Origin of the sequence: Rhizobium sp. BR 314, assembly GCF_047445805.1 — a bacterium.
Lineage (GTDB): Bacteria > Pseudomonadota > Alphaproteobacteria > Rhizobiales > Rhizobiaceae > Rhizobium > Rhizobium lusitanum_B.
This window is the reverse complement of the sequence record NZ_JARWLA010000029.1, coordinates 1-86,733: the sequence shown is the minus strand read 5'-3', so window position 1 is coordinate 86,733 and position 86,733 is coordinate 1. Positions and strand designations below refer to the sequence as shown.

At 58.2% G+C, this 86,733-nt stretch carries 83 protein-coding genes and 11 pseudogenes; 47 read left to right on the top strand and 47 right to left on the bottom strand.

Annotated features, from left to right (window positions below; all coding sequences use genetic code 11):
- A pseudogene (locus tag QD461_RS27305) lies at window positions 1-418 on the top strand (hypothetical protein); the annotation flags it as partial.
- A 16-nt stretch (window positions 419-434) separates the two neighbouring features.
- On the opposite strand, the gene QD461_RS27300 reads toward QD461_RS27305, so the two are convergent.
- Entirely contained in the window at window positions 435-611 is a 177-nt protein-coding gene (locus QD461_RS27300) for a hypothetical protein (RefSeq protein ID WP_154660805.1), read from the bottom strand.
- Between the two features lie 91 nt (window positions 612-702).
- On the opposite strand from QD461_RS27300, the gene QD461_RS27295 reads away from it, so the two are divergent.
- From QD461_RS27295 to QD461_RS27270, 6 genes and pseudogenes are all read left to right on the top strand, one after another.
- Window positions 703-1,197: a hypothetical protein gene (locus QD461_RS27295; protein WP_240535447.1), complete on the top strand. Its 495-nt coding sequence runs from the start codon at window positions 703-705 to the stop codon at window positions 1,195-1,197.
- A 318-nt stretch (window positions 1,198-1,515) separates the two neighbouring features.
- Window positions 1,516-1,687, top strand: a pseudogene (locus QD461_RS27290) (IS5/IS1182 family transposase); the annotation flags it as partial.
- Window positions 1,688-2,641: 954 nt separating this feature from the next.
- On the top strand, window positions 2,642-3,892 hold the full coding sequence (locus QD461_RS27285) for an MFS transporter (protein WP_004119727.1): 1,251 nt from the start codon (window positions 2,642-2,644) through the stop codon (window positions 3,890-3,892).
- Between the two features lie 329 nt (window positions 3,893-4,221).
- Window positions 4,222-5,046, top strand: a complete 825-nt coding sequence (locus tag QD461_RS27280) for a hypothetical protein (protein WP_240535448.1) — start codon at window positions 4,222-4,224, stop codon at window positions 5,044-5,046.
- 396 nt (window positions 5,047-5,442) lie between these two features.
- Window positions 5,443-5,667: an antitoxin MazE family protein gene (locus QD461_RS27275; RefSeq protein WP_004119731.1), complete on the top strand. Its 225-nt coding sequence runs from the start codon at window positions 5,443-5,445 to the stop codon at window positions 5,665-5,667.
- A complete protein-coding gene (locus QD461_RS27270) occupies window positions 5,664-5,987 on the top strand; it encodes a type II toxin-antitoxin system PemK/MazF family toxin (RefSeq protein WP_004119734.1) in 324 nt (107 codons plus the stop codon). Before QD461_RS27275 ends, QD461_RS27270 begins: the two co-directional genes overlap by 4 nt.
- Before the next feature lie 77 nt (window positions 5,988-6,064).
- Here the strand turns inward: QD461_RS27270 and QD461_RS27265 are convergent.
- The 9 genes and pseudogenes from QD461_RS27265 to glmS form a co-directional block, all read right to left on the bottom strand.
- Window positions 6,065-6,520 (bottom strand): annotated as a pseudogene (locus QD461_RS27265) (ATP-dependent DNA ligase); the annotation flags it as partial.
- A gap of 6 nt (window positions 6,521-6,526) precedes the next feature.
- Window positions 6,527-7,135 (bottom strand): aminotransferase class I/II-fold pyridoxal phosphate-dependent enzyme, encoded by a 609-nt coding sequence (locus QD461_RS27260; RefSeq protein ID WP_376766902.1) that lies wholly within the window; start codon window positions 7,133-7,135, stop codon window positions 6,527-6,529.
- Complete coding sequence (locus tag QD461_RS27255; RefSeq protein ID WP_092576572.1) at window positions 7,038-7,634, bottom strand: aminotransferase class I/II-fold pyridoxal phosphate-dependent enzyme; 597 nt, start codon at window positions 7,632-7,634, stop codon at window positions 7,038-7,040. The genes QD461_RS27260 and QD461_RS27255 overlap by 98 nt, the downstream gene beginning before the upstream one ends.
- A gap of 143 nt (window positions 7,635-7,777) precedes the next feature.
- Window positions 7,778-7,987, bottom strand: coding sequence for a hypothetical protein (locus QD461_RS27250; RefSeq protein ID WP_135488292.1), 210 nt, complete (start codon window positions 7,985-7,987; stop codon window positions 7,778-7,780).
- Window positions 7,988-8,137: 150 nt separating this feature from the next.
- Window positions 8,138-8,472: pseudogene (locus QD461_RS27245) on the bottom strand (type II toxin-antitoxin system RelE/ParE family toxin).
- 166 nt (window positions 8,473-8,638) lie between these two features.
- The gene (locus QD461_RS27240) at window positions 8,639-11,809 is read right to left on the bottom strand and encodes an efflux RND transporter permease subunit (protein WP_004119743.1); all 3,171 of its coding nucleotides are present in this window, start codon (window positions 11,807-11,809) and stop codon (window positions 8,639-8,641) included.
- The gene (locus tag QD461_RS27235; protein WP_004119747.1) at window positions 11,809-12,882 is read right to left on the bottom strand and encodes an efflux RND transporter periplasmic adaptor subunit; all 1,074 of its coding nucleotides are present in this window, start codon (window positions 12,880-12,882) and stop codon (window positions 11,809-11,811) included. Before QD461_RS27235 ends, QD461_RS27240 begins: the two co-directional genes overlap by 1 nt.
- Window positions 12,883-13,306: 424 nt before the next feature.
- Window positions 13,307-13,837 (bottom strand): FMN reductase, encoded by a 531-nt coding sequence (gene msuE / locus QD461_RS27230; protein ID WP_004119752.1) that lies wholly within the window; start codon window positions 13,835-13,837, stop codon window positions 13,307-13,309.
- Between the two features lie 71 nt (window positions 13,838-13,908).
- Window positions 13,909-15,735, bottom strand: a complete 1,827-nt coding sequence (gene glmS / locus QD461_RS27225; protein WP_004119766.1) for a glutamine--fructose-6-phosphate transaminase (isomerizing) — start codon at window positions 15,733-15,735, stop codon at window positions 13,909-13,911.
- Window positions 15,736-16,228: 493 nt separating this feature from the next.
- Here glmS and QD461_RS27220 point away from each other — a divergent pair, with 493 nt between their 5' ends.
- Complete coding sequence (locus tag QD461_RS27220) at window positions 16,229-16,945, top strand: hypothetical protein (protein WP_004119769.1); 717 nt, start codon at window positions 16,229-16,231, stop codon at window positions 16,943-16,945.
- Window positions 16,946-17,075: 130 nt separating this feature from the next.
- Here QD461_RS27220 and QD461_RS27215 read toward each other — a convergent pair whose 3' ends face one another.
- Window positions 17,076-17,585, bottom strand: a complete 510-nt coding sequence (locus QD461_RS27215) for an Hsp20/alpha crystallin family protein (protein ID WP_004119772.1) — start codon at window positions 17,583-17,585, stop codon at window positions 17,076-17,078.
- 94 nt (window positions 17,586-17,679) lie between these two features.
- Window positions 17,680-18,138 carry an Hsp20 family protein gene (locus QD461_RS27210; protein WP_004119775.1) on the bottom strand — a complete coding sequence of 153 codons (459 nt, stop codon included), beginning with the start codon at window positions 18,136-18,138 and terminating at the stop codon, window positions 17,680-17,682.
- Window positions 18,139-18,411: 273 nt separating this feature from the next.
- On the opposite strand from QD461_RS27210, the gene QD461_RS27205 reads away from it, so the two are divergent.
- Window positions 18,412-18,534, top strand: coding sequence for a hypothetical protein (locus tag QD461_RS27205; protein WP_276307826.1), 123 nt, complete (start codon window positions 18,412-18,414; stop codon window positions 18,532-18,534).
- 182 nt (window positions 18,535-18,716) lie between these two features.
- On the opposite strand, the gene QD461_RS27200 is transcribed toward QD461_RS27205, so the two are convergent.
- Window positions 18,717-19,802: a PHB depolymerase family esterase gene (locus QD461_RS27200; protein WP_004119777.1), complete on the bottom strand. Its 1,086-nt coding sequence runs from the start codon at window positions 19,800-19,802 to the stop codon at window positions 18,717-18,719.
- Window positions 19,803-20,436: 634 nt separating this feature from the next.
- Between QD461_RS27200 and pmtA the strand changes: the two genes are divergently transcribed.
- The 9 genes and pseudogenes from pmtA (at window position 20,437) to QD461_RS27155 (ending at window position 29,691) form a co-directional block, all read left to right on the top strand.
- Window positions 20,437-21,027: a phospholipid N-methyltransferase PmtA gene (gene pmtA, locus QD461_RS27195; RefSeq protein ID WP_004119780.1), complete on the top strand. Its 591-nt coding sequence runs from the start codon at window positions 20,437-20,439 to the stop codon at window positions 21,025-21,027.
- 1,188 nt (window positions 21,028-22,215) lie between these two features.
- Window positions 22,216-23,319, top strand: a complete 1,104-nt coding sequence (locus tag QD461_RS27190; RefSeq protein ID WP_240535449.1) for a DUF3991 and toprim domain-containing protein — start codon at window positions 22,216-22,218, stop codon at window positions 23,317-23,319.
- Window positions 23,320-23,430: 111 nt separating this feature from the next.
- Window positions 23,431-23,943, top strand: coding sequence for a DUF1419 domain-containing protein (locus tag QD461_RS27185; RefSeq protein WP_210305302.1), 513 nt, complete (start codon window positions 23,431-23,433; stop codon window positions 23,941-23,943).
- A complete protein-coding gene (locus QD461_RS27180) occupies window positions 23,940-24,134 on the top strand; it encodes a hypothetical protein (protein WP_028755183.1) in 195 nt (64 codons plus the stop codon). The genes QD461_RS27185 and QD461_RS27180 overlap by 4 nt, the downstream gene beginning before the upstream one ends.
- Before the next feature lie 384 nt (window positions 24,135-24,518).
- On the top strand, window positions 24,519-25,262 hold the full coding sequence (locus tag QD461_RS27175) for an NYN domain-containing protein (protein ID WP_004119790.1): 744 nt from the start codon (window positions 24,519-24,521) through the stop codon (window positions 25,260-25,262).
- A gap of 337 nt (window positions 25,263-25,599) precedes the next feature.
- Window positions 25,600-26,563 (top strand): annotated as a pseudogene (locus tag QD461_RS27170) (plasmid partitioning protein); the annotation flags it as partial.
- 382 nt (window positions 26,564-26,945) lie between these two features.
- Window positions 26,946-27,533, top strand: a complete 588-nt coding sequence (locus QD461_RS27165; RefSeq protein WP_004119792.1) for a hypothetical protein — start codon at window positions 26,946-26,948, stop codon at window positions 27,531-27,533.
- A 301-nt stretch (window positions 27,534-27,834) separates the two neighbouring features.
- The gene (locus QD461_RS27160; protein ID WP_028755179.1) at window positions 27,835-28,758 is read left to right on the top strand and encodes an ArdC family protein; all 924 of its coding nucleotides are present in this window, start codon (window positions 27,835-27,837) and stop codon (window positions 28,756-28,758) included.
- Between the two features lie 624 nt (window positions 28,759-29,382).
- The gene (locus QD461_RS27155; RefSeq protein ID WP_004119799.1) at window positions 29,383-29,691 is read left to right on the top strand and encodes a DUF736 domain-containing protein; all 309 of its coding nucleotides are present in this window, start codon (window positions 29,383-29,385) and stop codon (window positions 29,689-29,691) included.
- Between the two features lie 72 nt (window positions 29,692-29,763).
- Here the strand turns inward: QD461_RS27155 and QD461_RS27150 are convergent.
- From QD461_RS27150 to QD461_RS27130, 5 genes and pseudogenes are all read right to left on the bottom strand, one after another.
- A pseudogene (locus QD461_RS27150) lies at window positions 29,764-29,883 on the bottom strand (HU family DNA-binding protein); the annotation flags it as partial.
- Between the two features lie 93 nt (window positions 29,884-29,976).
- Entirely contained in the window at window positions 29,977-31,497 is a 1,521-nt protein-coding gene (gene ltrA / locus QD461_RS27145; protein ID WP_004119807.1) for a group II intron reverse transcriptase/maturase, read from the bottom strand.
- A 610-nt stretch (window positions 31,498-32,107) separates the two neighbouring features.
- Window positions 32,108-32,275, bottom strand: a pseudogene (locus QD461_RS27140) (HU family DNA-binding protein); the annotation flags it as partial.
- 121 nt (window positions 32,276-32,396) lie between these two features.
- The gene (locus tag QD461_RS27135; protein WP_028755140.1) at window positions 32,397-33,008 is read right to left on the bottom strand and encodes a zeta toxin family protein; all 612 of its coding nucleotides are present in this window, start codon (window positions 33,006-33,008) and stop codon (window positions 32,397-32,399) included.
- On the bottom strand, window positions 32,989-33,231 hold the full coding sequence (locus tag QD461_RS27130; protein WP_004119810.1) for a hypothetical protein: 243 nt from the start codon (window positions 33,229-33,231) through the stop codon (window positions 32,989-32,991). Before QD461_RS27130 ends, QD461_RS27135 begins: the two co-directional genes overlap by 20 nt.
- Before the next feature lie 179 nt (window positions 33,232-33,410).
- Here QD461_RS27130 and QD461_RS27125 point away from each other — a divergent pair, with 179 nt between their 5' ends.
- Window positions 33,411-33,710, top strand: a complete 300-nt coding sequence (locus QD461_RS27125; RefSeq protein WP_004119811.1) for a hypothetical protein — start codon at window positions 33,411-33,413, stop codon at window positions 33,708-33,710.
- Between the two features lie 22 nt (window positions 33,711-33,732).
- Here QD461_RS27125 and QD461_RS27120 read toward each other — a convergent pair whose 3' ends face one another.
- Window positions 33,733-33,990, bottom strand: a complete 258-nt coding sequence (locus tag QD461_RS27120; protein ID WP_004119812.1) for a WGR domain-containing protein — start codon at window positions 33,988-33,990, stop codon at window positions 33,733-33,735.
- Window positions 33,991-34,351: 361 nt separating this feature from the next.
- Here QD461_RS27120 and QD461_RS27115 point away from each other — a divergent pair, with 361 nt between their 5' ends.
- Window positions 34,352-34,528, top strand: coding sequence for a hypothetical protein (locus QD461_RS27115; protein WP_015342042.1), 177 nt, complete (start codon window positions 34,352-34,354; stop codon window positions 34,526-34,528).
- 149 nt (window positions 34,529-34,677) lie between these two features.
- Here the strand turns inward: QD461_RS27115 and QD461_RS27110 are convergent, their stop codons facing one another.
- The 4 genes from QD461_RS27110 to traC all read right to left on the bottom strand — a co-directional run bounded on the left by QD461_RS27110 (window position 34,678) and on the right by traC (window position 37,974).
- Window positions 34,678-35,256 (bottom strand): thermonuclease family protein, encoded by a 579-nt coding sequence (locus QD461_RS27110; protein ID WP_004119813.1) that lies wholly within the window; start codon window positions 35,254-35,256, stop codon window positions 34,678-34,680.
- Between the two features lie 232 nt (window positions 35,257-35,488).
- A complete protein-coding gene (traG, locus tag QD461_RS27105; protein WP_004119814.1) occupies window positions 35,489-37,465 on the bottom strand; it encodes a Ti-type conjugative transfer system protein TraG in 1,977 nt (658 codons plus the stop codon).
- Window positions 37,458-37,673, bottom strand: coding sequence for a type IV conjugative transfer system coupling protein TraD (gene traD, locus QD461_RS27100; RefSeq protein WP_004119826.1), 216 nt, complete (start codon window positions 37,671-37,673; stop codon window positions 37,458-37,460). The genes traG and traD overlap by 8 nt, the downstream gene beginning before the upstream one ends.
- A gap of 4 nt (window positions 37,674-37,677) precedes the next feature.
- Window positions 37,678-37,974, bottom strand: coding sequence for a conjugal transfer protein TraC (gene traC, locus QD461_RS27095; protein ID WP_004119828.1), 297 nt, complete (start codon window positions 37,972-37,974; stop codon window positions 37,678-37,680).
- A 256-nt stretch (window positions 37,975-38,230) separates the two neighbouring features.
- Between traC and traA the strand changes: the two genes are divergently transcribed.
- From traA to QD461_RS27075, 4 genes are read left to right on the top strand one after another with little or no spacing between them, the layout of a single operon-like run.
- Entirely contained in the window at window positions 38,231-41,542 is a 3,312-nt protein-coding gene (traA, locus tag QD461_RS27090; protein WP_004119830.1) for a Ti-type conjugative transfer relaxase TraA, read from the top strand.
- Complete coding sequence (traF, locus tag QD461_RS27085) at window positions 41,539-42,105, top strand: conjugative transfer signal peptidase TraF (protein WP_004119831.1); 567 nt, start codon at window positions 41,539-41,541, stop codon at window positions 42,103-42,105. Before traA ends, traF begins: the two co-directional genes overlap by 4 nt.
- Window positions 42,095-43,258 carry a conjugal transfer protein TraB gene (locus QD461_RS27080; protein ID WP_004119833.1) on the top strand — a complete coding sequence of 388 codons (1,164 nt, stop codon included), beginning with the start codon at window positions 42,095-42,097 and terminating at the stop codon, window positions 43,256-43,258. The genes traF and QD461_RS27080 overlap by 11 nt, the downstream gene beginning before the upstream one ends.
- Before the next feature lie 15 nt (window positions 43,259-43,273).
- Window positions 43,274-43,882, top strand: a complete 609-nt coding sequence (locus tag QD461_RS27075; protein WP_004119835.1) for a TraH family protein — start codon at window positions 43,274-43,276, stop codon at window positions 43,880-43,882.
- 263 nt (window positions 43,883-44,145) lie between these two features.
- Here the strand turns inward: QD461_RS27075 and QD461_RS27070 are convergent, their stop codons facing one another.
- Entirely contained in the window at window positions 44,146-44,382 is a 237-nt protein-coding gene (locus QD461_RS27070; protein ID WP_004119837.1) for a helix-turn-helix domain-containing protein, read from the bottom strand.
- Between the two features lie 249 nt (window positions 44,383-44,631).
- Here QD461_RS27070 and QD461_RS27065 point away from each other — a divergent pair, with 249 nt between their 5' ends.
- Complete coding sequence (locus QD461_RS27065) at window positions 44,632-44,946, top strand: transcriptional repressor TraM (protein ID WP_004119838.1); 315 nt, start codon at window positions 44,632-44,634, stop codon at window positions 44,944-44,946.
- A gap of 3 nt (window positions 44,947-44,949) precedes the next feature.
- On the opposite strand, the gene QD461_RS27060 is transcribed toward QD461_RS27065, so the two are convergent.
- The 12 genes from QD461_RS27060 to traI all read right to left on the bottom strand — a co-directional run bounded on the left by QD461_RS27060 (window position 44,950) and on the right by traI (window position 55,780).
- Window positions 44,950-45,654 carry an autoinducer binding domain-containing protein gene (locus tag QD461_RS27060; RefSeq protein WP_004119842.1) on the bottom strand — a complete coding sequence of 235 codons (705 nt, stop codon included), beginning with the start codon at window positions 45,652-45,654 and terminating at the stop codon, window positions 44,950-44,952.
- 158 nt (window positions 45,655-45,812) lie between these two features.
- Complete coding sequence (gene trbI / locus QD461_RS27055) at window positions 45,813-47,114, bottom strand: IncP-type conjugal transfer protein TrbI (RefSeq protein ID WP_004119844.1); 1,302 nt, start codon at window positions 47,112-47,114, stop codon at window positions 45,813-45,815.
- Window positions 47,115-47,124: 10 nt separating this feature from the next.
- A complete protein-coding gene (gene trbH / locus QD461_RS27050; protein ID WP_004119847.1) occupies window positions 47,125-47,559 on the bottom strand; it encodes a conjugal transfer protein TrbH in 435 nt (144 codons plus the stop codon).
- A 3-nt stretch (window positions 47,560-47,562) separates the two neighbouring features.
- On the bottom strand, window positions 47,563-48,375 hold the full coding sequence (trbG, locus tag QD461_RS27045) for a P-type conjugative transfer protein TrbG (RefSeq protein WP_004119849.1): 813 nt from the start codon (window positions 48,373-48,375) through the stop codon (window positions 47,563-47,565).
- Between the two features lie 16 nt (window positions 48,376-48,391).
- Complete coding sequence (locus QD461_RS27040; RefSeq protein ID WP_004119850.1) at window positions 48,392-49,054, bottom strand: conjugal transfer protein TrbF; 663 nt, start codon at window positions 49,052-49,054, stop codon at window positions 48,392-48,394.
- 24 nt (window positions 49,055-49,078) lie between these two features.
- The gene (gene trbL, locus QD461_RS27035; RefSeq protein WP_004119851.1) at window positions 49,079-50,257 is read right to left on the bottom strand and encodes a P-type conjugative transfer protein TrbL; all 1,179 of its coding nucleotides are present in this window, start codon (window positions 50,255-50,257) and stop codon (window positions 49,079-49,081) included.
- Window positions 50,258-50,261: 4 nt separating this feature from the next.
- Window positions 50,262-51,065 (bottom strand): P-type conjugative transfer protein TrbJ, encoded by an 804-nt coding sequence (trbJ, locus tag QD461_RS27030; RefSeq protein ID WP_004119852.1) that lies wholly within the window; start codon window positions 51,063-51,065, stop codon window positions 50,262-50,264.
- A complete protein-coding gene (locus QD461_RS27025; RefSeq protein WP_414090384.1) occupies window positions 51,037-53,493 on the bottom strand; it encodes a conjugal transfer protein TrbE in 2,457 nt (818 codons plus the stop codon). Before QD461_RS27025 ends, trbJ begins: the two co-directional genes overlap by 29 nt.
- Before the next feature lie 9 nt (window positions 53,494-53,502).
- Window positions 53,503-53,802: a conjugal transfer protein TrbD gene (locus QD461_RS27020; RefSeq protein ID WP_004119854.1), complete on the bottom strand. Its 300-nt coding sequence runs from the start codon at window positions 53,800-53,802 to the stop codon at window positions 53,503-53,505.
- The gene (locus QD461_RS27015; protein WP_004119857.1) at window positions 53,795-54,178 is read right to left on the bottom strand and encodes a TrbC/VirB2 family protein; all 384 of its coding nucleotides are present in this window, start codon (window positions 54,176-54,178) and stop codon (window positions 53,795-53,797) included. The genes QD461_RS27020 and QD461_RS27015 overlap by 8 nt, the downstream gene beginning before the upstream one ends.
- Window positions 54,168-55,145: a P-type conjugative transfer ATPase TrbB gene (trbB, locus tag QD461_RS27010; RefSeq protein WP_004119858.1), complete on the bottom strand. Its 978-nt coding sequence runs from the start codon at window positions 55,143-55,145 to the stop codon at window positions 54,168-54,170. Before trbB ends, QD461_RS27015 begins: the two co-directional genes overlap by 11 nt.
- Window positions 55,142-55,780 carry an acyl-homoserine-lactone synthase TraI gene (gene traI / locus QD461_RS27005; RefSeq protein ID WP_004119859.1) on the bottom strand — a complete coding sequence of 213 codons (639 nt, stop codon included), beginning with the start codon at window positions 55,778-55,780 and terminating at the stop codon, window positions 55,142-55,144. Before traI ends, trbB begins: the two co-directional genes overlap by 4 nt.
- Before the next feature lie 378 nt (window positions 55,781-56,158).
- Between traI and repA the strand changes: the two genes are divergently transcribed.
- From repA to QD461_RS26985, 4 genes and pseudogenes are all read left to right on the top strand, one after another.
- Window positions 56,159-57,379, top strand: a complete 1,221-nt coding sequence (gene repA / locus QD461_RS27000) for a plasmid partitioning protein RepA (RefSeq protein WP_028755142.1) — start codon at window positions 56,159-56,161, stop codon at window positions 57,377-57,379.
- A gap of 59 nt (window positions 57,380-57,438) precedes the next feature.
- Complete coding sequence (repB, locus tag QD461_RS26995; protein ID WP_004119861.1) at window positions 57,439-58,413, top strand: plasmid partitioning protein RepB; 975 nt, start codon at window positions 57,439-57,441, stop codon at window positions 58,411-58,413.
- Between the two features lie 161 nt (window positions 58,414-58,574).
- Window positions 58,575-59,789, top strand: coding sequence for a plasmid replication protein RepC (repC, locus tag QD461_RS26990; RefSeq protein WP_004119862.1), 1,215 nt, complete (start codon window positions 58,575-58,577; stop codon window positions 59,787-59,789).
- A 114-nt stretch (window positions 59,790-59,903) separates the two neighbouring features.
- A pseudogene (locus QD461_RS26985) lies at window positions 59,904-60,489 on the top strand (GNAT family N-acetyltransferase).
- On the opposite strand, the gene QD461_RS26980 reads toward QD461_RS26985, so the two are convergent.
- From QD461_RS26980 to QD461_RS26965, 4 genes and pseudogenes are all read right to left on the bottom strand, one after another.
- The gene (locus tag QD461_RS26980; protein WP_004119863.1) at window positions 60,438-60,641 is read right to left on the bottom strand and encodes a cold-shock protein; all 204 of its coding nucleotides are present in this window, start codon (window positions 60,639-60,641) and stop codon (window positions 60,438-60,440) included. The pseudogene QD461_RS26985 and the gene QD461_RS26980 sit on opposite strands and share 52 nt — an antisense overlap.
- A 140-nt stretch (window positions 60,642-60,781) precedes the next feature.
- Window positions 60,782-61,234, bottom strand: a pseudogene (locus QD461_RS26975) (DUF4172 domain-containing protein); the annotation flags it as partial.
- 285 nt (window positions 61,235-61,519) lie between these two features.
- Window positions 61,520-62,437 carry a recombinase family protein gene (locus QD461_RS26970; RefSeq protein ID WP_004119867.1) on the bottom strand — a complete coding sequence of 306 codons (918 nt, stop codon included), beginning with the start codon at window positions 62,435-62,437 and terminating at the stop codon, window positions 61,520-61,522.
- A 592-nt stretch (window positions 62,438-63,029) separates the two neighbouring features.
- Window positions 63,030-63,389, bottom strand: coding sequence for a hypothetical protein (locus tag QD461_RS26965; RefSeq protein WP_028755196.1), 360 nt, complete (start codon window positions 63,387-63,389; stop codon window positions 63,030-63,032).
- A gap of 510 nt (window positions 63,390-63,899) precedes the next feature.
- Here QD461_RS26965 and QD461_RS26960 point away from each other — a divergent pair.
- The 13 genes and pseudogenes from QD461_RS26960 to QD461_RS26900 all read left to right on the top strand — a co-directional run bounded on the left by QD461_RS26960 (window position 63,900) and on the right by QD461_RS26900 (window position 74,936).
- The gene (locus QD461_RS26960; protein ID WP_004119872.1) at window positions 63,900-64,277 is read left to right on the top strand and encodes a Rap1a/Tai family immunity protein; all 378 of its coding nucleotides are present in this window, start codon (window positions 63,900-63,902) and stop codon (window positions 64,275-64,277) included.
- Window positions 64,274-65,200 carry a hypothetical protein gene (locus tag QD461_RS26955; protein WP_004119873.1) on the top strand — a complete coding sequence of 309 codons (927 nt, stop codon included), beginning with the start codon at window positions 64,274-64,276 and terminating at the stop codon, window positions 65,198-65,200. Before QD461_RS26960 ends, QD461_RS26955 begins: the two co-directional genes overlap by 4 nt.
- Before the next feature lie 86 nt (window positions 65,201-65,286).
- Window positions 65,287-66,201: a TRADD-N-associated membrane domain-containing protein gene (locus tag QD461_RS26950; RefSeq protein WP_414090383.1), complete on the top strand. Its 915-nt coding sequence runs from the start codon at window positions 65,287-65,289 to the stop codon at window positions 66,199-66,201.
- 260 nt (window positions 66,202-66,461) lie between these two features.
- Window positions 66,462-67,538: pseudogene (locus tag QD461_RS26945) on the top strand (RHE_PE00001 family protein); the annotation flags it as partial.
- A gap of 85 nt (window positions 67,539-67,623) precedes the next feature.
- The gene (locus QD461_RS26940; protein ID WP_004119881.1) at window positions 67,624-68,247 is read left to right on the top strand and encodes a hypothetical protein; all 624 of its coding nucleotides are present in this window, start codon (window positions 67,624-67,626) and stop codon (window positions 68,245-68,247) included.
- A gap of 12 nt (window positions 68,248-68,259) precedes the next feature.
- A complete protein-coding gene (locus QD461_RS26935) occupies window positions 68,260-69,360 on the top strand; it encodes a helix-turn-helix domain-containing protein (protein WP_004119883.1) in 1,101 nt (366 codons plus the stop codon).
- Window positions 69,361-69,466: 106 nt separating this feature from the next.
- Window positions 69,467-69,886 (top strand): hypothetical protein, encoded by a 420-nt coding sequence (locus QD461_RS26930; protein WP_414090382.1) that lies wholly within the window; start codon window positions 69,467-69,469, stop codon window positions 69,884-69,886.
- Window positions 69,887-69,892: 6 nt separating this feature from the next.
- The gene (locus QD461_RS26925) at window positions 69,893-70,882 is read left to right on the top strand and encodes a hypothetical protein (protein ID WP_004119888.1); all 990 of its coding nucleotides are present in this window, start codon (window positions 69,893-69,895) and stop codon (window positions 70,880-70,882) included.
- A gap of 258 nt (window positions 70,883-71,140) precedes the next feature.
- A complete protein-coding gene (locus QD461_RS26920; protein ID WP_240535450.1) occupies window positions 71,141-71,866 on the top strand; it encodes a DUF5677 domain-containing protein in 726 nt (241 codons plus the stop codon).
- A 23-nt stretch (window positions 71,867-71,889) separates the two neighbouring features.
- Window positions 71,890-72,510 (top strand): hypothetical protein, encoded by a 621-nt coding sequence (locus QD461_RS26915; protein ID WP_004119892.1) that lies wholly within the window; start codon window positions 71,890-71,892, stop codon window positions 72,508-72,510.
- Window positions 72,507-72,965: a hypothetical protein gene (locus tag QD461_RS26910; RefSeq protein ID WP_240535451.1), complete on the top strand. Its 459-nt coding sequence runs from the start codon at window positions 72,507-72,509 to the stop codon at window positions 72,963-72,965. Before QD461_RS26915 ends, QD461_RS26910 begins: the two co-directional genes overlap by 4 nt.
- A gap of 152 nt (window positions 72,966-73,117) precedes the next feature.
- The gene (locus tag QD461_RS26905; RefSeq protein ID WP_015341966.1) at window positions 73,118-73,708 is read left to right on the top strand and encodes a helix-turn-helix domain-containing protein; all 591 of its coding nucleotides are present in this window, start codon (window positions 73,118-73,120) and stop codon (window positions 73,706-73,708) included.
- Complete coding sequence (locus QD461_RS26900) at window positions 73,701-74,936, top strand: type II toxin-antitoxin system HipA family toxin (RefSeq protein ID WP_004119898.1); 1,236 nt, start codon at window positions 73,701-73,703, stop codon at window positions 74,934-74,936. The genes QD461_RS26905 and QD461_RS26900 overlap by 8 nt, the downstream gene beginning before the upstream one ends.
- Window positions 74,937-75,021: 85 nt before the next feature.
- Here the strand turns inward: QD461_RS26900 and QD461_RS26895 are convergent, their stop codons facing one another.
- On the bottom strand, window positions 75,022-76,161 hold the full coding sequence (locus QD461_RS26895; protein WP_004119901.1) for a UvrD-helicase domain-containing protein: 1,140 nt from the start codon (window positions 76,159-76,161) through the stop codon (window positions 75,022-75,024).
- Window positions 76,158-77,789: an ATP-dependent nuclease gene (locus QD461_RS26890; RefSeq protein WP_004119902.1), complete on the bottom strand. Its 1,632-nt coding sequence runs from the start codon at window positions 77,787-77,789 to the stop codon at window positions 76,158-76,160. Before QD461_RS26890 ends, QD461_RS26895 begins: the two co-directional genes overlap by 4 nt.
- A 152-nt stretch (window positions 77,790-77,941) precedes the next feature.
- On the opposite strand from QD461_RS26890, the gene QD461_RS26885 reads away from it, so the two are divergent.
- The 4 genes from QD461_RS26885 to qatD are packed head-to-tail and all read left to right on the top strand — an operon-like array spanning window position 77,942 to window position 82,687.
- Complete coding sequence (locus QD461_RS26885; RefSeq protein ID WP_004119903.1) at window positions 77,942-79,792, top strand: P-loop NTPase fold protein; 1,851 nt, start codon at window positions 77,942-77,944, stop codon at window positions 79,790-79,792.
- 44 nt (window positions 79,793-79,836) lie between these two features.
- Window positions 79,837-80,679, top strand: a complete 843-nt coding sequence (gene qatB / locus QD461_RS26880; RefSeq protein WP_414090381.1) for a Qat anti-phage system associated protein QatB — start codon at window positions 79,837-79,839, stop codon at window positions 80,677-80,679.
- Window positions 80,680-80,714: 35 nt separating this feature from the next.
- Window positions 80,715-81,950: a Qat anti-phage system QueC-like protein QatC gene (gene qatC / locus QD461_RS26875; protein WP_240535453.1), complete on the top strand. Its 1,236-nt coding sequence runs from the start codon at window positions 80,715-80,717 to the stop codon at window positions 81,948-81,950.
- The gene (gene qatD, locus QD461_RS26870; RefSeq protein WP_004119906.1) at window positions 81,947-82,687 is read left to right on the top strand and encodes a Qat anti-phage system TatD family nuclease QatD; all 741 of its coding nucleotides are present in this window, start codon (window positions 81,947-81,949) and stop codon (window positions 82,685-82,687) included. The genes qatC and qatD overlap by 4 nt, the downstream gene beginning before the upstream one ends.
- 255 nt (window positions 82,688-82,942) lie before the next feature.
- On the opposite strand, the gene arsK is transcribed toward qatD, so the two are convergent.
- The 5 genes and pseudogenes from arsK to QD461_RS26845 all read right to left on the bottom strand — a co-directional run bounded on the left by arsK (window position 82,943) and on the right by QD461_RS26845 (window position 86,047).
- Complete coding sequence (gene arsK, locus QD461_RS26865) at window positions 82,943-84,178, bottom strand: arsenite efflux MFS transporter ArsK (RefSeq protein ID WP_004119907.1); 1,236 nt, start codon at window positions 84,176-84,178, stop codon at window positions 82,943-82,945.
- A pseudogene (locus QD461_RS26860) lies at window positions 84,175-84,381 on the bottom strand (arsenical resistance protein ArsH); the annotation flags it as partial. The pseudogene QD461_RS26860 and the gene arsK, both read right to left, overlap by 4 nt.
- Window positions 84,382-84,831: 450 nt before the next feature.
- Complete coding sequence (locus tag QD461_RS26855; protein WP_004119909.1) at window positions 84,832-85,047, bottom strand: hypothetical protein; 216 nt, start codon at window positions 85,045-85,047, stop codon at window positions 84,832-84,834.
- A 91-nt stretch (window positions 85,048-85,138) separates the two neighbouring features.
- Window positions 85,139-85,489: a DUF3088 domain-containing protein gene (locus QD461_RS26850; protein WP_004119910.1), complete on the bottom strand. Its 351-nt coding sequence runs from the start codon at window positions 85,487-85,489 to the stop codon at window positions 85,139-85,141.
- 279 nt (window positions 85,490-85,768) lie between these two features.
- Window positions 85,769-86,047, bottom strand: coding sequence for a hypothetical protein (locus tag QD461_RS26845; protein ID WP_004119911.1), 279 nt, complete (start codon window positions 86,045-86,047; stop codon window positions 85,769-85,771).
- 519 nt (window positions 86,048-86,566) lie between these two features.
- Between QD461_RS26845 and QD461_RS26840 the strand changes: the two genes are divergently transcribed.
- Window positions 86,567-86,733 (top strand): transposase family protein (locus QD461_RS26840; protein ID WP_331384430.1); only part of this gene is annotated, 167 nt, incomplete at its 3' end.

Here is an 86,733-nt window from a genome sequence, read left to right as displayed (position 1 = left end):
GTCGCGCAACCTCCGTCACCGTCATCTCGCCAGTCAGCGTCTCCGAAACGATCGATTCCTTGGAAGTTCGTGTGAACTTCCGGCGCCGCATACTGCCCGCCAAAATCTCAAGCTGATGGATAGACACGTCGTTATCCTCGTTGTTAGCAACGTGGCGATACCGCTCACCTCAGCAAAACATCGCTATCACCGTGACAAAGCAAGGCGGTCCTCGGCGTGGGGATACGTCGAGATCGAGATTGGCGTTTTGAAAAGCCAATGCCTCGACCGCAGGATCGACGACAAACACAGGATGATTGCAGAGATCAATGCTTGGCAGCAGCAGAGAAACGCGCAAAGGGCACAAATCCAATGGATGTTCACCACCGAAAAAGCCCGTGAAAAACTCCACAAGGCCTATCCAGTCAAAGAGTCATAATCTCTGCGGAGGGGTACTAGGCCTGTGCGACGAGCACAACGGCATTGACGGTGGTGGTGTGGGATGGATCGGCGCAGATCGTCTCGACGCCCGCGTAGGCGGCGCCTTCCTTGGAAACAGTCGCTGGCTTGATCTTGCCGGTGGCAGCGACCGCGGAGAACGCCACATGGGCGATTTCGAGGGCCGAGCACATGCCAGAGCGCCGGTGCCGCAGTTGAAGACGACGGACGTTGCGCCATCGAATATCCGAAGGCTTCGATGCTCCCGACAGTGCGGCGCGGGTAATGACCGACTTGACGAATGCTCGCAACGCTGAAGCAAACCAGCTCTACGGCGCCGCTCGCGGGCAGGCCACACCGGTCGATATCTCGCCGGTGCTCGATACGATTGACCAGACGCTTTCTCCCGGCGTCACACGAACGGCATCTGATCCGAAATCCATCCGTATCGTTTCCGACGAAGGGGAATTCTTCGTCGCAGAGGACAATCAGATCATAGTCGATTGGGTAAATGGCGGGGGCATGATCGCCGATTATGTTGCGCCAATCGTTGTCCCTGAGATGGTTTCAGCGCGCCAATTCAAACTGCAGCTCCTCGCTGCAGGCCTTCTCGACCAGGTCGATGGATGGGTGAAAACGCAGGACCGATCGGTGCAGATCGCCTATGAATATTCCGGCTCGTTCGTCAAATCGTCGCCGATGATGCAGGAGGGCTTTCAGGCGATGGGCTTCACGCCCCAGCAGATCGACGACTTCTTCACCGGGGCGGCGAAGCTGTGACGTTCTGGAGCGGTCTTTAGTGAAATGGCCCCACCTCAAGGCAGTGAGGCAGGGCCGAGGAACCGGGTGTGGTTCATTGTGCGCGAGCAAATTTCCGGGGGGCGTTTTGCTCGCGCAACGGTCCGTTACCACACGATGAAACCAAACTGAATGCCGGTTGCTGCCGAAGCTATCCAAAAAAGGAAAAGACATCGTGGATCGCGCGAAATTCTTCGCCGCGGTGCGCCCACGGTCGTCAGTCGCGGATAGAGCAGTTCCAGCGATCTTCAACGGTTTCGCCTTCGGTCAACTCGCGATATTCAATGGCTGAGCCGTTGCTCGCTGATCGAGACCGCCATTGGGGGATACAAGTCCATCATCGGAAAACGTTTTGCGCGCAAGATCGTCTCCCGTGCAGCAGACCGAAGTCGCTATCGGCTGCGCCGTCCTCAACCGCATGCTTGCTTGCGCACGCCCGAAATCCGTCCGCCGTAGGGCAGCCACGCCATAGACAGCCGTTTCAAAGATCGCCATCCCCTCAAATCCCAATCCATGCACCAACGCCCCAAACACGGGATTGCATTCCGCGACGGGCCGACGAGATAATCTTTTCTTGCTGCCGCTAGCATTGTGTCACCTCCGCATTTAACCTTCGGATTTAGCAATGCTTAAGATTACCAGCAATGCGGTTGGCTACGTTGATCTGGGTCAACACCGCGGCGTGCTGCATGCTTGGGGAAGTGGGGCAGAGCGACGGTAGGTGCTCCAAACCTGCTGATTTAAGTTTGGCTGGTTTCGCGAGTGCCGCAGCATGGCGCACCGATCTCACTGTGTCGCCGACTTCCTGAACTCAAGAATGACAACCTATCTTGTTATCAGCCGAGCAGCCGGCTCTGCCGCTTTTATGCGGCTCCTAAATGCTACAGAGAACAAGCGGCACGAGAGACGCGTTCGCGTGCGCGCTCTAAGAACACAATATCGATTTCATCGTTGACAACCTGCTGGCAACGGAAATTACAAGATGTCCGCGAAATGCATAGTTGAGACGGCGGGAGCATCTCATTTGACGCGTCTGCACCGGGTTTGCGACACAGTTTTGTTGAGCAAACTCATTTTGTCTCAAGTTAAATAGCTGAAAAGCTGACAGGAAGTCTTTCGGTGTTTTTGGCACGAGCCTTGCAGCCCTGTAGCGAAACGGCGGGAGCTGCCGGCGAACATTCCTTTCTCGGCTAAATCCAGCGGACGGACCGGGGGCTACAAGAGCAACATGTCAGATATCTACCAGAGTACATTCTACCGGAGAAGGCATTGACCACAGGGTCAATCCCTTCCGCCATAGAGCGGATTATCCCGCGACTGAGGAGGACTTCTGATCCATAACGTCTTTAGCAATCCTCGACGCACACGGAAGCGAAGCAGTCGGTTCGAGGTCGGCATTGACACCGAATGTGTGCCCGAAATCCATATGCCCCAGCAAGAAGTGCGATTCACAGTGCTCAACAGTGGAAATAAGCTTGGGAATGCGAGCTCGTATCTGAACGGCAGCACGCCCTATTGGAGGACGAACCTTATTGTTTGTGCTGCCGGTTCGTTCACCACGACCGTTGCCATGACAATGTTACTTCCCTTCTTACCCCTATATATCCGGGAATTAGGCGTCAGCGACCAAGCATCCATAGCGCAGTTTTCGGGCGTGGCGTACGGCGTGACTTTCCTTGCGGCCGCACTGGTTGCCCCGCTCTGGGGAAGACTTGCCGACCGCTACGGTCGGAAGGCGATGATGGTTCGCGCAAGCTTGGGCGTGGTCGCAGCGATGGCCTTGATGGGTGTAGCTCAAGATGTATGGCAGTTGCTGGCTATGAGATTTTTAGCCGGTCTACTCGGAGGCTACTCGTCTGGATCATATGCTTTGGTAGCGACACAGGTTCCCAAAGACCGTATTGGCTGGGCGTTGGGGTTCTTGGCCACGGGGATTATGGGGGGCAACCTCGTCGGCCCGCTGATCGGCGGATTTCTACCAACATTAATCGGCATTCGAGAAACGTTCTTTTTGACTGCGGCATTAGTCTTCCTCACTTTTGTTGCCAGCGCATTTTTGATCAGAGAGAATTTCAATGCTCGAACGACAGAGCGTGAACACTCCAACAGTTGGTCGACGATCCCAAGCAGGAGGCCTGTCTTGGCAATGCTGGCGACGGGCTTGCTTCTGATGATCGCCAATCTGTCCATTGAACCAATAACAGCGATTTACATTTCGCAACTCGTCGAGCCAAATCGTCATGTTACCCTTTGGGCCGGTCTGGTCATTTCGGGTACAGCGTTTGGGAGTGTTCTTTCCGCCTCGCACCTTGGAAGACTAGCAGATCGCGTCGGGCACTGGAAAGTTATCGTTGTCGCAATGTGCATCGCTGCGGCACTCCTTCTGTCACAAGCTTTCGTTACGAACGTTTTGGAGTTGGTGGGGCTGCGAATATTGATGGGGCTCGTTTTAGGGGGCTTGCTACCTTGTATCGGCAGCGTGATACGCCACAGCGTCCCCGAGCAAGCCGTCGGCGCGATCCTCGGCTGGTCGACATCGGCGCAGCACGCGGGTCAAGTGCTCGGCCCGGCCATTGGCGGCGTATTAGCTGCTCATGCCGGTATACATTCAGTGTTCTTTTTTACGTCATTCCTAATGCTCGTCGGAGGTTTTATTGCTTGGAGCAATCGACCTTAAGAGACAGGGCTAAGGACCGCGAGCCCATTAGCCAATCTGCACGAATTGCAGCGAGCCAGCCCGCAGCGGCTTAGCCTTATGGCCTGTAGACGCCGGATTTGGCGTGGCGCCGAGCTTCGAGCAGTTCGTCACTCTACGGCCACTGCGATCACTGTCCGCGGTCCATTCCGCAATGTGACGGCGCAGTGCTGGGCTATATGCGCGGTCATCGCCCGTTCAGGCGATACAAGACGCTCGCCCTTTCATGTATGTTTCCTTGCAATACACGCGCCGTCTCGGACACCAATGTCCAGGCGAGGCGTCGCAATTCGGCTGCTCCGGAGGGAAAAATGCGCAAGGCAATTCTGGTGGTAAGCGCGGCGGCCGCTCTCGCATGCTCGGGCGCCGCATCGGCGCAGTCGCTCCCCCAGCCCGTTCAGGCGGCGATCGACGAGTCCAAGAAAGACTGCGGAGGGCCTGCCAAGCTTGAAAAGGGCTTCGTCAGCATCAAGGACATCAACGGCGATCAGGTTCCGGATTACATTCTTGATTACGCTCATTTGAAATGTGTCGGCATGCCTTCATCCTTTTGCGGTTCGGCTGGATGCGAGACGCAGATTTTCGTGGCCAAACCCAACAAAAGTTACAAATCCATCTTTGACGACTATGTGCAGGGCATAGGCTTTGTCGAGATCGCAGGGCGACCGGCGATCAAGCTTGCCCTGCATGGAAGTAGCTGCGGCCGCGCCGGGTCCGACACCTGCTATTCGACCCTGTACTGGAACGGCAGGGATTTCAAACCGGAGCAAGGAAAAAGCGATCAGCCTGCCACGGAAAAAGCGACGGCCGCGGGCGGTGACCTGGACGTCCAAATTCTGGAAGAGGGCGGAGACGGTCAGGTGGCAAACTGCTCGAGCAACATGGTTGCCGGACTAAAAGCCAACGGGGACGGCTTTCTCGCAATAAGGTCCGGGCCTGGCAGCCAGTACCGCCAGCTTGGCGAACTTCACAATGGCGATATGGTCATCGCCTTCCAGCAGCGCGGACAGTGGGCCGGTGTCGTCTACGGGAGCGAGACCCCCAATGTGAGATGCCATTCAACGAAAACGCACCCCCTGCCCTATAAGAACAAGGGCTGGGTCAACGCGAATTGGCTCAAACTCGTTGCCAACTGACCGGGCGTTGTGTTGGCATTCGTTCGCATCTGCCAAACATTGGGCGGCGCAAATATGGGCACAGGATGGTTCGCATTTACTGTATCCTGAAGCGTACGCGACAGTGCCGTATCGCTCTGAGGTAATTGCCTCTTTTGTTTTTGAAAATGTCGGGTCACCAATCCACTTCGTCGACACATTTTGACGACCAGTCGTTGTGGACGATGAATGGTCGGTTCTTCGGCAAAGGCCCCAGGCAAGCGCCGGAACTCGATCAGCCCGCCCCTCCCAACCGACGCCTGAATATACCGCAACTTGTCCCCGCCAGAGTGAGTACCTTCACGCTCTGCTGCGACTCATTGACATGGCGGGGCTCGCCCATTATGTTACATGTAACAATCACATTGGAGTTTGATCATGGCAAGCTCGGTCAACGAACGAGTTCAAAAGCGCCGTGAGACGTTGCGCGCCGCTGGGCTGCGTCCTGTGCAAATATGGGTTCCCGATACTCGTCGCCCTGGTTTTGCCGCCGAATGCCATCGTCAGTCCGTTCAGGTAGCCCTTGCCGATGCCGCCGATCCCAGTCTGCAAGACTTCCTTGACGCCGCTCTCGATGACCTGGACGACGAGGGTGAAGCGTGAGGCGCGGTGACATTGTGACCGTCGCAATCAGCGGTGATTTCGGCAAGCCGCGTCCAGCACTAATCATCCAGGCCGATCAGTTTGATGCAACTGGAACGATCACTGTCCTGCTGATCTCCAGCACACTGGTCGACGCGCCGCTCATTCGACCAACCATTCAGCCGACAGTGCAAAGCGGATTGCGAAAAGCCTCGCAAGTGATGGTGGACAAAGCCATGTCCGTGAAACGGGATAGAATTGGCACAACGATCGGTCGCCTGGAAGATGATGCGCTCCTGGCGGTCACAAGATCGCTCGCCGTTTTTTTAGGTGTTGCTTAAAGATGAACCCATCCGGGGTGCTGGTAGCCCGGCATAACTGCATCCGCGTCCCCGTGTACCACGCCGGAAAGTGCCTACCGGCGCTCGGATAGCTCCATCTGGCGGAGATCGTGGCCATCGAAGTACAGAAGATCGAAGGCGTAGAAAATCGCCTCCCCCGAACTCCGTTTACCGCCGCGACCGCCCAGCGCCTGCTGAAGGGCACGGAAGTCTGACCGTCTTACCTCATCAAGAACAACCGCCTCGCGATCGAGGATGGCGTTCCCACCGATCTCACCTGCTGCCGCGGCAATCGATGGAAAGCGATGTGTCCAATCATGGCACCACGCGTAAGGATGCGAACACGCTGCGGCTCGATATGGACGGCCAAGCGGGATCCGTCCCATTTGATCTCATAGACCCAATCGGCACCCTTCGGCGGCTTCGAGCAGTGCAAGGCATGGCTCGACCCGTTCCGGCATTGGGTCAAATGGAAAGCGTGGCTGGCCCTGCCGCTTCTCGCGCAGCGGACTAACCCCTATTCCTTCCGTTATCCAAGATTAAAGTTTGTGTTTAATAGCCTGGCTGAGGCGCTTTGCGCCCTCAACAAGAGTGGTGGGGTGGCCTGCGAAAGTTAGCCGCAGGAAAGAGCCTTCTGGGTCCGCAGGAAACCATGGGCGACCAGCGCCAACGATAACGTCGTTCCGGGCCAGGTCTGCAGCGAGTGCGACATCGCAGACGTGATCCGGCAAGCGTAGCCAAAGGTGCATGCCTCCGGTCGGGACCTGGAACGTCACGCAATCCCCAACTTCCTCGCGCAGCACCCCGACGAGGACATCGCGCCGCTCGATTAGGGCAGCGCGGACGGCCTTGAGATGAGGCTTCCATCTTGGCGCGGAGACAACGGCCAAAGCCGCCGCTTGCAAGGGACCGGAAACAAAAAAGTCTTGACTCGCGCGAGCCACCTTCAGCCGTGCCAGGGCAGCTCCCCTTGCGATAACGGCTGCGACCCTCAAACCGGGTGCAGCCGATTTGGCAAGGGACCTAATATAAACAACGTGTCCATGGCGATCAGCCGTCGCAAGCGGAGCCGGTGCGTTGCCTGCCAGATCGAGATCGCGCGCCCAGTCGTCCTCGATGATGAAGGCGCCCGCCTGCCTTTGCAGCAATGTCGAGGACAGCAGCTCGCCGCTCATTCGACATGACGACGCCCGAAGGATTGGAGAAGGTTGGTTGGCTGTAAAAGACCCGGGCCCCCGTCTGTTCGAAGGCGTCCTCCAGCAGTTCCGGTCGCACTCCGTTTTCGTCAATGGCTACGGGAATGACTTCAAGACCCGCCGCCCGGGCAGCCGACATAGCGCCAGTATAGGTCGGCGTCTCCACAAGAATGGGACGTCCAGGCGGCACAAGTGCCCGTAGCGTCGCAGTGATCGCCGCCTGTCCGCCGTTGCATATGATGACATCGTGGGGTGAGAACACGGCGCCGTTTCCGATCTCGCGCGCGAACCACGCCCGCAATGACTGAAGACCCTCGATCGGCAGTCTATCCCAAAGATCGACACGACCTGCGGCTCGACGGAGCGCGTGTGCCAAAAGGCCAGACGCCTGTAGATCAGGCGGCAGGTAGCCCATGCTCAAGATCAAGCCGTCGGCTGGTGGAAGCGTCAATGAAGTTTCCAAAAAACCACCGTCTCCCCGCGCAGCTCCAAGCGCGACAGATTGCCAAGATAGGTCGACAACCTCGGCGGGACTTGCGGGCCCCTCGCGAACGAAGGTTCCTTTGCCCGGGCGAGCCTCGATCAGGAGCCACCTCACTTCAACGGGAATCCGGGCCGCGCCTCCGTTGCGATGGCACGCGGTTCGAGTTTTTTGAGGATGCGATATCGGCCGGTCGCCTGGAGTTGCTGCACCATATCGTCCTCACTTAAAGCAGCTGACCGTTGGCGCTTGGCAGGCAATGAAGCAGCTGCCTTCGCGGAAGGTGTCTCACTTGAAACAAACAAATCGAACTGCTGCGTCACTCAGTCCCCGACGTTATCTTAGAACGAACTCTCCAGACTGCTGTCCGGCAAATCGGTTAGGCCATCTCCTCCAAAAAATCAGGAGAAAAAGCACAGGATAACGGCGATGTAGCTGATCTGACATGCGTCACAGCCCGACCGTAACGCCTCTCACACAATGATGCATGTTGGTCTACTCAGTGAGTCCAAGACAGGATCGCCGGTCCAGTCTTCATGTCTATGGCGTATTCGGATCACGAAAATTGCTCCGTTTTCCTCGATCTTGTAGACAATAGGATGGGCCTCGAACGGATGAATTCTAACGGTGGCGAAATCTCTTCCAGCTCACGTGCCATTCGCGGGTTGGCGGCAATGAGGTCAAGCACAGCGAACAAGTCATCATGATATCGCCTCGCCTGTGTGGATCCGAACATGCTTACACCTTGTTCGGCGATCGCAATGATGTCCTCTTCCGCCTCAACTGAAAGGCTAAAATTAAAATGCATTATCTGCTGCCGCGCATAGTATCCACACGCGCGACTGCCGCAACAAAGAAGGCGCCGAGCTTCGCACTTGACCGCAGGAGGCAATATCAATGACAGGCCGAGGGTTGGAATTCGCGTGATTTGATCGACAACGAGAAGCGTTTGCCAAAAACGCCTCCAGTCCCGATCAAGGTGTGGGTTCGATGACTTTATGCTGAGATGGAGTCATCTCTAGGGATTTCCCTGTATCGCCGCCGAGATCGCCTGGCAAATTACTGAACTCCGTCTCTCGCCCGCAGGTCGCATGGCGTCGAAGCGCTCGGCGATTGAACGATTTGAGCAAATTTTGCAGGTCGTCGACGAAGGTGAAGATGACCGGGATAATGATGAGGCTGAGCAGCGTTGATATCATCACGCCTCCGATCACCACAATGGCCATCGGCTGCCGGAAGCTGGAATCCCCACCCGACAGGCTGAGCGCGGCCGGCAGCATGCCCGAGGCCATGGCTATGGTGGTCATGACGATCGGCCGCGCCCGCTTGTGGCAGGCATCGACGAGCGCATCGAACCGGGACATGCCTCGGCGACGTGACATGATCGCATATTCGATGAGAAGGATGGAGTTCTTCGTCACAACGCCCATCAGCATGAGAAGGCCGATGACGGCAGGCATCGAGAAACTGGTGCCCGTCACCACCAGCGGCACCAGCGCGCCGCCGAGCGAGAGCGGCAGGGCCATCAGAAGCGTGAGCGGCTGCAGGAAATCGTGGAACAGCAGGACGAGCACCGCATAGATGCAGAACACACCGATCGCCATCGCAAGCGCGAAGCTCTGGAACAGCTCGGAGCTGCGCTGCAACTCGCCCTGTTCCACCAGCGTAACGCCTGGCGGCAGATGCTGGAGAGCCGGCAGCGCCTTCGCCTCGCGGTTGACATCGCCCAGAATGCGGCCGTTGAGTTCGACGGAAACGGTGACATTGCGCATGCGGTCGATACGGTCGATCTCCGAAGGGCTGCCGCCGATGCGGACATCGGCAATCGATCCGAGATCGACATTGCCATTGGTGCCGGCCACCCGCATGGTCTTGATATCATCCAGACTGGTGCGCGTTTCCGGCGAGAAGCGGACGACGATCGGGATCTGGCGTTGCGGCAGGTTGAGCTTCGGCAGGTCGGAGGAATATTCCCCATTTGTCGCCACGCGCACGGCGCTGGCGATCGCATTCGACGTTACCCCGAGCGCTGCGGCGCGCGCAAAGTCGGGCGTGATCTGAATTTCCGGCGCCTGCCTTGCGGCCGTTGATGTCACCGCACCGATGCCATGCAGCGTGCGCAACTGCTCCTCGAGCGCCGTGCTTGCGCTATCGAGCGCACTGGCATCGTCGCTGGCCAGAGTGAACTCGAGCTTGGTACCGTTGCCGATACCGACCGCCACACGCACTCCGGGGAGGACGGAGAGCGCCTGCCGGATATCGTTTTCGATCTCCGACTGCTTGCGGTCGCGCTCATCAATCGGCGTCAGCGTGGCGACGATCGCGGCAGACCCGACACTGCTCCTGGCGACCGTCGCACCACCGCCCGAGGATCCCGAGCCGATAGCCGCAAACACATGTGTCACGTCGGGAATCTCACTGAGAATATCTGCGGCCTTCCTGGTTGCGGCGTCGGTTTGCTCGACAGTGGCGCCGGGCTGCAGGGTGAGCGTGATCTGCGTCCGCGAGTCGTCAGCGGCTGGCAGGTATCCCGTTCTTAAGAGGGGGATAACGGAAAGCGAAACCGCAACGACGACGGCAGTCACGGCCACTGTTGTCTTCCGGTGATCGAGGGCAGCCTTCGCGAGCGCCATATAGGCGCGCATGATTCGGCCATCCTTCTGCTCCGACGGATGAGCCTTCATGAAATAGGCTGCCATCATGGGGGTAAGCAGACGCGCAACGACAAGCGAGGCAACGACGGCAACAGCGGCGGTGATGCCGAACTGACGGAACAGGAGGCCCGGTATGCCGCTCATGAATGCCGTCGGCAGGAAGACGGCGACCAGCGTGAAGGTGGTGGCGATGACGGCCAGCCCGATCTCGTTGGCCGCCTCCATCGCGGCATCGATCGGCCGCTTGCCCATCTGCAGGTGGCGGGCAATGTTTTCAATCTCGACGATGGCGTCGTCGACGAGAATACCTACCACAAGCGACAGCGCCAGCAAGGTGACGACGTTCAGACTGAAGCCCGCCAGGTACATGACCAGGAAGGTCGGTATGACCGACAAGGGCAGTGCCACAGCCGACAGGATCGTCGCGCGCCAGTCCCGAAGGAAGAGCCAGACAACCACGATCGCCAGGATCGCACCCTCATACAGTATGTGCATCGCGCCGTCATAATTGCCGAGAATTGACCCGATCAGGCTGTAGACTGCATGGATCTGCACATTGGGATGCGACGCTGCGAAATTTTTCATTGCCGTGTTAACGTCAGCCGAAACGCTGCTGTCGGAAAACCCGTTCGAACGCTTGATTTCGACGGCGATCACCGGCTTGCCGTCGAGATAGGCCATCGAGGTGCGCTCCGCGAAGCTGTCCTTGACCGAGGCGATGTCGTCGAGTCGGGCCTGCTGCCCGTTAGCGAGCGGTATAGTGAGCTCCCTCAGGGCCTCGACCGACTCTACGGCGCCGAGCGTGCGCAATGTCTGACGCGTGCCGCCGACTTCGCCAAGGCCGCCAGACTTGTCGGCTTGCACGGCCTTCAACTGCGCTGATACGGTCGCGGCGGTGACGCCGAACGACGCCATCGTCGAAGGATCGAGATCGACATGGACCTCGCGATCGATCCCGCCGATGCGGTTGACCTGGCCGACGCCCGGGACCGATAGCAGTGCCTTGGTCAGATCGTTATCGACAAACCAGGAGAGTTCGGTCTCGTTGAGAGCGGTCGAGCGGACGGCATAGGTGACAAGTGCGGAGCTTTGGACGGTGGCCTTCGTAATGATCGGCGTCGCCATCTGTGCCGGCAGATCGGCCTTGACGCTATCGACGGCATTGCGGACCTCATTGAGGGCCGTTTCGCTGTCTTTCTCCAGCTTGAAGGATACCTTGGTCGAGACGGTGCCGTCGGTGATCGTCGTGAGAATATGATCGAGATGGCTCAAGGAGGTGAGGCTATCCTCGATGGTGCGGGCAACCTCCGTCTCGAGCTGCGTCGGCGCAGCGCCGTCGAGCGTGGCGGTGACACTGATGGTCGGCAGGTCCATATCCGGAAAGTACTGAACCGCCAGCTGTTTGAATGCCCAAAGCCCACCAAATCCAAACATCACAAACAGCAATATCGCTGGTATGGGATTGCGGATCGAGAAGGCGGAGAAATTCATCAGTTCTTCTCCGCAATCTTCACGAGGTCATTGTCCGACAGAAAGGCACCGCCTGACGTCACGACCTTCGACGACCGATCGATGCCGAAGACGATCTCGACTTCACCATTGTTGCGGCGGCCGGTTTCGACGCGGACCCGTCGCACCCGCTTGTCCTCGCCGGCGGTGAAGACGTAGCTGATGCCATCCCGGAACACGATTGCGGTCTCGGGGACGGTGAGCGCCGGTGTGGTCTGCAACTCGATGCTGCCCGTGACGTAGAGGCCGGTCCGCGGACGAATGTCGGCGGGAAGCGCGACATAGACGATCGCCCGGCTGGTGTCGGTGCTGACCGAGGGTCCGACAAGCCGCACCTTGCCGGCAATGACGTGACCTTCCGGCCCGTTGATCCTAACGCTCAAGCCTTCCGAAATGCGCGGCAGATAACGCGCCGATACTTCGGCCTGCCATTCGACACGCTGCTGGCGCACCATGCGGAACAGCTCGGTGCCGGTGGAGACGACGGCGCCGAGATCGGCCGAACGCGAGGTTATGAGGCCATCGTCGGCGGCGGTGATAGTCGTCTGCGCAAGCTTGATCTTTTCACTGTCGAGCGCGGCTTCCTCGGATGTCAGGCTTGCCGTCGCCGTCTGCTCGTCGGCCAGATATCCAGTGATTTTCTCGTCGGCGAGGGCCCCCGAAGTGCTGAGCTGGCGTGCACGATCCGCATTCGCCTTGGCCTTTGTCAGATTTGCCTTGGCAGTCACGACAGCCGCCTCCTGCTTGCGAAGGTCCGCCAGCACGCTCTCCTGCGAAAGCCGGGCCAGCGTCTGCCCCTTCGTGACCACGGACCCGACATCCGCCAGGACGTCGGTGATGCGCAGGCCACTCGTTTCGGACGCGATGATTGCTTCCTGCCAGGGCTTCAACCAGCCGCTCGCGGGAACGGTCTCCGGCCAGTCCCGTATTGCCGGCGCCGTCAGAGAAACCGTCAGAGCGGGTGCGGCCGCCTGTTCAGCCATGCTATTGGCGCAGGGAAACTGGAGTGCTGCACAGACAAGAACGGCAGCGAGTAGAAGACACGGTTTTCTCAAATGGCAATTCCTCGCAGTTCACGGGTGTCCGCGCTCAACCGTGGCGTCAAAAATGTCGGCTGTTGTGGTGCAAAGTTGAAATGCCTGACGGTCTCGAAGGTGACAAAACTCAACTGTTCAAAACATCTTGGCGACACCAGTGATGTCGGGCTATTCCGCCGTCCAAAGCAGCAGTTTTTTGTCGGCGACTCCGTCAGAGATCGCCAATCAGCTGCTGGATTGAGCCAGGATTGGGCGCACTCGCCAACTATAACAAGACCACCTACGGCCGGGGAGAGGCTAGCGTTTTGAGGACACTGGCATCCGATTGGACCAGGGAAACACAGAGTCAACGTTGTCTTCGAGGCGGTGAATACCGCTAAATCGCCTCTTAAGGTTCGCGTGGGACAATAGAGCCTGTTGCGCCGACGTTTGCTGCGTCTGGTCATCCTATTGCGTATGCTGCTTCCTCGACAGCCCGGCCTACACGCATGCGGATGGCCTCGGAAATCACCTCCCCGTGGGCGAAGTCATTACGGGTGGCATAGATTGCGGTCGGCATCGCAAGCGCTTCAAAGAACCCGAACAGAGGGCGCAACTGATGCTCGACGACAAGCGAATGACGCTCGCCTCCGCCCGTCGCAGCGATGATGATAGGCTTGCCCCTCAGCGATGTTGGATCGAGCAAATCGAAATAGTGCTTGAATAGGCCGGTGTAACTGCCCTTGTAGGTGGGTGAGCCTACAACCAGGACGTCTGCCTCCAGCATTTGGTCTACGACCCCGCGTGCTTGAGCGCTGAGGTCGTCTAGCCGTTTGGCCGCCAATAGTGAAGGTCCAAGGTCATCGACATCGAAGGACTGCGCCACCGCTCGCGTTTTGATTGCCAATTGCCCGACGATATGGTCGACGAATGTGCGCGTCGTGGACGGTCGTGTTATGTTCCCCGAGAAGCCAAATATCTTCGTTTGCGGCATGTCGATCTCCAAATGCTCAGCAGTTATAAGTCATCTAAACTCTGTCATTCGTCCCTTACGGAAACGATGACCTATTCGACGGTGACTGATTTCGCCAGATTGCGCGGCTGATCGACGTCCGTGCCCGCAAACACGGCCGTATGATAGGCGAGTAGTTGGACCGGCAGCGAGAAGATCATCGGCGCAATGATCTCGTCCACATTTGGAAGAACGATTGTTTGCATCGTGTCGAGCTTCAAGGCGCGAGCGCCCTTCTCATCCGTGATCAAGATGATCCGTCCGCCGCGGGCCGCAACCTCCTGCATGTTGGAAGCGGTCTTATCGAAAAAGCGGTCGTGTGGTGCGATCACGATAACCGGCATGTTCTCATCGATGAGAGCAATTGGACCGTGTTTCAGTTCGCCGGCAGCATACCCTTGCGCGTGAATATAGGAAATCTCCTTTAGTTTCAGGGCGCCTTCCATGGCCAAAGGGAAGCTGGTTCCGCGGCCAAGATAGAGCACGGCGCGGCACTTTGCCAATTCACGCGACAGAAGTTCGATCCTGGGTTGGATGCTGTTGAGCACCTGCCCAATGACGCGCGGCATCTCGGCAAGCCGGGCGACCAGTGTCTGTTCCTCCTTCTCCGTAAGGGTGCCACGCGCCCTGCCGGCAGCAACCGCGAGCGCAGCCAATACGGCGAGTTGGCATGTAAAGGCCTTCGTAGACGCAACGCCGATCTCCGGTCCGGCGAGGATCGGGAACACAGTGTCGGACTCTCGTGCTATCGTCGATTCGGGCGTGTTGACGACTGCACCGGTCTTCAAGCCGTGCTCCTTGCAATAGCGTAGGCAAGCAAGTGTATCGGCCGTCTCGCCCGACTGTGAGATGAAGAGAGCTGCCACCTGTGGCGAGAACGGGATTTCGCGGTACCGAAATTCGGAGGCGACATCAATTTCGACCGGCAGACGTGCGTAGTGCTCGAACCAGTATTTGCCGATTAGTCCGGCCAAGTACGCAGTGCCGCAGGCGGAGATCGCCAAGCTTTGCACGTTGGTGAAGACGGTGTCGCGCCAAGCCGCGACCACCTGATTGTCGCTGAAGTTGATGTAATGGCCAAGGGTATCGGAGATGGCCTCCGGCTGGTCGTAAATCTCCTTCTCCATGAAATGGCGATAGTTGCCCTTGTCGATCATATGGGCCGTCACCACCGAGATCTGCCGCGGTCGGGTGGTGACCTTTCCGTCGATATCGAAGATACGGACGCCAGTCTTGTCGATGACCGCCCAATCGCCGTCGATCAGGTAGGTGATCTCGTTAGTGAAGGGCGCCAGCGCAATCGCGTCCGATCCGAGAAACATCTCGCCGCTTCCGTGACCGATCGCGAGCGGCGGGCCATTCCGGGCAGCCATGATGGTCGAAGGGTCCTCCTCGAAGAGCAGAGCCAGCGAGTAAGCGCCTCGGACGCGCTTCAGCATCGCATGCATAGCTTCGCGCCGGGCCATGCCGTCCCGGCGAAGTCTTGCCACGAGATGCGCGATGACCTCCGTGTCGGTGTCGGTTTGGAACTCGGTGCCGGCCGCGGTCAGCTCATCCTTCAATTCGGCGAAATTCTCGATTATCCCATTGTGGACGACTGCGATGCCGTCGCTAAAATGTGGGTGGGCATTGCGTTCCGTCGGCGCGCCATGGGTTGCCCAGCGCGTATGGCCAATGCCGATTGTGCCCGCCAGGGGCAGTTCTTTCAGCTTTGCTTCAAGGTTGAGGAGCTTGCCCTCACAGCGCCGGCGATGGAGCGCTCCACCGTCGATCGTCGCGACGCCTGCCGAATCGTAGCCACGATATTCAAGCCGTTTCAATGCGTCTATCAACCGGTCCGAAACCGGATGATGGCCGACAATACCCACAATCCCGCACATACATTCTCCGCGTTTTCGCATATCGGCCACAACGCACTCACCTAGTCCGTCAGTCTGGAGTGAGCGAAGCTGCTTCACTCCTTGATCGCCATGACGGCTATCATTCCGTCAGAACTCCGTGGCAAAACCGTCGTGCTGTCGCGCTAAGCCAAATTCAGCGCGTTCTAACGGCACTCGACTTATTGGAAAAATCGATTCTTTGGATCGCACCCATTTACGTCATGGATTATCGCCGCATCGGTTTTCACGCTGGGACGACGGGTGCCGCCTCGGACATAAACCGGCCGGTTTCCCAAGGCAGAGGTAACGTCCGTCATGATGCGCTCAGCAGCCATCATTGGTGCCAGGTATCTACGGAAACCTTGAAAGCGGGACGGTAGGTCCGCTCACACAGCCTTTTAGAAGTCACCTTCGAGCGTTCTTGTGGGAAAGCCTCCCTGGCAATAAATATCGTCTCGACCGCTCATCAAACTCGCACAAAGGATGACTTTTCGTGTCAATTTACTGTTGGAAGTTTATACGGGTTATCGCATTTGCACCTGCTGCTGCGATCATGCTGGCCGCGCATAGCATATCGGCGCAGGAATCGTTCACCACGGTGCAATGGCCAAACACGCCAACGGCACGGATTGAGGCGCTTGCGATTCTCCAGACCTTGAATGCAACTCTCCTGAGTAATGCTAGTGCCACTTTGACGCTCGACCGGTGGTGTGCCGGACACAATCTCGCACCGCAAGGTTCTAAGATCGTTGCACAGCGGGTACGCGGGAGAGACAAGCCCGTCAATAGCCGCATCCGAGAACTTCTGGCGGTCGGCCCCGACGAGCCCATCGCCTACCGACATGTCCGCCTCGTTTGCGGCAATCGCGTCCTTTCTGAGGCTGACAATTGGTATGTTCCGGCAAGGCTGACAATGGACATGAATAAAGCGTTGAATACGAGCGACGTTGCCTTTGGCAGAGCCGTCCAATCTCTTAAATTCACCCGCACAAATCTATCTTCCAATTTGCTGTGGTCCCCTCTTCCAGAAGGATGGGACGTGGAAAAGGAACTACCGACACCCGCAACGGGATCTCTTATACTACCGCCCTTTCTTCTCGAACATCATGCAGTGCTGAAGCTTCAGGACGGCACTCCGTTCAGTGCGCTGGTCGAAAGCTATACGAGCAATGTATTGGACTTCCCGCCTCCACCTCTGCTTACCCACTAAGTGCCCATTGGCGCTGCGACCAAAAGCGCAGCGCCCGGGATGGTATTTTCGATCGCGACCGTAAGACAGCGTCGCCGTTGCCGAAGCTCGTCGGGTGCGTTTGTACCCGGCGAGCTTGCAGCTGTCGGTATTATTCGGTGTTGTCGATGGCGATCCGCTTGACGTTGGCTCGCTCCTTCTCGGTCTTCGGCAGCGTCACCGTAAGAAGGCCGTTCTTGAACGTTGCGGCGACCTTACTCTCATCAAGCTGGCGACCCAAAGCCAGTCGCCGTTCGAAGCGTCCGTAATAACGCTCGCTGAACCCGCGATCCTTGTCCTCGGTATCGGACTTGTTTTCACCACGAAGCGTAAGCACGCCGTCTTTCAGCAGCAACTCGATATCCTCTGGATCGATGCCCGGAATTTCCGCTATCACTCGGATTTCGTCGTCATTCTCCTTGATCTCTACGTGCGGCCACTCGGCGCCAATCGGCGATGTGCCACCAAACAACGATGGCGGACCGAAACTGCGGAAGACTTCGTCGAACAGACGGTTGACATTGCGGTGAAGCGACAGGAACGGGTCTATGTCGTCGCCACGATAGACGTTCGGAACCTGGCTGTTGCCACGGCTCCATGGGATCAGGTCACGTACACTCATGACTATCATCCTTTCTTCGGTTTTTTTCTCCTGTCGTGCGATGACGTCCTTGGCGGTTCGGGAACAGCCGAGGAGTAAGCAGGTGCGCATCACGCTAGGCTTTGGCGCCCTCAATCTGCTTTGAAGCGGCTTTGGCAGTCTCGGCTTGGATGGCAATCCGACGCGACTTCATCTCCACAGGTGTTTCCTTCTTGAGATTGATGAGGAGTAGCCCGTTTTCGAGCTTTGCTCCTTCGACGATCACGTGATCAGCCAGCTCAAATCTGCGCACAAACGACCTTACGGGAAGGCCTTGATGCAGATACAGTGCTTCGTCGTCCTCGGACTTCGCGCCGTTCACCACGAGCATTTTTGCCTCGTGGGTGATCGTCAGTTCGCTTTCGGCAAAACCTGCCACCGCGATCGCGATGCGATACGTGTCTTCGCCGAGTTTTAGGATGTTGAAAGGCGGCCACTTGTCGGCGTTAACGCTGGCATTTTCGAGAAGATCGAATATGCGGTCGAAGCCGATGCTGGACCTATAGAAAGGGGTAAGATCGAGGTTTGTTCTCATAGCTACATCCTCCACGGAGCAACATAGATACGAGGAACGCCAAGAAGCTCGGCGCCCCTGACGTAGTCGACTCTTTTTGGCGTCGACGACAGATGAAATGGGTAGCTAGCGAGGTAGGGTCAAGAGGGCGCGCAAGACTTTTCGAGCGGGAGTGACTCAAACAATCACTATAAGTTCATACGGTTAGAAATCTAGACGTTCGAGAGCTTTGGAATCTCACCATCGTGTTAAAACCGCAAAAATCAAAACCGAGATAGGTTGGCGCGATGCCAAATGGATTACAGTTCGCGCGTCATTTTCATTCCGATGCCGCGCGTAGAAACTCATAAGAACCTCTTTGTCCATGCGCAGAAGGTCGTCACGTTCGATCTCTCGAACGATGGTAATCTGAAGTGAAATTCCTTTCGAACGCTCGGGAGAAGATGCCGTAGGGCGTCGAATCTCGCCAATATGGTCAAGGTTAAGCTCGGCCCCAAGGCGCAACGCGGTTATGATGCCCGCGTGTGGTAACACTCGGTCCACCCAAGGAGAACGGATGTCGCCACGGCGATAACTGCAGGTGTCTTGGCGCTTCGCCGTCAGAGGGCGCCCAGAGCAGCGATCATCTTCATAATGGCGTCCATTTGGACAGCACCCTTGATCGCATAGTTGCTGCCTGTAAAGCCCCACCAGTCCCAACAACCCCGGGGATTATACGGCCTCCGGAGTGACTTATTGACTTGCGGATACAGCACTATGATACCGTTGGTATCCGCCCAGTTATTCAGATAGAGCTTGGTATACCAATCGTCCCCAATCGATTGCTGCGATTGGCGGCAGCCATGGATGGAAACATGCAGTTTGCAGTTGGCCCTAGGCTTGCCGCAGCTGTCGGGGATAAAGACATGCCCCACATCCGCCATGCTCGACACCGGGTTGGCGGCCCCGTAGAGTTTCTGGTCGAACGCCCTCAACTTCCCAGTTGGTTTGGCGGCCGGCTGGTTAAGCTTGCCATAGATGAACTGCAAAATCGCGCCAGCCTGGTCGTAATTGTTGTCGTTGGCAGTATTTGGGGGATCGTTCACACATTCGTTGATGTACGGCGTTGCGTTGGTCGGGCACAAATTCCCGAAGACCTTCGAAACAAACGAGTGACCGGCAGGGTAATTGCTGACATAGGCGAGGTTTGAATCGGGAACTCGGGCCAATTTGAAAAACTGGACGCTAGCATCGACGGCACTTTGCTTGACGATCGTATCGGCCGTACCGCTGAAAATGTAAATCTTCTTTGATCCAAGGTTGGAAAGCGGGTCGATGGCGCCGATCCGCGAAGACGTTTCCGCCGCAGCGAACAACATCGCAGGATTTGGAGGAACGCGCGGCACTTGGCCCATGCAGATTCCCGTATAGGTGAGATTGCCCATAGCGCAAAAATAAGGTCCACCAGCGACAATGCCGGCTCCCATGAAACTTGATGAATACGCGACCTGCAACTGCGAGGCCATGAACGCTCCCGATGATAGGCCCGACACCGAGATCGCGTTGCGATCGATCTTCAGTTTTGGCAGCGCTTGGGTTTGTGCCACCCCGGTCAGCAGCAGCAGGCTGAAACTTGCGGTGACAATTCGTTTAACCAGGCTACAAAACCTGGTTTTCTTCCAATCCGGAAAAATCTTTGCGCTCATACCCTCATACCCCTTTGCGGGAATAGCTTTGGTCGCGCCCTTAAATTTGCGACCAGATTGTCAGAGGAGGCTTTTCGTGCCGCATGCGGTTCACTGCCCCTGCCGAAAGCCACAGATTCGATTGCAATTGTTGCCGCGCTGCTAAACATAGAAGATGCCCAACCTCGGATCGAATGTCGTGGTGCATTCCTCCACGACTGATTTCGTACAAATTTCATGCCACCAAAAACGGCATATCATCAAAATGTCGGGGCATGGCTCCTCGCCCGTGCGCCGCGTCGACGTATTCCGACAAAATCGTATGTCGCTCGCTTTTGGAGACGTGACGAATTGATTGGTTCGTTGACAGCCTGATCGGGGAGCCCTCAGCGATCATTGTGAGTGTGCTTTAACTGTGATGGAACTCCCGAGAATATGGTAAAGCTGGCATTTCTTTCGAAGTATGCCGGTCTGAACCGGAGAACCAAGGCGCCCAAAGGGCGTGGCTTGGTAGTGAATGGTGCTCGCCGCGGGTTTCTTTTATGAGCAAAAGGCGATGTTGAGCTGAAAATGCCGCCGCCGGGCTTGCATTTGTCGCATTTTGACGGTGTTTGTCGCTCCCATGATTCTGATCGGGTGTCAAAGCGGAGGCAAAATGGGCGTGCGGCAGCGGCTGGGGTTGAAGTTCAAGGATGAGATCGCGTTCCTGAAGGGCTGGAAGCGCGACCGCACAGCGGTAGGCGCCATAACGCCCACTTCCGTTGCGACGGCAAAGAAGATGGCAAGCGTTATCGATCCTTTCTCCAGCCTTCCTGTCCTTGAACTGGGTCCGGCAACCGGCGTAATCACAAAACAGATCCTGGCGCGCGGCGTTGGGCCCAAGGAGCTCTTGTCCATCGAGTATTCGCCCGAGTTCTGTCGGCATCTTCAGCAGGAGTTTCCCGAGGTCGACGTTCGATGTGGAGACGCCTTTGCGCTGGATCTCGTTCTGGGCGCTCAGCGAGGTGCAAAGTTCGACTGCGTCATCTCCGCTGTGCCCCTCCTTCATTTGCCGCCTTCAAAGCGATTGTCGCTGATCCTCGATCTTCTCGAACGGATTCCGACAGGGCGGCCCGTCGTCCAAATCACCTATGGATTGCTCTCTCCAGTCGTCGCGCTTCCCGCCGGATACGAGGTCCGTCATCTGGCTTTCATGATGCGCAACATTCCGCCGGCACAACTTTGGACCTACCGAAAGACGAGATGACCTCGGCCATCTCATAAACATTGATCGAAAAGTTTTGATCGCTGGGCTGATGACGAACGCGACCGATGTGGAAAGCGCTTGGGCGGCTTTCCAGACGCGCGCTGCCCTTCGTTCGACCAGCGCCCAGAGCGGGCCGAACGATCGAAGATCGAGGCCTCGCGGCGGCCAAGAAATGTCCGTCTCTATCTCATCGCGGACAATCGCTCCGGCAGTCACACCGCGCCGGCGGTTTGCTCAATGTCATCACGTTGATCGTGAAAATGGCGCTGACTGCCCAGCGCTTTCGGGAAAAAGGGCCGCCGTAAGAAGGGTGTTGCTCGCGCCGGGGATTGGATCCAGCGACTGCAACGGGCATTGCGCCAAAGCGCATTGCAAAGCCCGCCAAAGCGCCATCCAGATTGCAAAAGTCGATCTGTTGGGCACCAAAAGCGGCCTCATAGAAGTCGGCAACCTCTGTTCCCGGCCATCCTCTAAGCTAAGAACAAAGACATTCCGATGCTGATATCGTTGGCTATCTCAATCCTCTCTCATCAGGGGAATCACCGAGTTCAAATATGCCATAAGCCGGTCGATACGATGGCATCGCGCAGGCAGGCGGCCGATGAAATCCGCCCGGCATTTCGAGACCGCAGGCCGCAGATCGTGACCTGGTCGATGCAGTCGAGCGTCGTTGCGTGAGGCACCTCCCTAACCAGTCCAATCCCGCTCTCTGTTGATGGAGTCCTGGCCCGGTTCCGGATCTTCCACCCGCGAGCGGTCCGCTAGCCATGCTGCGGCCGCTTCCGCGTCGCGCAGCGGTGATCGCGCCCTCCCCGGGCGGGCCTTTTGTGGAGTGATCGAGCGGGAATTGGGCCGCTCCGAAGGAACCACTCACATGTCGCACGAATCTCTCACTCGCCCAGTCCCACGCTTTCCAGCTCTCCCGCAACCTGATGGTCCCGGTCACCCTCTTCTCCGTCGACGGCGGATAACGGCGTCCTGCCGTCCGACGCAATCGACGCCGATGAACGATCTTGAGATCGTCCATGAATACACGCCTTGGCATTGAGCCGGCGGCATGGCCTGCGGCGTGCCGCTAGCGAGCGGCAGGCCGCAAGGGAGGCTTCGCCGCGGTCGACCTTGCACGATTCACCAAATTGCCAGCCGCGCCCTTGCGTCCTTTGCTCTTCGCGGCCGCTGAAGTGGCCGATGAATAGAACTGACGAGCAGGAGGCGATCGCTTTCGCGATCGGAAGGAAAATGGAGAGAAGAGAAATAGAATCGCTTCGCGACAAGGTAAGCTGCGCCGCCGTGCTGGATAAGAACGGGTTTGCCATTGACGTCAAGGAAAGCACCCGGCGGGCGGTCAAGTACCGCCGCGGCAGTGAGATCATCATCGTGACGCATGGAGGGCGTGGATGGTTCGATCCGCTCAGCGATGCGAAAGGCGATATCTTTGGATTGGTCGAGCACCTTGACCGTGTTGGCTTTTCGGCATGCGTCGCAAAGGTCGCGGACCTCATAGGCTTCCATATTTCCAAGGCTGAGTGGCAGCCTGGCATTCCGGACGGCCAATCCGACCTTCCGCTTGGCGATCGCTGGCAGGCGCGCCGCCGCCCCTGGCGGGGTTCATCAACATGGCGGTACCTGCAGGACGTGCGTTGCCTGCCGACGGTTCTTTTATGCTCGGCGATCAAACGCAACCTTCTTCGCGAAGGTCCGCAAGGCACCATGTGGGCCGCCCATACGAACGAGGCAGGCGGTGTCACAGGCTGGGAGGCGCGCGGTCCGCAATACCGCGGGTTCGCCTCGGGAGGAACGAAGGTTCTCTTTCGTCTGGGGTCGCGTGCAGCGGTGCGACTGGCCGTCACGGAAGCTGCGATCGACGCGATGAGCCTTGCGGCAATCGAGGGCCTGCGAGACGGCACACTCTACCTCAGCACCGGCGGCGGCTGGTCGCCGACCACGGCCGCGGCACTCCGCAGGCTTGCGTCGGGCCCCAACGTCCAGCTTGTCGCTGCCACCGACGCCAACCCACAAGGCGAGATGTTTGCCGAGCGACTACGCGCACTTGCCGAGGAGGCGGGATGCGACTGGATGCGACTTCGCCCGTCACAAGAAGACTGGAACGAAGTTCAGAAGCTACGCCCGAAGCGGGGCAGCGAGAAACAGAAATTGGAGGAAGAAGCGAAAGAGGAAGAGGCGTGCCGCAGGCGAGCCGGCCGCGTCAAGGGAGGCTTCTCCCGGCTAAAGCCAGCCCTGGATGCGGGAGGTCGCGATGCCGGCGGCAGGAAACGGATCACGAAGGACTGAAGAAGATGGCAGGGTCGAGAGGACTGAGCCGCGCTTGGTCCGCCCGCGCAAGGAGCCGCAAATGGCCTCTTCCCTCCGCAAGTGTTTCAGGGCGTCGCAAGCCGCCAGCAGATGTTTCCCACGTTCGACCGCCACGTCCAGCGACCCGATCGTCGGGACCGTGACGCAACTCCGCTCTATGCAGGCGAATGGTTCGAAATCCCCGAGGCCGAGCACGATTACATGTTCGAGATCCTGCCGCCGCTCTGGATCCGCGGCTCGCTGTTCGCGATGCGGGAATTCCTCACCGGCTCGGTGACATACGTGTTCTTCGCGCTGCGCATCGACGAGGCGATCCGTTACTTCCACGGTTACTGCGACCTCTCCGACAAGGTGTACGACGAAGTCGCCGCCAAGCTGCCGGTCCAACTGCGCCACCTCCCCGCGCCGATCGCATCTGTGCGCGACCTGGTTGCGCGCGGCAGCGCCGATGCCGCGACGTATGGCGGTTACCGCAATCGACGGCTATCACTACACAACCCTGCTGCAGCGCACCGGCGCAACCCAGGAGCTCGATCTTGCCGTCACCATGACGCCGCTCGGCGCGGTTTCACGGCTCGAGCATGCGCTCGACGGTGTCGATGAGGCGCAGGAGCGCTATCGGTATCGCTTGCACGAGGCCGAGCGGCGGTCTTGTCTCCTATCGCTCGCGCGACGGCGGCATGTTCGCGTTCGCGGACGACCTTTCCGACAAGCGCCAACAGGTTCGGGAGGTCGATGAGGTCCTGGCGACCGCGGCGCGCGGGGAAACGGCGGGGACGTCTGACGCCGCTTGACGATCAAGCCCGTCTCGATGGGTCGTCCGTGGCGGTGCAGCACGCGCATAGCTGCATTGCACAATAAATGTTTTCCTTCCGATCAAAAATTAATCATAGTGCACACAGCTGATGCACATGGCGGATTTCCTCCCAGTGCCGCCGCAGCAGCTGTTCCCCTCTGGAGGTTTATTGACCTTCACGCTTCATGGGCCGCGGTTTTCGCTGGCCCATTTTTTTTGTTCAGGTCATCCGACGATTTATCCGCGCACGATCCTGACGCGACTCCCCTTGCCAGCAAACTGCGCGTGGTCCGATAGCATCTGACACTTTCGGGCTTGTGAGGCATGGGCCCCTTGTCCATCTTGTGGTCTTCGGTCCATTAGGACAGATTGGAGCTATCGAATGCCTGAAACACGTTCACCGCGACTTGCTGTACTAATTGACGCTGACAATGCGTCGGCCAAGATCGTTGACGGCTTATTCGAGGAAATAGCCAAAATCGGCGAGGCGAGCGTCCGACGCATATACGGTGACTTCGCAAACGCTCGCTCGAAAGCCTGGATCGACGTCCTTGCCAGGCACGCGATCATTCCGCAGCAGCAATTTGCCTACACGACCGGTAAAAATGCCTCTGATATCACACTTGTGATCGACGCCATGGACCTCCTCCACAGCGGGCGCTTCGACGGCTTTTGCCTTGTTTCCTCCGACAGCGATTTTACACGCCTCGCCTCTCGGATCCGTGAGCAAGGCATCGATGTGTTCGGTTTTGGCGAGCAGAAAACGCCCGAAAGCTTCCGCCAGGCGTGCCGGAGGTTTATCTACACTGAAAACCTCCTCTCTTCAGCGCCTACAAATGGTGGCGATGCTACTCAGGCAACTCCTTCGCTCCAGCCGCCAAGTGCAGCGGCGCCGATCATCAGAAAGGTCATCGCGCAGATGGAGAGTGAGGATGGTTGGGTGCCGCTCGGCGCAGTCGGAACGCAGCTTGCGAACCTCTCTTCAGACTTCGATCCCCGAACATATGGATTCAGGAAGCTCAGCGACCTCGTGAAGAAGACAAATGCGTTCGAGATAGACCATTCGGACAGCAGACCTCTGCGCATCCGCGTCAAACAACCTTCTGCCAAGAAAAGCGCCAAGTGACGTTTAGTACGGGTCTCCATCAGCACGTTTTGGTTCGCCGCATCCTCCAAGCTTTGTGGTGAGAGAGCAAGGGATAGGCGAATGGAAATGGAAGAAAAGATGGAGGAAGACTACTCGCAGATCGAGTAGCCGGGCGTCGCTGACGCTCAACCGCGCCGCTCGCAATGGCGGCCACTGGTCCTCGCAGGGCTGTCAGCTCCGCTCGTCCTTCGCGGCAGCGATGCTCGGCCGCAGTTGCACCCGGCTGCCCGCTCCGCGCTTCGGGTCGTGTCTTCGGAAGGAATGAAGACGCGAAGGACAGGCAGAGGCCTGTCCAATCCTCGAAAAGGAATATCCCATGCAATTGATGAAGGTCGATCCGCGTGCGTTAAAGGACGACCCCGACAACACGCGCCAGTCGAAGTCGACGCCCCAGGCCGACGCCCTGCTTGGCGACGATCAAGGCCGTCGGCGTGATCCAGCGCCGGTCATTTCCCGGAAGCCGGCGGCAACGGTTACATCATCGAAGCCGGTCACCGCCCCACCAGTGTGGCGATCGCCGCCGGTATCGAGGAAATCGACGTGGTCGTGGTCGCGGTGGCCAACGACAACGGCGCGATGCGCTCGATGACCGAGAATATAGCTTGTGCCTTAATCCCATCGATCAATGCGCGGCATCGAGCGGCTGGTCGCGCTCGGCTGGACCGAGGAGGCGGTCGCCGTAGCGCTTGCCTTTCCCGTCCGCCAGATCCGCAAGCTTCGTCTGCTCGCAAACCTCTTGCCCTCCATGCTCGATCAGATAGCCAAGGGCGATATGCCGAACGAGCAGCGGCTCAGAACGATTGCGGCCGCCTCGCACGACGAGCAAAAAGAGGTCTGGAAGGCCCACTAGCCGAAGAAAGGCGAACGGCGGCCTGGTGGCAGATCGCCAACGGTCTCACAAAGACCCGTATGTATGCACGTGATGCAAGCTTCGGCGACGATCTGCGCCAGGCCTATGGGATCGAGTGGGCGGAGGACCTGTTCGGCCCTGCCGATGAGGACAATCGCTATACCACCAATGTCGAAGAGTTGCTTGGCGCCCAGCAGGAATGGATGGCGAGCAACGTGCCGAAGAAGGGTACCATCGTCGAAGTCAACAATTGGGGCCAGCCGGACCTGCCGAAGAAAGCCGAACGCGTCTACGGCAAGCCAGGCAAAGGCGACTGTACCGCGATCGCGAGGGCAAGGTGCACAGCGTCCACTGCCGGATGCCGGAGGTCAGGAAGCCCACCGGTCAGACCGGCCCGGCAGCTGATGGGGCGGAGGAGGCCCGTAACAGCCGAGGCCGGCTGATCCGCAAGGAGGGCGAGCGCAGCCTCGGCGCCACCAGCCTTTCGTGGGAGCGCCTGTCGTTGATTTGAGGACGTCACCTTCCTCCCCATGCCGGATTGCCCTTCGTTTTGCTGCGGTCTGAACCGGCGGCCGTGCGCTTCCAGGCCGCTATCGCGCCGCGGAGCGGCCGGACCCCGCCGTCCTTCACGGAGCAGGCTTGCGTGCTTTATCGAGGACAGGTTGCCCTCTTCGCACGCAAACCGGCTCCGCTCGTCCAGGAGGGGCCGGACCTTGAGGCGCCCGTCTTTCCGCCGGTCCGGGGTGACCGCACCGAAGGGCAAGCCGGCATGGGGCCGGAGCCGCTTCGGACGACCTCGAAAGGAAACGACCATGGCCAAGTCCACTCCCTCATCCCGGCAATCCACGCGTGTCGTGCAACTGCGCAAAGGCGCCACCGTCGACATGGTTCGGCTGACTTGCCCCGACGCCATGCAGGCGCTGAAGATCGCCGAGAGTTTCGGAACCGCCGTCATCGACAGCGACGGCATCCGCGACCTGCACGAGCGGCTCGTCACGGAGACAGCCGACGCGCTCGGCGACGGCCTTGGCGACAAGGCCATGCAGATCCACCTGCAACGGATCGTCGGCGCCTACGTCGGCTCCGCCCATGGCGCCGGCCAGTTCTACAGCCGCGCGGTCACCGAGGCACGCGATGCCACGGCCAAGGCCGCCAACGATGCCCGGGACGAGGACCTCGACGGTCCCGTCGGCTATGACAGCGCCGCCCAGCGTAAGCGCGAATTTGCCGCCGACATGGGCATACAGGCCCATTCGCTCAGAATGGCGGCGGAAGGCGCCGTCGCCGCCTATGTCCAGGTGATCGGCGAGAGCTGGAAACCGTTCGACCGTCCCGTCGAACAACCGGGCCGCGCGCTCGACCGCAAGGCTGCCGAAGCGCAGATCTCCGCCTTCGACTAGCCACTTCCGGCGGGGTTCCGGCCCCGCCTTTTCCATCAACTCGAGCCGGCCGGTTCCATGGCGGGACCGGCCTGTTGTCGTTTTGCGAACCCGGCCAGCAAGGAAAAAGAAATGAAGCCGATGGCACGCCCGTCGCCGCCCGTTCCTTCGTCGGGTCTGCAGGAGCCGCCGGCGGATGCAACGGCTTCGCCGTCCTCCACTGCGTTGCGGCTGTTCCGGTGCATCCACCGGCTGATCTGCTCCTGCTTTCGCCCTCCGTAACGGGCGGCGACGGGCGCGGCCTTGAAACGGAGGTTTGGATATGAGCAAGACAGAAAATCAGCGGGGCGATCTCTACAGCCGCATCACCGACAGGATCATCGAAGACCTGGCGAAAGGCGTGCGGCCCTGGATGAAACCATGGAATTCGGCGAACACGGCAGGCCACATTACCCGCCCGCTGCGTTACAACGGGCAACCCTATTCTGGCGTCAACGTGCTGCTTTTATGGTCGGAGGGTATCACACGGGGTTATACGTCATCCACATGGATGACGTTCAAGCAGGCCCTGGAACTGAGCGGCGCAGTGCGCAAGGGCGAGACCGGCACGACCGTCGTCTTCGCAAGCCGATTCACCAAGTCCGAAACCGACGGGAACGGCGGCGAGGTCGAGCGGGAGATCCCTTTCCTGAAAGCCTACAGCGTCTTCAACGTCGAACAGATCGACGGACTTCCCGACCAGTATCATCACCGGCCGGCACCGGTTCTCGATCCGGTTGAACGGGTTGGGCATGCCGATCGGTTCTTCCGCGACACCGGCGCTGCAATCCGCCATGGCGGCAACCAGGCCTTCTTTGCGCCTGCCGCCGATCTCATCCAGATGCCACCATTTGAGAGCTTCAAGGATGCGGCAAGCTACTACGCGACTTTAAGCCACGAGGTCACGCACTGGACGGCGCCGGCCCACCGCCTCGCTCGCGACCTCAGCCGCTATGCCAAGGACAAATCCGAGCGAGCCCGCGAGGAACTGATAGCGGAGCTCGGTAGCTGCTTCCTTTGCGCCGATCTCGGGATTGTTCCCGAGCTCGAGCCCCGCCCCGATCACGCCTCCTACCTCGACTCCTGGCTTAAGGTCCTGACCGACGACAGACGGGCGATATTCCAGGCGTCGGCGCATGCGCAACGGGCCGTAGCGTTCCTGCATTCGCTGCAGCTCGCCGCAGCCGACGAGCGGCTCGTCGCGTGAAGACTTGTCAGCGCCGGTCGTTGGCCTCGCCAGCGGTCGGCAACTCTTGCCCGTCGGTCGGGGGGCGCGTCACGATCAGCCGCGAGGTCCAGTTTGCCCCAGATCGAGGTTGTCCGGTCGATCGGCTTGAGCTTCCGGGACGGCTTGATTTCGACGATAAACGGCTTTGTCTGCTGACGTATAGATCCTCAGGCGACGGTTCGCGAGGCGCCGCGATAGCGCGGAGCGGGCAATGCAACGCCCTCACGCTGGGTGGTTCTGCGAGGTTTGGGCTAGGCATGTGGACAAGACAGCGGACTGATCGTTGTAGCGTCCGGGCAGGCACCGGGGACGGGCTGCCATTGCCATATCCCTTCGAGCACTGCAGCAAGCCACGTCCTTCGCGGGCTCGATGAGGCATGTCTGATCGAAGACCGGCTTCGCCTCGATCGTCTTCCCGCAACGGCCTTGCGAAACTTTCTTCCGCTGAGCGCGATGCGCTCATTCCTCGCGGAGCAACAAAGCTTCTCCTGGCCGCCCGCCATTTCATTTCGGCCCTACGGGTGCGGACCGATCGTCCCCGATCCTTGCGACAGCCATCGAGGCCGCGATGGGCGCGGCCCGARACAGCAAAGGAATACGACAATGGCAACCATCGGCACCTTCACCACCTCCGAAACCGGCTTCAACGGMTCGATCCGCACGCTCGCCCTCAACGTCAAGGCCCGCATCGCCCGCATCGAAAACCCCTCCGACAAGGGCCCGCACTTCCGCATCTACGCAGGCAAYGTCGAGCTGGGCGCGGCCTGGCAGAAGCGCTCCGAGCAGGACCGCGACTACCTCTCGGTCAAGCTCGACGATCCGAGCTTCCCTGCCCCGATCTACGCGACGCTCACAGAGGTCGAGGGCGAAGAGGGCTACCAGCTGATCTGGTCCCGCCCTAACCGGGACTGACACGCAGACGGCCCCGCTAAAGCGGGGCCGTCGATCTCTCGGTTAAAGGCCGGCTCAGCGGTCCGCAAACCCTTACGTGTTCAAGGCGTCCTTCAGAGCCTTGGCAGGCTGGAAGCCCAGCTTTCTTGCCGCAGCAACCTTGATCGCCGCACCGGTCGACGGATTGCGGCCTTCGCGCTCCGGGGTATGCTGTCGGGTAGGAACGACCCGTTGCCGGGCCGCTCCTCCCTAAGAACTGTACGTGCGAGTTTCCCAGCATACAGCTCAAGCCTCCGCCAAGCCCTGTTAGACCAGAGCCGCCAGTTCCTGTGCATCGGTATGAGATGTGGAATCACCGGGCCGATCCGTAACTTCCGACGGCAGACCGCGCCTTCCGGCGAAGTAGCTGTCCCACATGGGATCGAAAGGATTCGCTTCGGCGCGGATTTTGCAGTGGCGACGTATCGGTACGTCGGATGCGTGGATGAGGCGGATGAACTTGAAGTTTCCTGCCTTATCCTTCATCCCGGTGCGGAATACCCAGTCTCGTGTACCTTCCCGAGCGAAGTAACGATACTTCACCCAGCGAAGCGGCTTGTCCGGGTGTCTACGACAGGCCCACTGCCAGAGACATTTCCAGATGAGATGATCGACCTTGCGAAAGGTCTCCTTCGCCACCTGGTTGTGATGATAATTGGTCCATCCCCTTATGACCGGGTTTAGCGACATTATCAGATACTCCTGCTTCACATCGGCGGCACCCTTGGTGATAGTTCGGATCTTGCGCATAAACGCCACCACGTTCTTCTTGGCGGGTTTGATGTGGGTATGCCCATCATATCTGCGCACGTTCCAGCCGAGGAAGTCGAAACCTTCCTCGACCCGCACGATGCGAGTCTTTTCTTCAGACAGAGACAGGCCCCGTTCTGACAGAAATTCCTCGACCATAGATTTCGCCTCCTCCAGCACTTCTTTTGAAGCACCTGTGACGACGAAGTCATCGGCGTAACGTATCAAGTGGACCTTGGTCAGGCTGTTGCGACGTCTTGGGCCGTAGAAGTCCCGTAACATCTTTTCCATTCCGTCCAAGGCCATGTTGGCGAGCGTGGGCGAGATTATTCCCCCTTGCGGAGTTCCCGCTTTCGTCGCGTGCCAGTCACCGTCCTTTATGTAACCGGAGTCCAGCCACTTCCGGAGCACCACCTTGTCCATGGGGATGTTGGCGATGAGCCAGTCCTTGCTGATTTCGTCGAAGCAGCCAGCAATGTCCGCATCCAAGACCCATTCCGCCGTGCCGCGCCCGCGCAGCGCGATAAAGCACTGCCGGGCCGCATCACGGGTTGCTCGATACGGTCGAAAACCGTACGAATTAGGGTCTGCCGTCGTTTCCGCGACAGGTAGCAGAGCGAGCAGGTGAAGTGCCTGCATGGCCCTGTCCTTCATCGTCGGAATACCGAGCGGACGCAGTTTCTTGCTGTTTGCTTTCGGGATATATACCCGCCTCAACGGCAAAGGATGATACCCACGCCGTTTGAGCGACAATAATCCTCTGACGCACTTATCCGGTGTGTCCCAGATGATCCGGTCCACTCCGGGTGTTCTCTTTCCCTGATTTCCAGTAACCCGTTTCACCGCAAGCGCCTTGCCGCTGAACGAGTGGGTCAGCAGCCGTTGCAAGGCTTTCACCTTGCCCCAGCGACCTTCCTTAACTGCCTTCGCAATACGCATCTGCAGCCGTCGCACGTGTTGGTAAGCCTTGCGCCAGTCAATCTGGCCCCAGCTCGCCGCTTCGCGGGAGGCCGCACCAGTCACTGTTGTGACCGTCATTTGCCTGTCCTCCTGCCGAGGGTTCTGCACATTCTCTCGCGACGGGAGACCCGTCGGAAGTCTGCTCCCTTTCGGGCGGGGTGATGTTGGCGAGCCGCAACCCCTGTCCAAACCATTACAGTCCGGCGTTCGCTTTCTCCGACATCCTCTGCCCGCACCGCCAACAACTTTCCTTGCGGTCGGCCTGCCCATTGCCGGGCGACGATGCGGGTTTACCGTGTTTCACCTAAATAACGCGGGCGGGTTAGACCCTGCCTATCCGCCGGCGGTCCTTCGTCCGTGTGCCTCCAAAGTGAAGAGAAGCATCCGACCGCACACCTTTTGGTTCAAGCCTGTCAGCATCTTTGGCTTGTCAAATTTCACGACGTTTATCAGCAGTTCATTTGCATTGATCATACCACCCAGCCTAGCGCCCCATCCGCATTGATGCTCGCAGAAGATGCCTCAGCCTCACGACATCGGCATGGCCCGAAGGCCCGGCTACATTGTCCCGGCAGCTTCAAACCGGACCGTTACCAGTCCCGCATGTGCCGGTAGGCTACTGATGACGGAACATCAGGTTTGTCCCGGAATATAAATCCCGTACAAACAATTACTTAGGCGACTTTCACGTCGCACTCACCTTGAATTTCCCGAAGCCGGGAATGAACGTCTCGGCGCCGGAGGTGGCAGCGGCCGTGATCGCCGCAAATACAGCTTCGACGATCGCCTTTCCCTGCACCTTCGTCAGGCCGTGGTCTGACGCGATCTTGTCAGCGATTTCATTTGTCGTGGTCATCGATTTCTCCTCGTTTCAAGAAGGAAATCATTTCCACCGGAGCCGCAGCCTGTCACGCAAACACCTATCTGGAGGCCAGACAATCGACGGTTCTCCACAGAAAGTGCGGAATCACGACTCCTTATTCGGTTGCGATGGACCGAACCGCTTTGGCAACGACCTCCAGAGCGTGCACGTCGAGTTCAATGACCCCATCAGACTTCTCGCCGATCGTTTTCGGCTTTGCGCCGCTGTTGTCCCAGATCCAGGCCTTGTCGGCTTGTTCCAGAAACCAGGGAAATTGCTCAAGGGACCGTTGGTACCGCTGGCGGACTTTTTCGTCGGGTACCGGATGTCCGCCTTTGGCTACGCGCAACTTGATCCGCTCGATCGAGCGCTCGGGGCTATCGACGACGACATATAAGAACCAGACCGCGAATCCGAGCGCCTTCGCCGCTACCACGAGACGTCGATACTTCTCTGTCGACAGGACTGTTTCGACGCCGATTGTTTTGTGGACGTTGATCGACGCTTCAAGCCAAGACTCGATCCGTTGAACCGCGGTTAGGTTGGCTTCCAGCGGCGGTCTGGACTCGACTTTGCTGATTCTGGCAGCCAGTAGATCCGGATTTACGATCCAGACTGAGCGACCTTCCATTTCAAGGTCGGCATTCTCGTACACGCTGCTTTTCCCAGAGCCATTTGGCCCGGCGATGATCAGGAAGACTGGCTGCTCAATCTTCGATGGGAGCACGATCAAGGACGCCAGTTACAGCCTTGTTCTCGCGACGCGCCTTGGCGACATTCTTGCTGAACACGTAGCTCAGATCTTTTCCGAGCGTCTTGCTCTGCGCGTCGATCGTCCGAACAGTCAGAAACTGCCCGGTACCTGCGTCACGCACGCGTTTCTGCGTGACCGCGGTATCGCGTACGCCGACTTTGGCACTTCCAAATTTTTTGACGACGACTTTGGCCATGTCTGCTCCAACCTTTCCGCAAATATAGCAATCATTTTCCCACCCGAAAAGAGCCTGTTGGCTTTTGACTGGAGGGTGTGCGAGCCTTGCTATGAGAGCGAACGGCTTCACGTTGAAGGCGAAGCAGCCGAATCGCATTGCGAAATCTACCAGGCGTGGGCCGCCACTGTCATGTCCCTTTGTCTGGTTATTCGTGGCTCCAGGGGCGCCTCGATGGGGCACGTCTGACGCGGACCGGCTGCGCCTCGCTCGCTACCCGCAACGGCGCTTCGAAATTTTCATCACCAACCGGGACTGAGCCGGAAACGCCCCACCGTGAGGCGGGGCCGACTGGCCAGATAGGCAAGCCGACGACAGACATCGAGCCTGCCGCCGGCTTTTTCGGTGCGATACGGAACCGGAATATGTTCGGCGTCAAGATCCCGTTCTTCGTCGAGATCGAGATGTCCTTCGAGACCGACTGGAACAGGCGCCGATGAGGCCCGCTTCGGCGGGCCATTCTCATGTTGGCACGGAGGTGCGTGGACGATAGCCGCGCTTTCGTTTCTGCCGCAGCAGGTCGAGAAACAGTTCGACTGCTTCCTCTTCCCGCCCGAAATGGTGGACCATCATCTGACCCTTCGTGCCGATGCGGCCCCATTTCCGGAGCAGGCAGACATCCCCGAACAGGTTGGGCTCGATCGACATGGCGTAGTAGCGCGCCATGTTTCTGGCGGCGTCAGAGCGTTCGACATAAAGATGGTACGGTTGCGCGATCATGAGACAAGAATCGCCTATGCCGGGAATCGCGTCCAACGAGACTTATGAATCGGTCGGCAAGGATCGATTCATATCGCTGATGACCTGCGACCGGACACGATGGCCTTGCTCGAATTTGCCTGATGACGGTCCGTGCGGATGGCGACCATCGATAAGGAACTTAAACCAATTCCGCGGGATTTCCTTTCGAGGCTGGGCTTGGCACAATGAGCGTCTTCGACTGCCGCCGACATCAGATGATAGAGGTTTAATTTCAGGGAGCTTCGCTTTTTTTAGGCGTGCGCTGGCGCAGGTTTCTCACTTCGCCGGGATTTCACCTCCGAGAAGATCATAAATTTCGAAAATAGCATGAGGATGTCACATGAAAGGCTATCTTCCCTATGTCATCGGCGCATTGTTGGGCGCCATCGTCGCGGTCGCTGTGTCCATTCTCTTCGGCCTTGATGGGATGTTCCAGCTTGCGGTCTTGGCGCTGCTGCCGGTTCTGGGTGCTGCGCTGGTCGAGCGCTTTTACTATCGCGGGTCACGAGCGCGCTAACGTGACTATCAACAGATGGATATCGGGCCTCGGTCGTGCAAAGCCGACGGTTCTTGGGCGAGACGCCTGCGGCGCACGGCTCTATTCGCGATGCTCACGGTGCCCGAAAACGGTCTCCGCCCATCCAGGTGCGATCCTCTCGCAGCCCCTCACCCGCACCATCCATGTCTTGCGCCGTCCCAGCGCCGGGCAAGACCTTCATCGATGAGGCGGTCGCCGAGCGAGCGCCCTTCCCGTGTAACGGTCCGGAGTTTTCGGCCATACTTGTCCTCGTCCCGCAAGCCTACTGACAACGAGAACTTGCCGGCGTTCAGAAGCGCCAGCAGGCGCGCTTTCGCTGCCTCGCCCTTGATCCGTTCCGCCTCGCAGCGCGGTGGGCTGAGCTCCGGCGTGTCGATGTCAGCGATGCGGATTTTTTCTCCCCCAAACCAGAAAGTGTCGCCATCGACGACGCAGTTCATTCGCACGCTCTCGCCGCACAACGAAAACGTGGCCTGCGACGTATCCGTTGTCGGCGCCTTGGCCAAAGCTAAGATGCCAGAAAGATCGCCGGCGCCGGCAAACGCAAACCATCCGCCTGCTCCAATGATGATGGCTGAGATGACCGCCATCAGCGACTTGCGCGGGCCGTTCTGTCCAGTTCGGAATTTTCGCTGCGGCCGATATCGATCGCTCCCGCGGCCGGATTTGCGCCGCGGTCTCAACGGCACCACATTCGATTTCGCCACGTGCCTGTCCTCTGCTGTTCGCATCAATCTACGTCGAGCCCGGTTTCTTCTGTCTTTACGAACAAGCCGGCCTCAGATGGAGTTTAGGAGCGGGCGCAGTCGGTCCCGCCTCCCCGGTGTGGGCCACTATGTTGAGGCTCCTGCGGCTGCGCTTTTTCCCGCTCCTTGCACGACGAGAATTCCAGAAATCCCGCCCTTCGGCGGACGCCCACGCTGATTTCTCCGATACTCTTCATTGTTCTCGATCGGCCTTGCTCGCTGCGCTGCGCGCCGGCCGATCGGGCGAATTCTCTGCGGGGTTCGCTGCTTTCGAAAACGCTCTCGCGCCCACGCACCCCTTCATATCGTCACGCCGAAACCAGATCGCGCGTCCGCATCTGAGCGGCGCGTTTCCGGCGGTGAAGACGATCTGCTCGTCGGCCCGCATGCGCAGCACCTCGTGCGGCTGGATCAGCGGCCTGGCGGCGAGTTGCTTCGACCGCGTGCGCGACGATCCTTTCGATTGGACACTGCGGCTGACCTGATCGATCTCGACGGTCGTCATGCCGCAGCGGCGTGAGATGTAGTCGGCAGTCTCGGGATCGTTGATCGCGGCGAATGAAATCCAGCTTGCGCTCTCGAACCATTTGCTYGCCGCATCGCGGCCGCCATAGGTCTCGCGCATCTGGCCGATCGACTGGTAGATCATGGTCAGCGTGATTCCATACTTACGGCCGGCGTCGCGCGCGGTCTCCAGGATGCGCATGTAGCCGAGGCGCGCCACCTCATCGAGAAGGAACAGTGCCCTTCCCTGCATCTCTCCGTTGCGGTTGTAGATCGCGTTCAGAAACGCGCCGATGATGACGCGCGCCAGGCCCGCATGCGTCTCCAGCGTCTTGAGATCGATGTTGATGAAGACATCCGTCTTTCCGTCCGCCAGATCGCTCGTCGAAAAGGAAGTTCCCGAGACCAGCGCGGCGTAGTTCGGATAGGACAGCCAGTGCGTTTCCTTGACCGCGTTGGCATATACGCCCGAGAAGGTTTCCGGCGTCATGTTGACGAAGGCTGCGACATTCTCCTTGACGAAATCCGAATTCGAATCGTCGTAGATTTCATGCAGCCGCTGGCGCAGTTGGGGCTCTGGCTCGGACAGGTTCTTGCGTACTTGCCGGAGTGTCTGGTCGTTTTCCGTCGTGTGGCCTGAGAGGCAAACGTCGGCAATGAGAGCCGTCAGCAACTGCAAGGCCGAGGCGCGGAAGAAGTCGTCACGGACCCCACGCGCGCCACCGCTGTCGCTCATGATCCACGATGCGACGGAGGCGATATCCTCCTCTTTCGTTCCCCCGAACCGGCCGATCCAGTCGAGCGCGTTGAAGCCGATTTCCGAGTGTTTCGGATCGAGCACGAAGACGTCGCGGTTGGCGTCGCCACGGTGCTTCAACACCATTGGCGCAACCTCGTTCGAAGGATCGAGGACAACGAGCGCGCCACCCCACTTGAGCGCCGTCGGGATCGTGACCGATGTCGTCTTGAAGCCGCCGGATCCGGCGAACACGATGCCGTGCGACGAGCCGAACGAGCCGTCGAAGCAAAGCAGCGGCGACTTGCCGCCCGCTCCCCAGCTCGCGGCGCTGTCGGCGCGAAACGATGGTGCCGCGATGCTATCCCGGTCGACCCGGTAGCGCTCGCCGATGACGATGCCGCCGCTCTCGGCAAACAGCTTTTCGGCTTGCGATAGTTTCATCCAGTCGGCCTCGCCGTGCAGCGCCCGTTTCCCAACGATGCGCTTCGGTTCGGCCCTCGCGAATGTCGCGTTGCCGGCAATCGCCACACGCATGCCGAACAGCGCCGACATCAGCACGGCAGCAGCCCCGATCGCCGTCGCGGGATCGAGATAGTTGAAGACGGTTTTGCCGGCCGGGACTTGTTCGAGATACGCGGAGAGCCTCGATGCCTCGCGCAGGACCGCTAGGACGAGCGTCGCTGTCGCGCCCGTGACAACGCCCCATCCTGCCGTCCTGATCCGCGCGGAGCCTGCGCTCGCAAACAGAAAGATGATGCCGACGACGGACGCGGCGACATAGGGCAGAGCGATGCCGGCACGGCCGAGCATCTGCCGGGCGGCATCGCTCTTGCCGAAGTGGGATAGCCACAGTTCGGTCCCGGTCATGCCGATGGCCATCAGCATCATCAACGCGCATGGCGCTACGAACAGCAGGATCCTAGTCATCTCTCTCTCCGAACGCTTCAGCACCGAGTGCGGCGAGCCGTGAGCGCTCCTGTGCGTCTCCCTTCAGGCGCGCGGCGGCATCGATGAGGAGCCCGAGCAGCAGCGCGCGCTTCTCGTAGCGCAGCCCCGCCTTGATGATCAGGCCGCCGAGCTCGATCTTTTCGCGCGTGTCCTTCTTGCGGGCATCTGATGTCGTGGATCTTCGCATCCGCTCAAGCCTCGCCAGTCCTGCCCTCAGCCGTACCAGGCGGGTTCTGCGCGGCGGGCGCGCTGCCCTCGCCTGCGCCGCTTGCCCCCTTCCCTCCGGTCGAACGGACCTTGCCTCCGCGAAAGCGTTTCGCCAGATCCTCGAATGCTGCCTGCAGTTCACCCTCGTCGATCTCGATCTCACCGAGCCCGGCTTTAAGCGCGATCCGGCCGATGCGCTCGGCCTCCCGGGTCTCGGCGAGCTTCAATTGCTCCTGGAGCCTGGCGATTTCGTCGCGGATTTTCGAGGATGGTTTCTTCATGTCCGGATGTCTCCTTGGGTGCGAAAGCTTGTCTTTCGGACCCCATCTTCCGGATGTCGGTGCGGAACGCACTACTGTGAATCCTACAATCGCCAAGGGCGATGCTTTCGTGGATGATCCCGGCCGCTCGACAAGAGCGGCATCCGAAGGGCGCAATTATACGTCGCTGGCGCGACGTTCTTTTGAGAGCGCCTGGCGGAGCCGATCTCGCTGGCGAACATGTTGATTTTGCTCGGAATCGGGAGAGAATTCCGCCGTGGCCGTTCCTCATTTCTCCGTCAGCATCGTCGCCCGCGGCTCCGGCCGCAGCGCTGTGCTGTCGGCGGCCTATCGGCATTGCGCCAAGATGGAGTACGAGCGGGAGGCCCGCACGATCGACTACACCCGCAAGCAGGGCTTGCTGCACGAGGAGTTCGTCATCCCTGCCGATGCGCCGTCATGGCTGCGGACGATGATTGCCGACCGATCCGTCTCCGGCGCGTCGGAAGCGTTCTGGAACAGTGTCGAAATCTTCGAGAAACGCGTCGATGCCCAGCTTGCAAAGGATGTGACCGTTGCGCTGCCGATGGAGCTCTCAAGCGAGCAGAACATCGAACTGGTGCGGGATTTTATCGAGCGTCACATCACGTCGAAGGGCATGATCGCCGACTGGGTCTATCACGATGCACCCGGCAATCCGCATGTGCACCTGATGACGACGCTCCGGCCGCTGACCGAAGACGGGTTCGGCGCCAAGAAGGTTGCAGTGACCGGCCCTGGCGGCAAGCCAGTGCGCAACGATGCCGGCAAGATCGTCTACGAGCTCTGGGCCGGCAGCCTCGACGATTTCAATGCCTTTCGTGACGGCTGGTTCGCCTGTCAGAACCGGCACCTGGCGCGCGCCGGCCTCGATCTCCGCGTCGACGGCCATTCCTTCGAGAAGCAGGGGATCAATCTGACGCCAACCATCCACCTCGGTGTCGGCGCCAAGGCGATCGAGCGCAAGTCGGCGGAAGCCGAGCGGGCCCCTTCGCTGGAGCGGTTGGAGCTGCAGGAGGAGCGCCGGGCCGAAAACGCCCGCCGCATTCAGCGCCGTCCCGAGCTCGTGCTCGACCTGATCACGCGGGAGAAGAGCGTCTTCGACGAACGCGACGTTGCCAAGATCCTCCACCGCTACATAGACGACGCTGGCCTCTTCCAAAGTCTGATGGCAAGGATCCTGCAGAGCCCCGAAACGCTCCGGCTCGAACGCGAGCGGATCGAGTTTTCAGGCGGCCTACGCGTGCCGACGAAATACACGACGCGGGACCTCGTCCGGCTGGAAGCAGAGATGGCCAACCGGGCGATCTGGCTGGCTCAACGCTCTTCTCACGGCGTTGCGGACGCTGTGCGCGAAGCCACCTTCGCCCGCCACCTGCGCCTGGCGGACGAGCAGAAGACGGCGATCGCACATGTTACCGGCGGCGAGCGCATCGCTGCGGTGATCGGACGTGCAGGCGCCGGCAAGACGACGATGATGAAGGCGGCGCGCGAAGCCTGGGAAGCGGCCGGTTATCGCGTCGTCGGCGGGGCGCTTGCGGGCAAGGCCGCCGAGGGCCTGGAGAAGGAAGCCGGCATTCTCTCCCGCACGCTGTCATCATGGGAACTGCGCTGGAACCAAGGCCGCAATCAGCTGGACGACAAAACCGTATTCGTTCTCGACGAAGCGGGCATGGTGTCGTCGCGGCAGATGGCGCTGTTTGTCGAAGCGGCGACCAAGGCCGGCGCCAAACTCGTGCTTGTCGGAGATCCGGAACAGCTCCAGCCGATCGAAGCCGGCGCTGCCTTCCGCGCCATTGCCGACCGCATCGGCTATGGCGAACTCGAAAACATCTACCGCCAGCGTGAACAGTGGATGCGCGAGGCGTCGCTCGATCTGGCCCGCGGCAATATCGGCAGAGCCGTCGAAGCCTATCGCGCCCAGGGCCGCGTCAGCGGAGCCGATCTCAAGGCCGATGCCGTGCAGGCGCTGATTGCCGATTGGAACCGCGACTACGATCCGCAAAGGTCGAGCCTCATTCTTGCGCACTTGCGAAGAGACGTGCGCATGCTCAACGGCATGGCTCGCGCAAAGCTCGTCGAACGCGGTCTCGTCGCCGACGGTTTCGCCTTCCGGACCGAAGACGGGCACCGAAAATTCGCGGCCGGCGACCAGATCGTGTTCCTGAAGAACGAGGGCTCGCTCGGCGTCAAGAACGGTATGCTGGCGAAGGTCGTGGACGCGACGCCCGGGCGTATTGTCGCGGAAGTCGGAGACGGCGAACACCGCCGCCAGGTCACGGTCGAACAACGCTTCTACGCCAATCTCGATCACGGCTATGCCACCACGATCCATAAGAGCCAGGGTGCCACCGTCGATAGGGTGAAGGTGCTGGCTTCCCTCTCTCTCGACCGCCATCTCACTTACGTGGCCATGACCCGTCACCGAGAGGACTTCGGTCTCTACCACGGCCGCCGATCTTTCGCCAAGGCAGGCGGCCTGATCCCGATCCTGTCGCGCAGACAAGCCAAGGAAACGACGCTCGATTATGCGAGTGGCCGCTTCTACGCCCAAGCCCTTCGCTTCGCCGACGCCCGTGGCCTTCACCTCGTTAACGTCGCACGCACTGTCGTTCGCGACCGGATCGAATGGACCGTCCGGCAAAAGTCGAAGCTCGCCGCGCTTGGCGCTCGTCTGGCGGCAATCGCCCGCAGGCTTGGTCTGTCCGCCGGCGCGGCCAAGACCAGTCAATCGCACAGCATGCAGGAGGCAAAACCCATGGTATCGGGCATCACCACGTTCCCAAAATCGCTGGAACAGGTCGTCGAGGACCTGCTTGCAGCGGACGCCGGCTTGAAGAAGCAATGGGAGGAAGTCTCAGCGCGCTTCCATCTCGTCTACGCTCAGCCGGAAGACGCGTTCAAGGCTGTCAACGTCGATGCGATGCTGAGAAACGAAGCGGCGGCGAAATCGACGATCACCAAGATCGGTTCCGAGCCGGAGACCTTTGGTGCGCTGAAAGGCAAGACCGGGATCCTTGCCGGCCGCGCCGACAAGCAGGCCCATGAGAGGGCCGTCACCAATGCGCCGGCGCTTGCCCGAAACCTGGAACGCTATCTGCGGCAGCGCACGGAGGCGGAACACAAATATGACGCCGAGGAGCGCGCCGTCCGCATGAAGATCTCTCTCGACATCCCGGCGCTGTCGCCGGCGGCAAAGCAGACGCTCGAACGCGTCCGTGACGCCATCGATCGCAACGACCTTCCCGCAGGACTCGAAAACGCGCTCGCCGACAAAATGGTGAAAGCCGAACTCGAAGGTTTTGCGAGAGCCGTATCGGAACGTTTCGGGGAACGCACCTTCCTACCGCTCGCCGCCAAAGACATGACAGGTCAGACCTTCCAGTCGGTGACCTCGAGCATGTCTGCCGGGCAGAAGGCGGAAGTGCAATCGGCCTGGAGCACGATGCGAACGGTGCAGCAACTTTCCGCGCATGAGCGCACGACCGAGGCGTTGAAGCAGGCCGAGACGCTGCGGCAAACGAAGAGCCAGGGGCTCTCGCTCAAATGACGCGTCCGGGTCGAACACGCGAGCGAGCCATGGCGCAGCGAAAACAAGCTGCCGTCACTTCATCGGTTTCTGCTGCCGCCATCGCAGTGATCGGACTGGCCGGTCTATTAGGCAGCTATCGCATCAATCTTACGCCGAGCGAGCCACTTGGCCTCTGGCAGATTGTCCCGCTCGACCGTTCGCCTGGTGTGGACGACCTGGTGTTCATCTGCCCACCGGACACAGCCGCCATGCACGAAGCGAGGGCGCGCGGCTATCTCCGCTCCGGACTTTGCCCCGGTCATCTCGCGCCGCTCATCAAGTCGGTGGTCGCGGTCGCCGGCCAGCGCGTCGAGATCGCCAACGAGGTGACGGTCGATGGGCGCCTGGTTCGTGCTTCCACTGTCGCCGAAAAAGACGGAGAAGGTCGGCCGCTGACACGGTTTTCGGGCGGCGTGGTACCGGGCGGTGAGGTCTTCCTGCATTCGGCCTTCGCCGGCTCGTTCGACTCCCGTTATTTCGGGCCTGTGCCGACATCCGGCATTCTCGGTCTGGCGCGTGAGGTGCTGACCTATGCGCCATGACTGGGTTTGGCCAACGCTGCTTATCATCGCCTCGGTCGGCGTCGGATCGGTGGCATGGAGCGGCCACGTGCTGTTGTTGCCGGTGGCGCTCGGCTTTCCCGTCCTCTGGTCGCTGTCGAGAACGAAAAAGACGGCAACCTTGGTTTCCGCAGCATATTTCCTGTCGGCGTCGCGCGGCCTGCCGCAAGGCGTGGCCACCTTCTATGCTGCGGATATCTGGCCGGGCCTGCTGCTGTGGCTGGCTGCCTCGGCCAGCTTTGTCGCGGCGCATGCGCTCCTGTGGACGAAGGAGGTTGGCCTTCGTCCGGGCCGCTACGTCCTGGCGGCCGTACTGATGGTGGTTCCCCCTTTCGGCATTACCGGCTGGGCGCATCCCATCACGGCCGCAGGCGTGTTGTTTCCGGGATGGGGATGGTGGGGACTGGCCGTCACGACAGCCGGCTTGGCGGGCCTCGTTTCCCGCCTCTGCCCAACTGTCGCCATGGGCCTTATAGGCTTCTGGCTTTGGTCCGCCGCTTCGTGGACGGACCCGAAGCTACCGGAAGCCTGGCGGGGCGTCGATCTCGAATTGGGTGCGTCGGTCGGGCGGGACACCAGCATGGCCCGCCACCGTGATCTAATTGCAACGGTGCTTGAACGAGGGACCGACGGTGTTCGAACCGTCATCCTTCCTGAAAGTACGTTGGGCTTCTGGACGCCGACGGTCGAACGGCTTTGGATCCGCGCGCTATCAGGGCATGACACGACCGTTCTCGCGGGCGCGGCAGTCGTTAACGCGGCCGGATACGACAATGTGGTGGTTGCAATCTCCGCAGATAGCAGTCGGATCCTCTACCGGGAACGGATGCCGGTTCCGGGCTCGATGTGGCAGCCCTGGCAGCCGCTCTTCGGCGGCAACGCCGGAGCGCAAGCGCACATCTTTGCAAATCCTGTCGTCGCGCTCGGCTCCGGGCGGGTGGCGGTGCTGATCTGCTACGAGCAACTGCTCGTCTGGCCGGTCTTGCAATCGATGCTCGGCAGTCCGGACGTGATCGTTGCGGTCGGCAACGGCTGGTGGACCAAAGGCACGTCCATTGTCGCCATCCAGCGCGCCAGCACCGCCGCCTGGGCAAAGCTGTTTTCCAGGCCAGTCGTTTTTTCTTTCAACACCTGATGCCGAGGAGGTCCCATGCTCGACGCCGCCCTTATCAAAGACTGCGCCGACCCTTCACTGAAACCCGCGATCGTCGAGCAGTTCGTCGCGGCGGCGGGCTCTGCCGATCCCCTTGCGGTGACCGTGCGCTCGGGAGGGCGGTTGATCCTGGTGCCCAAGGCCAGATCACCCGACGAGGCGATGGACATCGTGCGCCAATATGCCGGCAACGCTGTCGTTCGTGTCGGTCTGACGCAGTTTCCAGCCGGTGTGGGCGTCAAGGACCTGGCCGATCTCAAAACGGATTTGGTCGATGCTTGCCAGAACCTGCGCAAGGGAACGGCGATGTTCGCCAAGGTCCTGCGCATTGTTGCCAAATGGTACGGCGATCCGAAGAGCGATGACGTCTTCCGCCAGATTTTCGAGGATGCGCTCTATGCGTGGAAAGCCGGCGAGTTCGAGGGCGTCGGTGTGTTTCAAGCGCAGGATCCAGGAGCCTCCATCGAATTGCCTCGGCAAAGCGAAGCGCGGTCCGTCGATGAACCGCCAGCCACCGCGACCACTCCCGAGATGCGGACGAAGGTGAATGAGGTTATTGGCCAAGCCGGAATTCGGATCGATCTTTCGAGGATCGGAGGCAAATAAGCACTCGAGTTTCTTACGTCGGAAACGGCGCGACGGATGGAACATCCCCGGCATGCATAATCATCCTCGTCGAAAAGTTGAAGGGCAATTCCAAAGTGCCAACGCCACAGGCGAAAAAGGGTACCGCGGAACGTTCGCCGGATGGCATGACCTTTTATGGCCGCATAGCAATTCCTCCAGAGCCTGTCGGACATTCGGGGTTGAGGACGCGCTGAGCATTGCGTCCTTGTTTGCCTTGTTTTCGGTTCCCAGCCCTGTACCCGTCATCTCAGTGGCTCAATTTTTGTCTCAGGCCGACGTTTCAGCAGTTCAGACGCCTCAACACCTAAGACCGTCGCCAGGCGATCGACAACGTCGATGCTTGCATTATAGACACTGCGCTCCAAAGAACTGATATAAGTTCGATCGATGCCTGCCTCAAACGCGAGCTCTTCTTGCGACAGGCCTTTGGCTTGACGCGCGGCTTTCAGATTCCGTGCAAACACCTCTCGAATCTCCATGCTGGAGAGAGCAGCGGCTTGCAGAGTATTTCTCCACGGAGTATTCTCTACAGCCGTATTCCGGATATGGAATGTTCATACGAATCAGGGTGATTAGGCGTTCACTGATGCCCTCTTCTTGCGAGCAATGAATTGTCGAGTTTGTAGCCACCCATCTTACTGAAGGATGGGATCTATTCTGCAAAGCGTATACGCTACCGGAAGGTCTCGATCCTTGCCGGGTCGCAAACGAGGTAAGAGGAGAAGCGGATGGACAACGAGGTCTCATTCGAGACAAGCGGCAAAAGAGAGTCTCGTTATAAAGCGATGCGAGAAGCCGATTTGAAAGCGTTAGCAATTTCTGCGATCCGCGAGCACCGCCGACTTCTAGCCGCGGATGAAGCTGTCTACGAAACGTGGACTCTTGCAACCGCCAACGCCTCGACTTCCAGGGACGTGCTCAAGAGCCTGCAAGATGAGTATCTCGATCGTCAAAAGAAGTCAGAAGCGCAGCAGGAAGAACTCTCGGAAATCGTCGATGCGCTTGGTTATGTTCCCGATGTGCCCTCCGAAAACAACGAATGATGGTTAAACCAAACCGCGGTCCTTCGCGATTGCCACGAGCTGAGGGATCGTCGCGGCATTCAGCTTTTTGCGTGCGCGATCGAAATGGTGTTGCACTGTTCGTTGGGTAATTCCCATTAAAATGGCAATCTCCCAAGCCTTTTTACCCTTTGCCGCCCACGTAAGACACATCGCTTCCTTTGGTGAAAGCAGCCGGCTGGGTGCGACGATCGTCGACGCAGCTATGATCTTCAGGCGATAGTGAATTGCCAACACCGCCTGAAGCGGGTTTAGTTGCTTTTGACATTTTGAAATATCAGCTTTATGCCCCGAGGACGCGAATGTCAGCATAATGATCGAGCCGAAACTGCCTTGAACGGGAACCGTCACCCCACTGCGAATGCCATGTTCTACCGCTTCATCCCGAAAACGATTGAACTCAGAGCTCCCACGAGACGGCCAGTCATCGATCGCCCAGGAAAACATCTCCATCCGGCGTTTGGCTTCCGTAACGACCGGATCCACCCGAGAATATTGGTTGCTTAGGTAAATTTTCTGCCATTTCTCGGGATAGGAACTGAGCGCGCGGGCGCTAAGGCCTTCCGTTTGCAGATATGCAAAGAATTGAAATCCGCACGAATGAACGAACCCTTTGAGCCCGCGTTTGATCATCCGTTCATCGTATGAGGCTTCAACCATGTCAATGAGAGCGCTTAAGGCTGGATCCACAGACCTGTCTCCTTTCTGTTGTACGTGAAGGCGCCCCCGCTCCTTCGGAAGTGATACAGATCTGCGCTCACCCGCGCAAACGTCTATTCACCTCTATTTCGCAATCAAACCTTCTGACCAAGAGATGAAGTTAAACAAAGATCTCTTCTGATGCTGTATCACTGACTGCTGTACGTAGAGGGGAAGACGATATCCTGATCGACCAAGACATTGAACTCGTATCCCGGCCGGATTTGGATTGTCGGCTGAACGTTCAAGTTTTTCGAGATCGTCTGCTCGGCAACGCGACCGAAGGTGTCCGCAAAATTCCGTCTGGCGGCATCGGAGGCCGTGTCCTGGGTGGCAAGCGTCGTGCTTTCGGGCATCGACATGTCGATGCCGGTTCCGAGTATCGCGACAAGTGCTGCCGAACTCCACGTGCGCCAGAGATGCCGATCGACCTTATCCTTGAACCCGCCATAACCTGCCCCATCGGTCCCAGCCATGCCGCCGATTTGCAGCGTCGAGCCATTCGGGAAGATCAGATCGGTCCAGACGACGAGCACGCGGTCCTGGCCAAAGGAAACCTTGGAATCGTAACGGCCGAACAACTTGGCTCCCTGCGGGATCAGGAGCCGGTAGCCGGTGGCGCTATCATAGACATTCTGGCTGATCTGCCCGATGATCCGGCCCGGAAGGTCTGAGTTGAGACCTGTGATCAACGTGGCTGGAATGACCGAGCCGCGCTTCAGCTCATACGGCGACATCTGCGGCACGACCTTATTCGGCAAATAGCCAAGATCCTTGATGTCCTGATTGAAGAAATCCTCCTTCGAACTTTGGGCATTCGGGTCGACGTTCTGGGCCGTCAGCCCGGATTTCGATGCGGCGGTGTAGAGATCAGAAGCATTGTTGGCTGTCGTCGTCGCAGTCTGACGACCGGCGTCTGTGGAACTTTTAGCGGCCTTCTCGACATCAGAAATATCCACCTTCAAAGGCGAGTCCAAAGCGGTTGCCCGCGCCTGCAGGTGAGCCATCCGCTGGCGCTGAGCTTCACGGATATATTGTTCATCCTGCTCCCGCTTTAGGCGGGCTCGCCATTCCTCCTCTGATTCGAGCTGCGGGCCTCTTTCTTGCCGTTCCGTAGGCCGGCGGTCTATAACAGGTGCTCCCTTCTCCACCTTCTGCTCGACGGTGGGTGTTGGCTGGAGCACTTCGCGCTCACCTGGCTCGCCGATGATGCCGTCACTGATGCCGCGCTTGAGCTGGTCACCGAAGTTCGTCGCCGGTGTATTCAAGTTGCTGTCGATATCGTAGCTCCAGTTGAAGGGAAGTCCTCGCCACGATAGGCCGATCACGACCACGCCGAAGAATAGCGCGATGAGGACGGTTGCGGTAATAATTGGCAGCCGATTGAGGCGGCGCATTCCTTTCGGATCGTCGGCTTGCTTTGAAGGGCCGAGCTGGAGCGATTGGATCATACCTTTCCCCTCAATTACGCTGCATGATGGAGAGCGGACTTGCCGGCGTCGCACCGGCGGCCGTTGCTTTGTATGCGCGGCCAAGGGTAATGGACGGTGTTGACAGCCGCGCGAGCACCTGATCTTGAGTGCCATCGATCGCGTAAGTGAGCTCGACCGGTTTCACGTCCTTTCCAACTTTGCCGTCGGTTAGAACGGTGTAGCCAGAGCCCTTGAGGGCCGCCTCGAGTGCCGCCGCAAACTCCGATGTGTCCCTTTCCATCTTGATTGTCGTCGACCTCACGGGACTGATCTGCTCGGCGAGCCGGCTTGCCATGTCGGCGGCGATGGCACTTGCGGCGGGCCCGGAGACCGGCGCGGCGTTTGACCTGGCGTCAGACCCATCCCCAGCAGTTTGGCATGCGGTGAGAAAGCCGCTGATGATGATGACGAGAAGCTTGTGCATAGCTTAGCCTCCTCGCCGAATGGTAATCTTCTGCTGGCGCCAGCCGACGCCGGAGACGAGGATCGCCTCGTCGACGGCATAATCGACGATCATCAAGTCGTTCTTCATTCGGTAATTGACGATGCGGCTCTGGCCGCCGTGGATCACGACCAGCACCGGTGCATCCTGACCTGAGATCGACTTCGAAAACTGGATGTAGGTTTTCACGCCATCCGAATAGACCCGCGTCGGCTTCCAAGGTGCCGAGCCACTCACGGAATATGAGAAGTTCAGTTTGTCGGGTGCCGCCCCGGGAATGCCGCCGGTCTCGAGCCGGGAATTGATGTCGGCGAGCTTGGTCGAGACGTCCTCCGGATATTCGAAGCCGACGCGTGCCATGTACTGGCTCGGATGTGACTTGAGCTGGATGTAATAGGTGCGTCGCGACGTCGTGACCACCATCGAGGTGACAAGACCTACTTCCGACGGCTTGACGATCAGATGGATCGCTTGGCCGCCGATTGCACCGGAGGTGGCAGGCTCCACCTTCCAGCGAACAGTATCTCCAACGAGAACATCGCGGACGATCTCGCCGCTCTGGAGTTCGATATCGCAGACCTGCAAGGGCGAGCAGACAACGGACGGCTGGGTTTCGCCGAAGAGAAAGGTGACCTTGCCATCGGAGCCTGCCGTCACCAGTCCGGGCGCGACGCGCCATTTCCTGGAAATGGTCGTGCCATTCACCTCATTTGCCGTCATGGTCTGCGCCTCAGCGCCGCCCACAAAGACGAGTCCCGCCAAGCAGCCGGTGGCTGCAATTAGTGCTGTTCTGTGCATGTCAAATCCCCTGCCCTCAAAGCTGTGCCGTCCAGTCAAAATCCCTAACGTAGAGGCCGATCGGATTGAGGCGGATGGTCGCCTCGTCCTGCGGCGCGGTAAGCGCAACCGTCGCGATTCCGCGGAACCGGCGCGTCCCGGTTTCCTTGCCCTTCCGGTCCCGTTCGTATTCGGTCCAGTCGATCTGATAAGTCTGATTGGAGAGCGCCACTATGTTGTTGACCTCGATGGCGATCGTCGACGACTTCGCCTTTTCGAACGGCGAATTGCTGCGGAACCAGTCATTGATCTTCTGGGTCGAGGGATCGGAAGCTCGCAGAAGCGCATAGGTTCGATCGATATATTGCTTTTGCACTACGGCATCCGGTGTGACGCTGCGGAAGCTCGTTACGAAGTTGCCAAGCGTGGCGCGCACCACCCGCACATCCGCGTATTCGATCTGCTCGGGGAACCCTGAGGTGACCGAGGTGCCGAGCTTGTCGACCTGGACGATATAAGGCACCAGCTTCACCTGCGTGCTTAGGTATATCGCGTACCCGAAGCCGATCACGGCCATGGTCAGACCCAGTATGCCGACGATGCGCCATGCGGCCGCGGCCTGCACATAGGAGCCGTATCGCTCATTCCATTCCTGGCGCGCGGCAAGATACGGGTTTTCGGGAGCGCGTTTCGCTGCCATCGATCGATCACTTTCTGATTGCTATTAGTCTTTAAGTTCGGGAAGTGGCTTTGGTCCGCTGTGCCCACTGCGCGCCTGATCCAGCTTGGCGTTAGCAAGGCCTAGGATAGACCCGGCGTAGGCACCGGGAGAGCCGATGGCCTTCTCCTTGGTAGCCGAGCCCGCCGCTTTTCCTGCCGAGCCGATCCCTGCGCCGAAACCCCGCAGCATTGCGCCTGCGACGGATGACCCCGCGGCGCGCGCGGTTTGAGCCGCCGCAAATCCCGCCCCGGCAGCGCCCGCCGCGAGGAACCCTGCTCCTGTCGCAAACGATGCGGCCTGACCACCGTGCCTTATTGCCTCCATTCCGCCCGAGACGGACGCGCCCTGAACAACACCCTGCATGATGTTCGGGACGTAGATGGCGATAATGAAGACCACGACAGCGATACCAGCGATCGCAAGCGCAGTCTGGAACTGGTCGCCAATGTCGGGCTGGTCTGCCAACCCGATCAGCACCTCTGATCCGATACGCGAGATCATGACGAGCGCCATGAGTTTCATTCCGACCGAGAAGGCGTAGACCAAATATCGGACCGCGAAATCCTTTGTATAGGACGAGCCGCCAAGCCCCAGCATGATCATACCGGCAAGAAGGCCGATATACATCTCAACCATGACCGACACGAAAATCGCGGCGACAAGCGAGAATGAGATGACGACGACGACCATTGCAAAAGCAGCCGAGATCGCCAACGCGTTGTCCTCAAAAAGACCGAACTGTATCTTTTCCGACATCTTCGTTGCGACGGCGAGTCCAGCATTGAAGACGTCTGCTGGGGAGGCCGTGCCGCCTCCAGCCCCAATCTCAAACAAACTATCCACCACTGCCTTCGCAAAGGCCGGCCCCTGTCCCAAAACGAAGGCAAAAAAGCCGACGAATATGATCCGCCGGACAAGCTCGGCAAACCAGCTGTCTAGCGAAGCTGCCTGCAATGCGAGCCAGACGGCGGCGATGCCAATCTCGATTGTCGCGAGGATCCAGAACAAGGATTTCGCCGCATCCATGACAGTAGTTTCCCACCCCTTTGCGGCCGTGGTGATCTGGCTCTGTAATGAGGTCAGCACTGAACCTTCTTGGGCGACTGCCGGCTGTGCTGCCAGCATGCAGAAGGTGGCAATCACCATCGCGGTGCGGAGCCGCCGAAGACATATTGTTGTCATGTGCTTACCACTCGACTTTCATCTTTTCGCCGCCGGAGGTGGAAGGGGCAGTCCCGCTGAAGAATTTCTCACGCCGCGCCTGCGCAAGGTCCTTGTCGGTCTGTTCGGTCTGGAGCCAGGTGCCCATCATCGTCATTTGCTGCGAGACGAGGCCGCGAAGCTTCTGAATCTGGGCGACCTGTTGCGCGGCGATCTCATGCCCGACCTGCAGGGCTTTCATCTGCCCGTCGGCGGTCTCGGACATGGACCGCAGCGAGGACATCGTGCCTTCCTCGCTATCGAATTGCTCGGCCGTCAGACTCGCCGCCTTCAGCGTGCTGGCGATCGTGTCCCGGTTCGTATCGGACCAGGACTGATAGGTGGTAGAAAACGACGAATTGTCTGGCAGGTTGGTTTTAAGGCTTGAGTAGCTCTGAAAACGTTGTTGCAACACATCATCCGCATTGCCCATGGAAAACGAGATGCTCTGGCCCTGGTCGACGATGCTGCGCAGCTGGTTGAGATCGCTTTCGACCTGCCCCCACATATGCGACGGAAGCGTCGCCGTGTTCTGGAGGAGGTTTTGGTAGATATTCAGCTGCGTTTCGATCTGTTGTGCGAGCTGGCTGATCTGGGTGAGCTGGTTCTGGATCTGCTCGCCGGACTTCCCGACCAAAGCGACCAGCTCGCCATTATTGAGGACCTGCGTCCACTCGGTGGCGGCACCCGTGGCAGTTCCAGCATTTGCGGGCACGACAGTGCCGGCCATCAATGCGACAGCCGCCAGGCCAGTGAGCAATTTATTCGAGGTTGAGCAGCGCTGCGGCATCCTGAACTCCTCTCGTTCGTAGCCAGTGGATCGGCCAGTCGCGGCCGTGTTTGGAACTGAGCGTGCGGATGCGCTTCAGGTCTTCCTTGCCGGATGCGCCAACGAAACTGAGCGCCACGGGGCCGAGCGACATGTCGAAGAGCCGCCTGCCTTCGGACGTTGCGACGTAATATTCTCGCTTAGGAATCGCATTCGAAACGATCTCGATCTGTCTCTCGTTGAAGCCAATCCGCTCATAGAACTCGCGGGTCCCAGGCTCACTTGCGGCGCCGTTCGGCAGGCAAATTTTCGTGGGGCAGGATTCCTTCAACACGTCGATGATGCCGGAACGCTCAGCATCGGAAATGGATTGCGTGGCCAATACCACCGCGCAGTTCGCCTTGCGCAGCACCTTCAGCCACTCTCGGATCTTGCTCCTGAAGACCGGATGGCCGAGCATCAGCCAGGCTTCGTCTAGGACGATGAGGCTCGGTGAGCCATCGAGGCGCTTTTCGATGCGGCGGAACAGATAGGTGAGAACAGGTACGAGGTTCCGCTCGCCCATGTTCATCAACTCTTCGATCTCAAAGGTCTGGAATGAGCCAAGCAACAGTCCGTCTTTCTCAGCATCGAGAAGCTGGCCCATGGGACCATCGACGGTGTAGTGATGGAGCGCGTCCTTGATCTCGCGCATCTGTACGCCGCTTACAAAGTCCGAGAGAGATCGGCCCGCTGCACTGGCCATCAAGCCAATCTGGCGAGAGACCGCATTGCGGTGGTCCGGGGTGATGGTCACGCCCTGCAGCGCGATCAACATCTCGATCCATTCCGCGGCCCATGCGCGATCACTGTCGCTGGAGAGGTCCGACAGCGGGCAGAAGGCCAGCGCCTTCGCCTCTTCTTGAGCGTCGCCACCGATCTCATAGTGATCACCTCCGGTGGCAAGGGTCAGCGGAAGGAGAGAGTTCCCCTTGTCAAAGGCGAAGATCTGGGCGCGTTCATAGCGCCGGAACTGCGCGGCGATTAGTGCAAGCAGCGTCGACTTGCCCGAACCGGTCGGCCCAAAAATGAGTGTGTGACCGACGTCGTCGACATGTAGGTTCAGCCGGAACGGCGTCGACCCGCTCGCCACCTGCATCAGTGGCGGTGAATTCGGCGGGKAGAACGGGCACGGCGCGACAGGGGAGCCCGACCAGACAGAGTTGAGCGGAATGAGATCGGCAAGGTTGCTGGTATTGATCAGCGGTTCGCGGATGTTGCAATACCAATTGCCCGGTAGGCTGCCGAGGTAGGCATCGGTGGCGTTGAGCGTTTCGATGCGCGCCCCGAAGCCCTCCGCCTGAATAAGTCTGCGGATGGACTCTGCCTTTTCCTGCAGTCCTTCACGATCGTGATCGAAGAGAACGATGACGGGCGTGTAATAGCCGTATGCGACCAACTGCGACGAAGCCTGGGCGATAGCCTCTTCTGTCTCGGCGACCATGTTCATGGCGTCCTGATCAAGCGAACGGCTCTGCGTCTGAAAAAGCTGGTCGAAGAATGGGCGCACCTTCTGCTGCCATTTCTTGCGGGTCCGCTCCAGTTTTTGTCTGGCCTCCTGCGCGTCGAGAAAAATGAAGCGCGACGACCAGCGGTAGGTTAGCGGCATGAGATCGAGGCTGTTGAGGATCCCCGGCCAGCTCTCGGCCGGCAGGCCGTCGATCGCGACGACACCGAGGAAGCGGCTTTCAACCTTTGAGGTCAGCCCATGTTCAAGCTCGGCGGTCGCGATCCAGTCGAGAAACATGGGCACATCCGGCAGCCGGATCGGATGGTTGTCACCAGTGATGCAGAAGCGAACGAATTGGAGCAGTTCGTCGTAGCGGGCAACCCGCGCCCCTCCCCTCTCGAGAGCCTCCCGCGTTTCCATGCGACGGATCGAAAGCGTATTGGCGAAATACTGCTCGATCTCGCGGACCGCGTTCTTGAAAATGAACAGCACCGTGTCGGCATAGGTCTTCTTGCGGCTCACCTCGTCCGAGTAGATGTATTTGCTGAGCGCCGTTTTTTTGGATTCGAGCGGCCGATAGGTCAGGATCAGCGCGTGTTTACTCTCGAAATGCCCCTGTTCGCGGGCGAAATGCGCCCGCCGCTCGGCGTCGATCGCGCGAGTTACAGGATCGGGAAAGTGACAACGATTATCCGACGGATAGTCGAATGTCGGGATGCGAACTGCCTCGACCTGGATCATCCAGCCGCTCCCGAGCCGCGAGAGGATTGTATTGATATGGCGCGACAGTTCGTTGCGATCGAGGGCCGTGGCGCTCTCTGAATCTGGTCCCGCAAAATACCAGGCGGCCATCAGGCTTCCGTCTTTCAACAGGAGAACACCATTGTCGACGAGGCCGGCATAGGGGACGAGATCAGCAAAGGATGGGTCGGGGGCCCGGAAGCGTTTGAGAGCGACCATGCGTTCCTCTCAATACCGGCGCCACGGCGAGGAGGTCGCCTTGTAGTAATGCTTGTACGAGATATGGCGGACATAGACCTGTCGCATGAGCGGATCGGCCTTTGCCATCATTCTCAAGAGCCCGACGATGACAATCCAGACGCCAACGCCGAAGAGCGCCGAATAGATCGTAAGAACGACGAAGATGAGGATGACTGCGGCCAAGCCGGTGATCAGCACCAGTTCCCGGTCCGCGCCCACCAGAAGGTTCGGGCGCGACAGCGCGCGGTGGATGCGGTTCCGCTGCAGACCGGACGCGGACTCAGCCATTTGTCACTCCTGCGCCTTGGAAGCCGTCCGAGGCGACCAGCTCCCTCGTCAGGCCAATTGAAGCTCCAGTCGCGCCGAACAGGCCCACAATGGTCGTGGCACCGAGCAGAATGCCGGCGACGAGAACCACGTATACAAGTCGCCGCGCGAAGTCGTTCAACTCCCCACCAAATATGAGCATGCCGCCGGCTATGGCGACAGCCGCAAGTGCGATGTATCCTGCGACAGGTCCGGTGATCGACTCTTGAATCTGCTGCAGTGGTCCTTCCCAGGGCAGTCCGCCACCGCCCGAACTGGCGAGTGCCGGATCAAGCGAAGCGAGAACTGTCGTTAGGACAGAGAATGTGACCTTGGCGAGCGAAGGCTTACGCGACATGACGGGCCTCCTCTTCCTCATCGAGTTGGTCTGAACCGATCTGGTATTGGCCCTCCGCGAACCGTTCGATGTGGATGACGTCTCGAACCCGTCGCCCGCGCGGTGTCCGTTCAATGGAGATGATGAGGTCGACTGCCTCACCGATAACCTCGTGCATCGGCTGCTGGCTTGCTTCTGCGGTCAATTGTTCAAAGCGGCGGAGGGCCGACATGGCGGTGTTCGAGTGAATTGTCGCAACGCCTCCGGGATGACCGGTGTTCCACGCCTTCAGCAGAGTCAACGCGGCACCGTCGCGGACTTCGCCGACGACAATCCTGTCGGGGCGCAGTCGCATCGTGCTCTTCAGCAATCGTGACATATCAACGGTATCGCTGGTATGCAGAAGAACGGCGTTCTCGGCCGAACAATGAATTTCGGCGGTATCTTCGAGGATCACCAAACGGTCTTCGGGGGCGAATTTGACGATCTCATCGATCAACGCGTTCGCAAGCGTCGTTTTGCCAGAACCGGCGCCCCCGGATACGATGATGTTTCGCCTTTTGGAAATCGCCTTTCGGATCATTAAGGCGTGGCATCCCGTCAGCGCGCCTGACCGCACATATTCTTCCAGCGGAATTAGGCGTGGGGCACGGCGGCGGATCGTAAAGGCTGGCTTGGCGACCGCTGGTGGTAAAAGGCCTTCGAAGCGGTGCCCACCTATCGGGAGCTCGCCGGAGATGATCGGTTGCTTCGTGTCTACCTGGGACTGAAGGAAATGCGCCACAATTCCGATCACCGTTTCCGCGGCGACGGGGGACATTTCGCCGGCCGCCGCAACGCCGTGAGCGAGGCGCTCAATAAAGAGCTTTCCGTCCGGATTGAGCATTATTTCGATCACATCCACGTCTTCCAATGCGGCGCACAGCTTATGGCCGAGCGCGTCTTGAAGTTTGCAGACAAGCCGGTGGTGAGAGCGGAGCTGGTTCATGGATTTCTCCTTTTCCGCTGCCCATCTGGGGAGATGAATTCAGAACGGTAACTGGATGGACGAAGCCTCAGGAATGTCTCGGCGTTCACCGGTAAGGTGCCCGCGACGGCAATTGTCTTGCCAATGTTCTTTGGTTCGCCCAATCGCGATAGGTGCCACCCAACGCGTGCAAGGATCCGCTCGAATCGAAGATCGGTCACCGTGACGAGCTCCGTGTACCCATTTGCGATGCACCATTCGATGATGCCTGCGAACATGGTCAAAGTGGCCTCGTGGACGAGGCCTCCTCCGCGAAGATCGACCAAGGTTGTGTCCACGCAAAAACGGGAGCTTTCGATCATACTTGGATGGGCGTTTAGGTGTCCATGCGTTAGCAGTGACGAAAAGACATGGGTCACCATCGTCGGACCCATGGCCGGCAGGAGTCTAGCGCATCCTGCCACACGAGCGCTGTCCGATACGGCGAGTATGTAAGTCGGCTGGAGAGCGTCGAAGACGTCCGCTTCCCGGCCGTCAAGAACACCGACCTCCCAACCCAACCGATTTGAAAACACTTGAGCTCGAAGTCGATGATGTGCTTCGAGAAGGTGCTGTGCAGGAAGCCCATGTCTGGTCGATATCGCAACAACCTTCATACTGATCTCCGTCGCTTAAATTTATCGACAAAGATCAGCACGGATTAGAATGGCTGGGCAGTTGTAGAATCCTACAAGGTATTTTGGTGAGTCGCGCGCGGTTTTGGGCGACAACGCGCTGATCTGATCTCGCGTGTTATTCCCTTAGTTGTAGGAATCACCAGTGAACAAATATGCAACGAACGTTGTGACTCGGAGCGGTAACAGATTGGATTTGCAAGGGAAATACAGATGGCGGCGTTAACCATAGGTCAAGGGGCGTCCCGGCTATTAACAGTTTATTAGCCGCATTTTCCTTGCCGGCCCGCGAGAATCGGACATAATAACGGTTCAGTGGCAATATCGGGCCGAAAACCGTTATCTGAAAGATTTCTGACAATGAACGCTAATTCGATGGCTTCGCTTAAGATGCCGATGCACTTTGAAGATCAAATCCTAGAACAGGGTGATTTGATCTCGAAAAAGCTGCACCTACTTAGCGTACAACGATTCCCGCCCAACGCGAAAAAGACATTGCGAAGCTTCTCGCTGGCGGAGGTCGCGACCTATGTCGGCGTATCGCAGAGCACATTGAAAAAGCTGCATCTGGACGGAAAGGGCCCCTCCCCTCAAACATCGTCCTCCGGTCGTCGCTCCTACACCGCCGAACAGATGTTGGAACTGCGTCAATATCTGGATACGCACGGTCGATCCGACAACCGCATGTATGTTCCCCACCGGCGCGGCGGTGAAAAGCTGCAGGTGCTTGCTGTAGTCAACTTCAAAGGGGGCTCGGGGAAAACCACGACCGCCGCGCATTTAGCGCAGTACCTGGCATTGACGGGGCATCGCGTCCTTGCCGTAGACCTCGACCCTCAAGCATCCCTTTCGTCTCTGCACGGCTTCCAACCGGAGCTCGATCAGATCGCGTCCATCTATGATGCCATTCGCTATGATGGTGCGAGAAAGCCGATCTCGGAGATCATCCAGACCACTAATTTTCCTGGATTGGACATTGTCCCTGCAAACCTCGATTTGCAGGAGTATGAATATGACACGCCGCTTGCGATGTCTGATAAGTCTTCTAATGAAGGCAAAACGTTTTTCACCCGCATATCGCGGGCTTTGGCTGAGGTCGACGATCGTTATGATGTCGTCGTCGTCGACTGTCCACCGCAGCTCGGATATTTGACGCTGACCGCACTGACCGCAGCTACAAGTGTTCTGATAACAATCCATCCGCAGATGCTCGACGTGATGTCGATGGGTCAGTTCCTTCTGATGCTTGGTGGAATCCTAAAGCCGATCCGTGCCGCTGGTGCGGAAGTGAACCTCTCCTGGTACAGATACTTGATTACGCGCTACGAGCCGACCGATGTTCCGCAAGCCCAGATGGTCGGCTTTATGTCCACGATGTTCAACGAGTTCATACTAAAGAACCAGATGGTGAAGTCGACGGCGGTTTCAGATGCCGGAATTACCAAGCAAACTCTGTACGAAGTCGATCGGGCATCCATGAATAGAGGCACGTATGACCGTGCGATGGAATCGTTGGATGCAGTGAATGCTGAAATTGCCGGCCTCGTTCACGAGTCATGGGGACGTCGATTTGTCAGCTGACAAAAACGAACGTTTTATGCGGAAAAACAAGCAGCTAACGGCTGCTCGGAGCAAATGAGATGGCACGGAAAAATCTGCTCGAGGGACTTGCTGACCTGCATGAAGATAGCGGCACGGCACCTGCATATCCAATGCGAGGCGCAGGCAAATCTCTCGTGCGTTCGCTGGACGAGCTGGCAAAGCAGGCTGACAAATATCTCGAAGGCGAGGCAATTATCGAACTTGATCCGGCACAAATTGAAGGCTCCTTCGTAAAGGATCGGATATCAGACGACGACGGCGAGTATCAAGATCTGCTAGAGGCAATTAGGGTACGTGGGCAGGATACGCCTATTCTCGTGCGGCCCCATACAAAGGTCGATGGTCTTTATCAGGTTGTCTTCGGCCACAGACGGGTAAGGGCAGCAAGGGACCTCGGCAGAAAAGTCCGGGCTATTGTCAAGGCAATCGACGACCGTTCCCATGTCATTGCTCAAGGGCAGGAAAATTCCGCGCGCGCGAATCTCTCTTTTATCGAAAGGGCGTTATTTGCCAAGCGCCTGGATGATCTTGGTTACGGCCGAGAGGTGATTTCCTTGGCATTGTCCGCGAATGCGGCTTCGGTCTCGAAGATGATGACGGTGGCAGAGCGCATCTCGGCTAACGTCATAGAAAAAATCGGGTCGGCTCCCGGTGTGGGCCGAGAGCGCTGGATAGAGCTTTCACTTCTAGTCGGAAAATTCGCCAATAGCGGCAAAGTGTCAGAAGTTTTGAGCACGGACGGCTTCGACGCATTGCCGTCCGATGAACGCTTTTCATCTCTGTACAAGGCGCTCAACAGAACAGCGCGGCCCGTGAGGAAGGCGGAGGTTTCGACTCAAAAGGCGAAGTGGCAGCCCCGGGACAAGGCAGTGCAGGCCGAAATCAAGAATACGGGCAAAGCTTTCTCGCTCTCGATGAAGGCGAAGAATGCTGGCCGTTTCGGAGAATATCTTTCCCGCAATTTGGATGCGCTCTACGAGCAATTCCTGAAGGAGGGAAGCAAAGGAGACTGAAGCCGCAAAAGAAAAAGGCCCCCAAACGACCAAGTCGTGGAAGCCCTTCTCGTATTCCCTAAGCAAGATTGAGAATCGCATTTCCACGAATCCCTGTCAAGAGTCGTAACCGTCGATTTGGCGGGCGGATCTCTTTTGCCTCAATTAAGGTGAGAGAAAAAATGCAGATTGGAAGTGTGACGACGCCCTTCGGGCGGCGGCCGATATCGCTTGCCCAGGTAAGAGGGCAAATGAAAACGGCTGAGATGCGGCCAGGTAAGACGGCCGACAAATGGAAGATCTTTCGCGATGCCTCGGAGGCGAGGGCAGTGCTCGGCATTCAGGACCGCGCCCTTGCCGTTCTTGATGCGCTCTTGACCTTCTATCCCGACAATGAGCTTTCGGAAGAGCGCGGCCTGGTGGTGTTCCCATCAAATGAACAGCTTTCCGTTCGAGCGCATGGTATTGCTGGCACGACATTGCGCCGCCACCTTGCTGCACTCGTCGATGCTGGACTGATCCAGCGCAAAGACAGTGCTAATGGCAAACGATACGCCCGAAAGGACAATGGCGGCCAGATCGAAGATGCGTTCGGCTTCAGCCTCGCGCCGCTGCTTGCTCGCGCCGAAGAGCTTGCGCAGCTCGCACAGCAGATAGCAGCCGAGCGCCGGCACTTCCGCAGCGCCAAGGAAGCACTGACGATCTGCCGTCGTGACGTTCGTAAGCTGCTGACGGCTGCGATAGAAGAGGGCGCTTCTGGCGATTGGGAAAAGCTGGAGGGCTACTACGTGCAGCTGCTCGCAGGCATCCCCCGCTCCCCAACCCTCAAAGATATTGAATCCGTCCTCGACGAAATGCGAATGTTGCGTGAAGAGATCATCAACCAACTGGAATTTCAGGAAGATTCTCAAAAAACAGATACCAATGATGTCCAAATTGGACGTCACATACAGAATTCAAAACCCGAATCCAGCAATGAATTTGAACCTCGCTCTGAAACAGAGCAGGGGGCGAAATCGAACCCAGACATTGGGCGAATGCGAGAGCCGATAAAGGCTTTTCCACTGGGAATGGTCTTGCAGGCCTGCCCTGAGATTTCGAATTACGGGCCGGGCGGGGCGGTCGGGAGTTGGCGCGATCTCATGTCAGCCGCGGTGGTCGTGCGATCGATGCTGGCCGTCAGTCCGAGTGCCTACCAGAATGCCTGTGAGGCACTCGGTGCCGAGAATGCTGCGGCCGTGATGGCCTGCATCCTCGAAAGGGCAGGGCACATCAACAATGCGGGCGGTTATTTGCGTGACCTCACCCGCAAGGCAGAACGCGGAGAGTTTTCACTTGGGCCGATGTTGATGGCGCTGATGCGAACGAATGGTTCGCCAGGCCGGAGAGCATCATGAGCTGCAAAAAGCTGATGCTGTTTGGAGACCGCAGCAAGGTGAGATCCTGGCTTGTGGTCTCCCGAGTATCGCCGATAAGCTATCAATCTAAAGTGGGGTCGCTGAAAACAGCATATTCGAAGGGCCGTAACCTCGGATGCAAAGAGCTGTGTAGCCTTCTGAACGAAATCATCCGGACATCCGCGCCGGCGGAACAACGGCGCTGGAGACGCTGCTTTCGGCCGCGGGGTTCGCGGAGTGGTTTATTGATCGCAAGTTACGATCGGCTGCTTGTCGGCTGTCAGTTGTTAAGCCTGTACGGCGATCCACCGTTTTGTCGACATCCCTACATTTGCACGCGCGAACCCAAAGATATCCAGCGTCGACAGCTCTTTTTACCGCAACTCGGACAACAGCCGAAGAACTCGTGTTCGAAATTCATCAATGCGACCGTACGTGCCGATAACATCATGAGTCTTGCTATTGCACCAAGATGGGGTTTGAGGGCTATGCTAGTCTCATAGACGTTCCGCTTCTGGATGTGACACCCTTCGACCGGGCCAAGAAGTTGGGCGCTGCGCCTTTGGCACAGGCCGAGATCTCGCAATTTAAGAGCAGGTGGCCCCGAGGCGCTTTTGAGCCCGTTGCCGCCGCTCCGGTCAATTGGCCTCAGAGCGGTCTGACGTTTTCCGCCTTTAACTTGCCGGTCTTCCGATCCTGACCGAGATCGTAGGAAACGGACTGTCCCTCTCTGAGATAATCGCCATATTGCAGGGCGGTGACATGCACGAAAACGTCGCCTCCTCCGCTTTCCGGCGTGATGAAACCAAAGCCTTTATCGGCGTTGAAGAACTTAACCTTGCCAGTTGGCATAACAATCCTCGTGTCTTCGCAGTTTAGGCAGCAAACTAACGACCAGCCACAGCAAGAATCAAGCCAGTCTGCTTCCGCCGAGTGATGTCGCGCTCTTTGGATAGAGTGGACGAAAGGCCGTGCCCCAGCCGTTGTTTCTATCACTCTGGCTCCGGCAGGTTTAAGGTGTAACGCGTATGTCGGCGTTCACCGCTGCGGTTCATTGCCCCCTTCTCCACCATATCATGAAGGTCTCGAGTCGCCGTTGCCCGGGAAGCCCCTGTGATCGAGATGTAATTTTCCGCGCTCAGGCCACCTTTGAAGCCTTCAATCCCTTCGCGGAACATGCGGGAGATCGCCTTGGCGATTGTTGAACTGGTCGCGGAACCGTTCATAGAACTTTGCCTTGCGGATATAAAACGCAACGCGCGTGAGAGTCGTCTGCTGCGCATCGAGAATGGTTTGCAAGAAGTAGAGTAGATGAGCCTTTCGATTATATCGAGCTTACGCTGATTTGTTTCGAGCTCTCCGTAATAAGCCTTGCGGCTCCTTTTGATCGTATATGCAAGCGAGATCAGGCTCGGTTGCCCGATGTTTTGCGCGAGCGACTTTTGAGGGCCGAACAAGCAGCCCAGCAGGTCGCCGCGCTGAAGAAAGATCGTGACGAGCCGGCATACCATCATGCGGGTTCGAGACGAGAAACCACCTCGGTCGTTGGCAGAAGGAACAATGATGACCGGCTACACCATTGAACCGGACGGGCGTCAGGTGGAGGAGGAAATCCACCTTGGCGGGGTTGGCCGAACAGGTCGTGGCAAGCACGGATTGGAAGGAGATCTCCGCCGGGAAAGGAAGCTCGCGGGGCAAAAAGCGCGGGCGCTCCCTTATGAATCAGCTAGTCAAGGACGAACTAACCCGAAGCGATGTGCCTCGTCCAACAGCGCCCTAACGGAAGAGGGCTGCCACCTCCTGCCACCACGCGCCGGCCGTTCCCCCATCTGATCCAGTTGCGCGGCAATGTCGCGCAGCGACAAACTGGGGTCGGCGATGGTGATCGCGGCGACCAACTTCATCAAATGATCTTCGGGCGCGCGGCGCGGTGAGCGGGCCAGCAGCTCTGGCTCTGCAAGCTTCTCACGAACCATCCGATGCACCGCGCGGCGTAATCGTTGGACCGTCCAGTGATGACCGCGACGGTTAAGGACGCGCACGACGTTGTCCCAACTATGCTGTGGCCTGAGCTGCCTCACGGTCGGCAGCCAGGTCTGTGCCGACGAAATCAGTTCGTCGAGATAAAGTTTCTCGCGTGCTTTCGACACCGCCTTGATCGCCTCCGGTCGGCGCTCGCGCAGACCGGGATTTCCGGGAAGCTTCCCTCTGGCTTTCGCAGCCTTGATGCCAGCTTTGGTTCGTTCGGCGATCAGGGCGCGCTCAAGCTGGGCGACGGCGCCGAGCACCTGCAAGGAAAACATTCCCTGCGGCGTGGACGTATCGATCGGATCGCGCAGCGAGCGGAAATGAACTCCGCGCTTTTCGAGGTCTTCAATCACGTGAAGCAGATGGCTGACTGATCGGGCCAAGCGATCGAGACGAACGACGACTAGCACGTCGCCAGAGGTGAGATCCTTCAGCACTTTGGTGAGCACCGGTCTTGTGCGGGATAACCCGGATCCGTGCTCCTGATGAATGCGATCGCAGCCGGCGGCGCGCAACTCATCGACCTGGGCATCGTTGAGCTGATCGTCAGTCGAAACCCGGGCGTATCCGATCAGCCGGGGCCGCGGAGAGGGGGAGCTGGCGATTGCAACCTGGGGCATTCGTTCTGGCTCTTTTTTGATGGCCTTTGTACAGATAATGAATGCATGAGAAAATGGGGATTTGCAAGCGTGTTTTATGACAAAAATGGGAGGCGATAGAGAGCGTTCTATGACGTGAGGCAGGCATCGACCCATCGCCGCCCGAGAACGCACGTCAGCGGGCATCTATGGCGAAAACGCAGGGAAATCGGCTATTTCGGAAGAGGTCGCTCCGGCTCCGGCTTTTTGATGAGGTTCTGACGCCGAGAGGCGGTCGGGGAGGGGAAGAGCTCGACCGGTTCAGCACGCGTTATTTCCGCTCAATCAGGCAGAATTTCCAGCGACCCAAAATGAAAAGCCCTCAAGGGGCCCGGATTTGCGGCTTTTCCGCCAATTCTCACGGACAAATACGCTATCTCTTGCCGCCAAAAACCATCACCTATCGATACGCAGTACTTATCGGAAGTGATTGCCCATCCACGGCGCCGTCCCGAGTGACGGAAGCAATGGCTTAAATAGCTTCTGTTCTGGAAAAGAACAACGTTAATTCATATGGGTAACGAGATGGAAACGGCCAACATTCCCGGATAAAAGGGGTACGTGGGTGTCGCTTTTAGCTAAGAATTTCATTGATATGCAGATGGTAGGGAGGGGAGGTTCCGGGCGTGGGGAGTTGTGTAGCCTCGATGGTTTCTGGAACGATCAGATTTTGTACCGCCTCTGACCAGATAAGTATTGCTCTATCGGGATCACAAGGCCTCCTAAGTGGCGCGGCAGGGCGTAACGAGGCGAGATAAGACGCCACGTTGCGCCCGTTTGCGCGCCAATTATACCAGTGATTTCGGCGCTTAAACGGCCGCATTTCGACGTTTTTGGCGCCCTCCCTCTGCATGTCGCGGGCTATGGCTTTGGCCACCTCGCGGTCGCTGAAAGTGAGGCCGATCGGCTTTCCGTTCTGATAAATTTCATGCATGTCAGGTCCTTTCTAAGGGCGGAATGCCCGACGCGTGGAAAATATAAGATGAGTTACATTTGTCGCCGTCCCTGATTCAGCGTCCGAACCTGCTCCTCAAGATGCTCGGTTGCCGTCGTCGCGGCTCATGCGGTCGCGTTGCAGACCGGCGGCCATCAACTCCCATGAGGACGGTGGCTTGGCGGCTCCGGCACTAGCTCGGTGATGAAAGAAAGATGCGCCGTTTCCATTGGCTGCGCCACCACTTAGCAATTCCGATTTTCATCCCAATCGGCGGTGGAACATGCACTTTTCATCGCCGCGCCCATCAAAGGACGGTACCGAAAGTTCTTTACCATTGAACTGCGTCAGCGCGAGCAGGGCGGTCTTGGCGTCAAGCTCGAGGTGCATCGGACAACTGCGCACGGCCACGGGTACGTGAAGAAAAACCAAGGGAAGCAAGCGAATTGACCCTGTTGCAGTTACCGGTTGCACTCGATAATCTGCCCCCAACTTGGGTTGGGGAAGATCATGAAACGGATGATACTGGCGGCTGCAGCCGCCCTTTTTGCGACCGGCGCCAATGCTATGATGGCCCAGGATTTGGCGCGCGACTGCAAGAGCAGCATCACACTTGCCGGAAATTACGTCATGGGCTTCATGGAGAAATGGCGCGAGGATGAGATTGTATTCGATAGCGTCGTTAAGATGGGCATGAAGGACGAGCAAATGCTCGGGATCGCTCGGGAGAGCATTCTCGGGAAATTCTGCATCCCGAAGGGCGCCAATGTCGCCCGCGCCATCGTGATTGGCTGCGACTGGGTGACGACGCATCCCGAGAAGGGAACCTGGCCGGCCGAGCGTTCGTTGATGGCTCCCTATAAAGCTGCATGGCCTTGCGACCAATGACCAAGACCGCGACTATCCAATCCCATGTGAGCGTAAATTCCGTGATCTGGATCACGTCCCTGCATGAGAGCGAGCACGGGGTGACCCTCCGCGTCCTCGAAGATTTGGAACCCTTGTTGCAGGCCAACCAGATCTTCTTCATGAAATTTGAGCCGAAGAGCGCCGCTGATCTTCTGGGATTCTTGGATTATGTGGCGAAGGTGGTTGAAGACGGCCTGCTGCCGATCATCCATTTCGATACCCATGGCGATGAGGACATGGGTATTCATATCGTCGCCTCGAACGAGGATTGCAGCTGGGCCGAGATCACAGAGAGACTGCGCGCGATCAACATAGCCACGGCCAATAACCTGTGCGTCATCTCGCTGGCCTGTTTCAGCTTTCATCTCGTGAAAGAAATTCATGTCACGACCCGCGCGCCATTCTACATATTGGCCGCGCCCCAAAACAAAGTTACGGCAGGCGATGCGGAGGATTCTGTGGTCCGGTTTTACCGGCACGTCTTCGAGAAGAGCGAGCTTATCGGTGCGTTCCGAGCAGTCCTGAAAGACAAGCTGCTCCTCATGCATAGCGAGGAGCTGCTGTTCACGTCGCTAGTGCGTTACGTCCGTGCATTTTGCATGGGCAAGGGCGTTCAGAAGAGGGTTGATGAGCACCTCACCGAGGCACGGAATCTGGGCTACCTGACCAATGGTTCGGATATCGCGTCCTTCCGCAAGGCGGTCAAAGCCAATCTTTTGGCAGACCAGTCGCTTGTTGACCGATTTGTGGAGATGTTCCTGCTTGGCCGTCCGGTCGGCTATGACATCGAGGCCGTGAAGAAGGCCGCACGGGCTCTGCCAGATCCCTACGCGGACGGGAAGCGGAAGCGGCCGACCGTGGCCGATAGCATTAAGGGCATGACGCTGCCGCCATTGAAGTGACGACGCGCCCGCTCGATTTATTCCGCGCCAGGGTTGTATAGGCACGATTCGTAAAGGTTGAGAGAGTACAGATGACTGTCGCGAATTTGTTCGGCGGGGGCTTCATGTATCAGCTTATTCTTACCGTCATCCTCGTAATCGTTGAAGTCCTTCGGTACTCGCCGAAGGTTCGCTGGGCGGTCGCAATCATTTCCATTTTGACCATTGCCGGAAGCTTCTATGTCGTCTTCTATTTGGCAACAAGCCACGTGTTCGTGCAAGGCTATGAATATAAGCCGCACGACCTTCAGCCGGGCATCACTATAGGGGTCGTCTTCGCCCTGTTCATGCTCGTGATGGTCGCTTTCAGCGTGATCGACCGTGATAAGCTCAAGGCAATCGTAGATCGTGACAGCGACGACCAGCTTCTCAGGGCGTGGGCATCCAGCTTCACTCCCTTGCTCGACGCGCAGTCTGGAGGCGCGGGCGGCGATGCCAAGATGGCGCCGCAAACCGAAAGCGCTGCCAAGTCCGACGACGACATTATTCAGGGCATCAAAGCGAACCTCCGTCAGCTGATCGAATACTACATCATGAACAAAAGTCAGGCGCGCAGGAGTTACACTGCCAGCCTGACCGCCATCGTTGCCGGTTTCGGGACGATCATTGGGGGTACGTGGTGGGCGTTCTCCTCGGGCCGAAGCGATGGGACGGCATATATCGTTCCCTTAGCGGGTGTACTGCTTCAATTCATCGGCGGAGGCTATTTCTATCTCTATAACCGAAGCCTGATTCAGCTTAATTTCTTCTTCTCCCGTCTGGCGCAAATGCAGGACACGCTTTTGGCAATCCATCTTGCCGAGTCCTTGCCAGAGGGAAAGGAAAGGGCGAAGGCCGTGGACAGGCTGATATTCATTGTAGCGGAACGCAGCACGACCGCGCCCGCTTACCTTCCGGACCCAGCGGCAAAGAAGCCAGCGGCAAGGCGCACCAGAACGCAACCCGAGCCAGCCGCCGAGTAGCGCGACCGACTACGCGTAATGCTTGCCAGCGTGATGAAGCTGCACGTCGCACCTTTGCATAAGCGCGGCACGCCTTTGACGACGCCGACCACTGCTCTCCCTCGATCGAGCGAGCCGACATTGATGTTCGATCTTGAAATCGTTTTGGCAAAGAGACGTTTCAGTGAAATCGTTAGCGGAAAATCGCCCTTCATTTATCGGCTAAACCTAACAGACATATGAAGTTTTCCCATTTGAAATAACAAAGTAGAAGCCACACTTTTCGAGCCGGCATTGAGTTGGCGCGTCTCGACGAGCGCATCGCCCGCTCCGCGGTCGGACAGGGGTGGATCGAACGGTCGCACTTTGCCGACGCCTGCGCCTCGCTGTGGATCGACGGCGAACTTGTTCACCTCGAAGACCTCGTCCTCCACGACGACACCCGCGATATTCGCACACCCACCCATGAACTGACAATCGCCCGCGACGCGTTGCGCACCCGGCGACGCATTGCCGCGCAACCACCGGTCTGGGCACTGTCGCCCGACGGCATTCGCACGCTCAGGCAAACCTCGGATGTGACATCGGTCAGGGCCGATGATGCTGAGTCGGGCGCCGCCGCCAAGCGGCCTGTCGCTGTCGAGCCGATAGGGGAGGGGGACGATGCTGACGACGCCAAAGATCTGCCTGGCGTCGATTATGCCGCCATTGATGCGCTGCTGGCCCGGTCCGAGGCGGCGATCGAGAACGCACGGTCCGGACGGGCCGGCGCGCAAGAAAAAGATCCCATGATCTACGATCTCGATTGGGACGAGGACGCGCGGCTGGGCGAGTGGCGCAACGTGTTGCGGCAGACCGATGATCTGCCGGCGGTGCTGCAGGCGATTGTCGCCCTCGATGCCTGGAACGAGATTGCGGTGCTGCAGCACGCGCCCTGGCTTGGACGACTGTTGGCCGCCTCGATCCTCCGCCAGGCCGGTGTCACCACGGCCGCACATCTCGCAGCCATCAATCTCGGACTAAAAACCATTCCCGTCGATCGGCGCCGACATCGCGATCGAGAAACCCGGCTGCTCGCCATCGCCCATGGACTGGTCGCGGCCGCCGAGATCGGGCTGAAAGAGCATGATCGGCTGACGCTGGTGAAAACGATGATGGACCGAAAACTGGACGGGCGCCGGACGTCGTCAAAACTGCCGGAGCTGGTCGAGCTGGTGATGGCGAAACCGCTGGTGTCGGCTAAGATGGTCGTAACGACGCTGGGCGTCACGCCGCAGGCGGCGCGGCGGATCGTTGGCGAGCTCGGATTGCGCGAGATGACGGGGCGGGGGAGGTTTCGCGCCTGGAGCGTCCTGTGAATTAGCCGAATACATTCTTCTAGCTTGACCATGTTAATTTTTTCCTCCACAAATGAGGTAGAGAACATTAACATGAGTAGGCGGCATGGAAAATATCAGCCCAAAGACAATCACTGATCCTGAGATTGGCGACCTTTACCTTGCTCGTCTGGAACTTGAGCGTGAGAAATTGATCGCGGCAGGTCATCACGCACTTGCTGCTGCTGCGACTGCCTCACCACTGCATCCCACCAATGCCGCCGGCATGTTCGCGTATATGGACGGAGTGAAGGGCCTTCGAGCCGAAAACCTCGGTGGAAATTGGGAGATCTTTAGCGAGGAAGGTGTGGAAGGCATCCGCAATGACGTCCTCAAGCTTCGAGTTCTCTTTGTAAATGTCAATCAAGCCTGCCGCAAAGCGGATCCTAGAGCGCGGTCTCGAAAAGGCGCTGGCTCCGAGCGCGTGGCTTGTGGCGATATGTTTGAAGCTGCCGGTATCGACCTCCCTATCAGCGTGGTCAAGTTTCATGGAGACCACAAAACATATTACCTGATGGTCGATCAGTTTGGCGCAATGGAACTCAGCTTACCTGTGGTGAAGAATGGCCAATTCCTTCGCTGTATCGATCGCGTATTTTTGATTGAGGGTGGCGATCTGGACGCGGTCGATTTTGGCATCAATGAACCGACCAACGATCCGGATCTGGATATCGTCGTCAGTCGAAAATAAAGCCGAACAATCATGTTCAATGGAAAGAGACTCAGCCTCGCCAGGAAAAGGCAGAAGCTGACAGCGAAGGAACTCGCAGAAAAGGCCGGCGTATCGCCGGTCACAATCACGCGGCTTGAAACCGGTCAGAACCAGGCGGATTCTGGAACACTTGAGAAGCTCGCAGAGGTTCTCGGTTATCCCGTGCAGTTTTTCTTCAAGGAGGACCCCGCACTCCTTTCAGCAGAAATCGTCAGCTTTCGCAGCCTGTCGAGCATGACCGCGAAAGAACGAAACGCTGCCCTTTCGGCCGGCGATAACGGGGTCGAAGTCTATGAGTGGCTTGAAAATCGATACAATCTACCGGCGTTGGATTTGCCGCATTTCGACCCGGAATTGACACCTGAAGCTGCCGCCGATGCTCTCCGCCAGCACTGGGGCCTCAGTTACCAACCCATCGCAAACATGATGAAACTGATGGAGGCCAAAGGCATCCGCGTCCTGGGGCTAGAAGAAACCACCGCAAATGTCGATGCATTCTCGTTCTGGCAAAATGACAAAGCGTATGTGTTTCTGAATTCGTTCAAATCGGCGGAGCGTAGTATTTTTGATGCGGCTCACGAACTGGGCCATTTGGTCCTGCACAGGCATGGCCAAACCTCAGGCGCGGACGAAGATACACGCACGGCCGAGGTGGAGGCAAACCGCTTCGCTTCCGCCTTTCTAATGCCGGAGGAAGACGTCAGGGTCAGAATGCCCCGTCTTATAACGGCTGATCTCATTTTACGGGCGAAGAAAAGGTGGCGCGTCTCGGCAATGGCGCTGGCATACCGACTGGCACATCTTACCAGACCCATGCTCTCCGAATGGCAATACCGTTCCATATGTATCGAGCTTGGGAAACGCGGTTATCGCACGAGCGAGCCTGATGGCATCCCCAGGGAAACGTCTGTGCTATGGGGGAAGGTTTTATCCCAGCTTTGGGCGGAGCGGAAAAGTCTCGTGGACGTTGCCGATGAGCTATCGCTTCCAATGACTGAGGTCGAACGACTTTTATTTTGTATTCTGCCCCAGCACGGTACCGACAATGAGGGTGGTGAAGTCCGACGCTCAAAGCTCAGTATCGTGAAATAGACGTCAAGATTGAGTGGACGCGATGACCAGGGATCACACGAGTCATGGCAAATGGTCCGAAGCTGGGGTGCCCAAAAAGGGATGGTCATGTGTCGGGATCGAGGATTTGGGTGAGCCTTCCCAGCTTTGCGAAATGTGCGAAAGCGTCACCATCCGCTACGTCCATTATATGGAGCACGGCCAGACCACGGAAGCATTGGCCGTTGACTGCGTCTGTGCCGAACATATGGAAGAGGACTATGTCCGTCCGAAAGAACGGGAGAGGGGATTAAGGAGCCTCGCCAAACGCCGTAGGACATGGGCCGAGCGCTCATGGAAACGTTCGGCCAAGGGCAATGATTACATCAACACCGAAGGGTATAATCTGACGGTATTCCCTAAAAATGCAGGCTTTGGCGTGGTGGTGACGAACCGCAAGAACGGTGCGACCCGCAGCGGCAACAAGGAATTCGCATCCGTGGAAGAGGCAAGGGCAGGGGCGTTGAGCGCGCTGGTCTGGGCCAAGACGCATTTGCAGTCAGAGTGAGGAAGCATGACGGAGACCACCGAGGAAGAGCGACCGATCACCGTGCCCAGCATTGGTATTTCAGTCCAAGGCATGGAAGAAAAAGCAGGCGAGAAGCTCGCCTATTGCGTCGGCGATTATGTGCGGGAGTTGAGCCGTTACATCAATCTCGAGCGGCTGGACGGCATCACCATCGCCGTCGATTACAAGGAAGCGCTTCTCGCACTCGATAGAGGATATGAGACGGACCACCGCCTAACGCCCAGCTCCGAGCTGGTCGAAGGCGTTGCGATGGCGCCGAGCGTCATCCGTGACGGTATTCTCAAATCGCATTTGGTACTGAACGCTGCCTATATCTATTCACTGCCGGACGAGAAAGATGAGCACTATGCCCATTCCCTGCATCTGCTCGCTCATGAATGCGCACATGTCGAACTCGCCATGACGACTGACAAGGCGTTCCCCGATACGCTGCTGAAAAAAATCTACGATGATGCCGCAGATGCCTGCGAAGGGCAGGCCGAAAACGCCTGCTGGGATGAGTATGCGGCTTGCCGCATCGCAGCCCCGTTCGGCCGAGATCCTCTGCAGGATTACACCAATGCATTCATCACCCATCTCGAGGAGACGATGAACCGGGCAAACGAATGTATCCGACGCTATCGCACCGATCACGACCATGACCGAATACTCTCCGAGGTCCTGCGGTATTACCAGAACCTGATGACGAGCGGCAGTTATCTGCTCGGCCATATGGACGGTCACGGCTTGACGATAGACGATGTGCCTGCGGTTCGCAGGGCGCTGGGAGGGCATTGGTTCGCGCCGTTTTTCGAAAGGCTGCGCACCGCGCTAAGAGAACTGTGGGCCAGGTACGGGCAATGGGAAGATCGAAGCGAATTCGCACCGATCGGCGAGATCATCATCGATGTGCTGGGCGAGGGTGGCTTCTTCTTCCAATGGGATGAGCACGGCAATTGCGGCTTCCGCATTCCGTTCACGTTCGCCACGATGTAGGAACGGCCATATAAAGACACGGGTGCTCTCCAGTACCAGGCTGACGGTACGGAAAAGGCTGCTGCGGTCCAGTTCGCCTCTCTCGACAAAGGTTTGGCGCTGACGGCTGCCGACTTCCTGATTATCGCATAGTCGCATCGCATTCCGCCGAACCATTTGGCGGTGGGATTATCCTCCGGATAGCTATTTGACTCCACATGTACCGGTGGCAACCAGGAAGAATCGCATGAATGATGATCAGCCCCAGATAAATGAAGCATGGCTGCAATGGATGAGGGATTTCCGCATGGCTCGGCGAAGCTCGCGGACGTGGACAGCTTCGATGCGCCGGAAGGCGAAGAGCCCGAACTGCTGTTCGTGAAATTCGCGCTGTTCGCCCGTGCCCTGACATTGTTCGACACGGCATTGTTGCTCGCTGAGCATGACAAGGTGCTCGATGTGCGCAGTACCTGCCGCAAGGTCGTCGAATGCGCGATCCATATGGATGCAGCGTGCCGCAAGCCTGACTATTTGCAGGCGCTCAAGGATGACGAAGCCACGAGTAAATGGTCGAGAGCCAAGGCGTTAAAGGACATGCAGACGGACCTTGATGCCGGCTCGCATAAGCTGCTGCAGGAATTCCTGAATGACAAGAAGGGCGCGCAGCTCAAGCCGAGTGACCTGAGCAAGGACAGCCAGTTCCCGCGCATGGCGCACATGTATCGTGAGATCTCGGCCGACACGGCACATGTCACCTACAGCTCGCTATTACGGCATCGTTCGTTCCTGCCGGACGGGACCGCATTGTTCAGCCTCGATCCTCTGCTGGAGGAAGACGAGCTGCAGGAGACGCTGAACATACTCGGCCTCTCCGTTTTGCTGTGCGTCTTCAGCCTTGTGCGCATGATACTCACCATGGTGGGCGACGAAGCATTCTATAACCTGCATGCCCGCTATAAGGTGCTTGCCGCCGGCGGGCAGGCGCAGCTGGGTGAAACCGCATGAGGTGAGGGGAGAGAGGGGCTAATATGGATACGAGCGACACGCCGCGACAAGAGGTGCCTGCCTCCACGCTTCCGCAGATTCAGGTGACGGTACAGGGCATCACCAACCAGTACGGCGCCGAATGCCTCGGGCAGCAGATGTTCCACATTCTGCGCGAGGTCGGGGAATATATCGATATCAGCGCGCTCGACGGTGTGACCGTAGCGGTCGATTACGACGAGGCGCTGCGCGACCTCGATCGGGGCGTCGAAGGGCTGGCGCCGTTGAGCCGCACCAATGACGAGGGCCTGGCCGGCGTCGGAAAGAGTGTCGTGGTCATGCGTGGCGACGCCGTGAAGACACATATCGTTTTGTCCGCGGGTCCGGTATGCCCGATTGTGCTCGAGGGGGCCGATCGCGATGAAGAGGATTTCCGCACGGCCATTGCCATCATCGCCCATGAATGCGCACATGTCGAAGAAATCGCCTTTCGCGAGGACCAATTCCCGGCATCCATTTTCGTCCGCCGACCGGGCATTTCATCAGCGATCACGAGCAGCACTTCGCCGAAGCCTGCCGGGGTGAATATGCGGTCTGCCGTTTGTCGGCGGGGTTCGCGGTCAACGAGGAAGCCCGTTTCCGCGACAATTTGGCCGTTCGGTTGAAGGATTGCCGCGGCAGGGCGCACGATGCCATCCGGTCCTATCGCCTGCATGGCAATGTGGTGCGGGTCTTTCAGGAAGTCGGTATTGTCATTCTTGAGCCCTTGCGGATCGCATCCTACCTGTTCGGCCATCTGGACGGGATGAACGAATCCGACAACCTCTGCGAGGTGGCGCCAGAATTGCCGACCGAGGATCAGGCTTTGGTCAGGGCGATCGGCCGGCTGGTGGAGCAGCTGCGCGGCCTATGGGATACGCGTGGTGAGTGGCCGAGCTATGATGCGCTGATCGATGTCGGGGCGGTCGGTTACCGGCTTTTTGAGGAATTCGGCGTGCATGCGCAGCCGCAACCTGACGGGCAGGCCTATATCAATGTCCCTTTCACAGTGGATACGATGCCGGCAGGGTCTGCACAGGCCGATATGTTGCGCGCCCTCATGGGCGGCTACAGAAGCTAGGCCGGTATGATGAGTCATCATGGCTGATTGACATATGATTATATATAAAATTGTTCAGTGATACAGATCTGTATATCAGAGTTGCGCTGCCTTACGGAATTGTCTATATATTATCCTGTATATCTCCCATCATGCGATACAGGATAATGATCGTGGCATATAAAACAGAGCATATAACACAGCAGTTACGCGCTGCCCGGGAAGGACAGAAAGTAAGCCAGCGTGAGCTGAGCGCTCGTTCGGGCCTGACGCAGAGCCATATTTCCCAGATCGAGCGGGGTACAATGGAGCCTGGGCTCGGCAGCTTGGTGGATGTGGCGCGCGCGCTCGACCTCGAGATCGTCCTTGCGCCGAAGAAGCTGATGCCGGCGATCCGCAACATCCTCGAAAGTAGTTCGGCGTCGAATGACGTCCTCACATCTGACCAACGCAAACTGGTCGCGCGTCTCGAGCGATCGTCTGCGCAGTACGGGTATGGGGTCGGGACGAGTGCCGACGCGGACGCGTTCAAGGATAGCCTGGGCCTCCTACGCCATCTGCCACTGACTCCCGACGAGCTGGACATCCTCAGGCGGGCAGCCAACCGCCTTGAAAATTCTCAGACCGACAAGATGTCACGTCAGGAAATGGGTGCGATCGTTCGCGAGATAAGGCAACTGCGCAACGCCGCGGTGCATCGCGACCGGGATGACGCAATCCCGCGCTCGGCCTACGCGCTGGATGAGGAGGACGATGATGCCTAAGGTCACGGTACTCGATGTCAGGCTAAACGGAGAACCGGTCGCGACCCTGACGAACCTGCAGGACGGGCGCACCATCTTCGCATTCAACGAGGACTATATCGAAAACGAAAAGCGGCCGACACTCAGCTTGTCCTTCAAGGACCCGTTCGGCGCCCTGATTACGAAGTTCCGCCCATATAACATGGTGGTCCCACCCTTCTTCTCGAACCTGTTGCCGGAAGGGCCGCTGCGAAAATACCTCGCCGAGCGTGCTGGCGTAAAACAGACGCGGGAATTCTTCCTGCTCTGGATGCTCGGTCGTGATCTGCCCGGTGCAGTGACGGTCCATCCCACCGTGGGTGATGACCTGCCGCCCGATGACGAGCAGGCTTCTGTCGAAGCGCGACCGAATGCATTGCGCTTTTCGTTGGCCGGTGTGCAGCTGAAATTCTCGGCCTTCAAGAACACCACGAAGGGAGGCGGCCTGACTATTCCGGCCGAGGGTACCGGTGGATCATGGATCGTGAAGCTGCCCTCCCAGCAGTATAGCGGCGTGCCGGAGAACGAATTCTCCATGATGACCATCGCCGCGATGATGGGCATGGACGTGCCGGAGATCCAGCTGGTCGAGCTGGATGCGGTGAGCGGCCTGCCACAGGGGGTAGGAGAACTGCACGGGCAGGCGCTCGCCATTAGGCGTTTCGACCGTACGCCGGAGGGTCCGGTGCATATCGAGGATTTTGCGCAGGTGTTTGGCGTGAAGCCGGATGACAAGTACAGCAAGGGCAATTACCGGATGATCGCCCGCGTCCTCGGCATCGAGACGAGCACGGCCGACGTGGCGGAGTTCATCCGCCGGTTGGTCTTCAGCACACTGATCGGCAATGGCGACATGCATCTGAAGAACTGGTCGCTGATCTACCCCGATCGCCGTACCCCTGCGCTCTCGCCGGCTTACGACCTGCTATCGACAATCCCCTATATCGAGGGAGAGGATACGGCCGCGCTTAACTTTTCACGCACGAAAAGAATGGCGGAGCTATCGAAGGACGAGCTTGCACATCTGGCCGCCAAGTCGGCGCTGTCCGAAAAGCTGGTCCTCGACACAGCACGCGAGACGGTCGGACGGTTTATGGATGTGTGGAAAAACGAGAAAAACAACCTGCCGATGGCCGCGAAGGTGCGCGAGACTATCGATGCACATCTGCCCACAATCGAGCTGTATCGGGAATTCAACGAAGCTACCTAGAAAAAGGTCATCATCGGAAGATGATGCCCCACCGCCAAGGATGAAATCATAGATCTATATAGGGTGCATTTTCCGGAGATTTTCGCTACTGGAACAATGTGAATCCTGGAACGACTTCACCATCGGCAAGGTCATGGACCACCGCTACCGTATGCCTTGCGCGGGTTAGGGCAACATAGAGTTTTGCACGGGTTTCGGCTTTCAACGCCGATTGGGCGCTCTTCAGCCAGTCCATCATTTCATTCGTCGGATAGATAATGACGCGGTCAAAACCGAGTCCCTTGGATCGTCCGAATGTAAGCGACGGCAGTTCTACAGATGCGACCTTAACGGCGGAACTCCATCGCAGCTGTACCGGTCGTCCGGTCTTGAGATAGCGTGGCAGATCGTTACGTCGGACGATGTGGAGACCCGCATCACCAGGGACCGGCTGCCTGCAGTCGACGCATTTACATGCAGTCGCAGCCGCCAACTTTGGATAGAGCTTCGACGATAGTTCACAGATAGCGGTGCTATTTCGGTGCGATGTCATGAGGCTGGTCACATCAATATCGCAGGTAACCTTTCGGGGAAGTTCCGCCCGAATGAAGTCGGCAATGCCGCCATCCCTGTACTTCTTAAGGCGAGCCTCCAGATGGGTCACATAGGTGACCTGACGGGGATCACCCACCATGACGACGTTGACGGGGCTTTGGAAGAGCGCCGCCAAAATGTCGAGGTCGTGGCCTGCCAGATCCTGCACCTCATCTACGAAAATAAAGTGATAGATACGGGAAAGCCGCTCGATGACAGCGCCGTCCGATGCCTCGTTGCACCGTATCATCAGCCTCGACAATTTGTCTGAATAGACGCGATTTCGACGGTCGAAGTAGCAGCGTCTGAAATCTTCCTCACCCCAATACATGGGACGGCCTTGCCGGTCGCGCCCGCGCAAACCGGATCTCTGCGAAACTAGAAGCATGCCAGCGACATCCCAATCGAACAGCTTGCCTTGAAAGGGCTTGATGCCGTGCTCGATCAGCAGACTGAACCAGGTCTGGATATGCACGTTGCCCGGAACCGAGCCATTGATTTCGAAAAATTTGCGCCGGATCTCTTTTTCGTTCGATTCCGTGTAGGTGGTGATGAGGACCCGTTTTTGTTCAACGGCAAGCGCCTGCCTGACGAGGTAGGTGGTCTTCCCCGAGCCTGCCGCAGCAATGACGAGCTTATTCGGCCCCATCATTTGGCGATCGCATCCAGAATATATTTCGGATAACTGATTTTCGTCTTCGCCGAGAAAATCGCCAGCGCGCATTCGGTCTTGTTGTTCTTCATATAACGATGAAGGTTATCGAGATCATGCTTGGTACCGAACAGCGTGTTGAAGGTCTCGACGCTATTGGATTTGACCAGTTTCGGCTCAAGGGTGTTATAGTTGAAAGGCTTGCCGCCGAGGACCAGGTCGCCCTTATCCACCACAGGATCATAGCAGATTGTGATATGATCGACGTCCTTGTATTTGGCGTACTTCTTTTCAAGCGCAGCAGTATCCCCGTCGTTGTCGGTTGCGACCACGACGGGGATTTTCAGCGCCGTCGCCAGTTCGAGAAAACGCAGGAACGAAAGCCCGACCGAGATGACATCGATCTCGTCGTCGATCGGCAATTTTCCCCCGTTGGTATCCATGTAGGCCCGTTGGACGACCAGCTCGTCCGCATCGCCCTCTACAAGGATCGACTTCTGCGACAACACGAGACGCAGCGTGTCATAGCCAGGCAGCTTATGGAAGAAGTCGCTCGCGTCCAGATCCTCGATCCGTGTGACCTTCGCTTCCCGTAACAGGATCAGGTGGTCCAGTCCTAGTTTGTTCGCGACGAAGCTGCTATGCGTGGTGATGATGACCTGCTTGCCGCTATTGTCGGTGCTGATATCGCTGATGAGCTGGTTGAGCTTCGAGTGCGAGAGGTGGTTTTCCGGTTCCTCGATCAGCAATACGGTCGCTTCGCTGTTCTTTTTGCTGCTCAGCGCGAGTCGCGTTTTGACGATGCACTGCTCGCCCTTGCCGATATAGTGGAAGGGCACATCCTCGATATAAGTCATGAGGCTGTTTTCCCAGGCATTATGAGACGACATATCGACCGAGATGCTGACCTTTTTTCGGCTGATCTTCGCCGCTTCCGCCAATCTTTCATTAATGGCGCCGACATTGCCGTCGGCCTTGAAGGCGTCTTTCAGCTTGCGGTGGGCTTGGGATATCGCAACACGTTCCTTGTCGTCCAAAAACTCTCTGACGATGCGGGAGATGTACATATCCGAACCGCTCTGCACACGCGTGCTTGTTGAATCGATGAGGGCCGATTTAATGGGAATGGTGCGAGGCATCGCCGGTTGGCGGGAGAATTCCGACCATTGCACCTGATAGAATTCCAAGGGTATCGAGTTGATCTCCCTGTTCTTCAGCAACTCGGTATAGGCACCGTCATATTTCTTGTCGAACTCGATCGAGAAGAGAAGGCCGCGAGCCTTGTCGTTTTTCTCGGAATTCCCGTTTCCGCGCAGGTCTTCCAACGCGTCGCTATCACCGCCGAAAAACAGCTCGATCTGGATCTCCGGCGGATCGAGAGGTTGTTTCGCGGCGATGCTGTCCAGATACGCCCGCTCGACCTTCCGGTTAAAAAGATAGGGAGATAATTCGTTGCGCAGGTATTTCCCGTTCAGCATACCCGTCAGGCATAGATGGATAGCTTCGAGCAGCGTGGATTTTCCGGCTTCGTTGTTGCCGACGATGATGTTGACGCCCCGATTGAAATCGGCTGCGAACCAGCCTTCGAAACACTTGAAGTTCTTTATCTTGACCTTCTCGATGTACATCGACTTCCCTATTTCCAGCGAGGCAAGAATTTCCAAATTGACACAGCTTCGGCGCGAACAATACGTTGCAAATGTAGGGTGACGCGAATCATCGGTGCGACGTCTCGGTGCGATGGTTTTACTATCGACAGGTGCGACGGGGGAGGCCTTGAATGTGGGCAGATAATGAGACTGAAAAAGACTTCCTTAATTTTTCGGGAGTGGCCGACACCGTAGCGGAAATCATCGTCCAGGCGCGGGGGCGCCCAATTTCAATCGGTGTCTCGGGATCATGGGGCATTGGAAAATCCTCCATGATAAAACTGACCCAAGCATCCCTCGCTAACCGAGAGAGGAAAGAAGGCGAGAAGGACTTCGTCTTCGTCGAATTCAATGCTTGGCTTTACCAAGGTTATGACGACGCTCGCGCCGCATTGATGGACGTCATCGCGACGAAGCTAGAGCAGGAAGCAAGAGCGCGCGAAAGAGGAGTAGACAAGGCCAAGGCGCTCATCAAGCGCGTGAACTGGCTGCGTGCAATGAAGCTCGCTGCCGGTTCGGCGATAGCGGTGTCGATGGGACTTCCTCCAACTGGGCTCATCGGCGAAGTGTGGGGGCTGGGGCAGCGGTTTCTAGGTGGTTCCGTCGACCAAAAACTAATCGAAGACGCCAAATCGAAAGCGGGTGAGGTGGCAAGTGCTGCCTCCGGGCTTCTCAATCCGGCAGAGGAAACCTCACCACCTAAGGAAATCCAAGCCCTCAGGGATAATTTCGAGGAGACCCTTGAGGAGCTTGGGGTAACTCTTGTCGTGTTGATCGACGACCTTGACCGTTGCCTCCCCGAGACGACGATCTCGACCCTTGAGGCCATACGGCTGTTCCTGTTTCTGAAAAATACGGCATTCGTCATCGCGGCCGACAACGACATGATCAAACACGCCGTCCGCAAGCATTTCGAAGGCGTTCCCGACGATCTACTTGTAACGAGCTACTTCGACAAATTGATCCAGGTGCCTATCCGCGTTCCTCCCTTGGGAACGCAGGAAGTCCGCGCGTACATGATGTTGCTCTACATCGAAAACAGCGACTTGAAGGACGACGTAAAGGAAAAACTGCGGGTTGGGATAATCGATCAGTTGCGAAAGACGTGGCAGGGCGCGCGCGTCGACAAGGCATATGTAACGGGACTGCACGAGAACATACCGGCAGATCTTATCGGACGTTTTGATACGGCTGAAAGGCTTGCGCCTATCATGACGACTGCCTCGGGCATCGTCGGTAATCCCCGACTGATCAAGCGTTTCCTGAATGCACTTTCTATCCGCATGGCGATCTCCAATGCTCAGGGCGTCGGCGTGGATGAGGCGGTCCTCGCCAAGCTTCTCCTGTTCGAACGTCTCGGTAGCCCGTTGGCTTACGCCGAACTATTGAAGGCCGTTAGCCAAGACGATGACGGCAAACCCAGATTCCTGAAGGATTGGGAAGAAGCGGCCACAGAGGGAAAAGACCTAAACCTTGCCGCGCCCTGGGATGCTCCTTTCTCGAGGGAATGGCTGGCTTTGCCTCCGCCGCTACACGATGCGAAGTTGTTGGGCGCTTTGTATGTGAGCCGCGAGCACGCGCCGCTCATAACGCCCGGTGACCGTTTAACGACCGAAGCGGCCGAAATATTGACCGCAATGCTCACCCACCCTGAAATGGCTGCGGCCCTGGTCGACAAATTGGCACGCGTGTCGCGCGTAGAAACCTCGATCATTATGGATCGTCTCCTGGACCGTGCTCATCAAGAACAAGAATGGGGAGTTCCAGCTATCCTGGAAGCCTGCCTCGCGGTTGCGAAAGCCGATCCTCAGCAAGGACTACGATTGGCGGCATTTCTGAACGATCGTCCACCGGCGCAGATTACTCCGGGGATCGTTCCGAAAATCGGAGACCAACCTTGGGCGGACGGCGTTTTCGAGAAATGGAAGCGCACGGGCGTGCCGCTGGTGGTCAAAAGAGCGATTGAGAAGGCCGAACAATAATGGGGACATCTCAATCAAGTAACGGACCCAAGGGAGGCGTCCACATGGTGCCCGCGTGGACCCCCGCGCCACCGGCGGAAGATCCGCCTTCCGGTGATCAACCACCGGACGCGCCGCCAGACCCCGCTCCAGATCTAAATCCGCCGGAGCAGGAGCCGGTAGATGCCGCTCCCAACAAACCCGTTGCGCCTAACGTGCCGCCACCAGCGGCCCCTCTCGCGCCCGGTCACCGGTTCGCTGGTACCCGCCGAAGCCTTGGCGAATTTGCGAAGGCCGGAAACTTAAGTGATATGCGCCGCAGCTTGGGAAACTACGTGCGTAACGGCTACGGCGGATCGAGGACGACCACCAGCAGATTTGGTGGGACCGCTTCCACAGCCAGTGCACTCGGCGGCATCCTCGAAACTATGGGGCAACAGCCCGCAGGCAGTGCACTGGATCCGGCGCTTCTTGCGGGCCGCACCGCGAACGAGGTGATGGATGCTGTCGTCGAAGCGGTTCGGCCGGTCGACGGCACTCAGGACGCCGAGGCTGAACGAACCGCCATCAAGGACTCGCTTTCGGATCTCTTGGTGAAGTACCCTGATGCCGATTTGGCTGCCCTGACACCGGAACAGCGTGAATTCGCCATCGAGCGTTTCACCGCAATGGATGTTGCTCGTCGGTTCGAACTCGATGTCGGAAAAACAATCATCGAGAAAGCGCCCACCGCCACAGTGGCTCTCAGTCGCCTGAAACAGGTGCGTGACTACATCAAGCAGACCGTAGCTGCTTCCTTTCGCAAACTCAGAGCGGCGGGCAAGAGCGTAAACTCGAACCGTATCGCCGCGGTGGTTAGAGATGCACTACGGGATACCTTTCAGGTTTTCGAGGGATACGCAGAATGAGGCTCGTTTGTGGACCTGGATCGTTCGAGCTTCCATTGGAAGAAGGCGATCTGCGTGTTGTCCTGTATGGTCAGCCACGCATCCCCTCGGAGGCAAGTGCGGGTGAAGCCGTCAAGGCAGAGCTTCGGCGAAAGGGGCTGAACCCCCATCGACGGGCATGGGATCTGCTTTCGATCGCACTTTCAATCATCACCGCCGACTTTTCGGTACTGCGGGATGACAGCGCCGATGGCTGGACTAGAGAGATTGAACTCGATGTCGCCGTTTCCGACCGAGCTTTCTGGAATACGATGGCCAACGAATTTCGGCAGGCGCTCGCGTTCCTGACAACGGACCGCTGGAAGCTTCGGTTTCATGACGGCGGCGTTTTACCCGCTCCGCCGAAGAAGATTTCGGTGCTGAAAGAAGACTGCGTCGTGTTGTTGTCCGGCGGATTGGACAGTCTCGTTGGCGCAATCGATCTGACTCGTGATGGATTGAAGCCGGTGGCAGTCAGCCAGAACGTTCGAGGGGACGGTCTGAAGCAACGGGATTTCGCACAGGAAATTGGTCTGACGAAGCACCTGCAGCTCAATCACGTTGCGACTTCCCCCACCGTGCAGGAAACGTCACAGCGAGCGCGCTCTCTGATCTTTTTGACCTTTGGCGTGGTCGTAGCTACATCGCTGGAGAAATACGCAAAAGGCAACACCGCCCCGCTCTACGTTTGCGAAAATGGGTTCATTGCGATCAATCCGCCGCTCACCGGTTCCCGGCTTGGAAGCCTGAGCACGCGCACGGCGCACCCTGTCTTCCTAACGCGATTCCAGAAGATCCTCGATGCCGCAAGCCTCAACGTGAAGATCGAAAATCCCTACGCCCAAAAAACGAAGGGCGAGATGCTTATCGAATGCAAGGACCAGATTTTCCTTCAGACCGAGGCCGCGCATTCGACCAGCTGTGGGCGCTTTCAGCGGTTCAATTACCGGCACTGCGGTCGCTGCGTTCCCTGTCAAGTGAGACGGGCAGCATTCGTCGCATGGGACGCGAAGCGCGATACGACGGATTACGTCTACGAGCCCTTGGGAAAGGATGATGAAGACCACGCGTCGTTCGATGATGTTCGTTCCGTTGCCATAGCGTTGGCTTCGGTGAAAGCTGACGGCCTCGATCGGTGGCTTGGCCACACCTTGTCGCCTCCGGATATTGGTGATCGTAACGGTGTCCGCGGCATGCTAGATCGAGGGTTAAACGAACTCGGTGAGCTGCATCGACTATATGGTGTTAAGTGATTGACTTCCATTGCCATCTTGATCTGTACCCGGATCCTGTTGCGGTCACGCAGTCCTGCGTGAGCCGGAATATCTATGTTCTCTCTGTCACTAACACGCCCTCGGCTTGGGAAGGTACGCTTGCTCTTTCACATAAGGCAAAGCGGATCAGAACGGCGCTCGGGCTGCACCCACAGATTGCACATGAACGCCATGGCGAACTTCCCTTATTTGAAAAACTCCTGCCATCAGCCACATACGTAGGGGAGATCGGGTTAGACGGCTCACCCGAGTTGCGACCCCACTGGGAAACCCAAAAGCGGGTGTTTCATCGCATTTTAGATCTATGCGACCAGGCGGGCGGTCGTGTAATGACTATTCATAGTCGGCGGGCGGCCACGCAAGTAATGGACGCACTCGAAGCGCACAAAGGCGCAGGAACACCAATCCTTCATTGGTTTTCGGGGACAAAGCGAGAGCTGGATCGCGCCGTCTCCATGGGCTGTTGGTTCAGCGTGGGACCAGGGATGATCCATGGTCAGAAGGGCCGGGATATCGTCAAAATGATCCCCCGTGATCGCCTGTTAACCGAATCTGACGGACCATTCACACAAATCGAGGGCAGGTCTGTTCTACCATGGGAGCTCGACCGCGTATTGAACGCGATCGCAGAACTGTGGTCGGAAGATGCGCTTTCGGTCGAAGGGCGGGTGGCGGAGAACTTACGACAATTGGGCTATGGTCGAGCCGAAAGCTAACCGCGCATAAGGGGCGCGATCGCTTGTCGAGAGCATCCTCCTAAAATATGCGTTGCGTCAAAACCATGGGCCATTCGATTTATCGCGAAATGAATGTGTTTTCAGTACCTTGCAAAATTTCGTTCCGGTCGGTAGTTCGAATTGGTTCAAGGCGTGCGAGGTTGGCGATATGGCGATCCTTGCGGCACCGTCGAGGACATCTCGAGATCTGTTGAGCGGACTGTCTTCGATCCTTCGCAAAGGCTGTTGAAAAGATCAGGTCTCGGCACGGTTAAGAGCGAGATGCGAAGGGTCAGGCAGGTGCGCCAGCCGGCTGATTGCGACGAACGCAAATACGGCAATCGCGCCGACAGTGGCGGCAACCGTTAGTGACCAGAACACCCCGACGTTCGTCATCAGGAATGCCAGGATAAAGGGCGCCGTCGACGAGACCACCAGACGGATGGCCAATACCTGTCCCTGTCGTTGGCCGTAACCCTCACTGCCGAAGAGCGCCAACGGCAAGGTTCCCTGCACGATGCTGCTCAAGCCCGAGCCGAGGCCAAAGACCACGGCGAACACCAGTGCGCCTGGCACGGAGGGGGCGGTGACAATCAGGATGACCAGCGCGGCCGGCAACAGCACGGCGGAGATCAGCGCCAGCACCAGCTGCGGTAGGCCGCCTCCGAAGACCATGTTGATGAACCGGCTCAGCACCTGCGACGGGCCGAACAGCGTGCCTACCATGAGCGCCATCGCTCCGAGCCCAAGTCCCGACAGAACCGGGACCATGTGGACGAGGAGCGCGGCATTGACAAAGCTCTCCAGCGCAAAGCCTGTTACCATTAGCATGAAGGCTGGCGAGCGGATCGACGGAGAGAGACTTGGCTCGACATGCTTTGCAGGCTCGGCCGATGCACGCTTGCGGCTTCTGGTGACGCTGGACGACAGCCACGCATGGATCGGCAGGCAGACAGCGACATTGAGCGCAGCGAAGACCAGATAGACATTCTGCCACGACATATGCGCGTTGAGCGCCGTCGTGATCGGCCAGAAGATCGTCGAGGCGAAGCCGGCGATCAGCGTCAGGTAGGTAATGCTGCGCTGGGCGACCTTTGGTCTGATCTGAACGAGAAGCGCGAAGGCCGCACCGTACTGCACGAGATTGGAAGCCGTCTCAAGCGCGATCAGGGCGGCGACGAAGGCAATCTTGCCAGAGGCAAACGCACAAGCCACAAGGGCGGCGGCGGCAATCGCCGAGCCGGCTGTCATGACGCGACCGGCACCAAAGCGGTCGATCCACTTGCCCATGGCTGGGGCCGCCAAGCCGCCGATCAGGAGACCGGCCGACAACGCGCCAAAAATCCATTTCGACGACCATTTCAGATCCCGCGCTATGCCCGGTGCGAGGATGCTGAAGCTGTAATAGAGCGATCCGTACCCGATGATCTGCGTGAGACCGAGGGCAAGGATAGCCGCGACGGGCGGTCGTTCGGTGCTGATCATCGTCATATGGATTTGAGGCTCACGCGCTGTTCGAGTTTTTCGGCCTCCTCTTTCCGCTCGCTGTAGCGGTCTGTCAGGTAGCCGGACGCATCACGCGTCAGCCAGGTGAACTTTGCCAGCTCCTCGCAGACATCGACGACACGGTCATAATAGGAGGATGGCTTCATCCGGCCCTTGGCATCGAATTCCTGGAAAGCCTTTCGAGTGCTGCGGCAACCTCCCGCTCGCCCCAACCGGCGTCGACCGCCTTGCTGACAAGGCGAAGGACAGATGCAGCGCGTACTGGCACCAAAGGTGCCGGTCCGGATCTGAACTCTCACAGCGAGGAGGTTGAATATAGTCATCTCTGAAATGTCGCGATTATCTTTCTCCGCGTCAAGTGATGGCCGCCTTGCCACCAAGGATATGCGCACAGTTGAACTTGGATATCCGCCACACCGGTAGTGCTTTCCTACAACCCCTGATCAACCTAATTATGCGCGATTTGCAAGTCATTTACCGTCGCTGCAAGACCATTGGTATGGATGGAGGGGGCTGCGTATGCCAGCCTCGGGCTCAGGTCTAAGTGATTTGCCAGCAGGTTCCTCTTTAACCGATTGGCTATCTTCCGAGACCTCATCGCGAGCAGGGGCCATGGCCCCACCCACGCCTCAGAGCATCTATTTCCGCAACAATGCTTGGTTGGCTTTGTCCAGGCAGACGGCGGCGAATGCCAACAGGATCGTGCAAATCGATGAATAGATGGTGCTACGGAACACGTCGGCCATGCCCACATCGATCCTCAGAAATTCAAGTGTGGCGCCGATCATAAAGAAGATTGCGCCAAGGCCGAGCACCAAGACTGCGGCATTCAAGGTCAGGCGTACCAGTCTCATCCGTTCATGTCCTCTCCCTTTAGGCGTCACGACACCGAAGTGGTGATTCTGTCCGGCTTTTGAGAACGAGTGAAGAACCGCTTTTCACTGGTTATGGATGTGGGAGCGGAAAGCAGTGCCGATCCGATAGCGCGGCAAGGATCTTGTCTTTCTCTGCGATGAAGATGCGCCCCTCATAAACCCCTGTTTGATGAGGCGAGCTGTCTCCCTCCGCTAGTACCAGCAAGGGCAAGGACTGGTTTTGCTCTCCAACAAGGGCGATGACGCTTTGTCTGGGTCTCGGCCATTCTATGCGCTCGACATTAAGCTTCATCGCCAAATCCGGGAACGAGGCCAGCACCCCCTCCAGAAGGGCGCAGTGCCAGCAATAAAACTGCTGACCTGGATAGGCAGAATCGTCAAAGCCCGGGCGCAGCAAGAACAGTCGGTCGCGGTTCGCCATTTCATTTCCTTTCCGATTTCAGTGCATTGTAGAGCGCGGGCTTGCCAATCTTCAAGTGCGCGGCAGCCTCTTGCACGGCCCGCAAAACGTCCGTTTGTCGGACAGGCTTTTTCCAGTTCGCCACACCTCCGCAACGAAATTGAAAGATTAGGCAAAGGTGCGGTATGGGTCAATTTAGGCCGAATAGGCTGTCCGAAATATCTCCTCTGTTCGAAAGCCTGCCAAGATAATTTATGACCAGGTCATTTTGCCCCGTACGGACAGTTATTGGACTGCGTGTCAGTTTCTGCAGTCGCTGCCAGTGATCAAGTCCCTGATCGGAAACATATCTTCGCCGTAGTGGTGAAGCCGGGTGTGATGCCGTCGGCATAACCACCGCACCCTTAAAGGCTCATCGTATTGATCATGATGGGCATCGACCGCTTCGATCCCGCAAACCTCGCATATTTGCTTTTCTAGCTCGCCTGCCTTCACCGCTCGCTGCACAGCAAGGTGAGCATCGTATTTGCCTGGATTGGCACGGCGCCAATTCGCTTGGCGGGTATCGGTTTTCAGCATCACAGCATCCTGCTTGTCTATCCCTGCATCACCTATGAAACGAGGTGCCGTGAATAGGCATAGCACGGCGTAAATCGTTCTTCATTTGTTTTCCCATCGGTGCCACGTGATTTCACAGGCACGTCCTTCGGACCAGGCTCTATTCCGCCGCAGCCTTGCTGCAGCTCCACGGAACCCCTGACGGGTTGGTGTTCCCACAGGTGGCGGTCCGTAATGTATTTAGGCGTGCTGGCTATGATGGACCGAGGTAGAAAGCGCGTGTTGTCGACTATGTAGCTGACGCTTCCGCTGACGCCCTCGAGTGCGGATGCTATGGCCCGATCGCACATCCTGTGAATAGTACTGCCCCATGCACCTGAAACCGCCTCCTGGGACCAGGCTTGCTCCAGCCCTTGCTTCAACACGATTGATCCGACGTCAAGGGAAGCGGTTTCGAGGCACGGCTCTGAACTCGGGTTAACGTTTCTTCCCTGAACGGTTTGGGTGTGATTCAAGAGTGTCGGTGATTTGGAGGCCGACATGTTTGAAGACGATCGCCCGCGGCTGCGGGTTTTGCTGGACCATTTTAGTCTCGTTGAGGATGAGCGGGAGCAATGGCGGGTCGCCCATCCGTTACCCGAGGTGCTTCTTCTGGTCGTTTGCGGGACGATCGGCGCATGCGACGATTTTGACGAGATCGTCGAATG

Bases quoted from the DNA above. Each gene is read 5' to 3' on its own strand.
- QD461_RS27300 (WP_154660805.1), bottom strand. From the start codon at position 611: ATGTGCTCGGCCCTCGAAATCGCCCATGTGGCGTTCTCCGCGGTCGCT.
- QD461_RS27295 (WP_240535447.1), top strand. From the start codon at position 703: ATGACCGACTTGACGAATGCTCGCAACGCTGAAGCAAACCAGCTCTAC.
- QD461_RS27285 (WP_004119727.1), top strand. From the start codon at position 2,642: ATGCCCCAGCAAGAAGTGCGATTCACAGTGCTCAACAGTGGAAATAAG.
- QD461_RS27280 (WP_240535448.1), top strand. From the start codon at position 4,222: ATGCGCAAGGCAATTCTGGTGGTAAGCGCGGCGGCCGCTCTCGCATGC.
- QD461_RS27275 (WP_004119731.1), top strand. From the start codon at position 5,443: ATGGCAAGCTCGGTCAACGAACGAGTTCAAAAGCGCCGTGAGACGTTG.
- QD461_RS27240 (WP_004119743.1), bottom strand. From the start codon at position 11,809: ATGAATTTCTCCGCCTTCTCGATCCGCAATCCCATACCAGCGATATTG.
- msuE (WP_004119752.1), bottom strand. From the start codon at position 13,837: ATGCCGCAAACGAAGATATTTGGCTTCTCGGGGAACATAACACGACCG.
- glmS (WP_004119766.1), bottom strand. From the start codon at position 15,735: ATGTGCGGGATTGTGGGTATTGTCGGCCATCATCCGGTTTCGGACCGG.
- QD461_RS27215 (WP_004119772.1), bottom strand. From the start codon at position 17,585: ATGAGTGTACGTGACCTGATCCCATGGAGCCGTGGCAACAGCCAGGTT.
- QD461_RS27210 (WP_004119775.1), bottom strand. From the start codon at position 18,138: ATGAGAACAAACCTCGATCTTACCCCTTTCTATAGGTCCAGCATCGGC.
- QD461_RS27205 (WP_276307826.1), top strand. From the start codon at position 18,412: ATGGATTACAGTTCGCGCGTCATTTTCATTCCGATGCCGCGCGTAGAA.
- QD461_RS27200 (WP_004119777.1), bottom strand. From the start codon at position 19,802: ATGAGCGCAAAGATTTTTCCGGATTGGAAGAAAACCAGGTTTTGTAGC.
- pmtA (WP_004119780.1), top strand. From the start codon at position 20,437: ATGGGCGTGCGGCAGCGGCTGGGGTTGAAGTTCAAGGATGAGATCGCG.
- QD461_RS27190 (WP_240535449.1), top strand. From the start codon at position 22,216: ATGAATAGAACTGACGAGCAGGAGGCGATCGCTTTCGCGATCGGAAGG.
- QD461_RS27185 (WP_210305302.1), top strand. From the start codon at position 23,431: ATGTTTCCCACGTTCGACCGCCACGTCCAGCGACCCGATCGTCGGGAC.
- QD461_RS27180 (WP_028755183.1), top strand. From the start codon at position 23,940: ATGAGGCGCAGGAGCGCTATCGGTATCGCTTGCACGAGGCCGAGCGGC.
- QD461_RS27175 (WP_004119790.1), top strand. From the start codon at position 24,519: ATGCCTGAAACACGTTCACCGCGACTTGCTGTACTAATTGACGCTGAC.
- QD461_RS27165 (WP_004119792.1), top strand. From the start codon at position 26,946: ATGGCCAAGTCCACTCCCTCATCCCGGCAATCCACGCGTGTCGTGCAA.
- QD461_RS27160 (WP_028755179.1), top strand. From the start codon at position 27,835: ATGAGCAAGACAGAAAATCAGCGGGGCGATCTCTACAGCCGCATCACC.
- ltrA (WP_004119807.1), bottom strand. From the start codon at position 31,497: ATGACGGTCACAACAGTGACTGGTGCGGCCTCCCGCGAAGCGGCGAGC.
- QD461_RS27130 (WP_004119810.1), bottom strand. From the start codon at position 33,231: ATGGCCAAAGTCGTCGTCAAAAAATTTGGAAGTGCCAAAGTCGGCGTA.
- QD461_RS27120 (WP_004119812.1), bottom strand. From the start codon at position 33,990: ATGATCGCGCAACCGTACCATCTTTATGTCGAACGCTCTGACGCCGCC.
- QD461_RS27115 (WP_015342042.1), top strand. From the start codon at position 34,352: ATGAAAGGCTATCTTCCCTATGTCATCGGCGCATTGTTGGGCGCCATC.
- traD (WP_004119826.1), bottom strand. From the start codon at position 37,673: ATGCGAAGATCCACGACATCAGATGCCCGCAAGAAGGACACGCGCGAA.
- traC (WP_004119828.1), bottom strand. From the start codon at position 37,974: ATGAAGAAACCATCCTCGAAAATCCGCGACGAAATCGCCAGGCTCCAG.
- traF (WP_004119831.1), top strand. From the start codon at position 41,539: ATGACGCGTCCGGGTCGAACACGCGAGCGAGCCATGGCGCAGCGAAAA.
- QD461_RS27080 (WP_004119833.1), top strand. From the start codon at position 42,095: ATGCGCCATGACTGGGTTTGGCCAACGCTGCTTATCATCGCCTCGGTC.
- QD461_RS27075 (WP_004119835.1), top strand. From the start codon at position 43,274: ATGCTCGACGCCGCCCTTATCAAAGACTGCGCCGACCCTTCACTGAAA.
- QD461_RS27070 (WP_004119837.1), bottom strand. From the start codon at position 44,382: ATGGAGATTCGAGAGGTGTTTGCACGGAATCTGAAAGCCGCGCGTCAA.
- QD461_RS27065 (WP_004119838.1), top strand. From the start codon at position 44,632: ATGGACAACGAGGTCTCATTCGAGACAAGCGGCAAAAGAGAGTCTCGT.
- trbI (WP_004119844.1), bottom strand. From the start codon at position 47,114: ATGATCCAATCGCTCCAGCTCGGCCCTTCAAAGCAAGCCGACGATCCG.
- trbH (WP_004119847.1), bottom strand. From the start codon at position 47,559: ATGCACAAGCTTCTCGTCATCATCATCAGCGGCTTTCTCACCGCATGC.
- trbG (WP_004119849.1), bottom strand. From the start codon at position 48,375: ATGCACAGAACAGCACTAATTGCAGCCACCGGCTGCTTGGCGGGACTC.
- QD461_RS27040 (WP_004119850.1), bottom strand. From the start codon at position 49,054: ATGGCAGCGAAACGCGCTCCCGAAAACCCGTATCTTGCCGCGCGCCAG.
- trbL (WP_004119851.1), bottom strand. From the start codon at position 50,257: ATGACAACAATATGTCTTCGGCGGCTCCGCACCGCGATGGTGATTGCC.
- trbJ (WP_004119852.1), bottom strand. From the start codon at position 51,065: ATGCCGCAGCGCTGCTCAACCTCGAATAAATTGCTCACTGGCCTGGCG.
- QD461_RS27020 (WP_004119854.1), bottom strand. From the start codon at position 53,802: ATGGCTGAGTCCGCGTCCGGTCTGCAGCGGAACCGCATCCACCGCGCG.
- QD461_RS27015 (WP_004119857.1), bottom strand. From the start codon at position 54,178: ATGTCGCGTAAGCCTTCGCTCGCCAAGGTCACATTCTCTGTCCTAACG.
- trbB (WP_004119858.1), bottom strand. From the start codon at position 55,145: ATGAACCAGCTCCGCTCTCACCACCGGCTTGTCTGCAAACTTCAAGAC.
- traI (WP_004119859.1), bottom strand. From the start codon at position 55,780: ATGAAGGTTGTTGCGATATCGACCAGACATGGGCTTCCTGCACAGCAC.
- repA (WP_028755142.1), top strand. From the start codon at position 56,159: ATGAACGCTAATTCGATGGCTTCGCTTAAGATGCCGATGCACTTTGAA.
- repB (WP_004119861.1), top strand. From the start codon at position 57,439: ATGGCACGGAAAAATCTGCTCGAGGGACTTGCTGACCTGCATGAAGAT.
- repC (WP_004119862.1), top strand. From the start codon at position 58,575: ATGCAGATTGGAAGTGTGACGACGCCCTTCGGGCGGCGGCCGATATCG.
- QD461_RS26980 (WP_004119863.1), bottom strand. From the start codon at position 60,641: ATGCCAACTGGCAAGGTTAAGTTCTTCAACGCCGATAAAGGCTTTGGT.
- QD461_RS26970 (WP_004119867.1), bottom strand. From the start codon at position 62,437: ATGCCCCAGGTTGCAATCGCCAGCTCCCCCTCTCCGCGGCCCCGGCTG.
- QD461_RS26965 (WP_028755196.1), bottom strand. From the start codon at position 63,389: ATGCATGAAATTTATCAGAACGGAAAGCCGATCGGCCTCACTTTCAGC.
- QD461_RS26960 (WP_004119872.1), top strand. From the start codon at position 63,900: ATGAAACGGATGATACTGGCGGCTGCAGCCGCCCTTTTTGCGACCGGC.
- QD461_RS26955 (WP_004119873.1), top strand. From the start codon at position 64,274: ATGACCAAGACCGCGACTATCCAATCCCATGTGAGCGTAAATTCCGTG.
- QD461_RS26940 (WP_004119881.1), top strand. From the start codon at position 67,624: ATGGAAAATATCAGCCCAAAGACAATCACTGATCCTGAGATTGGCGAC.
- QD461_RS26935 (WP_004119883.1), top strand. From the start codon at position 68,260: ATGTTCAATGGAAAGAGACTCAGCCTCGCCAGGAAAAGGCAGAAGCTG.
- QD461_RS26925 (WP_004119888.1), top strand. From the start codon at position 69,893: ATGACGGAGACCACCGAGGAAGAGCGACCGATCACCGTGCCCAGCATT.
- QD461_RS26920 (WP_240535450.1), top strand. From the start codon at position 71,141: ATGGCTGCAATGGATGAGGGATTTCCGCATGGCTCGGCGAAGCTCGCG.
- QD461_RS26915 (WP_004119892.1), top strand. From the start codon at position 71,890: ATGGATACGAGCGACACGCCGCGACAAGAGGTGCCTGCCTCCACGCTT.
- QD461_RS26900 (WP_004119898.1), top strand. From the start codon at position 73,701: ATGCCTAAGGTCACGGTACTCGATGTCAGGCTAAACGGAGAACCGGTC.
- QD461_RS26895 (WP_004119901.1), bottom strand. From the start codon at position 76,161: ATGATGGGGCCGAATAAGCTCGTCATTGCTGCGGCAGGCTCGGGGAAG.
- QD461_RS26890 (WP_004119902.1), bottom strand. From the start codon at position 77,789: ATGTACATCGAGAAGGTCAAGATAAAGAACTTCAAGTGTTTCGAAGGC.
- QD461_RS26885 (WP_004119903.1), top strand. From the start codon at position 77,942: ATGTGGGCAGATAATGAGACTGAAAAAGACTTCCTTAATTTTTCGGGA.
- qatB (WP_414090381.1), top strand. From the start codon at position 79,837: ATGGTGCCCGCGTGGACCCCCGCGCCACCGGCGGAAGATCCGCCTTCC.
- arsK (WP_004119907.1), bottom strand. From the start codon at position 84,178: ATGACGATGATCAGCACCGAACGACCGCCCGTCGCGGCTATCCTTGCC.
- QD461_RS26855 (WP_004119909.1), bottom strand. From the start codon at position 85,047: ATGAGACTGGTACGCCTGACCTTGAATGCCGCAGTCTTGGTGCTCGGC.
- QD461_RS26850 (WP_004119910.1), bottom strand. From the start codon at position 85,489: ATGGCGAACCGCGACCGACTGTTCTTGCTGCGCCCGGGCTTTGACGAT.
- QD461_RS26845 (WP_004119911.1), bottom strand. From the start codon at position 86,047: ATGCTGAAAACCGATACCCGCCAAGCGAATTGGCGCCGTGCCAATCCA.